The organism is Algoriphagus aquatilis (assembly GCF_042657405.1).
Classification (GTDB): domain Bacteria; phylum Bacteroidota; class Bacteroidia; order Cytophagales; family Cyclobacteriaceae; genus Algoriphagus; species Algoriphagus aquatilis.
In genome coordinates this window covers 1-114,142 of record NZ_JBHSKS010000005.1, presented here as the reverse complement: position 1 = coordinate 114,142, position 114,142 = coordinate 1, and the positions used below count along the sequence as shown (strand labels likewise).

107 protein-coding genes and 3 pseudogenes (1 of these 110 cut by a window edge) are annotated in these 114,142 nt (G+C 45.5%); 47 read left to right on the top strand and 63 right to left on the bottom strand.

The window, feature by feature from the left end; genetic code table 11:
* The 5 genes from ACFPIK_RS08710 to ACFPIK_RS08690 all read left to right on the top strand — a co-directional run.
* Positions 1 to 368: the 3' portion of an orotidine 5'-phosphate decarboxylase / HUMPS family protein gene (locus tag ACFPIK_RS08710; protein ID WP_377914279.1), read on the top strand. Its footprint begins 340 nt before the window's first position; the window shows 368 of its 708 coding nt (coding positions 341–708); the start codon falls outside the window, past its left edge; the stop codon is at positions 366 to 368.
* A 3-nt stretch (positions 369 to 371) separates the two neighbouring features.
* The gene (locus tag ACFPIK_RS08705) at positions 372 to 1,415 is read left to right on the top strand and encodes a zinc-binding dehydrogenase (protein WP_377914277.1); all 1,044 of its coding nucleotides are present in this window, start codon (positions 372 to 374) and stop codon (positions 1,413 to 1,415) included.
* A gap of 1 nt (position 1,416) precedes the next feature.
* Positions 1,417 to 2,208: an SDR family NAD(P)-dependent oxidoreductase gene (locus tag ACFPIK_RS08700; RefSeq protein WP_377914275.1), complete on the top strand. Its 792-nt coding sequence runs from the start codon at positions 1,417 to 1,419 to the stop codon at positions 2,206 to 2,208.
* Positions 2,209 to 2,214: 6 nt separating this feature from the next.
* Entirely contained in the window at positions 2,215 to 3,102 is an 888-nt protein-coding gene (locus tag ACFPIK_RS08695; RefSeq protein WP_377914273.1) for a sugar phosphate isomerase/epimerase family protein, read from the top strand.
* A 102-nt stretch (positions 3,103 to 3,204) separates the two neighbouring features.
* Complete coding sequence (locus tag ACFPIK_RS08690) at positions 3,205 to 4,083, top strand: SMP-30/gluconolactonase/LRE family protein (protein WP_377914271.1); 879 nt, start codon at positions 3,205 to 3,207, stop codon at positions 4,081 to 4,083.
* A gap of 286 nt (positions 4,084 to 4,369) precedes the next feature.
* Here the strand turns inward: ACFPIK_RS08690 and ACFPIK_RS08685 are convergent, their stop codons facing one another.
* From ACFPIK_RS08685 to pheS, 3 genes are all read right to left on the bottom strand, one after another.
* A complete protein-coding gene (locus ACFPIK_RS08685) occupies positions 4,370 to 4,693 on the bottom strand; it encodes a type II toxin-antitoxin system RelE/ParE family toxin (protein ID WP_377914269.1) in 324 nt (107 codons plus the stop codon).
* Positions 4,683 to 4,901 (bottom strand): hypothetical protein, encoded by a 219-nt coding sequence (locus ACFPIK_RS08680; RefSeq protein ID WP_377914267.1) that lies wholly within the window; start codon positions 4,899 to 4,901, stop codon positions 4,683 to 4,685. The genes ACFPIK_RS08685 and ACFPIK_RS08680 overlap by 11 nt, the downstream gene beginning before the upstream one ends.
* Before the next feature lie 294 nt (positions 4,902 to 5,195).
* Complete coding sequence (pheS, locus tag ACFPIK_RS08675) at positions 5,196 to 6,224, bottom strand: phenylalanine--tRNA ligase subunit alpha (protein ID WP_377914265.1); 1,029 nt, start codon at positions 6,222 to 6,224, stop codon at positions 5,196 to 5,198.
* 173 nt (positions 6,225 to 6,397) lie between these two features.
* Here pheS and ACFPIK_RS08670 point away from each other — a divergent pair, with 173 nt between their 5' ends.
* On the top strand, positions 6,398 to 6,958 hold the full coding sequence (locus tag ACFPIK_RS08670) for a fasciclin domain-containing protein (protein WP_377914263.1): 561 nt from the start codon (positions 6,398 to 6,400) through the stop codon (positions 6,956 to 6,958).
* A 718-nt stretch (positions 6,959 to 7,676) separates the two neighbouring features.
* Here ACFPIK_RS08670 and ACFPIK_RS08665 read toward each other — a convergent pair.
* The 3 genes from ACFPIK_RS08665 to ACFPIK_RS08655 form a co-directional block, all read right to left on the bottom strand.
* Positions 7,677 to 7,928: a hypothetical protein gene (locus ACFPIK_RS08665; RefSeq protein WP_377914261.1), complete on the bottom strand. Its 252-nt coding sequence runs from the start codon at positions 7,926 to 7,928 to the stop codon at positions 7,677 to 7,679.
* A gap of 364 nt (positions 7,929 to 8,292) precedes the next feature.
* Positions 8,293 to 9,375, bottom strand: a complete 1,083-nt coding sequence (locus tag ACFPIK_RS08660; RefSeq protein WP_377914259.1) for a hypothetical protein — start codon at positions 9,373 to 9,375, stop codon at positions 8,293 to 8,295.
* A 201-nt stretch (positions 9,376 to 9,576) separates the two neighbouring features.
* Positions 9,577 to 9,807 carry a hypothetical protein gene (locus ACFPIK_RS08655; RefSeq protein ID WP_377914257.1) on the bottom strand — a complete coding sequence of 77 codons (231 nt, stop codon included), beginning with the start codon at positions 9,805 to 9,807 and terminating at the stop codon, positions 9,577 to 9,579.
* A gap of 146 nt (positions 9,808 to 9,953) precedes the next feature.
* Here ACFPIK_RS08655 and ACFPIK_RS08650 point away from each other — a divergent pair.
* A pseudogene (locus ACFPIK_RS08650) lies at positions 9,954 to 10,079 on the top strand (fasciclin domain-containing protein); the annotation flags it as partial.
* A gap of 71 nt (positions 10,080 to 10,150) precedes the next feature.
* On the opposite strand, the gene ACFPIK_RS08645 reads toward ACFPIK_RS08650, so the two are convergent.
* Together ACFPIK_RS08645 and ACFPIK_RS08640 are read right to left on the bottom strand one after the other, a co-directional pair.
* Entirely contained in the window at positions 10,151 to 11,230 is a 1,080-nt protein-coding gene (locus ACFPIK_RS08645; RefSeq protein WP_377914255.1) for a BF3164 family lipoprotein, read from the bottom strand.
* A 148-nt stretch (positions 11,231 to 11,378) separates the two neighbouring features.
* Entirely contained in the window at positions 11,379 to 11,597 is a 219-nt protein-coding gene (locus ACFPIK_RS08640) for a hypothetical protein (protein WP_377914253.1), read from the bottom strand.
* 150 nt (positions 11,598 to 11,747) lie between these two features.
* Here ACFPIK_RS08640 and ACFPIK_RS08635 point away from each other — a divergent pair.
* Positions 11,748 to 11,891 (top strand): annotated as a pseudogene (locus ACFPIK_RS08635) (fasciclin domain-containing protein); the annotation flags it as partial.
* A 602-nt stretch (positions 11,892 to 12,493) separates the two neighbouring features.
* On the top strand, positions 12,494 to 13,567 hold the full coding sequence (locus ACFPIK_RS08630) for a BF3164 family lipoprotein (RefSeq protein WP_377914251.1): 1,074 nt from the start codon (positions 12,494 to 12,496) through the stop codon (positions 13,565 to 13,567).
* A gap of 149 nt (positions 13,568 to 13,716) precedes the next feature.
* Here ACFPIK_RS08630 and ACFPIK_RS08625 read toward each other — a convergent pair whose 3' ends face one another.
* From ACFPIK_RS08625 to ytxJ, 3 genes are all read right to left on the bottom strand, one after another.
* Complete coding sequence (locus tag ACFPIK_RS08625) at positions 13,717 to 13,875, bottom strand: hypothetical protein (protein WP_377914249.1); 159 nt, start codon at positions 13,873 to 13,875, stop codon at positions 13,717 to 13,719.
* Between the two features lie 169 nt (positions 13,876 to 14,044).
* Entirely contained in the window at positions 14,045 to 16,957 is a 2,913-nt protein-coding gene (locus ACFPIK_RS08620) for an outer membrane beta-barrel protein (protein ID WP_377914247.1), read from the bottom strand.
* Between the two features lie 127 nt (positions 16,958 to 17,084).
* Positions 17,085 to 17,420, bottom strand: a complete 336-nt coding sequence (ytxJ, locus tag ACFPIK_RS08615) for a bacillithiol system redox-active protein YtxJ (RefSeq protein WP_377914245.1) — start codon at positions 17,418 to 17,420, stop codon at positions 17,085 to 17,087.
* Between the two features lie 70 nt (positions 17,421 to 17,490).
* Here ytxJ and ACFPIK_RS08610 point away from each other — a divergent pair, with 70 nt between their 5' ends.
* Positions 17,491 to 18,897: a DUF4403 family protein gene (locus tag ACFPIK_RS08610; RefSeq protein ID WP_377914243.1), complete on the top strand. Its 1,407-nt coding sequence runs from the start codon at positions 17,491 to 17,493 to the stop codon at positions 18,895 to 18,897.
* Here ACFPIK_RS08610 and ACFPIK_RS08605 read toward each other — a convergent pair whose 3' ends face one another.
* The 7 genes from ACFPIK_RS08605 to ACFPIK_RS08575 form a co-directional block, all read right to left on the bottom strand.
* Entirely contained in the window at positions 18,898 to 19,569 is a 672-nt protein-coding gene (locus ACFPIK_RS08605) for a 3'-5' exonuclease (protein ID WP_377914241.1), read from the bottom strand.
* Positions 19,566 to 21,509, bottom strand: coding sequence for a DUF294 nucleotidyltransferase-like domain-containing protein (locus ACFPIK_RS08600; RefSeq protein WP_377914240.1), 1,944 nt, complete (start codon positions 21,507 to 21,509; stop codon positions 19,566 to 19,568). The genes ACFPIK_RS08605 and ACFPIK_RS08600 overlap by 4 nt, the downstream gene beginning before the upstream one ends.
* A gap of 268 nt (positions 21,510 to 21,777) precedes the next feature.
* Entirely contained in the window at positions 21,778 to 23,670 is a 1,893-nt protein-coding gene (acs, locus tag ACFPIK_RS08595) for an acetate--CoA ligase (RefSeq protein ID WP_377914238.1), read from the bottom strand.
* A gap of 39 nt (positions 23,671 to 23,709) precedes the next feature.
* Complete coding sequence (locus ACFPIK_RS08590) at positions 23,710 to 25,395, bottom strand: sodium:solute symporter family protein (RefSeq protein WP_377914236.1); 1,686 nt, start codon at positions 25,393 to 25,395, stop codon at positions 23,710 to 23,712.
* A gap of 1 nt (position 25,396) precedes the next feature.
* The gene (locus ACFPIK_RS08585) at positions 25,397 to 25,660 is read right to left on the bottom strand and encodes a DUF4212 domain-containing protein (protein WP_377914234.1); all 264 of its coding nucleotides are present in this window, start codon (positions 25,658 to 25,660) and stop codon (positions 25,397 to 25,399) included.
* A 171-nt stretch (positions 25,661 to 25,831) separates the two neighbouring features.
* A complete protein-coding gene (locus tag ACFPIK_RS08580; RefSeq protein ID WP_377914232.1) occupies positions 25,832 to 26,584 on the bottom strand; it encodes a ZIP family metal transporter in 753 nt (250 codons plus the stop codon).
* 92 nt (positions 26,585 to 26,676) lie between these two features.
* A complete protein-coding gene (locus ACFPIK_RS08575) occupies positions 26,677 to 27,738 on the bottom strand; it encodes an FAD:protein FMN transferase (RefSeq protein WP_377914230.1) in 1,062 nt (353 codons plus the stop codon).
* A gap of 111 nt (positions 27,739 to 27,849) precedes the next feature.
* On the opposite strand from ACFPIK_RS08575, the gene ruvB reads away from it, so the two are divergent.
* A complete protein-coding gene (gene ruvB, locus ACFPIK_RS08570; protein ID WP_377914478.1) occupies positions 27,850 to 28,881 on the top strand; it encodes a Holliday junction branch migration DNA helicase RuvB in 1,032 nt (343 codons plus the stop codon).
* 101 nt (positions 28,882 to 28,982) lie between these two features.
* Here ruvB and ACFPIK_RS08565 read toward each other — a convergent pair whose 3' ends face one another.
* The 3 genes from ACFPIK_RS08565 to ACFPIK_RS08555 all read right to left on the bottom strand — a co-directional run bounded on the left by ACFPIK_RS08565 (position 28,983) and on the right by ACFPIK_RS08555 (position 32,339).
* Positions 28,983 to 30,335 carry an FAD-dependent oxidoreductase gene (locus tag ACFPIK_RS08565; RefSeq protein ID WP_377914228.1) on the bottom strand — a complete coding sequence of 451 codons (1,353 nt, stop codon included), beginning with the start codon at positions 30,333 to 30,335 and terminating at the stop codon, positions 28,983 to 28,985.
* 22 nt (positions 30,336 to 30,357) lie between these two features.
* Complete coding sequence (gene kynU / locus ACFPIK_RS08560) at positions 30,358 to 31,644, bottom strand: kynureninase (protein WP_377914226.1); 1,287 nt, start codon at positions 31,642 to 31,644, stop codon at positions 30,358 to 30,360.
* A 182-nt stretch (positions 31,645 to 31,826) separates the two neighbouring features.
* Positions 31,827 to 32,339 carry a 3-hydroxyanthranilate 3,4-dioxygenase gene (locus ACFPIK_RS08555; protein WP_377914224.1) on the bottom strand — a complete coding sequence of 171 codons (513 nt, stop codon included), beginning with the start codon at positions 32,337 to 32,339 and terminating at the stop codon, positions 31,827 to 31,829.
* A 191-nt stretch (positions 32,340 to 32,530) separates the two neighbouring features.
* Between ACFPIK_RS08555 and ACFPIK_RS08550 the strand changes: the two genes are divergently transcribed.
* Together ACFPIK_RS08550 and ACFPIK_RS08545 are read left to right on the top strand one after the other, a co-directional pair.
* Positions 32,531 to 33,517, top strand: a complete 987-nt coding sequence (locus tag ACFPIK_RS08550; RefSeq protein ID WP_377914223.1) for a dipeptidase — start codon at positions 32,531 to 32,533, stop codon at positions 33,515 to 33,517.
* The gene (locus tag ACFPIK_RS08545) at positions 33,517 to 34,131 is read left to right on the top strand and encodes a thiamine pyrophosphokinase (RefSeq protein ID WP_377914221.1); all 615 of its coding nucleotides are present in this window, start codon (positions 33,517 to 33,519) and stop codon (positions 34,129 to 34,131) included. Before ACFPIK_RS08550 ends, ACFPIK_RS08545 begins: the two co-directional genes overlap by 1 nt.
* Here ACFPIK_RS08545 and ACFPIK_RS08540 read toward each other — a convergent pair.
* The 3 genes from ACFPIK_RS08540 to ACFPIK_RS08530 all read right to left on the bottom strand — a co-directional run bounded on the left by ACFPIK_RS08540 (position 34,128) and on the right by ACFPIK_RS08530 (position 38,060).
* Positions 34,128 to 34,862 (bottom strand): MIP/aquaporin family protein, encoded by a 735-nt coding sequence (locus tag ACFPIK_RS08540; RefSeq protein ID WP_377914219.1) that lies wholly within the window; start codon positions 34,860 to 34,862, stop codon positions 34,128 to 34,130. The two genes, ACFPIK_RS08545 and ACFPIK_RS08540, sit on opposite strands and share 4 nt — an antisense overlap.
* 94 nt (positions 34,863 to 34,956) lie before the next feature.
* Entirely contained in the window at positions 34,957 to 36,456 is a 1,500-nt protein-coding gene (glpK, locus tag ACFPIK_RS08535; protein ID WP_377914217.1) for a glycerol kinase GlpK, read from the bottom strand.
* 35 nt (positions 36,457 to 36,491) lie between these two features.
* Entirely contained in the window at positions 36,492 to 38,060 is a 1,569-nt protein-coding gene (locus tag ACFPIK_RS08530) for a glycerol-3-phosphate dehydrogenase/oxidase (RefSeq protein ID WP_377914215.1), read from the bottom strand.
* A gap of 125 nt (positions 38,061 to 38,185) precedes the next feature.
* Here ACFPIK_RS08530 and ACFPIK_RS08525 point away from each other — a divergent pair, with 125 nt between their 5' ends.
* On the top strand, positions 38,186 to 38,947 hold the full coding sequence (locus tag ACFPIK_RS08525; RefSeq protein ID WP_377914213.1) for a DeoR/GlpR family DNA-binding transcription regulator: 762 nt from the start codon (positions 38,186 to 38,188) through the stop codon (positions 38,945 to 38,947).
* Here the strand turns inward: ACFPIK_RS08525 and ACFPIK_RS08520 are convergent.
* The 3 genes from ACFPIK_RS08520 to ACFPIK_RS08510 all read right to left on the bottom strand — a co-directional run bounded on the left by ACFPIK_RS08520 (position 38,944) and on the right by ACFPIK_RS08510 (position 40,870).
* Positions 38,944 to 39,441, bottom strand: coding sequence for a SixA phosphatase family protein (locus tag ACFPIK_RS08520; RefSeq protein ID WP_377914211.1), 498 nt, complete (start codon positions 39,439 to 39,441; stop codon positions 38,944 to 38,946). The genes ACFPIK_RS08525 and ACFPIK_RS08520 overlap by 4 nt on opposite strands.
* A gap of 124 nt (positions 39,442 to 39,565) precedes the next feature.
* A complete protein-coding gene (locus ACFPIK_RS08515; RefSeq protein WP_377914209.1) occupies positions 39,566 to 40,300 on the bottom strand; it encodes an RluA family pseudouridine synthase in 735 nt (244 codons plus the stop codon).
* 93 nt (positions 40,301 to 40,393) lie between these two features.
* On the bottom strand, positions 40,394 to 40,870 hold the full coding sequence (locus tag ACFPIK_RS08510; RefSeq protein ID WP_377914207.1) for a GNAT family N-acetyltransferase: 477 nt from the start codon (positions 40,868 to 40,870) through the stop codon (positions 40,394 to 40,396).
* 72 nt (positions 40,871 to 40,942) lie between these two features.
* On the opposite strand from ACFPIK_RS08510, the gene ACFPIK_RS08505 reads away from it, so the two are divergent.
* The gene (locus ACFPIK_RS08505; RefSeq protein WP_377914205.1) at positions 40,943 to 41,713 is read left to right on the top strand and encodes a type III pantothenate kinase; all 771 of its coding nucleotides are present in this window, start codon (positions 40,943 to 40,945) and stop codon (positions 41,711 to 41,713) included.
* A 1-nt stretch (position 41,714) separates the two neighbouring features.
* Here ACFPIK_RS08505 and ACFPIK_RS08500 read toward each other — a convergent pair whose 3' ends face one another.
* Genes ACFPIK_RS08500 through ACFPIK_RS08480 form a run of 5 tightly spaced genes read right to left on the bottom strand, consistent with a single transcriptional unit; the run spans position 41,715 to position 45,593 of the window.
* A complete protein-coding gene (locus ACFPIK_RS08500; protein ID WP_377914203.1) occupies positions 41,715 to 42,173 on the bottom strand; it encodes an RES family NAD+ phosphorylase in 459 nt (152 codons plus the stop codon).
* Positions 42,173 to 42,643, bottom strand: a complete 471-nt coding sequence (locus ACFPIK_RS08495) for an antitoxin Xre/MbcA/ParS toxin-binding domain-containing protein (RefSeq protein ID WP_377914201.1) — start codon at positions 42,641 to 42,643, stop codon at positions 42,173 to 42,175. The genes ACFPIK_RS08500 and ACFPIK_RS08495 overlap by 1 nt, the downstream gene beginning before the upstream one ends.
* Before the next feature lie 55 nt (positions 42,644 to 42,698).
* On the bottom strand, positions 42,699 to 43,670 hold the full coding sequence (locus ACFPIK_RS08490; protein WP_377914199.1) for a YpdA family putative bacillithiol disulfide reductase: 972 nt from the start codon (positions 43,668 to 43,670) through the stop codon (positions 42,699 to 42,701).
* A gap of 3 nt (positions 43,671 to 43,673) precedes the next feature.
* Positions 43,674 to 44,429: an NRDE family protein gene (locus ACFPIK_RS08485; RefSeq protein ID WP_377914197.1), complete on the bottom strand. Its 756-nt coding sequence runs from the start codon at positions 44,427 to 44,429 to the stop codon at positions 43,674 to 43,676.
* A gap of 54 nt (positions 44,430 to 44,483) precedes the next feature.
* A complete protein-coding gene (locus ACFPIK_RS08480; protein WP_377914195.1) occupies positions 44,484 to 45,593 on the bottom strand; it encodes an alkene reductase in 1,110 nt (369 codons plus the stop codon).
* 109 nt (positions 45,594 to 45,702) lie between these two features.
* On the opposite strand from ACFPIK_RS08480, the gene ACFPIK_RS08475 reads away from it, so the two are divergent.
* The 16 genes from ACFPIK_RS08475 (at position 45,703) to ftsZ (ending at position 64,702) form a co-directional block, all read left to right on the top strand.
* Positions 45,703 to 46,524: an SDR family NAD(P)-dependent oxidoreductase gene (locus tag ACFPIK_RS08475; protein ID WP_377914193.1), complete on the top strand. Its 822-nt coding sequence runs from the start codon at positions 45,703 to 45,705 to the stop codon at positions 46,522 to 46,524.
* A gap of 89 nt (positions 46,525 to 46,613) precedes the next feature.
* Entirely contained in the window at positions 46,614 to 46,988 is a 375-nt protein-coding gene (locus ACFPIK_RS08470) for a BlaI/MecI/CopY family transcriptional regulator (RefSeq protein WP_377914191.1), read from the top strand.
* Complete coding sequence (locus ACFPIK_RS08465; protein ID WP_377914189.1) at positions 46,985 to 48,907, top strand: M56 family metallopeptidase; 1,923 nt, start codon at positions 46,985 to 46,987, stop codon at positions 48,905 to 48,907. Before ACFPIK_RS08470 ends, ACFPIK_RS08465 begins: the two co-directional genes overlap by 4 nt.
* 391 nt (positions 48,908 to 49,298) lie before the next feature.
* Entirely contained in the window at positions 49,299 to 49,733 is a 435-nt protein-coding gene (gene mraZ, locus ACFPIK_RS08460) for a division/cell wall cluster transcriptional repressor MraZ (RefSeq protein WP_377914187.1), read from the top strand.
* A 5-nt stretch (positions 49,734 to 49,738) separates the two neighbouring features.
* On the top strand, positions 49,739 to 50,650 hold the full coding sequence (rsmH, locus tag ACFPIK_RS08455; RefSeq protein ID WP_377914185.1) for a 16S rRNA (cytosine(1402)-N(4))-methyltransferase RsmH: 912 nt from the start codon (positions 49,739 to 49,741) through the stop codon (positions 50,648 to 50,650).
* Positions 50,647 to 51,030 carry an FtsL-like putative cell division protein gene (locus tag ACFPIK_RS08450; protein WP_377914183.1) on the top strand — a complete coding sequence of 128 codons (384 nt, stop codon included), beginning with the start codon at positions 50,647 to 50,649 and terminating at the stop codon, positions 51,028 to 51,030. Before rsmH ends, ACFPIK_RS08450 begins: the two co-directional genes overlap by 4 nt.
* Positions 51,027 to 53,135 carry a penicillin-binding protein gene (locus ACFPIK_RS08445; RefSeq protein ID WP_377914181.1) on the top strand — a complete coding sequence of 703 codons (2,109 nt, stop codon included), beginning with the start codon at positions 51,027 to 51,029 and terminating at the stop codon, positions 53,133 to 53,135. The genes ACFPIK_RS08450 and ACFPIK_RS08445 overlap by 4 nt, the downstream gene beginning before the upstream one ends.
* Complete coding sequence (locus ACFPIK_RS08440) at positions 53,136 to 54,599, top strand: UDP-N-acetylmuramoyl-L-alanyl-D-glutamate--2,6-diaminopimelate ligase (protein WP_377914179.1); 1,464 nt, start codon at positions 53,136 to 53,138, stop codon at positions 54,597 to 54,599.
* A gap of 1 nt (position 54,600) precedes the next feature.
* A complete protein-coding gene (gene mraY, locus ACFPIK_RS08435) occupies positions 54,601 to 55,812 on the top strand; it encodes a phospho-N-acetylmuramoyl-pentapeptide-transferase (protein ID WP_377914177.1) in 1,212 nt (403 codons plus the stop codon).
* 9 nt (positions 55,813 to 55,821) lie between these two features.
* Entirely contained in the window at positions 55,822 to 57,177 is a 1,356-nt protein-coding gene (gene murD / locus ACFPIK_RS08430; protein WP_377914175.1) for a UDP-N-acetylmuramoyl-L-alanine--D-glutamate ligase, read from the top strand.
* Complete coding sequence (locus tag ACFPIK_RS08425) at positions 57,174 to 58,352, top strand: FtsW/RodA/SpoVE family cell cycle protein (protein ID WP_377914173.1); 1,179 nt, start codon at positions 57,174 to 57,176, stop codon at positions 58,350 to 58,352. The genes murD and ACFPIK_RS08425 overlap by 4 nt, the downstream gene beginning before the upstream one ends.
* A gap of 12 nt (positions 58,353 to 58,364) precedes the next feature.
* Positions 58,365 to 59,474, top strand: a complete 1,110-nt coding sequence (murG, locus tag ACFPIK_RS08420) for an undecaprenyldiphospho-muramoylpentapeptide beta-N-acetylglucosaminyltransferase (protein WP_377914476.1) — start codon at positions 58,365 to 58,367, stop codon at positions 59,472 to 59,474.
* Positions 59,471 to 60,877, top strand: a complete 1,407-nt coding sequence (gene murC, locus ACFPIK_RS08415) for a UDP-N-acetylmuramate--L-alanine ligase (RefSeq protein ID WP_377914171.1) — start codon at positions 59,471 to 59,473, stop codon at positions 60,875 to 60,877. Before murG ends, murC begins: the two co-directional genes overlap by 4 nt.
* Complete coding sequence (locus tag ACFPIK_RS08410; RefSeq protein WP_377914169.1) at positions 60,874 to 61,629, top strand: cell division protein FtsQ/DivIB; 756 nt, start codon at positions 60,874 to 60,876, stop codon at positions 61,627 to 61,629. Before murC ends, ACFPIK_RS08410 begins: the two co-directional genes overlap by 4 nt.
* A 9-nt stretch (positions 61,630 to 61,638) precedes the next feature.
* A complete protein-coding gene (gene ftsA / locus ACFPIK_RS08405; RefSeq protein ID WP_377914168.1) occupies positions 61,639 to 62,961 on the top strand; it encodes a cell division protein FtsA in 1,323 nt (440 codons plus the stop codon).
* Positions 62,962 to 63,076: 115 nt separating this feature from the next.
* The gene (gene ftsZ, locus ACFPIK_RS08400) at positions 63,077 to 64,702 is read left to right on the top strand and encodes a cell division protein FtsZ (protein ID WP_377914474.1); all 1,626 of its coding nucleotides are present in this window, start codon (positions 63,077 to 63,079) and stop codon (positions 64,700 to 64,702) included.
* Positions 64,703 to 64,705: 3 nt separating this feature from the next.
* Here the strand turns inward: ftsZ and ACFPIK_RS08395 are convergent, their stop codons facing one another.
* The gene (locus tag ACFPIK_RS08395) at positions 64,706 to 65,230 is read right to left on the bottom strand and encodes an NADPH-dependent FMN reductase (protein WP_377914166.1); all 525 of its coding nucleotides are present in this window, start codon (positions 65,228 to 65,230) and stop codon (positions 64,706 to 64,708) included.
* 93 nt (positions 65,231 to 65,323) lie between these two features.
* On the opposite strand from ACFPIK_RS08395, the gene ACFPIK_RS08390 reads away from it, so the two are divergent.
* Positions 65,324 to 66,142: a purine-nucleoside phosphorylase gene (locus ACFPIK_RS08390; protein ID WP_377914164.1), complete on the top strand. Its 819-nt coding sequence runs from the start codon at positions 65,324 to 65,326 to the stop codon at positions 66,140 to 66,142.
* 141 nt (positions 66,143 to 66,283) lie between these two features.
* On the opposite strand, the gene ACFPIK_RS08385 is transcribed toward ACFPIK_RS08390, so the two are convergent.
* A complete protein-coding gene (locus ACFPIK_RS08385; protein ID WP_377914162.1) occupies positions 66,284 to 66,757 on the bottom strand; it encodes a hypothetical protein in 474 nt (157 codons plus the stop codon).
* A gap of 98 nt (positions 66,758 to 66,855) precedes the next feature.
* On the opposite strand from ACFPIK_RS08385, the gene ACFPIK_RS08380 reads away from it, so the two are divergent.
* On the top strand, positions 66,856 to 69,273 hold the full coding sequence (locus ACFPIK_RS08380; protein ID WP_377914160.1) for a TonB-dependent receptor: 2,418 nt from the start codon (positions 66,856 to 66,858) through the stop codon (positions 69,271 to 69,273).
* Entirely contained in the window at positions 69,266 to 70,372 is a 1,107-nt protein-coding gene (locus tag ACFPIK_RS08375) for a DUF4249 domain-containing protein (protein WP_377914158.1), read from the top strand. The genes ACFPIK_RS08380 and ACFPIK_RS08375 overlap by 8 nt, the downstream gene beginning before the upstream one ends.
* Positions 70,373 to 70,472: 100 nt before the next feature.
* Here ACFPIK_RS08375 and ACFPIK_RS08370 read toward each other — a convergent pair whose 3' ends face one another.
* Positions 70,473 to 71,759 carry an amidohydrolase gene (locus tag ACFPIK_RS08370; protein WP_377914156.1) on the bottom strand — a complete coding sequence of 429 codons (1,287 nt, stop codon included), beginning with the start codon at positions 71,757 to 71,759 and terminating at the stop codon, positions 70,473 to 70,475.
* 468 nt (positions 71,760 to 72,227) lie between these two features.
* Positions 72,228 to 73,520 (bottom strand): amidohydrolase, encoded by a 1,293-nt coding sequence (locus ACFPIK_RS08365; protein ID WP_377914154.1) that lies wholly within the window; start codon positions 73,518 to 73,520, stop codon positions 72,228 to 72,230.
* A 149-nt stretch (positions 73,521 to 73,669) separates the two neighbouring features.
* Between ACFPIK_RS08365 and ACFPIK_RS08360 the strand changes: the two genes are divergently transcribed.
* Together ACFPIK_RS08360 and ACFPIK_RS08355 are read left to right on the top strand one after the other, a co-directional pair.
* Positions 73,670 to 74,368 (top strand): SDR family oxidoreductase, encoded by a 699-nt coding sequence (locus ACFPIK_RS08360; protein WP_377914152.1) that lies wholly within the window; start codon positions 73,670 to 73,672, stop codon positions 74,366 to 74,368.
* A gap of 524 nt (positions 74,369 to 74,892) precedes the next feature.
* Entirely contained in the window at positions 74,893 to 75,117 is a 225-nt protein-coding gene (locus ACFPIK_RS08355; RefSeq protein ID WP_111394677.1) for a VF530 family protein, read from the top strand.
* A 287-nt stretch (positions 75,118 to 75,404) separates the two neighbouring features.
* On the opposite strand, the gene ACFPIK_RS08350 is transcribed toward ACFPIK_RS08355, so the two are convergent.
* The 7 genes from ACFPIK_RS08350 to ACFPIK_RS08320 form a co-directional block, all read right to left on the bottom strand.
* Positions 75,405 to 76,283 (bottom strand): IS3 family transposase, encoded by an 879-nt coding sequence (locus ACFPIK_RS08350; RefSeq protein WP_377914472.1) that lies wholly within the window; start codon positions 76,281 to 76,283, stop codon positions 75,405 to 75,407.
* Complete coding sequence (locus ACFPIK_RS08345; RefSeq protein WP_377914149.1) at positions 76,238 to 76,759, bottom strand: transposase; 522 nt, start codon at positions 76,757 to 76,759, stop codon at positions 76,238 to 76,240. Before ACFPIK_RS08345 ends, ACFPIK_RS08350 begins: the two co-directional genes overlap by 46 nt.
* Positions 76,760 to 76,837: 78 nt before the next feature.
* On the bottom strand, positions 76,838 to 77,962 hold the full coding sequence (dnaN, locus tag ACFPIK_RS08340; protein WP_111394678.1) for a DNA polymerase III subunit beta: 1,125 nt from the start codon (positions 77,960 to 77,962) through the stop codon (positions 76,838 to 76,840).
* A gap of 119 nt (positions 77,963 to 78,081) precedes the next feature.
* Positions 78,082 to 79,767, bottom strand: coding sequence for a gliding motility-associated ABC transporter substrate-binding protein GldG (gene gldG / locus ACFPIK_RS08335; RefSeq protein ID WP_377914147.1), 1,686 nt, complete (start codon positions 79,765 to 79,767; stop codon positions 78,082 to 78,084).
* Entirely contained in the window at positions 79,764 to 80,483 is a 720-nt protein-coding gene (gene gldF / locus ACFPIK_RS08330) for a gliding motility-associated ABC transporter permease subunit GldF (protein WP_377914145.1), read from the bottom strand. The genes gldG and gldF overlap by 4 nt, the downstream gene beginning before the upstream one ends.
* Complete coding sequence (gldA, locus tag ACFPIK_RS08325; RefSeq protein ID WP_377914143.1) at positions 80,480 to 81,391, bottom strand: gliding motility-associated ABC transporter ATP-binding subunit GldA; 912 nt, start codon at positions 81,389 to 81,391, stop codon at positions 80,480 to 80,482. Before gldA ends, gldF begins: the two co-directional genes overlap by 4 nt.
* A 225-nt stretch (positions 81,392 to 81,616) precedes the next feature.
* Positions 81,617 to 82,009, bottom strand: a complete 393-nt coding sequence (locus ACFPIK_RS08320; protein ID WP_377914141.1) for a VOC family protein — start codon at positions 82,007 to 82,009, stop codon at positions 81,617 to 81,619.
* Between the two features lie 138 nt (positions 82,010 to 82,147).
* On the opposite strand from ACFPIK_RS08320, the gene ACFPIK_RS08315 reads away from it, so the two are divergent.
* Entirely contained in the window at positions 82,148 to 82,423 is a 276-nt protein-coding gene (locus ACFPIK_RS08315) for a DUF4258 domain-containing protein (RefSeq protein ID WP_377914139.1), read from the top strand.
* A complete protein-coding gene (locus tag ACFPIK_RS08310) occupies positions 82,407 to 82,607 on the top strand; it encodes a DUF2283 domain-containing protein (protein ID WP_377914137.1) in 201 nt (66 codons plus the stop codon). Before ACFPIK_RS08315 ends, ACFPIK_RS08310 begins: the two co-directional genes overlap by 17 nt.
* Before the next feature lie 76 nt (positions 82,608 to 82,683).
* On the opposite strand, the gene ACFPIK_RS08305 is transcribed toward ACFPIK_RS08310, so the two are convergent.
* On the bottom strand, positions 82,684 to 83,616 hold the full coding sequence (locus tag ACFPIK_RS08305; RefSeq protein ID WP_377914136.1) for a TIM barrel protein: 933 nt from the start codon (positions 83,614 to 83,616) through the stop codon (positions 82,684 to 82,686).
* Between the two features lie 155 nt (positions 83,617 to 83,771).
* Between ACFPIK_RS08305 and ACFPIK_RS08300 the strand changes: the two genes are divergently transcribed.
* Together ACFPIK_RS08300 and ACFPIK_RS08295 are read left to right on the top strand one after the other, a co-directional pair.
* A complete protein-coding gene (locus ACFPIK_RS08300; protein ID WP_377914134.1) occupies positions 83,772 to 85,379 on the top strand; it encodes a sulfatase family protein in 1,608 nt (535 codons plus the stop codon).
* A gap of 12 nt (positions 85,380 to 85,391) precedes the next feature.
* Positions 85,392 to 86,561 (top strand): alpha/beta hydrolase, encoded by a 1,170-nt coding sequence (locus ACFPIK_RS08295; RefSeq protein ID WP_377914132.1) that lies wholly within the window; start codon positions 85,392 to 85,394, stop codon positions 86,559 to 86,561.
* Here ACFPIK_RS08295 and ACFPIK_RS08290 read toward each other — a convergent pair.
* From ACFPIK_RS08290 to ACFPIK_RS08270, 5 genes are all read right to left on the bottom strand, one after another.
* Positions 86,558 to 87,355 (bottom strand): GH25 family lysozyme, encoded by a 798-nt coding sequence (locus tag ACFPIK_RS08290; protein WP_377914130.1) that lies wholly within the window; start codon positions 87,353 to 87,355, stop codon positions 86,558 to 86,560. The two genes, ACFPIK_RS08295 and ACFPIK_RS08290, sit on opposite strands and share 4 nt — an antisense overlap.
* Before the next feature lie 13 nt (positions 87,356 to 87,368).
* Positions 87,369 to 89,228: an alpha-amylase family protein gene (locus ACFPIK_RS08285; protein WP_377914128.1), complete on the bottom strand. Its 1,860-nt coding sequence runs from the start codon at positions 89,226 to 89,228 to the stop codon at positions 87,369 to 87,371.
* Positions 89,229 to 89,232: 4 nt separating this feature from the next.
* Positions 89,233 to 90,522: a M20/M25/M40 family metallo-hydrolase gene (locus ACFPIK_RS08280; protein ID WP_377914126.1), complete on the bottom strand. Its 1,290-nt coding sequence runs from the start codon at positions 90,520 to 90,522 to the stop codon at positions 89,233 to 89,235.
* A 284-nt stretch (positions 90,523 to 90,806) separates the two neighbouring features.
* Positions 90,807 to 91,253 (bottom strand): IS200/IS605 family transposase, encoded by a 447-nt coding sequence (gene tnpA / locus ACFPIK_RS08275; protein WP_377914124.1) that lies wholly within the window; start codon positions 91,251 to 91,253, stop codon positions 90,807 to 90,809.
* Positions 91,254 to 91,305: 52 nt separating this feature from the next.
* On the bottom strand, positions 91,306 to 91,569 hold the full coding sequence (locus tag ACFPIK_RS08270; protein WP_377914122.1) for a hypothetical protein: 264 nt from the start codon (positions 91,567 to 91,569) through the stop codon (positions 91,306 to 91,308).
* On the opposite strand from ACFPIK_RS08270, the gene ACFPIK_RS08265 reads away from it, so the two are divergent.
* The 3 genes from ACFPIK_RS08265 (at position 91,553) to ACFPIK_RS08255 (ending at position 94,387) form a co-directional block, all read left to right on the top strand.
* Entirely contained in the window at positions 91,553 to 93,259 is a 1,707-nt protein-coding gene (locus ACFPIK_RS08265) for a GMC oxidoreductase (RefSeq protein WP_377914120.1), read from the top strand. The genes ACFPIK_RS08270 and ACFPIK_RS08265 overlap by 17 nt on opposite strands.
* A gap of 3 nt (positions 93,260 to 93,262) precedes the next feature.
* The gene (locus ACFPIK_RS08260) at positions 93,263 to 93,856 is read left to right on the top strand and encodes a gluconate 2-dehydrogenase subunit 3 family protein (RefSeq protein ID WP_377914118.1); all 594 of its coding nucleotides are present in this window, start codon (positions 93,263 to 93,265) and stop codon (positions 93,854 to 93,856) included.
* A gap of 102 nt (positions 93,857 to 93,958) precedes the next feature.
* Entirely contained in the window at positions 93,959 to 94,387 is a 429-nt protein-coding gene (locus tag ACFPIK_RS08255) for a hypothetical protein (RefSeq protein WP_377914116.1), read from the top strand.
* A 55-nt stretch (positions 94,388 to 94,442) separates the two neighbouring features.
* Here ACFPIK_RS08255 and ACFPIK_RS08250 read toward each other — a convergent pair whose 3' ends face one another.
* The 11 genes and pseudogenes from ACFPIK_RS08250 to ACFPIK_RS08200 form a co-directional block, all read right to left on the bottom strand.
* Positions 94,443 to 95,324, bottom strand: a complete 882-nt coding sequence (locus tag ACFPIK_RS08250) for a Nif3-like dinuclear metal center hexameric protein (RefSeq protein ID WP_377914114.1) — start codon at positions 95,322 to 95,324, stop codon at positions 94,443 to 94,445.
* 83 nt (positions 95,325 to 95,407) lie between these two features.
* Positions 95,408 to 96,067 (bottom strand): hypothetical protein, encoded by a 660-nt coding sequence (locus ACFPIK_RS08245; protein ID WP_377914112.1) that lies wholly within the window; start codon positions 96,065 to 96,067, stop codon positions 95,408 to 95,410.
* Between the two features lie 41 nt (positions 96,068 to 96,108).
* Entirely contained in the window at positions 96,109 to 96,891 is a 783-nt protein-coding gene (locus ACFPIK_RS08240) for an SDR family NAD(P)-dependent oxidoreductase (RefSeq protein ID WP_377914110.1), read from the bottom strand.
* Positions 96,878 to 97,555 carry an acetoacetate decarboxylase family protein gene (locus ACFPIK_RS08235; RefSeq protein ID WP_377914108.1) on the bottom strand — a complete coding sequence of 226 codons (678 nt, stop codon included), beginning with the start codon at positions 97,553 to 97,555 and terminating at the stop codon, positions 96,878 to 96,880. The genes ACFPIK_RS08240 and ACFPIK_RS08235 overlap by 14 nt, the downstream gene beginning before the upstream one ends.
* On the bottom strand, positions 97,548 to 98,309 hold the full coding sequence (locus tag ACFPIK_RS08230) for an SDR family NAD(P)-dependent oxidoreductase (RefSeq protein WP_377914106.1): 762 nt from the start codon (positions 98,307 to 98,309) through the stop codon (positions 97,548 to 97,550). The genes ACFPIK_RS08235 and ACFPIK_RS08230 overlap by 8 nt, the downstream gene beginning before the upstream one ends.
* Positions 98,310 to 98,369: 60 nt before the next feature.
* Positions 98,370 to 100,088 carry an IlvD/Edd family dehydratase gene (locus tag ACFPIK_RS08225; protein ID WP_377914104.1) on the bottom strand — a complete coding sequence of 573 codons (1,719 nt, stop codon included), beginning with the start codon at positions 100,086 to 100,088 and terminating at the stop codon, positions 98,370 to 98,372.
* Between the two features lie 118 nt (positions 100,089 to 100,206).
* Positions 100,207 to 101,187 carry a glycosyltransferase family 61 protein gene (locus ACFPIK_RS08220; RefSeq protein WP_377914102.1) on the bottom strand — a complete coding sequence of 327 codons (981 nt, stop codon included), beginning with the start codon at positions 101,185 to 101,187 and terminating at the stop codon, positions 100,207 to 100,209.
* A gap of 56 nt (positions 101,188 to 101,243) precedes the next feature.
* The gene (gene murA, locus ACFPIK_RS08215; protein ID WP_377914100.1) at positions 101,244 to 102,551 is read right to left on the bottom strand and encodes a UDP-N-acetylglucosamine 1-carboxyvinyltransferase; all 1,308 of its coding nucleotides are present in this window, start codon (positions 102,549 to 102,551) and stop codon (positions 101,244 to 101,246) included.
* Positions 102,552 to 102,555: 4 nt separating this feature from the next.
* Positions 102,556 to 103,194, bottom strand: a pseudogene (locus tag ACFPIK_RS08210) (DUF4290 domain-containing protein); the annotation flags it as partial.
* A gap of 83 nt (positions 103,195 to 103,277) precedes the next feature.
* Entirely contained in the window at positions 103,278 to 105,539 is a 2,262-nt protein-coding gene (locus ACFPIK_RS08205) for an ATP-dependent helicase (protein WP_377914098.1), read from the bottom strand.
* A 206-nt stretch (positions 105,540 to 105,745) separates the two neighbouring features.
* Complete coding sequence (locus tag ACFPIK_RS08200; protein ID WP_377914096.1) at positions 105,746 to 106,582, bottom strand: lysophospholipid acyltransferase family protein; 837 nt, start codon at positions 106,580 to 106,582, stop codon at positions 105,746 to 105,748.
* Positions 106,583 to 106,708: 126 nt separating this feature from the next.
* Here ACFPIK_RS08200 and ACFPIK_RS08195 point away from each other — a divergent pair, with 126 nt between their 5' ends.
* A complete protein-coding gene (locus ACFPIK_RS08195) occupies positions 106,709 to 107,308 on the top strand; it encodes a sigma-70 family RNA polymerase sigma factor (RefSeq protein WP_377914094.1) in 600 nt (199 codons plus the stop codon).
* Positions 107,309 to 107,336: 28 nt separating this feature from the next.
* Here ACFPIK_RS08195 and ACFPIK_RS08190 read toward each other — a convergent pair whose 3' ends face one another.
* The gene (locus ACFPIK_RS08190) at positions 107,337 to 107,480 is read right to left on the bottom strand and encodes a hypothetical protein (protein WP_377914092.1); all 144 of its coding nucleotides are present in this window, start codon (positions 107,478 to 107,480) and stop codon (positions 107,337 to 107,339) included.
* A 107-nt stretch (positions 107,481 to 107,587) separates the two neighbouring features.
* Between ACFPIK_RS08190 and gmk the strand changes: the two genes are divergently transcribed.
* Both gmk and nadD read left to right on the top strand, forming a co-directional pair.
* Positions 107,588 to 108,166, top strand: a complete 579-nt coding sequence (gene gmk, locus ACFPIK_RS08185; RefSeq protein ID WP_377914470.1) for a guanylate kinase — start codon at positions 107,588 to 107,590, stop codon at positions 108,164 to 108,166.
* Positions 108,167 to 108,168: 2 nt separating this feature from the next.
* A complete protein-coding gene (gene nadD / locus ACFPIK_RS08180) occupies positions 108,169 to 108,735 on the top strand; it encodes a nicotinate (nicotinamide) nucleotide adenylyltransferase (RefSeq protein WP_377914090.1) in 567 nt (188 codons plus the stop codon).
* 167 nt (positions 108,736 to 108,902) lie between these two features.
* Here the strand turns inward: nadD and ACFPIK_RS08175 are convergent, their stop codons facing one another.
* On the bottom strand, positions 108,903 to 111,827 hold the full coding sequence (locus ACFPIK_RS08175) for a prolyl oligopeptidase family serine peptidase (RefSeq protein WP_377914088.1): 2,925 nt from the start codon (positions 111,825 to 111,827) through the stop codon (positions 108,903 to 108,905).
* A gap of 141 nt (positions 111,828 to 111,968) precedes the next feature.
* On the opposite strand from ACFPIK_RS08175, the gene ACFPIK_RS08170 reads away from it, so the two are divergent.
* Positions 111,969 to 112,973: a hypothetical protein gene (locus ACFPIK_RS08170; RefSeq protein WP_377914086.1), complete on the top strand. Its 1,005-nt coding sequence runs from the start codon at positions 111,969 to 111,971 to the stop codon at positions 112,971 to 112,973.
* 37 nt (positions 112,974 to 113,010) lie between these two features.
* Here ACFPIK_RS08170 and ACFPIK_RS08165 read toward each other — a convergent pair whose 3' ends face one another.
* The gene (locus ACFPIK_RS08165) at positions 113,011 to 113,868 is read right to left on the bottom strand and encodes a hypothetical protein (protein ID WP_377914084.1); all 858 of its coding nucleotides are present in this window, start codon (positions 113,866 to 113,868) and stop codon (positions 113,011 to 113,013) included.
* Between the last annotated feature and the right edge of the window lie 274 nt (positions 113,869 to 114,142).

Below are 114,142 nucleotides of genomic sequence, written 5' to 3'. Positions count from 1 at the left end.
TGATCTGTCCGGATATGGTGGAGGGGGCTAAATTTTTGGAAGACTTAGGATGTGATTATGTCATCCACCATATCGGCTACGATGAGCGCAGAGGCATTGCTGCGGCAGGTCATCGAATGCCTAGTCCGCTTGATCAACTTCGAGAGGTAGTCGCTGCGGTCAATATTCCGGTACAGGCTGTAGGGGGACTTTCCCTCGAACAAGCAATCCAATGCCCACTATACGGCGCTCCGTTGGTCGTCTTGGGCGCTCCGCTGACCATTGATGCAGATTCTTTCAAAACTGCAGATGGAGACCTTGAATCTTCTCTTCGAATGATTTGCCAAGCCATTCATGCCCAAACCACTGTTTTCCCCTCTAAATCTTAAGTCATGTCCAGTACCAAAATACCCGCAGTAGTCAACTATTCCGAGCAAAAGCATTCGGTAGAAATCCGTGAAATCCCTGTTCCTGAAATCGGCGAAGATGATATCCTGCTCGAAGTCGAGAATGTAGGCGTTTGCGGAAGCGATCTCCATCAGTGGACTTCTGACCACAGTTGGCCGGTAAACTATCCGGTGGTCTTGGGACATGAGTTTGGAGGAAAAATCGCAGCCTTAGGTTCTCGAGTTTCTGGCTGGAAAGTCGGCGATCGGGTCGTATCGGAGACCGCGGCCGTGATCGATTCACTCAATCCCATGAGCAAAGTCGGACTTTACAACCTTGATCCTACGCGCAAAGGCTTCGGCTACGGAGTCAATGGGGCCATGACCCGATTTGTTCGAGTACCGGCGAGATGTCTGCATCATGTACCGGAGAATTTGTCTTTCGAAGAAGCCTGCCTGACCGAGCCTTGCTGTGTGGCTTTCAATTCTTTGGTAGGGAATTCCCACATCAAACCCGGCGATCGGGTCGTCGTCATCGGACCTGGAACCATCGGGATTCTTTGTGCGGCGGTAGCCAGACTTTGTGGCGCTGAGGTGGCGGTATTGGGTTTGGAAGCGGACCGTGGCAGACTGGAAATTGCTAAAAATGCTTACGGTTGCGATCCCTTGATTGGAGAAGATGCTGCCGAAGCCTGGGCCAAAAAGCGGGATGGATTGGGTGCCGATGTCGTGGTGGATGCAGCTGGACATAGCATCACCCTCAAGACAGCCATGAAGTTGGTGCGGCCCAATGGGCAAATCACCAAAGTAGGATGGGGGCCACAACCGTTGAATTTTTCCATCGACCCGATCGTGCAAAAAAATGTGCGTTTGCAAGGAAGCTTCAGCCACAACTGGCCCATTTGGGAGCGGGTGATTGCCTTGTTAGCAAGCGGAGCATTGAATGTGAAGCCGATTATCGGTGGGGTATGGTCAATTTCAGAATGGCATACCGCTTTTGAAAAAATGCATACCGGACAAATTGTAAAAGCTGTTTTAAAACCGATCTAAAATGCGACTCAAAGACAAAGTCATTATCGTCACCGGAAGTACTACAGGTATCGGGAAAGCCATTGCCAAGCGATGTGTGGCTGAAGGTGCCAAAGTGGTTCTTCACGGGTTAGAGCAGGATCTAGGCGAAGAGGTATTGGCAGAAATCGGCTCCGACCATGCTGTATTTCATCAGGAAGACATTACAACTGACACTTGCCCAACCAATCTGGTCAATCTTGCAGTCAGCAGGTTTGGAAAGCTCGACGCAGTTGTCAACAATGCCGCGCTGGTCATTGCCTCAGATATTCACACTACCGATCGGGCTTTTTTCCAAAAAGTGTTGGATATCAATACCATTTCTCCTTTTCTTCTTATTCAAAAGGCATTGCCCGAACTGATCAAAACCCGTGGAAGCGTACTCAATATCGGTTCGATCAACGCCTGGAGCGGAGAACCCAACCTGCTTGCCTATTCGGTTTCCAAAGGAGCCATTATGACCCTGACCGGCAATCTTGGGGATTCCCTGATGCGGGAATATGGAATTCGTGTCAATCAAATCAACCCGGGTTGGGTACTTACCGAACGGGAGACCGAGCGAAAAAAGCTGCACGGCCTGTCAGAGACTTGGTATGAGGAGTTGCCGGCTATCATTGCGCCATCCGGGAGGATTCTTTCTCCGGAAGAAATCGCCGCCGCGAGTATTTTCTGGCTTTCTGACGAAAGCGGACCCGTATCGGGACAGGTGCTTACTTTGGAGCAGCATCCGATGATCGGAAGAAACCTACCTAAAGACAACAAGACCTTTAAATAATTACCAATGCCCAAATTAGCCGCCTTTCCCAAGGCCTTTATGCAGCAACTCTGCAAGGATGGGAGTATGAAAATCGCCGATTGGGTGAAGTTGGCAGCCCCTCTTCAGCTAGATGGACTGGAGTGGTATGCTGGATTTTTGGAAATGGCCGATGAAAAAAACTGGCCTAAATTCCGCCGAATGGTCGAAAACGAGGGCATGGTCATCCCCATGATGTGTTGCTCGCCGGATTTTACCCATCGGGACAAGGCTTTCCGGGAAAAGGAAATCCAAAAGCAAAAGCGCTGGATCGAGATGACGGATGCTTTGGGAGGAAAATACTGCCGGGTCCTTTCCGGTCAGTTTCGCCCCGAACTCTCGGTGGAGGAGGGAATCCAACTCGCCAAAGATTGCATTGAAGCCTGCCTTCCTTATGCAAAAAGCCTGGGAATTACCCTAATCATCGAGAATCACTACAAGGACGATTTCTGGGAATATCCGGAGTTTGCCCAGAAGCGAGCGATCTTCACCAAGCTGGTCAACTCCATCCATCATCCCAACTTTGGGGTGAATTACGATCCGAGCAATACGTTTTTAGCTGGGGAAGACCCGTTGGATTTGTTGTATGATGTATCCGAGCGGGTGGTGACTATGCATGCGAGCGACCGCTTTTTGAAATACGGGACGATTGAAGACCTGAGAAAAGAAGAAGGAGGGGCCGTAGGATACGCCAAAAGATTAAGTCATGGCGAAATCGGTAAAGGCATGAATGATTATGATGCGATCTTCACCGAACTCAAGCGCGTCGGTTTTGATAACTGGATCAGCATCGAAGACGGCGTGGACGGCATGGATCAGCTGGAGCGCAGCGTGGCGTTTTTGAAGAAGAAGATTGGGCAATACTGGCATAAATGATTTACGAGTTACGAATGACGATTTACGAGATCTAAACTAGAGTTTACCCTCTTTCTAGATATTGGAGTTTTTCTAATCTTACAATTTTTCAATCCAACCTACATGAAAAGTATTCAAATGAAATCTATCCCGAGCCAGTGCTTTTTGGGCGAAGGCCCGCTGTGGATTGCGCGGCTCGGCTGTTTCTTCTGGGTGGATATCGAAAAGGGAAACCTGCATCGCTATCATTTAGCAACCGAACAACTCGAAATCCGGCATTTCCCACATCGATTGGCCGTGGTCTTGGAAGGACAAATTGGAAAGCTTATTCTGGGTTTGGATCGGAAGCTGGTGCGTTACGATTGGGAAACTGAGGAGATTGAAGAGCTATGTGAAGTTGAATCAGATCTGATTTTGAATCGCTTCAATGATGGAAAGGTTGATCCCAAAGGCCGAATTTGGATTGGAACGCTAAGTACGCTTTTCACAGAAGGTGCTGGTTCGCTGTACCGAATCGGGCCCGATTTACAGCCAAAAGTGCAGCTGACAAACCTTACCATTTCCAACGGAATGGCCTGGACTGCCGATCGGCAGACTTTTTACTTTATCGACACCCCAACCAAGAAAATCCAGGAATTTGCCTTTGATCCGAAAACTGGAGCCATTGAATTTCGACGAATAGCAGTCGAGATTCCGGAGGGATTGGGCTTTCCGGACGGGATGTGCATCGATCGGGAAGGGATGCTTTGGGTGGCGCATTATGCGGGTTCGGGCGTGTATTGTTGGGATCCGAGCACGGGCCAACTTTTAGACAAGATCGAACTGCCCGTACCTCATGTCACTTCCTGTTGCTTTGGTGGGGAAAATCTGGACCTGATGCTGATTACCACGGCACAGGAAAATCTGCCAGCGGATGATTTGAAAAAGTTTCCGCAGAGCGGAGATGTGTTTTTGGTAAAATTGGAGGTCGGGGGATTGGAGTCCTTTCAGGCAGCTTTTTAATTTCCCGCTGATCAGCGCAGAAAAAGTCGGAGATGAGCGCGGATTTGTCCACCTATATTTCTCACAGATTTTCACTGATCTTTTTCACAGATTCCCACAGATTTTAAAATCAAGAAAAAAGATCTGTGTTGATCTGTGATTTTAATCCGTGTGAATCTGTGGGAAATAAAAAAGGCCAATCTCTCGATCAGCCTTCCTTTGTTCTACAACATCGGCCTAAACTGCCGCAGGAACCCCACGAATGCAGGTTTAGAGAAAACAATGTAATTTCAAAGTGATTTTTAGGCTATAAATCTTTTGCCAATTTGTCCAGTTCTTCTTTGGAAATGGATTCCCGATCAGTTTTTGAATAAATCGTGATTAGAAAGACTTCTTGGTTGACCACTTTCACCAAGGTGATCACTCTTGCTCCTCCTGATTTCCCTTTTCCAGTGGACGTGATAGCAAGACGGATTTTGAAGAGATTGTTTCCAAGTGGTGTTCCTTGGCTTGGGTTAATTTCCAAGGAATCAATCAATTTGAGTAAGTCAGATTTGAGAGAAGAATGCTTCTTGGCTAGTTGCTTGAAGTTTTTCTGAAAAGTATCTGATAAAAGTATTTTAAAGTTCATCCAAAAATGCTCTTGCCTCTTTTAGTTTAATTTTTCCCTTCTGATGTTCTTTCACTTCTTTCAATCCTGATTCGATGCTTTGAAGGATTTCTTCTTTGGTAGGCTCTTCAAAATCCTCTTGGACTTTGATTTTGATAAAATCAAGACTCCTAATGAAGTTGAGAAATGCTGAAGCCTTGTCTTTATCTATTTCTAGTGTGATTTTCATGCAGTTAATTTAAGCCATTTTTATGAATTCCGCCTTTTTTAATGAACGGTCAAACAGGCTTGTTAGTAAATGTTTCCTGCTGATCAGCGCAGAAAAAGTTGGAGATGATCGCTGATTTTTCCCACAGATCACCACAGATAAAAATCACAGATTCCCACTGATTTTAATTCAGTCTCTGTGTAAATCTGTGGGAAATAGACTTTTCGATAATCTGCGCCGATCAGCGAAAAGAATCCGCGAAAATCTGCGGGGAAATCAAAAAAAGGCCAATCTCTCGATCAGCCTTCCTTTGTTCTACAACATCGGCCTAAACTGCCTTAGGAATCGCACGTCATTTTCGGTAAACAAGCGCAGGTCTCGGATCTGATACTTCAGCATCGCGATTCGCTCGATACCCATCCCGAAGGCAAAGCCAGTATATTTTTTCGAGTCAATCCCGCAGTTTTCCAGCACATTCGGATCGACCATTCCCGATCCACCGATCTCTACCCAACCGCTGTGCTTACACACGTTGCAGCCTTTACCACCGCAGATTAGGCAGGAAATATCGATCTCCGCGCTTGGTTCGGTGAAGGGGAAGAAAGAAGGTCGGAACCGCACTTTGGTCTCCTTGCCAAACATCTCCTTGGCAAAATGGTACAGCGTATTTTTCAAATCTGCGAAACCCACATTTTCATCCACATAGAGTCCCTCTACCTGATGGAAGATGCAGTGCGCACGGGCAGATATCGCTTCGTTTCGGTAAACCCGACCCGGAGAAAGGGTTCGGATGGGTGGTTTTTGATTTTCCATCACGCGCACCTGCACCGAAGAAGTATGGGTTCTTAGTGCGATATCAGGATTCTTCTCGATGAAAAAGGTATCCTGCATTTCGCGAGCAGGGTGGTTTTCTGGGAAATTCAGCGCGGTGAAGTTGTGCCAATCGTCCTCGATCTCCGGACCTTCGGAAAGATTGAACCCGATCCGTTCAAAGATCTCGATGATCCGCTGACGGGTAGCCGTAAGCGGGTGAATGCCTCCCAATGCCACATTGGATGGAGGAAGTGTCAAATCGATGTCTGCCGATTTTGACTTTTTATTCGTGGCATTGACTTTCTCGATCAGTTCCTGGAATTTTTCCTCGGCCAATTGCTTTACGCCATTGACGAGCTGTCCATAGGCGCGTTTTTCCTCATTTGGGATTTGGCCCATCGCGGCAAAAAGCTCACCCACCACACTTTTCTTGGAGATAAACTCCATTCGATAAGCTTCGAGTTGGTCGGGTGTTTGGGCGTCGGCAGCGGCAATGGCAGCTTTGATGGCTTCGATTTTCTCCTGGTACATGAGTTGCGATTTATTCCGGTCACAAAGCTACCATTTTTAGGCTTTTTTGGATAAAAGTCTCCGAGGAACTCATCGCTTCTGATTTTTTTCTTGAAAAATTTTCAATTGGTCTAAATCCAGTTCTCTTTTTCCCCTCGTAAGTGCTTCCAAATTCAACAAACACAATCAAAACCATGAAAAATTTCTTAAAAATGACTTTGGCAGCCTTCGCATTTCTATCTGCACATGCTGCATTTGCACAGATGGAAAAGACTGTAGAAGTCGGTGGCGCACCCATGTATCCTTCCAAAAACATCGTGGAAAATGCAGTCAACTCTGCAGACCACACCACGCTGGTAGCTGCGGTCAAAGCAGCAGGTTTGGTAGAGACGCTTCAGACTTCAGGTCCATTCACGGTGTTTGCGCCTGACAATGCAGCATTTCTAAAGCTTCCAACCGGAACTGTGGAAACCCTACTCAAGCCTGAAAACAAAGGCAAACTTACCGCGGTGCTGACTTACCATGTGGTGGCTGGCAAAATGGGTTCCAAGGACATCGCCGATGCCATCAAAAAGGGAAACGGAAAAGCTGTCCTGACGACCGTACAAGGTGGAAAACTCACCGCTTGGATGCAAGGCAAGAATCTCTACCTCACGGATGAAAACGGAGGAAAATCCAAGGTAACCATCGCTGATGTATTCCAATCCAACGGAGTGATCCACTCTGTGGACACAGTGGTGCTTCCAAAGATGTAAGCAAAACGCTTGTTTTTAAAACCCAAAAGCCGCTTGAAATTGAATTCAAGCTGCTTTTTCTTTTTTTTAACTTAAGCTTTTACCAAGTTCTTCCTCCCATCTGGGAGTAGACTCTGCTCGGTAGCTCTGAAGTTCAAGTTAGAGCTGGGTGGATGCCGATAGCTATCTGCATGCAATTCCACCCTTCTATTCTTTCCAATTTACAATTGGCTATATTTCAACTATTCTATTGAATCATCAGCAAATTACAAATTTGTGTTTATAGGAAGGCGTAATTACAAATTACACCTAGACAACGCCATTTTAAAATTCAACCTTCAACTACACTCAGCAGGGGGTTAGGTTATTGATTAAAAACTTCTTTTAAGAAGAAAACTATTTTTTGAATTTCAAATAACCCCAAAAAAATTTTGAGATAAAATAGCCCAAATCTCTCGACTTGGGTCTTTTTTCTGATTTCTGATTTCCGCCTTTACTTTTTGCTTTCCGCCACCGTCTAGGTGTAGTCAAATCAACCTTGTGATTGGGCGGGATTTGCAATTCCACCCTCATATCTTTACCAATTTGCAATTGACTAAGTTTATTCAACTCCTGTATCATAAGCAAATTACAAATTTGTTTGAATAGAAAGGTGTAGTTACAATCTCACTTAGTCCTAACCATAATTCTACTACACCCCGAGAGGATCTCACTTTTTTGCTACCTCAAAAAAGTGAGATTACGATTTATTTTGTTGGAACAGTTCAAGGATTCTAGCTACTACACTTTTTCTTTCTTCTTCTTTGGTATAGAAAAAACCTATCCTGTTTCCTTCAATATCATTAATTAGTGATAGCAAATCTCCATTGTTTTTTACACAAAGTATTATTTCTTCTATATATCTTGTGTATTCATTTTCTAGATCCTTACCACTCACTCCTATAGGGTTCCAATCCTTTAAAATATCATTTATTTTGCTTGTGACATTCATTAGTAATTAGTTAAATAGGTTATTATTTTCCCAAAATTAGATGTGCCAACATTCGAATCAATTACGATACCTATAGTCCTTCCTTCATAAGGGTAAAGAATTCGTAACTGGTAACCTCCATTGTATGGTAACCGAATTGCAGTACCTTGATTTAAAATACTTTTTATTAAGCTGGGAGTAAATCCTTTACTTATTCCATAACTAATTGCTCCATGATTTGTAAATCCTAAAAATGTTGTTGAAACTCCATTTGTACTCCAATATTTATTGCCAATTAAAAGATAAATGTCATTATATGCTGTATATCTTGGTAATGAATTCAGGATGGAACTCCTTAATTCATTTGAAACATTTGAGGATAAGGCTAAAAATAAAATTTGCCTAGGTTTTCTGGACTAAATAAGGCCATCATGAAATTTCCCTTCACTTGATAATAAATATTGTTTACCAATGAGTTTATTTCCATTACCTCATAATAGGTTATTCCTTGAATTGATAATAGTTGTTCAACCAAATTAACAAATTCGGACTGTCCATGAGTTCTTAAATATTCTAATTGAAGTCTTCTTTTTTCCTCTGGGTCTAAGAACTCAGGGTTAGGAATTGAAGGTGGGTTATATTCCGTATTCGTTGAGTAACTACTGCCTCCTGAGGAATAGTAGGATGAATAATCATAATATGTGGTTGTTGTTCCTCCATAACTAGTGTTTGATGAAGGGAAACATCTAGTCACGTCTCCATATACAGGGCAAATACACCCCCCTTCACTTATAGTAGGACCTCCAATGTATCTATATTCAACAACCTCTCTGGTAGTAATACATTCGTCTCTTAAGTTATAAGAATTAATAAATGTTTTTCTGGTATCAATAGGCTGATTTGAATGAATAGAATATCTATAGGTGTTTATTCCTTTACTTCCATCAAATTCAAATCCTACAAAATGATGTTCATCAAAGGTCCAAATTTCTAGAGATCCAATCCATGATTCATCAATTCCAAGATAATAAATCTCAGTAAATTTTTTTATCATTTCATTACTTCTAGGATAGTATCTTGCTATTAAGGGATCAAATCTATTTTCAACTGGATGTTTTATAAACATTATGTTTTGGATCACTAAACTATCTACATCTGTGTTTGGAAAATTATCTAAAAGACTTTTTGGGAAATATTTTATTACGTTAGCTAGATTTACTTCAAAAACTTCCCTTCCATCCGGAAAGTAATAATGATGAAACTTGTCCCAGTCGGGTTCTTTTTCAAAAAATGGTAAAATCAATTCTTGGGATTCTGTGCGGAAGTTAGACCCTCGCTCTGGAAGTCGCAGTTTGGTTTTGTTTTCTTCAAACCATGCTTTGACCTTGGCTACCTGGGTAGTTTCATCAACTTCGATTTTCGGTGCTTCAGGCTCATCCACACAGGAGGTCAGCAGGAGATTCATCATGATCAGGAGGGTCAGAAAACCTAAAAATCCGGATCTGCCTAATTTTTTGTACTTGGGGAGGCAAAAGTGTTTTTCATAAAAGAATGTTAGGTTAATTATTAAAATCTTCAGAAAAAGTAAAAACTACTTCTCTAAATCACAAGTAAGAACTAAAAAAAAGCCCAAATCTTTCGACTTGGGCTTTTCAGCTTTCTGACTTTTTTACCATGTCCTTCCTCCTCCTCCAGGAGGTCTTCCCATCATCCAAGGCTGCTGTGGTTCGGCGGCGGGCTGCTTGAAGTTGCCGATGATATAGGTAAAGGTGATCATGCCATAGCGGGTCAGCACGTTGGTAAAGACGTCGGTCACTGCCACATCGGAGATGGTTCGGCTGATACTGTTGTTTTGGTTGAGTAGGTTATTAATTAATATGGATATACGGAACTTTGCCATTAGCATACTTCGAAGTTCAAATGGACTAGTAAATGCCAACTCTAGGACTTCTTCGGTCTTCCGTCTTCGGTCTCCCAGCCCAAAATCAAGGGAATATTCGTCTACTGGCAGAATAGCGTATAATCAGATTAATTAATTCGGATTGGATGAAAGGCAAAGACCTCTACATCACCGATGCAAACGGTGGACAGTCTAAAGTTACCATTGCCGACGTATGGCAGTCAAACGGTGTAATTCACGCTGTGGATACCGTGGTGCTTCCTAAGATGTAATTTGAAAGAATTCTTTCACTACATTTAAAAAACCCGCTTGATTTGATTCAAGCGGGTTTTCCATTTCCAATCTAATTTTTCAGCAGCTCTTTTGGAATATCGAATACCGCAATTCCAGGGTCTTCATCCGTAGTGATTCCGTAGATTTTGCCTAAGGATTCATCGACGGTTAGCCCTCTTATGGATTTATTAAGCATCAATTTGGAAATCACTTCCCCTTTTTTGGACAGGACAAATACAGTTTCGGAATCTCTTCCAGTTTTTTGAATATCCTGTTGACTCCTGCCGCTGTAAAGACTATAAATAAATCTTTCTGAAACAGCTACATCTTTATGTCCATATTTTTGATCCATCGAAAATACAAGAGCAGAATTAGATCCTGAACCAGATATTTGTGCGGGGGGCAGTTCCTTTCGAGGTCCATCAACATTCGTGAAAGTTTTTGTTTGGTAATCAAAGATCTCTATCCGATCTCGGTAAAAACTTGCTTTTACGTAGAATCGCTTTTCCTTATTAGACTTCAGTCTTCCCTTATTGTAAGTCATCAAAAGAAAATTGTCCATCTCTGGCTGCCCCGGAATTTGTTCCCAAGTACCATAGCCGCCTACTTTCTTTCCATCAAAATCATATTCTGTAAGTTTATTTGGTGTGTCTGCCACCAAACACATGAAGGTTTCCTCTTTAGTTAGGTACATCATGTAGGCAAAAAGCATACTTTCAGGCTGACGAAATTCCCTTATAGAAAGCCTTGAAGTATCATACAAATTAAATTGTGCCATTTTTTTACTCATCACTGCGTTGATCCAAAAAGTGGAATCTGATAACCCCGGGTCAAAAATATCCGCATCAGTGAGTTGCCCGGGACCTTCACCAATAACTCCTTTGGAGGCAAAAAGAGTTAGAGACTTTTTCTTGATCAGATGAATGAGTGGTTTGTCAGATGGAATTTTGTAACTCTCCTGAATGATCAAAAACTCCTCTTTTTGATCAATCTTCCAGGGAGAAAGTACTTCGGGAAAGTAAATCTTTTCGCCCACAAGTTCATATTGGGGTTTGCCGTTATTGGGAAAATCAAAAGGATCTATGGAAGTTTTTGAGGTACATTGAACCAATGAAAAAAGTATGAAAAGTAAGATGTATTGGATTTTCATCAGTTCTATTAAATTTTTTAAAATGTAATTAGAAAAAAGGTGTTCACTTCAGAGGAGCAATTCGAAGTTTGAAAAATTGCCTTTCCTGAAATGGTAACATTTGTTAAGGCAGTAATCAGCCAGGGATCAACCCTGGCTGAAGATTTTCTTAGCCCTGACCCAGCACTGTGCAGGTGGTGTCGATTCTGGTTTCGTCTTCAGGCCACGGTGTGCCTAACCGGTCGACGCAGCCTTCTCCTGTTGGACAGCAAATGTGATTTCCTGGCAGAGGTCCTGCCCCCTGAGCATTGGATGCTGTGCTGTTAAACATAAAGGCTACTCCAAGACAAAATAGCCCTCCAACGAGCAATTGCTTAATCCTTCTCATAGTTATGAATTTTTAGTGGTTAATATTTAAGTCAAGTTTAAAATTTCAATCACTAATAATTCCTAAAAATACAGGAATGGTTTTTTTTTTTTTTTGTAAAAGGCGAAATAGTAGTATAAAGAAGAATTAAATTCAAATTCCTATTTGAGTGGAATCTTGACGCTTTGGATGAAGGGCAAAGATTTCTACATCACTGACGAAAACGGAGGCCAGTCCAAAGTGACCATCGCCGACGTATGGCAGTCCAATGGGGTGATCCACTCTGTAGATACGGTGGTACTTCCGAAGATGTAAATCAAAGAGTCCTGAAAAAGCTAAAAAGCCGCTTGAAAATTACTTTCAAGCGGCTTCTCAGCTTTCTGACTTTATATTTCTACTTTTTACCATGTCCTTCTTCCACATATCCTTACCAATTTGTATTTGGTTTTTTTACCATATCAACTTACAAAGTTGTTTAGATATAAAGGTGTATATGCAATCCGCACCTAATCATAAACTTAATTCAATTACACCCAGGGCGGGTGATTCACTCCGTAGATACTTTGGTGCTTCCAAAGATGTGATAAAAATTTCTGATACCGTCAGAAGGCTAAGGAGTTGCCTTTGTTTAAGATTTTTTAACATTTTTTTTTAACCGAATGAAAAATGATTTTCTTCGTTTTCACTAAAAAATAATCTTATGAAAAAATTAGTATTCTGTGCATTGTTATTACTCACTTATTCTTTTATTCCAAATTTTGGAAAAGCACAAGATGGTTCACCCGGTGAGAATGGAGGCAGTAATCAATGGGGAGGACTTTGCTGTCAGTTTATTTCATCTAGTTGTTATCATCCCATAGGCCTAAACTTTCCTGAATCTTATTGGAGAACTATTTATCCTACCTGTTCTTAAAGTTATGATTCGGAAAATTTTTGAAGATTGGAATAGAGGAATTTTGCCAATCGCAATTTCTTTTTTAGTAGGTTGTTCGTCGGGTAAAACTGAGGAAAACATTTATTTCAAAGAATCTGATTTACCAATTGAGGTTTTGCTGAAAGGAGAAAAACTGAAACTGAATAGGCTTCAAAATCCAAGGCAGATTCATGTAAATGAGCAATTTATCGTTGTGTCTCAACCTAATCAGGATTTGATGCTCAACGTATATGACAAAAAAGGGCATCGTCTTATCAATCAACTGGGTAAGAATGGCGTTGGTCCTGGTGAAATATCTTACGTCAGAACAATTGAGAGTTTGGACGACCCATATGACATATGGGTATATGATTCCCAATACAAGTCTTATCACGTATATGATCTCAGAGATACTACTACAGCTATCTCAAAGAAATCCTTCAACAGAAATGAATCTTTTTTCTATATCGGAGAAATGGCTCTTTTGTCGGATAGTTCAGTTTGGGCGATTATGATGGATAAAGAAACACAGTATTTTATCCTTGGATTTGAGAATGATACCCTTGCTTCATTTGGGAATTGGCTTACCTATGATTCCAGAAAAGATATTCCTGCAAGCACTATTTCCAGTATGCATCAGGGAAGAATGGGAGTGAACAGAAAGGGGAGGTACGGAGTACGTGCAGGTTTGTTTAGAGATTACATAGACATCGTTGATTTGTCTGAAGGAAAAGTCACCACATTGTTTGGTCCTTCTAATCATATGACTCCTTATACTGTAGAATACAGTCAGGGATACCCTATGCCTAAAATTGATGAGAAGGAGGCCAAAGCACATTACTATAATGTATTCGCCGGTGAAAAATCGATGTTTTTACTTTACTATGGTGGAGCCATCAATGAGTTGGGTAACTCAGATCGAAAAATGAGAATCTTTGAAATTGACTACTCAGGAAAAATATTGTCAAATTTTGTTTTGGATCAAAACATTCAATCTTTTTCAATTGATGAAAGTGAAAAGAAAATCTATGGAGTGTCCATAGATTCAGAACCAAATATTATCACATTTAACTATTAACTATGAAATAGTGGATTATTGCATTCTTGTTTTTGTCTGGCCTGTTTGAAAGTGACAGCTTAACCGCTCAAGTGGTAAGTGATGCGGGGAAGTGTTGCCAGTTTTATGAATTCAGCTGTTATCATCCTATTGGATTGAATTTTGCGGATTCAATTTGGATAAATGGAACTGTATGTTTGCCGATTATAAATCCGATTGGTGGATAAAACCGGGATATGGATTAGAATTCCTATTCCTAGGTTAAAATGCACCAAAATCAATCGCTTTGCTACATTCAACTCATTCAACATACCGATGCTATGGCTCATTAGTCAAATAGTTGATTTTCTTGCATTTTGAACTCTCACTTCGAATCCTTATGCAAAATCCGGGGTAAATTCATAAAAGATTAGATTAGTTTTTATGATTACAAAAAAGCCGCTTGAAAATTACTTTCAAGCGGCTTTTCAGCTTTCTGACTTCAGCTTTTTACCTTTTTTACCATGTCCTTCCTCCTCCTCCTGGAGGTCTTCCCATCATCCAAGGCTGCTGTGGTTCGGCTGCAGGCTGCTTGAAGTTACCGATGATGTAGGTAAAGGTGATCATGCCATAGCGGGTCAGCACGTTGGTAAAGACGTCGGTCACTGCCACATCGGAGATGGTTCGGCTGATGCTGTTGTTTTGGTTGAGTAGGTCAAACACGACTGCTTTGATTTCTGCCTTGTTGTTTTTGGCAAATCGGAAACCGCCTTCAATGTTCCAAAGCCAGAAGTTCTGGTTAAATCCTTCGGATAGTCCTGTGTAGAGCGAGTGCGCCACGTTGTTGCCCATGAAGAACTTTCCATTCTGTGAAGAGAAATACAGGCGGATGTTGGACTCCTGCTGGTAGAAGTTATTGTCCAGATTCTGTTGCAGGGAAGAATTCACGATGTTGTATGAACCGGTGGTGTTGATGGAGAAGTCCACATTTTGGCTGATGTTGGAGCTGAAGGTCAGCCCTTGGCTCAAGGTCAGGTTATCGTTGAGGTTAGCTACTCCATTGATCAAACCCGGGATTCGGTTGAAGCTCACCCGTGAGTTGGTGTTAAACTGGGTTTTCATTTTCTTGATCGGCGCACCATAGGTCATGAAGAAACTGGCTCTGAAGTTCCCGTCCAAATTTACCGGCTGTGTGATCTGTCCACCCGGTCTGAGTAGAATCTCATTGTTGATCAAGGTATCTTGAGTAGTCAGGAAGGTGCTGCTACCGATGTAATTTTGAGTAGCACTATAGTTCAAAAACATAAAGAGTGTTCTTGATTTCTCCAGATTCACCTTGCTGATGTTTGCAAAGATGTTGTGGTTAAAGCTCTGTCCAAGCGAAGGATTACCCACACGGAGATTGAGCGGATTTTGGTTGTTAACCACATTTTGAAGTTCTGTCACAGATGGCTCATTGGTATTGGTGCCGTAGCGCATTCTCCAGCTGAAGCCCGTTTCTCGGTTTCGATAGTTCAAGTTGGCGCTTGGTAGAATGTTATTGAAGCTTCTTTTGAATACGCCCACTTCAGGGAAAAAGGCCTGATTGTCCAATCGGGCATTTTGATAGTCCAAGTTCACATTGACACTCCAAGCCTGATTGTTGTAGGCATATCCTGATCGTAGACGTTGGGTCAGGAACACGTTGTCAAATTCGTTTGACAAGGCAGTATCCAGCTCAAATCGGTTTTCCGGATTCAAAACTCTGGTCTTTTGATCTGCGCGGGTTTTATTATTTCCTACCTGATAGCCAAAGGTTGCCAAGGCTTTTTCTGTGATAGGTTCGGTCCAAGTGGTGTTGATTCGGTAGTTGAACCCATTGTTCAAGGCATCCGTTTCTTGCTCGGTGGTGTCGATCAAATTTCTGCGGTAGTCTCTGTTCGCTGCCAATAGGTCGGAGAACTGATCTCTCTTATTCCAAGCCGTGAAGATTTCGGAAGAAAGGGTTCTGCCCTTTTTGTCGAATTTGTATCGATAAGTCAGGTTATTGGAGATGTTGAATGCAATGGTCTCTGCATTTGAAATGGAGCGAAGGGCTGAAAGTGAGTCTCCTGCGCTAGTTCTTGTCAATGCATCCCGATCACTAAAGGTGTTATTGTTTTGGAAGGAAATGTTAGGGGTCAAGATGATCGTGTTTTTCGGATTGAGATCCGCTTCGATTCGCGCATTTGCCCGGTGGTTATTATTCTCTACCGTATTGATCAGATTTTCCTGATAAAACTGACGCAGACTTTCATTCACTACCGTTTCTCGATTAGTGATTTGGCGTAGGGAGTTGGTGGTATTGTTGAAGAAGTAGCTTCCTGTGAAGTTCACTTTTTTGCCCCACTTGTCGGAGTAGTTTAATCCAAGTGCATTGGTGCTGGTGATACCGCCTTGGTTCCCCACGAAGAAGTTGTTATTTCCTCCTCCGCCCCATTGGCCACCGCCTCCTCCTGGACGTCCGCCGCCTCCGCCGCCCATCATACCGCCACGCATGCCACCACCTCCCGCGGAGGAATTGGCTGTGACACCTGCAAGGTCTTGGCTGGAGAAGTTTTGCTGGTTGACGTTATTGAACAAACCTAAAATAGAGAATCGCTGATCACCCTTGAACATGTTGATACTTCCTCCTGCTGCATAGCGATCATCTGTACCATAGCCGCCATAGGCACGGCCAAAGGAACCATTCTTTTTGTCAGAGCGGAGGATAATGTTGATCGTTTTGGTGTAGTTACCGTCGTCAAAACCTGTCAATCTACTTTGATCGGATCGCTGATCGAGCACTTCTACCCTGTCAATAGCGTCAGCGGGAAGGTTTCTGAGGGCAATATTTGGGTCATTCCCAAAAAACTCACGCCCATCAACGAGGATTCGCTGCACGTTTTCTCCTTGTGCCTGTATTTGACCACCTTGCATGGTGATACCCGGCATCTTTCGGATCAGATCTTCTGCTTGGGCGTTAGTTTGGGTTTTAAATGCATTGGCATTGAAAGAGGTAGTATCGCCTCGTTGCTCACCGACCACGTTTACCCCTTCGATGACGACTTCACCCAAGACTTTGGTGTCTTCCAAAAGGATCAACTCGCCGAGTTCCATTGGCTCCCGCATGCTGTGGATCTTGGAAATGGTCTTATACCCCAGGAAAGTGATTTCCAATTTAACTTGAGGAATAAAAGGCCGGGCGATTTCGAAAGTCCCGTCAGCTCCAGTCACGGTACCTCTTAAAAGTGAATCCGTAACGGTTTTCACCAAGACGTTGGCTCCGATCATTGGAGTTTTGGTGACGCCGTCCATTACCTTCCCGGTAAACTTCCTTTCTTCCTGTGGAGGACCGGAAGGGCGTTGGCCAAAAGCTGAAATACTCAGCAAAAGGCTAAAAATCAGGATACTAATTGAATAAATTTTTTTCATAATGAGACAAAGTTCACCTTCTTTGACTGATCATGAAAGAAAAAGGTTTAAGTGCCTTTTGATGAAAAATTAGAGTGGGAAATCGGCAGGATAAGTGGTCTATTTTCCTTTTGGGAGTTAAAAAAAGCTAAATCTTTTCCATGATCACCGGATAGGAAATCGAAAAGTGGCTTTCATCGTAGACTGCCTTGCCTTCTTTGATCAAAAGCACCTGTGGAGACTCATGAGGTACCTTAAAAATTTCTTCAATTTGATCAGAGATCGAACGGTAGGAGATAAGGTCTAGGAAAAAGGGAGTTACCTTTTCGGAGTCCTCCGCCTTCCAATTGCGAAGTAAGCGGTCAAGGGACATACTGCTGATGGAGCATCTTGAGCTGTGTTTGAAAATCAAAACGGGTTTGGAGTGACTCAAGGCCTTGATTTCTTCGAGCTGTGTAGAGGTGGTGAGTTTATTCCAGTTCATAGACACTTTTCCTTACTTTTGAGGGCCACAGATTGGGATTGAAAATAGCTTCCTTCTGGCCAATTCAATTATGAAATTCAGACAAAACTTACCTAAAAATAGTTTCAATTTTCTAGCTCTTTGTGCAGGCTTGACCTCCTTTTTTTCTTCCTGCAAAAGCCTGGATCCTGCTGCTTCCCTTCCTTTGCCTCAGGTACCCGCTGCTTCTTCGTATGTGAATGTGCCGGTAGAAATCCCTTCGGCCACCTTGACCAACCTTGTCAATCAGGTAGTGCCTCCGACCCTTTTCAATGAAAAGGGAATGGACTTGGGTAATGGAATTGTAGGGGATCTTGGATTTGTGAGAAATGGAATGATTCAGCTCACGCCGCTCGACAGTCAGCGGCTACAGGTAACTCTTCCCATCAGAATCCGTGGGGAAGTCGGCCTCAAACCCGGTGGACTACGCAACTTATTCCAGTCAAAAATCCCCCTCGATCAGACCCTATCTCCTGTTGTGGTGATCAATCCCCAGCTTAATCCCAACTGGACTCTAGGCATCAGCGAGTTTGAATTGATGGATCTAGGGGGTAAAATAGGACTTTCAGCCTTGGGCATGGAGATTGACCTGAGCTCGATGGTGAGGAATGAAATCCGTGAATTTGCCAGACAAAATCTCACCTCCAAACCCGATCTGATCAACCTCAAACCTGTGGTCGAATCTGTTTGGAATCAAGTTGGGCGGCCGGTGACTGTGGATTTGGAAGGGAAAAAAATGGCTTTTTCCATCCGTCCGGATTCTGTCAAAATCAGGGAGTATCTCGTTCCTTCCAAAGGGTTTCACTTCGACCTAGGCATGTCCGGCAAAGTGCAGACCCATCCTGCATCGGCAGCTCCTTCACGACCTTTGCCGTTACCGAAAATCACCCCCAACCTAGATCCATCCAACCGACTGGAGATCAATATTCCACTTCATCTGACCTATGGGGAATTGGACCAGATGATTCAGCAAGCAGTTGCTGGACAAGTCATTCGGATCAATAAAAAGTACCTGTTTCAGCCTTCCAATTTCAGAAGTAGCGCATATGGGGATCGTTTGGGGATCTTGATGGACTTTAGGGCGACCGCCGAAAATGGTGAGCAGATTGAGGGGGAGTTTTTTTTGGTAGGAAAACCTGTTTTTGATCCGAGTTCAAGTGTTCTTGCTTTCGAAAAAGTTGACTTTGCCCTCAGCTCAGACAGCAACAAAGCCAAACTCGGTGCTCAACTCAAGCGAGGCAAAATCAGCAATCAGCTCAATCAAAAATTAAGGTTTTCGCTACAAGAAGTGCTTCAGGGGAGTTTGGATGGGGTTAAGGAAAGGCTTGCCTTGCAAACCCCCTATGGAAATCTCCAACTTGATAATTTGAATGTGTCTCCTGATGGATTTTATCCCACAGCGACAGGGATGGACATTCGGATCAAAGCTACAGGCCAGGTCAATATCCTGTGGAAGTGATTAGGAAAGAAGACTCTGAAAAGTGGTAATGCCTTTGGATTGGGCCTTTGCCAACAGCTTCAAAAAAAGTTGTGCAGTCAAAAAAGCATCTCCTGCTGCGGTATGTCTATCATCGGGACTGAGTTGGTAGCGCCTGCAAAGCGCATCAAGGCTGTAATCGTCATGTTTAACGTTGCTCATGTCCTGCATTGGCCCTTGTTCCAGCCGGATAGCCAAATGGTAGGTGTCGATCACGGGATTTTTGAGTTGGGTGATCCCGAAGGGCTTCAAAAGGGTTTTCAAAATCTCCAGATCAAATCCGATATGATGTCCCACAATGATGCTGTTGTCGATGTAGTCTAGAAAATTCTTGGCAAAATCCTCTTTCGACAGGGTGTTTGGGACAGTTACCAATCCATGGATGGCAGCAGTTTTTTTACCTGAATCGGTTGCTATTGGATACCATTCCACCGCCTGATTCACCAGGATTTTGGCCTGGGAGATCTTCACCCCTCCAAAAGACAGGATGGAATCTTTTGCCGGATCCAAACCGCTGGTCTCCGTGTCCAACACGGTGAAATTCAGCTGATCTACTTTTCGGATTCCCGGGATGCGATCGGTAGTTGCCTCAAGGTAGGTTTGAACAAATGATGTTTTTGGTGTCGCTGCCTTCCAAAATTTCCACCAAGTCATCGTCTGAAGTAGTCAAGTTGAAATCGGATGTGGATCATTTCCTGTAGCTCTGCGATAGGTGTAAAGGTGTTTTTGAGCAGTTGCCGCTGGATTTTTCCAAGCGATTTTGGATCTAGGTATCGGCCGTTGTTTGCGTTGGAGATCCCCTCCAAAGCCCTCATTCGCATCAGGATTTCGTAGGCTTTTCCCGCCTGTTGAAAAAGCTCGGTATAGGCAGGCTCAATCTCTCCGAGCTTTTCAAAGCGCTTGAAGGTATTGTTGATTCCGACTACTTCATGACTCAGAATCAGTAGTCTGGCCAAATCAGTCAAAGGAAGCATTGCTCGCCCTTTGAGGTCAAAGCGATCCTTGTGCTCTCCGGACTTTTCCACGATAAAGTCTTTGAAGAAACCCAATGGAGGCGGATTTTGCATGGCATTCTGGCCCATGAAGCTGAGAAAGGCCTTCTTTTTTCGGATTTCTTCATAGATGTGAAGCGTCAGTTCCTCGGCAAGTGAGGGGTTTCCTTTGACTGGTCGGAAATCAAAAAAGATGGAGGATTTTAGTAAGGCTTCCGGTGTAGGCCGCATGATCCAGTCGCTAAAATTATTTTTCCAGACCGAAAGTGGCTGAACCCATTCCGGGTTATTGGCCATCATTTTGGCTGGACAGGCATCAAATCCACAGGCGAGCAACACTTCGATCACCTGCTCTCCAAGCTGTAGAAAATACTCTTTGGCTGTCTCGGATTTTACTTCGGGCACATCTTGGTAAAGAATGGCATTGTCAAGGTCAGTTCGTAAAAGCTGTTCTTCTCGTCCTTCGCTGCCAAGAGAAAGGAAGCAGAAGGGAACCTCATCCATATCCGGAAAGGCTGAAGCCAGGTTTTTCCTACCGATCTCCAAGGCCTGACTGATGATCACATCGTTGATCTCAGTCATCACAGATGCCACAAAGTCCATGGCAACTTCATTTTCCAAGTAATAACGAAGCATTTGCTCGGCCCTGTCTCTGATTTTCCTCATTTCGGCCACCTCCTGCGTATTCATCAATGCATGGATCAATACCGCCGGGCTGTTGCCCATGGAAAGGAAAATGTCGTGATCGGAAATTAATCCACAGATGGGACTTTGGGAAGTTCCGTCCTCCGTGAGCACTAGATGATGCAGCCGATGACGGATCATTGCCAGATAGAGGGTGGAAAAGTTGTCTGATTTTCTGCAAGTAACTACCGGCGAGGTCATTACTTGAGCAACCGGTTCGATTGGCGCAATGCCTGCTGCCAAAACGCGGTTGCGAAGGTCTTTGTCCGTAAGAATTCCCACCGGAAATCCGGATTCACCAGAGATGATGATACTGCTTACTTGTGCATTCGCCATCAATTTTGCAGCAGCTTGAATCGGAGTTTCCGGTGTACAGGTCAAGACTTTTTCAGAAACCTTGACCTCCGACTGATCAGAAAAGATCAGAAGAGAATTGTCTCCGCTTGGTTTTTTGAATTCGCTTCGGGCTTTTTGACCTTGGGAGAGGTCTTGTCTGACGACCACTTGCCCCGCAGCAAATCCTGCTGCAAAAAACAAGGCTACCTGACTGTTTTTCTCCAGGACTTTTTCAAAAACTGCTACAGGAATCGCATAGACTAAGCTGTTTTCGATAATTTTGGAGGTAAGCAAATAGGGCCTTTTCCCCAATAGGGCCAAGACACCAAAGACATCGCCTTCGTCGCAGATTTCTCGGATCTCTTCGCCATTTGAGGTCTTTTCCACCAAATGAATGGTTCCCTCTTTCAGGACAAAAAAGTTAGGCCGAGCCGGTTCTCCTTGAGGAAAAAGTATTTCACCTTTTTCCAAATACTGAATCTCTACCTGTTGCGCTACGTTGACCAGATCCTCTTTTTCCAGAAAAGAAAAAGGGGGAAACCTGTACAGAAATTCGGCAACCCGGTTGACAATGACATTCATGGTAGATGCAAGAGGCTAGTAGCAAGAAGCAAGACGTAAGACATAAGAAGTAAGACAAAAGACATTAATTAAATGCAAGATTAAAGTGTCATGTCCATTTTTTACTCAGCACTTTTGTCTTTTTCATTCAATCTTTTTGAGCAAAACAGAAATTTGTTGTTTGAGCTTTTCCAAAGTTCGAAACTTTGGAAAAGCTTTAGTCTGCAGTGCTTTCAAGGCCTAGCGTCTTTGTGTCTTGCGTCTAACATCTTGGATCTAACATCTATCTTTATTTTCTTCCTTCAATGATTTTCTCCACCACCTCAGGGTCAAGTAGTGTAGAGGTATCACCCATACTGTCGGTGCTGCCCTCGGCTACTTTTCTCAGGATACGACGCATGATTTTACCTGAGCGGGTTTTTGGAAGTCCGGGAACGATCTGAATTTTATCCGGCTTGGCGATCGGACCGATGATCTTGGATACCATATCCTTGATCTCGTTAATCAGGTTTTCCTCGGTTCGGTTAGTCATGTCGCAGATTACAAAGGCGTAGATGCCTTGACCTTTGACCTCATGCGGATAGCCTACCACCGCGGACTCGATGACTTTTGGGTGTTCGTTGATCGCGTTTTCCACTTCAGCAGTGCCCATTCGGTGACCTGAAACATTGATCACATCATCTACTCGGCCGAGAATTCGGTAGTAGCCATCGTGGTCACGCTTCACTCCGTCACCGGTAAAGTACATGTTTTTATACGTAGAAAAGTACGTCTGCTTGCAGCGATCGTGATCTCCGTAGGTGGTTCGGATCATGGATGGCCAAGGGAATTTGATGCAAAGATTACCTTCGACAGAATTTCCAGTGAGTTCATTTCCCTCTGTATCTACAATGCAAAGCTGGATTCCAGGCAAAGGTAAAGTAGCATAGGCAGGCTTGGTCGGGGTAATTCCTGCAAGAGGAGAGACCAAGATGCCTCCCGTTTCCGTTTGCCACCACGTATCCACAATTGGGCAGTGACCTTTTCCGATATGAGTATGGTACCAGTGCCAAGCTTCCTCGTTGATCGGTTCGCCGACAGATCCCAGGACTTTTAAAGAGCTCAAGTCGTAGCCTTCGATCGGTTCTGTACCAAAGGCCTGAAGTGCTCGGATAGCCGTAGGGGCTGTGTAGAACACGTTGACCTTGTGCTTTTCGATCACCTGCCAGAATCGGCTTGGATTGGGGTAGGTTGGCACACCTTCAAACATCAGCGTGGTAGCGCCTGCCAAGAGCGGGCCATAGACAATATAGGAGTGGCCGGTGATCCAGCCGATATCCGCTGTACACCAATATACATCTCCCGGTGAGTACTGAAAGACGTTTTCGAAGGAATACTTTGTGTATACCATGTATCCTCCAGTAGTGTGGACGACACCTTTTGGCTTGCCGGTTGACCCGGAGGTATAGAGGATAAAAAGCATGTCCTCGCTGTCCATCTCTTCCGGTGCATTTTCCTCAGACTGACCTTCAAGAACTTCATCCCACCAAAAGTCCCTGCCAGAGACCATATTGGTTTCCTGCCCTGTTCTTTTGTAGACGATGACAGTGTCCACCGAAGATTTTTCTAAGGCCTCATCGACCACACCTTTGACGGTGATTTTTTTGTTTCCCCGATAGTTACCATCGGAAGTCAATACTGCTTTTGCCTCACAGTTATTGATTCTGTCGGCAAGTGAAGTGCTTGAAAAGCCTGCAAATACCACAGAATGAACCGCACCTATTCGGGCACAGGCTAGCATGGCTATAGCAGCCTCAGGTACCATCGGCATGTAGATGATGACGCGATCACCTTTTCCGATTCCTTTTGCTTTTAGTGCATTGGCAAAGCGGCAGACCTCATGAAAAAGCTGTCGGTAAGTAATCGTTCGTGTTGCTTCACTCGGCTCATTGGGTTCCCAAATGATTGCGGGACGGTCTCCGATGGTGTACAGTTGTTTTTCAAAAATATTTTCGGTGATATTCAGCGTTGCACCGTCAAACCATTTCACTTCAGGACCTTCAAAATTCCACTTGAGCACTTTGTTCCATCGCTTTCTCCAATGAAAAGAATCAGCAATTCTAGCCCAGAATTCTTCCGGTTGGGCTATGCTTTTTTGGTATTCGTAAAGGTATCCGCTGAGGGTATGGAGTCTATCACTCATGGTAATTGGATTTATTAAGCTTAAATAAAGTAAACTGATTTAATGATCCTGAGCCTCCCCAGCGCCTTTTGGGATTCGGATTTCCTGGATCAGGTTTTGGACTTCCTGAGGTGGAGGAGGTGTGACTAGGGATACGGCGTAGCACACCAGGACGTTGAGAAACATTCCCACAGACCCAATCCCCTCGGGAGAAATACCCCACCACCAGTGTGCTGCAGTGTTTAATCCAGGTTGGATAAACTTGAAATAGGAAATATAGGCGAGTGTAAATACCAGACCAGACACCATGCCGGCAATGGCACCTTCCCGATTGACCCGAGTGGAAAAAATCCCTAAAATGATTACAGGAAAAAAGGATGCTGCCGCCAAACCAAAAGCAAAGGCGACCACCTCAGCTACGAATCCCGGAGGGTTGACCCCAAAATATCCTGCAAAAACAACCGCTCCGCCTGCTGCTAGGCGGGCGATTCGAAGTTCTTTTTTCTCGGATATTTCCGGCTTGAAGGTCTTGAATAGGTCTCTTGAGACAGAAGTGGAAATTACCAAAAGCAATCCCGCTGCTGTGGATAGCGCCGCAGCCATCGCACCTGCCGCTACAAGCCCGACCACCCAATTGGGGAGTTCTGCGATTTCAGGACTGGCCAAGACCATAATGTCCTTGTCTATTGTGAGTTCGTTGACACTTGGGTCTGCCAGATACTGGATTTTCCCATCGGCATTTTTGTCGTCAATTTTGATCAGGTTAGTCTTTTGCCAGGTTTGTACCCAAGAGGGTAACGCATTTATTTCTTTTTCAGAGGTGGAGTTGATGGCATTGTAGATTCCAAAAGCTGCTACGGCAGGGGCTGTGGTATATAGGATAGCGATGAATACCAATGCGTAACCAGCGGATAAGCGGGCGTCTTTTACTTTTGGCACGGTGAAAAATCGCACAATCACATGCGGCAGTCCAGCCGTCCCCACCATCAGGGCAAGGGTAATCATGAACATGTCGGTCATCCCTTTTCTCCCGGAAGTATAAGCAGCAAAGCCCAAGTCTGTGAGCACCCCATCCAATTTTTCCAGCAAGGGTACCCCTCCCTCTACTGTTCCGCCGAGCCCAAGTTGGGGTATAGGGTTGCCTGTCAACTGCATGGAAATAAAAATTGCAGGCACCATGTAGGCAAAGATCAGCACACAGTATTGTGCCACTTGGGTGTAAGTGATGCCTTTCATCCCGCCTAATACGGCATAGAAAAACACGATGCACATCCCGATGACCACGCCCCATTCGATGGGGATTTCCAAGTATCGGGAAAAGACAATTCCCACACCTCGCATTTGTCCGGCGACATAGGTGAAGGAAATAAACAGCGCACAGATCACCGCGACGACGCGTGCTTTATTGGAATAGTAGCGGTCGCCGACAAAATCAGGAACAGTGAATTTTCCGAATTTTCTGAGGTAGGGAGCGAGAAGTAAAGCCAATAACACATATCCCCCTGTCCAACCCATGAGGTAGACCGAACCGTCATATCCGGCAAATGAAATCAGCCCGGCCATGGAAATAAAGGAGGCCGCAGACATCCAATCCGCCGCTGTTGCCATTCCGTTGGCCAAAGGGGATACTCCTCCACCTGCCACATAAAATTCTTGGGTAGATCCGGCTCGTGTCCAAATAGCGATACCGATGTACAAAGCAAAGCTTAAGCCTACAAGTAGGTAGGTCCAGGTAAGAATGTCCATGTCAGTCTTCGTTTACGTCAAACTCCCGATCCAGCTTGTTCATCCGAGCCACGTAGACAAAAATCAAAATAACGAAGGCATAGATCGAACCCTGCTGCGCAAACCAAAATCCGAGCTTGAATCCCCCCAGTTGAATGGAGTTGAGTGGCTCGACCAAGAGGATGCCAAAACCAAAGGAGACGACAAACCAGAGCACTAAAAGAATCAGCAAAGTCCGAAGGTTTTTCCTCCAGTACTTTTTCATTTTCTCAGATACTTGAGACATGGATTTTGGGTTTTTAGGTAGAATCATCCTCGAACCAATTCTGGCAAAAAGCCAAAGAATATTCTCGGGTATTTCATTTTATTAATCAAAAATGAAATACTTGAATCTTAGCACAGAATCCAAACGGTTCATTGAAAAGTTGATAAAAATCTGCCTTTTGAGCTATTTTTATCAAATCAGGTACTCGGAGGCCATCGCAAGGGCAGCTGCAATAAAAGTTACCAGCAGTTTATTCAGTTGAAATTTGTGGTGGGGGCTGCTTTCGAAAAAAATCGTAGTAGAAATGTGCAAAAAACCTCCAGTTACCAATCCATACAAAATGCCAATTCCTTGCTTTGACAACAGACCGTTTTCGATGAAAAGTGAACTTGAAAACATCCCTAAAGGAGAGGCTAAAGCAAAAATGGTGAGTAAGATGATTGTCCATTTTTTGCTCAGAGAGGCTGAAAGAACTGCCGTAAGGGCAAAGGCTGCGGGGCCCTTGTGCATGATGATCCCCAGTAAAACGGTTTTGTTGCTGTGTACGTGATCGATGGCCTCACTTCCGCTAGCGATAGTATCCCCGTGTGATAAGAGTGTTCCCTCCAAAAAGGCATGGATAAATAGCCCAGTCATCAGGGTGACTACTCCTTTGGAAGTTTCGGACTGATGCTTGTGGATGTGACCGTGCTCAATACCGGAAGACCAAAATTCCAAAAGCTGCTGTAGTAAAAAGCCAAATAGAATGTATAATCCCATTTCTCCAGTTCCAAAATCACTGGAAAAAAGCTCAGGAATGATGTGGAGTATGGTAATCGAAAAAAGGTAAGAACCAGCAAATACCAGGACTAGCTTGAAATATTTCTCACGAAAAACGGGAGCAAAGAATACCAAAAGGCCCGCAAACATTGCGGTGAGAAAGAGTAATAGAAAATTTATCCCCATGAATTTTTTCCAATCCTCCCGATTTCAAAGGAGCAATTGAGTGGTTAACTGCCACAAAGGTATAAAAATTCAATAATGTTGCATTTATGTTTTTACTTCACTGGAAAGGAAAGGTACTTTCGGAGTTCAGGACTGGCGTACAGCTTGATTCCTGATCCTTTTTCATGGTAAATCAAAATCATTTCCACCTCGGCATTTGCGGAATCCAGAGCCATTGCTTCCCTCCACCCTTGTACCATCAACGATTCGGAAAGGACTCCGGCTTTTCGGGTGCTGGATGTCAAAACACTCACTGCAAGTAGCCCGTGAACCACAGGATAGCCGGTTCGGGGATCCAATTGAAAGGCTTTTTTCACAGAATCTTGAGTGTAATAGGTGTTAAAATCACCTGCTGAGGCATAGGCCTTGTCATGGAGGGCTAGAATGCCTTCTTTTCTCAAACCCAAAGAATCACCGGGATAGGAGAGTTTGGACTTCCAGAGTTCTTGCTTTTCGTTCACGCCTTTTGCCAACCTATATCGTCCCAATTGAAGGAAGTAATTTGAGATTCCACTCTTTTCAAAATATGCTGACACCTGATCCAACGCTAAGCCTTGAGCATAGTCTGTGAAGTCGATGAAAAGGCTCGAGGTTGTTTTTCGAATAAGACTGTCAGTAAGAATGATTTTGGAAAGTCCCACTTTGCTCAGCACTTGGCCTACATCCACACTGTCTTGAAGTCTTGCTCCTCCTGATGCCGAGAAACTCCAAACCGCCTGAACTGGCCCAAGGCTCGGATCCCAAGCTTTGTTTGACTGTTCATGATCCTGCTGGGCATTTTTGATGAATTGAATCCATTCTGGGGATGGATTTAGAATGGTGTCATTTTGATTTAGCCGATAGAGGTCGGAAGTAGGTGAGGTGAGCGCTGTTTTTTGAGAAATAACTGACAAAAGCGAGTCGATAGAAGACTTTTCCACTTTTTGGGCTCCATGATAAAGTATCAGATAAGGTTGACCCAAGAAATCCCCACTGAGATTGACTAATCCATTTGCATCCGTAAAATTGGAAGTATCAGCAGGTGTACTATTCAGCGATCTGAAAAAGTAAACGACCAAAACAAGCAAGAGGAGGACTATGGAGTATATGAGGTTTTTGCGGGCGTTTTGATTCATTTCGGATAGAATTGAGTTTTCAAATTTAGGTCAATTTTTTTGACCCATGGATTAAAACTCCAAAGTCCTCCGCATGGGCTTTTGTTTATATTTGTGCGTATCCGTACCGACATGAGAGAAGATTACCTGAAAGGAGATGAGGAAAATTTAAGTCCCAAAGACCGGGAATTTGAGCGGGCATTGCGTCCGCTGAGCTTTGATGATTTTACAGGTCAGGCCAAAATCCTCGAAAACCTGCGGGTCTTTGTTCACGCTGCCAAAAAGCGTAAAGAGCCTCTTGACCACGTTTTGCTTCACGGACCTCCCGGTCTCGGCAAGACTACGTTGAGCAATATCATCGCCAACGAGCTTCAGGCAGGGATCAAAATTACCTCGGGACCCGTATTGGATAAGCCTTCGGATTTGGCGGGTTTGCTGACGAATTTGGAGGAAGGCGACGTGCTTTTCATCGATGAAATTCACCGCCTCAATCCCATTGTGGAGGAGTACCTCTATTCTGCCATGGAGGATTTTCGGATTGACATCATGCTGGATTCGGGACCCAATGCCCGTTCGGTACAGATTTCCCTCAGCCCGTTTACCCTGATTGGCGCCACTACCCGTTCGGGTTTGTTGACCTCTCCGCTTCGTGCCCGATTCGGGATCAATTCAAGATTGGAATATTACGATGCCAAATTGCTCACCGATATTGTGACCCGGTCAGCAGGGATTTTGCAAACTCCAATCGATGAAGTAGCTGCCTTTGAAATTGCCCGTCGTAGCCGTGGGACACCACGTATAGCCAACATGCTGCTTCGCCGAACCCGCGACTTTGCCGAAGTCAAAGGAAACGGAACCATCACGCTGGAAATCGCCAAAATCGCTCTTAATGCCCTCGATGTGGATGAAAATGGTCTGGACGAAATGGACAACCGCATTCTCCTGACGATCATCGAAAAATTCAAAGGTGGACCTGTTGGACTAAGTACCATCGCCACTGCTTGTGGGGAAGAAGCAGAGACGATCGAGGAGGTGTATGAACCTTTCCTCATCCAGGAAGGCTACATGAAGCGAACTTCCCGAGGTCGTATGGCTACTGAGTTAGCCTACAAACACCTTAAAATCAAGCCAACCGGTGCGAGTGGGACGTTGTTTGATTTGTGAAAAGTAAATTCAGACAAGGTGATTTGGGTAAGCTTAAAATCCGTTGAAATCTGAGTCCATTTCTGTGAAAACTGTTGGAGAAAAAACAAAAAAAGCGGCTATTACACCGCTTTTGCTGTTTCCATCTGGTTGATGATATCCTCGTAGTCGAGGGTATTCCAGTTTTCAGTGATCAGCGGATCGGCCATCACCCTATCCATGATTTCTTCCTGCAGCTTGCCAAGTGCATAGGCTTCGGCATAGCTCATATCCGAGAATGTCACCATGGTGTAAAGCGGAATCCACTCTTTGGGATACAGGTCATGAAGCTTAGCCTCAATTTTTTTGCGTAGCTGAAACTTCGGATCGGCCACACTATCCCGCATTTCAATGAAGTTTTCCATGGCCAACTGGCAGATGGCATCGGTATCAGGCTTTCGCTTTTTCTGGAATTTTTCAAAAATCAAATCCCAAGAATTTGTGCCCAGTTTTTCGATCATCTGGTTGAGGATGTAGCAGTCTTCAAAGCCGCAATTCATCCCTTGTCCGTAAAAAGGCACCATAGCATGCGAGGCATCACCGATCAATAAGGAATTACCCTGAACCCAAGGATAGCATTCCACATTGATCAGTGCCGAGGTTGGGTTTTTGAAAAACTCGGTTTTCAAATCCGGCATCAACTGATAAGCATCGTCGAAATAGGCCCTAAAGACAGTTTCCAAGTCCTTTTCATCCTTGATCTTTTCAAAGCAGATCTTTGAACCTTCAAAGGGAAGAAAAAGGGTACAGGTGAATGATTTATCTGGATTTGGAAGTGCAATCAACATAAATTTTCCCCTCGGCCAAATGTGAAGTGCGTTGGGATCCATAGCAAACTCTCCCTCAGAAGTGGCCGGGATGGTCAATTCCTTATAGCCATGGGAAATGTATTCCTGCCTATAATTAAACCGGATCTGCTTTTGCATGGACAGGCGCAGGGCAGAATAGGCTCCGTCTGCTCCGATGATGACCTGTGGCTGAAGTTTTTCCAGTCCCTGGGGAGTTTCAAAGGTGATTTCCTGTTTCCTGAAATCCACCTCCTGACATTTATACTCAAAGTGAATTTCTGCACCAAGTCGCTCGGCTTCCTCAGTCAGCAGTTGGTTAAACTTGCCTCTGGAAATGGAATAGATGGCCTGATTTGCTTTTCCGTAAGGGATAAAGGTGGTTCTACCATGTTCATCATGGATCTTCCGTCCATACATTGGAATTGCAAGGGGAAGAACTTTGTCCTTCAGTCCAACCTGCTCGAGACTTTTCCAGCCTCGATGGCTTAGGGCCATATTGATAGAGCGGCCTTCTTCTGAATAGCTTGCTTTTCGCTTATCAGGTCTTTTGTCAAAGATGTGTACATCCAGACCCTGACGTCTCAAGTATATGGCCATCAAGCTGCCGATCAGTCCGGCGCCCAAGATGGTGATGGAATTGGTTTTCATTGGCTAGTTTTCGCGGTAGGTATTAAGCGAATTTATCCAAGGATTGTTCCAGAATTTTTGCGAAGCGAAACACATCCAAGAAGCTGTTATACAAAGGGGTAGGGGCCAATCGAATCACGTTTGGATTCCTCCAGTCACCCACTACGCCATGTTTATAAAACTCATCGAAGACGGCTTTTCCGCCTCGATGGATAAGCAAAGATAGCTGACACCCCCTTTCAGCTGGATTTTTTGGGGTGATAATTTCCAAAACTCCTGATTTTCCGCTGATTTCCTCGATCAGGAACTCAAGGTAAGCGGTCAGTTTCTCGCTTTTTACCCGGAGATTTTCTATTCCTGCTTCCTGAAAAATATCCAAAGAAGCCTGGTGAGCTGCCAAAGCCAAGACATTGGAATTGGCCAACTGCCAGCCATCAGCGCCGTACATGGGGACAAACCCTTTTTCCATTCGGAAGCGCTCGCCTTCGTCATGTCCCCACCAACCTGCAAATCGCGGCAGATCGGGTCTCTCAGCATAGCGCTCATGGACGAAAATCCCAGATACGTTTCCCGGTCCTGAATTCAAATACTTGTAGCTGCACCAGGTCGCAAAATCCACATCCCAATCGTGAAGCTTCAAGAGGGCATTTCCAGCGGTATGAGCCAAATCAAATCCAGCTACCGCGCCTACTTCATGGGCAGCCTGGGTGATGGCTTGCATATCAAAAAGCTGTCCGGTGTAATATTGGATTCCGGCCATATTCACCATCGCTAAGGAGTTCCCTTGCTTGCGGATTTCGGTTAATATATCCTCCGTTCGAAGGGTCTTTTCTCCCGGTCTTGGACTGAGTTCGACCAAGGTATCTGACGGATCGAGCCCATGGAATTTGATTTGGGTCTCCAGCATGTATTGATCCGATGGGAAAGCTCCCGCTTCGACGATAATTTTGTATCGCTCTTTGGTCGGTTGGTAAAAAGAAACCATCAGCAGGTGCAAATTGACTGAAAGGTTGTTCATCGCTACCACCTCATGCTCGTGGGCACCGAGGATTTCTGCCAAAGCAGGTTTTGATTTTTTACGGATATGATACCAGGCATCCTCGCCATGAAAATGCCCATCCACCGCCAACTCCGCCCAGTTGTTCAATTCCTTTTCGAGTTGATCTTTGACGGTTTTAGGCTGAAGACCGAGTGAGTTGCCGCAGAAGTAAATGGCTTCCTGACCGTTTACTTTGGGAAAGTGAAATCGGGATCTGAAATGCGCTAGCGAATCTTTGGTGTCCATTTCACGGGCAAAAGACTCGGAGTATTGGAATGTAGTTGGGTTCATGGTTGATTTCTCAATTTTGCTCACATGAAATTTTGAGGAGTGAGGTTCCAATTTAATATTGGGTCGGAAGACCGAAGACGGAAGAATTTAAACAGATTCTAAACTTTGGACTAATCGGGAACGGAGTTAGGTTTTTGATTTCTAATTTCCGAGAACTGATCACTGCGACTCCTAACTGAAAACTATTTCTCCATCACTGTCCCACAACTCTTGCAGGTTCTCAGGTCCAAATTAGACCAGAATCTTTCCATAATGGGAGGAAGTTGGGTGACGATATCGGTGAGCTCGACGTATTCTTCGTGAAGTTTTTCTCCGCAGTTTTCACAGTGCCAAAGGAAGCCGTCTTTTTCCCCCGGTCTGCGGTAGCGTTCCATCACCAAACCGATGGTATTGGCAGGTCGACGGGGAGAGTGAGGCACTTTTGCCGGCAGAAGAAAGATTTCCCCTTCTTTGATTTCGATGTCCTTGGGCTTGCCGTCCTCAATGATTTTCAGGACGATATCGCCCTCGAGTTGGTAGAAAAATTCCTCTCCTTCGTCATAGTGGTAATCCTTTCTGGAGTTTGGACCGCCAACGACCATCACGATAAAATCATCATTTCCCTTGTACACCTGCTGATTGCCGACAGGTGGCTTGAGCAAGTGGCGGTTGTCATCGATCCATTTTTTGAAGTTGAAAGGTTTTGCTACAGCCATTTTTTGGATGGGTTTGATCTGGGATAAATTCAAAGATAGCTATTGAAGATAAATGCAGCGGTACTATGATTTGCATAAAAGCTCCTCCGTTTGAAAAAGTTTAACTTTGGCAACTCTTGTTAAGGTTCTCTAAAGCCTCGTAAATCGTAACTCAAAAATCGTACATTTCCCAGATTCCAAAATCAAAGCCCATGAGTACCTCTATCGCCGATATGCACTGTGACCTCCTGTCTTTTTTGGCGGTAGTTCCCAGTGCAGACCCATTCGACAAAAACCAAATTGCCTGCGCTTTTCCATGGATGCAAGAGGGGGGTGTCAAGATGCAGGTCATGGCGATTTATACTACGGTCGATTCGGGAAGTAGGGCCTTGGCCACCAAGCAGGCAGCTATTTTTGATGAGTTGCTTCGCAAAGAAAAAGAAACGGTTTGCCGATTTGATGGAGATTTTTTCCGAAATCAATCTGAAAAAGGCCCAATCGGAATCATCGCTTCGGTGGAAAATGCGGCGGGTTTTGGCACGGAAAATTCCACCTGGCCTGAAATTTATCAGCAGTTTGATTCGATTGTGGAAAAAGTCGGGACACTGGCTTACATCAGCCTGACGCACCACACCGAAAACCGATTCGGTGGAGGAAATTATACCGAGGGAATCGGGCTGAAAGAAGACGGCAAGCGCTTGCTCGATTACATGGCAGGAAAGCGGATTCCCATCGACTTGTCACATACTTCTGACTTACTCGCCGAAGGGATTCTCAAACACATTGACCGACATCACTTGCCGATTCCGGTGATTGCCAGCCATTCCAATTTCCGCTCCATCTGGAATCATAAGCGCAACCTCAGCGATGAATTTGCCCAAGAGATCATCCATCGAGGAGGCATCATCGGGGTGAATTTTCTCAGAGCATTCTTGGACAATGAAGTTCCGGAAAGGCTGTTTGAGCACTTGCTTCACGGAGTTAAGCTAGGTGAAAATGCCATCTGTTTTGGCGCTGACTTTTTCTATACCAAGGATTTTCCTGACCCAAGTCGCCATCCTTTTTACTTTCCCCTGGCGGAAAATGCCGGAAAATACCCTTCCATTTTGGAGCAGCTCAGCAAGCAGCTTTCGGAAGTTCAGCTTCGCAAAATGGCTTTTGAAAATGTGTTCAATTTCTACCAAAAACTCTGGGCCTGATGTCTAGCCACCATTTTGTCAAGGAGCAGCAGGAGCCTGCAGTGTTGATTTTGGAAACCAATGGGATATCATTTGATGAGGTATCGCCCTTGCTGGAGTGGGTGCCGACGGTACTCGTCTGGCAGGATAGTGTGGAAGTGGTGCAGAGTTGGGGGATCAAAGTGGATGTGATTTTGGCCACTCAAGAGTTTCAACAAGCTAATTATTACCTCCTAGAAGAGCAGTATCCTGTTCGGTTTTTGACAGTTTCGGGTTCCCAACCTTTGGAAGAAGGTTTACACTACTTGCTGGCTTCCCAGCACAAGGGGGTGCATTTGGTAGGATTTGATCATGCCAAATTGGAGGATTTGGCATCCAAGATTGATCTTCTGGATTTGACTGCCTTGGATGGAGATTGGAAGTATTATCCCGTCAAAGAGGGGAAGTTCAAAAAGTGGTTTGCAGCTTCTGAAATTCGGATTTTGGCTAAAGAAAATCAGCCGCTGGAACTTTCCAATTCCAACGGCCAATTGCTTTTTCCTATTCAGTATTTGACTCAAATCGAGGTGCCCGAAGGCATTTCTGAGTTTTCCAGTCCGGACATTTTTTGGATTGGGGAAAAGGTGATTTCCTAAGCACCCACCACCATATACAAGCCTGCTGCCAATAAGGCTCCAAGAATGGGTCCGACGATTGGAACCCAAGAGTAACCCCAATCTGAGCTCCCTTTTCCCTTAATCGGTAAAACCTGATGCATGATTCTAGGTCCCAGGTCACGAGCTGGGTTAATGGCATACCCGGTGGTGCCGCCCAATGCCAACCCAATCACCCAAACCAAGAATGCCACAGGCAGCGCACCGACCGATCCCAATCCGATGGGTGTGCCCTCAGTATTCTCTAGCTTTGCTCCGCTAATGTAGAGGATGACAAAAATGAGGACAAAGGTGCCAAGCGTTTCGGAAATCACACTGGTGGGGAAGTTTCTCACCGTCGGATCGGTACAAAATGGTGCCCGCTTTAATCCGGCATCTTCTGCCATATCAAAATGGTGACGATACATCAGCCAAGCTAAGCCCGAACCGAGCATTGCTCCACCAAGCTGAGCGAAAATGTACCCTGGAGCCATTGCCCAATCAAACTTGCCTACAGTTGCCAAACCGATGGTCACGGCTGGATTGAGGTGAGCACCACTGTAAGGACCCGCCACGACCACTCCGCAAAAAACCGCCAAAGCCCAAGCTGTAGTAATGGCGATCAAACCACCTCCGTTTCCCTTCGTTCCGGGTAATACCACATTGGCAACCACACCAGCACCGAGCAGGATAAGGATACTTGTTCCGATAAATTCTGCTACGATTGGATTCATCTGGTTATGTTTTTATTGGTTAGACATGCTTTTCCGGTAGCAAGGTGGTTTATTTCCATCTTAGTGATGATTGATGTTAGAGTGATGCTCGATTTCATTCTACCCAGTTTTTAGAGCGTTCGACGGCTTTGTGCCAAAAGTGGATCAACTGATCACGCTTTTCAGCTTCCATGTTAGGTTCGAAACTTTGGTCAGCTTCCCATAATTCTTGCAATTCTTCCTGATTTTTCCAAAATCCCACAGCCAAGCCGGCTAAAAATGCAGCTCCGATGGCAGTGGTTTCGATGATTTTCGGGCGTTTGATTTCGCAGCCGAGCAAATCTGCCTGGAATTGCATCAGGAAGTTGTTTGCCGTGGCTCCACCATCCACTCGGAGTTCCTGAGTGGGTTTCCCACTGTCTTTTTCCATGGCTTTGAGCACATCAAAGACTTGGTAGGCAATTGCTTCCAAAGCTGCCCGGGTCATGTGGGCGATGGTCGTGCCACGAGTGATTCCAAAGAAAGCACCCCGAGCATCCTGATCCCAGTGAGGTGCTCCAAGTCCGGCTAGAGCAGGGACAAAGTACACGCCGTCGTTATCATCTAGGCTGGTAGCCAATTTTTCGGTTTCCTTCGCATGGCTAAAGAGCTCGATGCCATCTCTCAGCCATTGGATAGCTGCTCCGCCGATAAAAACTGAGCCCTCGAGGGCATAGTTGATCTCGTTGCCAATTTTCCAAGCCACCGTGGTGAGCAGTTGATTTTGGGAGCGAACGGCCTCTTTACCAGTATTCATCACCAAGAAGCATCCTGTTCCGTAGGTGGTTTTGGCCATTCCAGGTTGGGTGCAAAGTTGACCAAAAAGTGCCGCCTGCTGATCTCCGGCCACTCCCGCAATCGGAATTTTGGTATTGAGCACATCGCCGGCGGTCTCGGTGAATACCTCGCTGCAACTTTTCACCTCAGGAAGCATGGAGGCAGGAATGCCGAATAATTCCAACAATTCCTTGTCCCATTCCTGCGTATGAATGTTGAAAATCATCGTGCGACTGGCATTCGTGATGTCGGTCAAGTGACTTTTTCCGGCTGTCAATTTCCAAATCAGCCAAGAATCCACCGTGCCAAATGCCAATTCTCCAGCTTCCGCTTTTTGCCTGGCTCCTTCTACATTTTCCAAGATCCATCGGATTTTGGTAGCGGAAAAATAGGCGTCGATGATCAAGCCGGTCTTCGCTGCGATTTGCTCCGCATGGCCTTTTTCCTTGAGCTCATTGCAGTAGGCGGCAGTTCGTCGGTCTTGCCAAACGATGGCATGATAGAGCGGTTTGCCGGATTTACGATCCCAGACAACGGTCGTTTCCCGCTGATTGGTGATGCCGATGGCAGCGATTTGGTCGGCGCGTATGCTTTTGTTAACCAAGGCTTCGATCATGACAGCCGATTGGCTGGACCAGATTTCGTCCGGGTCATGCTCAACCCAGCCTTGCTTGGGAAAGTGCTGCTTGAATTCCTTTTGGGCGACGGAGACGATCTGCCCTTTTTGGTCAAAAATAATGGCTCTTGAGCTGGTCGTGCCTTGATCCAAAGCCAAAATGTAGGGTTTGTTTTGGGACATTTTTGGGTTTAAAGGTTAAAGGTAATGGGTTGGATTTATGTGCTTTTGATGAGGTACTTTTCACCTGTTTTATTGAAATCAGCCAGTTCGGAATCGATCCAAGCTTGGTCTTTTTGAAGTGCTACAGCCATGGTTTGGGCTACTTTTTCGGCCGAATCCAAAGCTGCTTGCGCATCGAGAATCAACATACGAATTCTTCTGGAAAGTACATCCTCTACTTTGATTGCCATTTCATTTTGGCAGGACCAGACCACTTCTGCCAAGATATTCGGGAATGCCGGATGGATGGGCTGACTCCACTCTGATTTCTCTTTGGCCAGTTGCTGGATTTTTGTGGCATCCGAACCGTAAATACTCAAATGACCCGAAGGAATTTCGGTTGTGAATCCGTGGATTTTCTGGTTAAGGGATTTACTTGGGTTGAGTGTCTGTCCGGTGATTTGGGTGAAATAGTCTACGGTGTCTTCACCCATTTTCCGATAGGTGGTCCATTTGCCTCCGGTGAGTGTCACCAAGCCGCTTTCGGACACGATAACCTTGTGGGAGCGGGAGATTTCTTTGGTTTTGGTGCTGCCTTCTTTGGGTCTCGCGAGTGGTCGGAGCCCAGCAAAAACAGCCTTTACATCGGCTCTGGTGGGTTTTTTAGTCAAATAACCACTGGCTGTTTCTAACACAAAATCAATTTCCTTTTGCAAAGCTTCGGGCTCGAGTTTGGCTTTTTCCCGAAGGGTATCGGTTGTGCCTACGACGAGTTTGTCATGCCAAGGCACAGCAAAAAGCACGCGTCCGTCCCGGGTTTTGGGAATCATTAAGGCATCTTTTCCACCCAAAAAATCTAAATCCATCACCAAATGAATGCCTTGGCTGGGCTGAATGGTTTTGGGTGCTTCTGGATTATCCATTTGCAGGATTTTATCTGCAAAAACGCCTGTCGCATTGACCACCATTTTGGCTTGGATTTCCAGTTTTTCTTTGGATTGCTCGTCGATGACTTTCAGACCTGAGATTTTGCCGGAGTCATTTTTCACAAGCCCAGAAACCTTCATGTAATTTAAGATACAGGCGCCAAGTTCATCGGCTGTTTGGGCAATGTTGAGTGCAAGCCGGGCATCGTCAAATTGGCCGTCGTGGTATACAACTCCACCTTTTAGACCTTTTTGCAGGACAGCAGGGAGGCGCTTGATGGTTTCCGATTTGGAGATAAATCTGGACTTCCCGAGACGGAGTTTGCCTGCCATCCAGTCGTAGATTTTCAGACCTGCGCTGTATTGGATACGGTCCCACCACGTATAGATTGGGATGATGAAGGGTTGGTTTTGTGTGAGATGAGGAGCGTTTTTGAGGAGCATTCCTCGTTCTTTGAGGGCTTCCAAAACCAAGGCGATATCGCCTTGGGCCAGGTAGCGGACTCCCCCATGTACCAATTTGGTGCTTCGACTTGAGGTTCCTTTGGCAAAATCAGCCTTTTCCAATAAGACTACTGAAAGCCCTCTGGAAACCGCATCCAAAGCTACTCCAAGCCCGGACGACCCGCCGCCGATCACGGCAATATCCCAGATTTTACTTTTATCTCTAAGCTGATTTAAGTTTTCTTCTCGGTTCATTTTCTTTCCCTTCTGGGCTAAAAGTAGTATAAAAGGAAATAAAAAGAAATTAAACGAAAGTAAAATTCATAAAATAGTTTCTATTTGCTTTCTTTTAATTACTTTCGAAACTAAAATTGGAAGCCATGACCATAGCAGAGCGCCACAAGCATATTTTGGATGAACTCGCAAAAAGCGGATTTGTCAGTGTGTCGGATCTTGCCAAATCACTTCAAGTGACGGTCGTGACGATTCGAAAGGATCTAAAAATTTTGGAGGACAAAGGCTTGCTCTATCGCTCTCACGGGAGTGCCACCTCAGTTTCTCCCTATGTGTCTGACCGCTCGGTTCAGGTCAAAAAACTGGAGCAGGTAGAGGAAAAGAGCAAAATCGCCCAGAAAGCTGTGGAGTTTCTAGAGCCAAAAGATGCCATCATCATCGGTTCGGGTACGACTGTTGGCGCTTTTGCGCAAGCGATTCCCAGGAATTATCCGCTTACTGTGTTGACTTCTGCCATGAATGTGGCGATGGCCCTGATCGATACCACGGAGATCGAACTGGTGCAGCTTGGGGGAGTTGTAAGGAAAAGCAGCAGTTCCGCGGTTGGACATTTTGCTGAGGAGATGCTCAAAAGTTTTGCCTGCAGCAAATTGTTTCTCAGTGTGGACGGCATCAGTCTGGACCACGGGCTCACTACCTCCAATATGATGGAAGCCCACCTCAATGCCCAAATGATCCGGTCCGTTCAGAAGACCATCGTGCTGGCCGATAGCCGGAAGTTTGGTCGAAAAGGATTTGGCAAAATCGGTGAACTCGAAGACGTGGATGTGATCATCACCGACTCGGGGATTCCGGAGATTTTCAAAGAAAAGCTGGAAGAAAAGGGAATCGAAGTGGTGGTGGTTTAAAAGTCTTTGTACACCTTTCGCTCGACCTTGGATCCATTTTTCTCCAAGGTCACCACATAGATATAGTCGTATTCCAAGTCTGTCAGGTCGGCGAATTTTTCTCCATCACCCACAAAATAGTTAGCCAATTGACTGACGGTGTTGCTGTGACCGACGACTAAGATGTTTCCCTCTCTTTTACGAAGCTCCTCTACCAAGGCGTCATGATTTTTAGGGTCATAGATTTCAATCTCTATTTCCGCTTGGTCAGCAGTAGGTTTTGCAGTATTTCTGGTGCGGATATAATCGGTGGAAAATACATGCTTGATATCCTCTTTTTCCAGAATCTGAGAAAGTTTCAACGCCCTCACACCCCCTACATACGCTAATTCAGGATCATTGCCCTCCAATTGCTTTTCGGCATGACGCACGATGTAAATGGTTTTGGGAGAGTTTTGGGAAGTACAGGCTCCTAGGAGTAGAAGCAGGCTGAACAAAAGGAGGAGGTTTTTCATCTTTTAAGGAAATATGCTTTGCGAAATACAATAGAAATATGTCCCAAAAATCGGGACGAAATAGGAGGATGTTCTATTTCAGCACGTCAGTACTTTATCTCAAAGGTATTTCTATGGTATTATTTTATCCCGAAAAGGTATTATCCAAATGCTGATCCTTGGCTTTGACTTCTTCAAATTCCAGGAATTGCTCCCAGAAATCGATCTCAGGAAGTGCTGCTCTGAGGAAGATTTTTTCTTTTTTAATCGGATGGACAAACACCAAATGAAACGCGTGGAGGTTGATGCTGCCGTCAGGATTCGCTTTGGAAAATCCGTATTTCACATCGCCTCGGATTGGACAACCCATCGATGCCAGCTGCACTCGAATTTGATGTGGCCGGCCTGAAATCGGTCTTACTTCCAGTAGCCAGTGATCATTCAGCGTACCTAATACTTTATAGTTGAGTTCTGCTTTTTGGGACCCGGGAACTTCTCTTTCGTGGGCGGTCACCACATTTTTCACTTCATCCTTGGTCAGCCAATGGGTCAGTTTGCCTTGTTCCTCCTTTGGGCGACGCTTTACGATGGCCCAATACACTTTGTGAATGTCTCTTTTGCGGAAAAGCTCCATCATTCGCTCCAGGCCCTTGGAGGTGCGCGCAAATGCCACCAAGCCGCTAACTGGACGATCCAAACGGTGGATTGGGTGAAGAAAAACCGCTCCTGGCTTTTCGTATTTGTTGGAAATGTAGTCTTTGCAGTAGTCCGTCAGTGTCTTGTCTCCGGTTTTGTCCCCTTGTACCAAGACCCCTGCCGCCTTGTTGACGACGAGGAGGTGGTTGTCTTCATAGACAACAGAAAATGGTTTTGTTCTCATAATGAATCACAAAGGTAGGTTTTATTTTGGGACCGAAGACCGAAGATGGAAGACCGAAGCACTTCTTCCGTCTTCGGTCTCCTGTCTTCCTACTCAAGAGCGCATTTTCCGAATCTCATAATCCTGCAAATGAGCATTCAGCCAGCCGGCTTCAAGGTAAGCTCCGTATTTTTTATAGAAATTGATTGCGGGCTCGTTCCAGTCCAGGACCTGCCACATCATCCCAGTGCAGCCGTCTTCCATGCATTTGGCCATTACCCGATCGAAAAGTAGTTTACCGGCTCCATTTCCCCGCTCGGACTCGGTGACGACAATGTCTTCCAAGTAAAGTCTTTTCCCTTTCCAGGTAGAATAGCGGTAATAATAAATCGCAATCCCAATGATCTCGCGCGTTGTGTCTTTCTCACACACATACAGTCCGTAAACTGGATTGGGACCAAAACCGTCCTTTTCCATCATTTCTAAGGTATTGGTGACTTGTTCTGGCGCTTTTTCATAAAGTGCAAGTTCTTTGATCAGTTCGAGTACTCGGGGCAGATCTTCGATTTTACCTTCGCGGAGGGAATACATAGGCCTTTTGTGGGGATGTGATTTGCTATTTTGTTAACTATGCGCCTAAATTAGTCAAAACCTGAGAAACGAATGTTTTTAGCCATCGATGCCGGCAATTCCAATGTAGTTTTTGCACTTTTTGATTACAAAAGCGGGAAGTGGACGAATCAGTTTCGCCTTGAGACTAAGACGCCTAAGTTGATTTCTCAGCTGAGTAAAAAGGTCCCGCTCTATTTTCTCGAGCATGATATCCATGTTTCCCAGATTGAAAAGATTGGATTTAGCTCCGTAGTCCCTGAAATTAACGGGATCATAGAGCAGTTTTGTGAAAGCTTTTTTGGTCAGACTCCCTATTTAATCCAGCCTGAGAGTTTTTTAGTATTGCCTGTAAAAGCCCTTCGCCCCAATGAAATCGGAAGTGACCTGATGTGCAATGTGATGGCAGCATTTTCCAGATTCCAAGGGCCTGTGATCATCGTGGATTTTGGGACGGCATTGACCTTTACGGCGGTTGGTTCGACGGGTGAAATCATGGGTGTGAATATCGTTCCCGGACTTCAGACGGCAATCAAAGCACTCTTTATGAACACCTCTAAATTACCTGAAGTAGAGCTAAAACTGCCCGAATCTGCTCTGGGAAAAAACACCATTCATGCCATTCAAGCCGGTGTGCTATACGGATATACCGGATTGGTCAAGGGAATGTTGGAGGCGATTAGGAAAGAGACGGGATTGAGTTTTACGGTCGTTGCCACAGGAGGACTTTCTTCGATTCTGACCAGTTTGGAAGGAGAATTTGACGAGGTAGATCGAAACTTGACTTTGGAAGGCCTTCGCCTGATTACCGAAGCTAACTCCTGATTCAGCGATTTACCTCAAAGCTGACATCCCATTCTTCAACCACCCTGATTTTATCTTTGAATTCTCTGTGAAGTGGATTGATGAGGAGATTATGTTCCAGTGAAAAACTGCCTAATGGGATTCTGCAAGAAGGGATTTTTAGAAGAGGCGAAAGCATACTCTTGGCCCATGCCGAGCCAAACTCTTGAGTGGATCTTGGATAAGGGCGGTTTTTCCAGTTTTCCGGAAGATCTGAAATGTCGAGCTCTGGAATTTTTCCCTCAACTTCAAAAATGACCAGCTTCCACTTGCTTTGTGTGACGACTGGACCTTTGATGCTGAGCATTTCCAGAAAGTTGAGCGAACTCACCGAGCAGGCATAGATCATCGGAGTGCCATAGAGGTTCCAGCGACCTGGCCCCATTCCATAGCCGAGGGAATCCCGCCCAGGAAGATGCTCAATCAGTCGGAAGTAGCGCATCAGAGAATATTGCCCCAGGAAATCGCCTCCAAAGCCTGATCCACCAAGGATATCTGATAAGGATTCTTGAGAAGATCAACGGGTTTTTGGGAGGAAAGGGCGGCATTAGGCGTGTGAAGCCACTCGGACATCAGCTTCTCTGAGCCGAATATCCGGATGCCTTTGGCAATGATCTGATCCATTTCGAGTAGATTTTTGGTGATGGCCTTGCTAAGCTTGCGATCGTCCTTTTTCCAGCGGAAAAGCGTGCTTGGATCCACTTCCAGAAGGTCGGCTACATCCTGAGAAGTAAAATCCAAGTAATCGAAAAAAGGACTCGTCTCATGAAAATCCAGCACAGCCTCACCATACTGCTCCCGCTGCTCTGCCACGATAGAAGGAGACTGGGTGAAGAAGTGATAGGCCCTAGGTCCAGACTCAAGCACCTCTGTGCGCTGATCATCAAAGCGGATTTTCCAAGTTGTGCTCATAGCTAGTTCATTTATATCCAGAAAGTTATAAATAAAAATTGTATTTGCAATAATCTTAACTCTTTTTTGCAAGTATGTCGTTTACGATAGCTTCGGCATGTGAGATGCTGTTTTCGATGAAAAATTCTCTTGTGTTCAATCCTCCGCACACGACACCTGCTAGATATACTCCGGGGACGTTGGACTCTTGGTTGGTTTGATCGTAGCAGGGTTGGCGCTTCTCATCTAGGCTTAATTTTACGCCGAGTTGATCGAGGAGGGCAAAGTTGGGTTTGTAGCCGGTCATGGCAAGTACCCAGTCATTTGGAATGGTTACCTCTCCATCTTGAGTAGAAATGACAACTTCCTGAGGTCTAATCTCTTGGACTTTGGATCGGGTGAAGGCTTTGATTGAGCCTTCTTTAATTCGGTTCATGATGTCCGGCCGAACCCAATATTTGACATTTTCGTCTACCTCGTCTCCCAAAAGTACCATGCTGACTTCCGCGCCTTTTCTCCAACACTCCAATGCCGCATCTACCGCAGAGTTGGCACCGCCGACCACCAAAACCTTCTGTCCGATAAATGGCCAAGGCTCTTTGTAGTAGTGAAGTACTTTCGGCAAATCTTCACCGGGTACATTCATGAGGTTGGGTAGATCATAAAACCCGGTAGCCAGGACGATTTTTCTGCATTGATAGCTTCCTTTTGAGGTTTTGACATAAAAAAGATCTCCCTCATTTTTCAGAGATTGTACTCCTTCATACAGGTTGACCCTCAGTTTGAAAAGAAAATAGATCCGTCGGTAATATTCCAAAGCTTCTGTTCGGGTCGGCTTGGTACCTACAGACATGAAGGGGATTCCTCCCATTTCCAGCCGATCCGAGGTAGAGAAAAAAGTCATGTTTACCGGATAGTTGTAGATCGAGTTGCAAAGCGCTCCTTTTTCTAAAATGAGGTAGTTTAAACCAGCTTTTCCTGCTTCGATGCCACAGGCAAGGCCTATCGGCCCACCTCCGATGATGATCAGGTCATGAATAGGTTGCATAGGCTATGGTTGAAAATTGATGTTTTGATCTTTGAAAGAACGATAATCCCAGTCAAAGGTGCGTTCGGTGAGTTGGGTAAAACCACTTCCACTTCGCAGGACCGCTGTGGATGAGACTGTTCCATAATCGGGCTGAATTCGGATAAATTGGGCAGAAAGCCCAACCTCCAGTGGAAGTGGAGCACCCGTTTTGGGAAGGGTTTCAGGGGGGAAAGTAGCAGTAGATTTCAGGGTTTGCAAAAGCTGTTCCTGGTTGGGCCTTTCTGACATCAATTCCGAGAGCTGATTTTTTGCCAACTCTGTTTTGGGCCAAGGATCGTTGAGGAGGCCGTTGCTGAGACCATGTATTCCTTGAGGTACTTCCATAGGGGAATCCCCGTAGTTGCTTGCGTAATAGAGTTTATCTCCGTCTGAGACTAAAAGGTTGAATCCGTCAAATTCAGACTTTTTTTCCCATATTTTGTCAAGGTAATTTTCAGGGGTAAGGTCAGATTCGAGAAAATCCAGGACGAGTTTTCCACGGGATATTTTTGGATTTCTTTTTTGAGTGTAGTCCCGGTAATTGGTCAGTAAAGCCCATTTTCCATCGGGATGAAAGCCTATCCAAGTGCCGCCTCCCTGTAAATCTTTACCTGCAAAAATCCCCGAATCCCACCGGTGGAGTGGACTTGTAGGCCGGTGAAAAACTTCATCTCTGTTTGCCGAAATGAGTAAGGGAAAGTCAGGATGGGCTTTCCAGGCGATAGCTACTAAACACATATTACTAAAGGTAAAAAAAAGAGGCTGCACTCAGGCAACCTCTTTTTGGGGTGATTAACCAACTTTTTCCTCTTTCAAGCTTGGGTAGTCCGTGAAGCCCTTCTCACCGGGGGTGTAAAAGGTGCTTTGATCCCAATCTGCCAGTGGAGCGTTTTCTGCAAAGCGTTCTACTAAATCGGGATTTGAAATAAATGGCTTGCCAAATGCTACCGCATCAGCCAAACCTTCCGCGAGGATTTTGTTTCCTTTTTCCTGATCGAAAGCACTGTTGATCACCAAAGTGCCTTTGTATACCGGTCGATATCTTTTGGCAATATTCGGTTCAGCAAAAGGAATTTCGCTCACATCGGTGAATGGCTCGGATAGATGCAGGTAGGCCAAATTGTAATCGTTGAGTTTGTTGACGATGTAATCGAAAGTCGGAATCGTTTCCTCATCCATTGTCATTCCAAATACGCCATGAAGCGACGGATTGAGGCGAACACCGATCCTATTTTGCGGCATGACTTCCTTGATGGCGTCGATCACTTCGAATAGGATTCTTGCACGGTTTTCAATACTTCCCCCATATTCATCGCTGCGGTGATTGGAAGTAGCATTGAAGAATTGATGAAGTAAGTAGCCATTGGAAGAATGGATTTCTACCCCGTCAAAACCCGCTTCCATCGCATTTTTCGCTCCGTTTTTGAAATCGGTAATGGTTTGCTTGATCTCTTCCAAAGTCATCTCTTTGGCAGTCACCGTGTCTTTGAAGCCTTGGGGAGTGTAGGACTTGGAGTTGGGATTGGTAGCAGAAGCTGACAATGGCAATTCTCCACCATGAAAATCCGGATGCGACATACGACCTACGTGCCAAAGCTGAATGAAAATATGTCCTCCAGCCTCATGCACTGCTTGAGTCACTTGTTTCCAAGCTTCAGTTTGGGCTTCAGAATAGATTCCCGGAGTATTAATGTATCCGACCGCTTTAGTCGAAATTTGTGAGCCTTCCGTAATGATCAGGCCTGCCGAAGCTCTCTGTTGGTAATATTTCGCGTGAATTTCAAAAACTTTATTTTCTGGATTGTTGGCTCGGCTGCGGGTCATAGGAGCCATCCAAACTCTATTTTTCAGGTTGAGGTCACCAATTTGAATAGGTTGTAGGAGGCACTGAGTTGTGTTCATCTGGGAGTTAATTTTAAAATTCAATGTCTATACAACTAATGTCTAGATTGGAGAGTTCCTCCCAAAGCGAAGTTTTTTTATCTTACCCCACAAATCGCCCTATTTCCCAATGGACCCAACCCTGATTGTGATTACCGGTGCCTCTAGTGGCATTGGTCTCCAACTTGCACGACACTTTCAAAAAGAACAAGTTCCAATGGTGCTTATTGATCTTCATCGGGGGCCTTGGGGAAATATGTCGTCTTTCCCTTCAACTTACAATTTTGTAGAGGGAGATGTCTCGCAAGCGGCAACCTGGGAGCAAGTTCTAGAACAGGCTAAGGAAATTCATTTGCCAATCTCACATCTGATCAATTGCGCCGGGGTGATTCGTCCCGGATTTTTAATCGATTATGCCCTTTCTGATATTGATTATCATCTCGATATCAATACCAAAGGAACTATCCTCGGCACCACGATCATCGGTCGGGAGATGAAGTTTCAGGAGTTTGGACACATCATCAATGTCTCTTCTCTTGCTGGCTTGGCCCCTGTCTCGGGGCTAAGTCTTTATGTAGCATCTAAGTTTGCTGTGCGTGGATTTTCGCTATCCGTAGCTGCTGAATTGAGAAATTTTGGTGTGGATGTGAGTGTGATTTGCCCGGATTTGGTCAATACACCCATGCTGGATCTCCAGCTTAATTATCCCGAAGAAGCCAAATTGACTTTTAGCGGCCCATCAAAAGTCCTCCAGCCAGAAGATATCGTGAGAGAAATCCTTCAGCTCATGCAAAACCCCAAACTTCAAGTGTGTGTACCCGCTTCCCGTGGATTGCTTGCCAAAATCGCCGGAGCCTGGCCTGCTTTCGCAGAAATATTTAGAAGTTCCTTAGAAAAAAAGGGAAGGAAAAACCTTAAAAGTCTTCGTAAGTTACAGGATTTGAGCGATTAACATTTTTTAATACGAAAATTGTCGTATTTATTTTGAAATTACGATTGCCTTCGTATAACTTTGGTACGAAGCTAATCGTAATTACTCCCATGAACAAACCAACTGAAGCCGAACTGGAGATTTTATCCATTCTCTGGAAACTCAAAGAAGCCAGTGTCCGCCAAGTCCACGAGCGACTTGCCGAGACCAAAGACACAGGCTACACCACTACGCTCAAGATCATGCAGATCATGCATGCCAAAGGTATGCTGGCCAGAGACGAAGAGAGTCGCACACACATTTACCGCCCGCTGGTCAAGCAGGGAGATACCCAGAAATCCCTGTTGAAAAATTTGCTGACCACTGCTTTTGGCAATTCTTCCAAATCCTTGGTAATCCAGGCTTTGGGACAGGAAAAGCCTTCTAAGGAAGAAATGGATGAAATCAGAGCTTTTTTGGATAACCTAGAAAATGATAACCGATGAAACTTTTAAATGATTGGATCCCTGCTGAACTGCTGAAAGCTTTGGGCTGGACGCTGGTTCATTCTATTTGGCAGCTCATTTTAGCCGCAACCCTGCTTTGGTTGGTTTTAAAAATCATAAAAAATAAAACTCCAGCCCTTAAATATGGGATGGCGGTAGGTTTGTTGATCCTTTCGTTTGGAGGTGTCATCGGAACTTTCATTTATCAATTGTCCCAAACAGGAGTAAGCTCAGAATTTGAAGGTGCTTTTGGAGAAATTATCTGGGTTTATCAGGGTCAGGCAAATCAACAGTTGACTTGGGAAAGCATCCTGGCGAAAGGTACTTTTTGGATTGAAAGTAACTTGTTGATTTTGGTCAATTTCTGGTTTTTTGGGGCACTGATGTTTCTTTTTAAGTTGCTAAATAGTCTCTCGGAGATCCGAAACCTTCGAAAAAACGCCTCTTTGTTAGAGGATTTCGAGGTAATCAAGATGGCGCATCGTCTTGTGGGTAAGCTAGGCGTCAGGAAGGAAGTCGAATTCCGAACCAGCACTTTAATTCAATCTCCCTTGACTTTCGGTACTATCAAGCCCGTGATATTGCTTCCTGCGGCTTTGATTTTTCAATTAAGCACTGCGCAGTTAGAAGCGATTATAGCCCATGAAATCGCCCACGTCAAGCGAAATGATTACCTCAGCAACTTGCTTCTTTCCGGTTTGGAGATCCTGTTTTTCTTTCATCCGTGCTATTGGTGGATGAGTCAGACGGTGAAAGAGCTCCGGGAAAATGCAGCTGATGATTTGGCACTTAAGGCTGGTATTCAGCCCAAAGTATTGGCCACCAGCCTTGCAGAAGTGCTCAATTTTGCGAAGCAAAATCCACCTGATCTTGCACTTGCGGCCTCCAAAAAAAGAAACCCAACCCTGCTTCGAATCAAGCGGATGCTGGGCTATGAAACTGAAAACTATCCACAAACCTCTATTATTTCTATCCCCATGCTACTTACCTTATTTCTCAGTGCCGGCCTGATGGCAAGTGCACAACAAGACGCACCAAAGTCAGAATTCAAAAATGAAAAAAGCGCAGCGATTCAATCAAGGCTTGAAATTGCGCCTGCCTGGGATACCATTCCGACTTCAAACCTGCGAAATTCCAAAATCGAGAATCATCGAATATCAATCACGACTGAGGATGGCAAAACCTATCACATCATCGGAGATAAAATGATCTCAGGTAAGGATACCTTAGCGATTAGCAATAAAGTAAGACTAGAATTGGAGAAGTTGATGCAATTTGATGCGGAAAACATGCCAGAGCTGATTATCCCTGATGCTCCGGAGTTTGACCATGAATGGATTGCTCCTGCTCCTGATTATGATCTGGATATTCCTTTGCCTCCGGATCCAATCGAGCCACCTTTTGAAAGTTTTGAATTCGAGAATTTTTCTACATGGAATTTTAGTTTCGGAGACACCTCGAAAATGAGTAAAGAAGAGCGGGAGAGATGGAGAAAAGAAATCGAGTTAATGGCCAAGGAAGGAGCAATCCATACCGAAAAGATGTCTAAAGAGTGGGAGAAAAAATGGCGAGAAAATGAATCTTCTCGTCGTGAAAAAATGGCAGAATGGGAAGCGAAATTTCAACTAGAATTCCAGCCGAAATTGAAAGAGTTCGAACAAAAAATGAAGGCATGGCAAGAAGCAAATGAGCCAAAAATCAAGGAGTTCGAATCAAAAATGAAAGCCTGGCAAGAAGCTCAAGAGCCGAAAATGAGGGAATTTGAACTCAAAATGAAAGAGTGGGAAGCAGCCCATAAACCCAAGATGGAGGAATTCCAACGAAAAATGGAAGCTTGGCAAAAAGAACATCAGGTGAAAATGGAAGAACTCCAAAAGCTACTTAAAGAGGAGTTCCAAAAAGAAAAAGATAAAAATTAATTGTGTGTTGATACCTCATAAAAGACCTGTCCCTTAGGGCAGGTTTTTTAATTTTTAGCTATTCGAAATGGACAAGAGATAGGTTTTTCATGGGATTTTCTCCCACATTTTTTCAGTTCGTATCCAAGTGGGTAGCATGAGTTAAGAGATTTAGATTCAAAAACCTCAAATATGGCCTAATTAGGCCTATTTTTTTGCTCTTTACTCCTGCTGCTAAACCTTTGAGAATCAATAAAATTTTCTTGGGTTTTTTCTAAAAAATATTGGGTTGGAACATTCTTTTGGCTACTTTTAAAACAAAGTGGGAAAAAGTGGGGGAAAGTGGTAGAATGTGTACGCCATTTTCTTACTTTTGTTTTTACAGAAAACTCTACCGAATAGAAGTAAGCCAATGTTCAACAGTCAATACGATAGCAAGCTAGATCCCAAAGGGCGTCTGGTGTTGCCTGCCAAGATCAAGGCGGCAATTCCTGAGGCTAACGGGACGTCGCTCATGCTCCGCATGGCTGAAGACAAATGCCTTGCGCTCTATCCCATGGTAGAGTATAAGAAGCTAGAGAGTCAGATTAAATCCCTGAATATCAACAATCCAGAGCAGCGTATGCTGCAAAGGTCTTTTTTCAATTCCATCGTCGAGGTGGAATTGGATGCTGCGGGGAGATTGCTGATTCCCAAGCTTTATCAAACCTATGCCAGCCTGGACAAGGACGTCGTGGTCGTGGGCATGGGAACTCGTATCGAACTCTGGAATCCTGACAATTACCTCAAAAACATCATTGTAGATCCGGCGGACTTGTCCGGCCTGATGGAAAAGTATCTCTCCTAAGCGCTATGACTGAGTCTGTGTACCATATCCCAGTGATGCTCGCCCAATGCACTGAAGGCTTGGCTATTGATCCCAACGGGATCTATGTCGATGTCACCTTTGGGGGTGGAGGTCATTCCAAGGAAATTTTAAAACACCTGGATAAAGGCCATCTCTATGGATTTGATCAGGATAGCGATGCGCTGGCAAATGCTCCTGAAGATCCTCGATTCACATTCGTACAGGCCAATTTCCGGGATATCAAGCGGTACCTGAGGCTGTATGGTGTGAAGCAAGTGGATGGGATCTTGGCTGATTTGGGGATTTCCTCGCATCAGATTGATGAGCCGAGTAGGGGTTTTTCGACCCGGTTTAGCGGCAACCTGGACATGAGGATGAATCAGTCGGCAGAAATATCTGCCAAAGATGTCCTGAATACCTATGAGGAAGGAAAGCTTCATAAGATTCTCGGGATCTATGGGGAAGTCAAAAATGCCAAAACGCTGGCTCAAGCAATTGTAGCAGAGCGTGCGGCAAAGCCATTTGAGACGACAGAAGGCTTTACGGCATTCTTGAAAAAGTTTGCACCGAGAGGAAAGGAATACAAATACTTCGCTCAGGTCTTTCAGGCGTTGAGAATTGAAGTAAACGATGAAATGGGAGCATTGGAAGAAATGCTCCTGAGTGCAGTGGAATTGCTCAAGCCCGAAGGGCGACTGGTAGTCATGAGCTACCATAGTCTAGAGGACCGTCTGGTGAAAAACCTGATGGCAAAGGGCAAATTCCAGGGTGAGGTGGAAAAGGATTTTTACGGAAATCTGATCCGTCCTCTGGAGCCAGTGACTAGAGGTGCTGTGGTGGCCGATGAGCAAGAGCTCGTGACTAATCCTCGGTCTCGAAGTGCCAAGTTGAGAGTAGCTAAGAAAGTAGGAAAATGAGTCAAAACACCTTTAAGCGCAAACTGAAGGCCGGGAACACACCGAAAGGAGGTCCCCAAAAGACCATTTTTACCTGGATGGAAGAGAAACTGGATGTGACAGGAATTTTGGGAGAAGGAGTACCGGTGCAATTGGTACCCCCTGTCGGATTTCTGGTACTGCTCGCTTTAATCTACATCTACAGCAATCACCGTGCAGAGAGCATGGTCCGAAAAATTGAAAAAGCCCAACAAGAAGTGGAAGATCTGCGAGCAGATGTCACCACCCTTGAGGCAGAATACATGCAAAGCAGCATGCAGTCAGAAGTGGCCAAGCGTGCAGCCCAGCTTGAAATCTATGAATTGAACCAGCCACCGATCAAAATCGAGGTAAGCAAGTGAACATCAAACGCTCCATAGTGCTCCGAGTAAGGGTGATTTTCATCCTGGTGGCTTTGGCTGCGTGTGCCATTCCTTATAAGATCGCCGTGGTTCAGCTGAAAGAGGGCGAGAAATGGAAGGCAAAAGCCGAGCAGGTCAACTTCCAGTACCGAGAAGTGCCCGCTACCCGGGGAAATATCTATGCGGCTGATGGCAGTTTATTGGCTACCAGTCTTCCTTTTTACCGAGTGGCTATCGATCCTACTGTGGTCAAAGATGTCAAGTTCAAAAATGGGATAGATTCCCTATCAAGATTGCTCTCCTCATTTTATAAAGACAAGTCTGCGACAGCCTACCGCCGCATGATTCAGGATGCGAGGACCGAGAAAAAGCGCTTTCTGGTTCTTAATAGGACTCAAATCGGGTTTCAGGAAATGCAGCTCATGTCTAAGTGGCCGATTTTTAGAGAAGGCCGAGCTGGCGGTGGAGTTATTTTTGAAAAAGTAGAAAAGCGATACCGCCCGTTCAACTCCTTGGCTAGCCGTACGGTTGGTTTTTTGAATGAAGATGAAAACGGAGCCGGAATCGAATATTCCTTCAACAATTACCTCAAAGGTACCGATGGAAAGGCTTTGTTTCAGCGGCTTTCCGGCAATGTATGGAAGCCCATGTTTGATGCAGATGACATCAAGCCGGAGAATGGATATGATGTATTCACCACCTTGGATGTAAATATCCAAGACATCGCAGAGACAGCTTTGAGAAGACAGTTGACCGATCGGGATGCTGCATTCGGTTCAGTGATTGTCATGGAGGTCAAGACAGGGCACGTCAAAGCCATTTCCAATCTTCAAAAAAATAAAAGTGGAGTAGGCTACTCTGAAAGCTACAACTACGCAGTGGGTGACATCGGAAGCGTTGAGCCAGGATCTACATTCAAACTAGTGTCGATGTTAGCCCTATTGGAGGAAAATAAAGTGACTCCCAATGAGCTGATCGAGACAGGAAATGGTGCACATCGCTTCTACAATCAAACCATGTACGATGCCAAGTACGGGGGGTATGGTACAATTACCATAAGAGAGGCATTTGAAAAATCATCCAACGTAGCGATTTCCAAATTGGTGGACATGCATTTTGGCTCCAGTCCTTCCAAGTTTATGGGGTATGTGGAAAAGGTTGGTTTGGCCGAACCTATGAATCTCCAGATTTCCGGAGAAGGTAAACCGTTTTTCAAAAAACCGGGAGCAAAAAACTGGTATGGGACCTCTCTTCCCTGGATTTCGATTGGGTATGAGTCCAAAGTCAATCCAATTCACACCCTAGCGCTCTACAATGCGGTAGCAAACAACGGCGTAATGATGAAGCCGCTTTTTGTCAAAGCGGTTGGAAGCGGTAATCAGATGGTAGAGACCTTCGAACCGACCGTATATCGCAAACAAATCGCATCCGAAAAAACAATTAAGCAGCTTCAGGCACTCCTCTTGGGAGTGGTAGAAACCGGGACTGCCAAGAATATCAAAAACGACAACTACAAAATCGCTGGAAAAACCGGAACTGCTCAAAAGCTTGTCAACGGCAAATACACCGAAACCTACTACACCAGCTTTGCAGGGTACTTTCCCGCTGATCGTCCAAAGTACAGCATGATTGTGGTGATTGATAGCCCAACAGGTCTTGCAGCATATGGTGGAGATGTCTCTGCACCGGTTTTCAAGGAAATAGCTGATCGAATCTATGCGCTGGATATGGAGCTAAATCCGGTAGATCAGACCAAGATTTTCACTGCTGAAAATCTTACTTCCAAACTCCCTGAGGTGGGTACAGGAAAAGGAGAGGAGCTGCAGGGAATCTTTGAGCAATTGGGAATTTCTGCCAAGACTCCTTCTGCTGAGGATTGGATTTCTGTGGCAGTCACTGACGATAAAATCAATTTAAAAATCAACGACACAGAAAAGCCTGTGGTGCCTGATGTGTCTGGAATGCCTTTGAGAGATGCCCTTTTCATTTTGGAAAACAAAGGCATTAAAGTGAATTACAACGGAAGGGGTAGGGTCATTGAGCAGTCCATTATGCCAGGTACCCAGCTGACTCCCAATACCACCATTAACCTAGTGCTTGGATAGATGAACGTGCTGAAGGACATATTATATAAGGTTTCACTTACCTCGACTATCGGCGACATGGAGCGTCGGGTGAGTGATATTGTATTTGATAGTAGAAAAGTGAGTGCCAATGCAGCATTTGTAGCTGTGCCCGGTACTCAAGTGGATGGTCATGATTTTATCCAGACTGCCTTGGAAATGGGTGCTTCCACCGTGGTTTGCGAGCGGCTTCCGGAGCAGTTGAAAGAAGATGTGACCTATGTGCAGGTAGTCAGTTCTGCCAAAGCATTGGGTATCATGGCTTCTAATTTTTATGGAAATCCATCAGATAAGATCAAAGTTGTAGCAGTCACCGGGACCAATGGCAAGACAACTACGGTAACGCTTTTGCACCAGCTTTTTGTCCGAATGGGCTACAGCACCGGCTTACTTTCTACAGTAGAAAATAAAATCAACGAGGAGGTAATTCCTTCGACCCATACTACGCCGGATGCGGTGAGTGTGCAGGCCTTGCTTCGCAAAATGGTAGATGCCGGATGTACGCACTGCTTTATGGAGGCGAGTTCCCATGCCATCGTACAGGAGCGAATTGCCGGTTTAAAGTTGGCTGGAGCGGTATTTACCAATATTACCCACGATCACCTTGACTATCACGGCACCTTTGACGAGTACATCAAGGCTAAGAAGAAGCTCTTTGATGAACTTCCCAAAGATGCTTTTGCCTTGGTCAATGCGGACGATAAGCGGGGGATGGTCATGGTGCAAAACTGCAAAGGCACCTATCAGACTTTTGGCTTGAAATCAGCCGCTGACTTTAAAGCGAAAATCCTATCCAATACACTGGAAGGCCTCGAGCTGGATATCAATGGCAAGTTGATCTGGTTTAGAATGATTGGCTCTTTCAATGCTTACAATCTCCTTGGAGTATTGGGAGTAGCAGTCCTTTTGGGTGAGGACGAAGAGGAAGTTCTAAGACAGCTATCCGGGATTAAAGGTGCCAAAGGGCGTTTTGACCGAATTTCAATTGGTGGTATCACTGCCATCGTGGATTATGCCCACACCCCGGATGCCTTGGACAATGTCCTCAAGACGATCAATGCTTTCCGGACCGGAAATGAGCAGCTGATCACGGTAGTGGGATGTGGAGGAAACCGAGACAAAACCAAGCGCCCAACCATGGCGAAGATTGCCGTTTCGGAGAGCACCAAGGCCATTTTCACTTCTGACAATCCGCGATTTGAAGAACCCATGGAGATCCTCCGGGATATGCAGGCTGGCGTAGGGCCTTCGGAAGTACGGAAAACCCTCACCATCGAGGACCGAAGAGAGGCCATCAAGACAGCCATTATGCTTTCCCAAAAGGGAGATATCATCCTCATTGCCGGTAAAGGCCATGAAGATTACCAAGAAATCAAAGGCGTAAAGCATCACTTTGATGATGCAGAGGTCGCGACAGAATTATTAACCCAATTGACAGGAAACTAAGATGCTCTACCCCATTTTTGATTACCTAGATCGAGTGTTGGACATCCCGGGAACGGGCGTGTTCCGATACATCTCGTTCCGTGCAGGAATGGCAGCTGTGATTTCTTTGATCATTACCATCACGTTTGGCCATCACATCATCAATTGGATCCGAAACAGACAAATCGGTGAGACTGTCCGTGATTTGGGACTGGAAGGACAAAGCCAAAAGAAAGGCACACCTACGATGGGAGGCCTGATGATGATCGCCGCGATCCTCATTCCTACTTTACTTTTTGCCAATCTGAATAATATCTACATCATCCTTCTTTTGATCACGACAGTTTGGTTGGGATTGATAGGATTCTTGGACGATTACATCAAGGTTTTTCGCAAAAACAAGGAAGGATTGAAGGGTAGATTCAAAATTGTAGGACAGATTGGAATCGGTATCATCGTGGGTGCCACACTTTATTATCATGACGATGTGGTCGTTCGTGAATTTTCCACTCCGGTATCTGTAGAGAGTGGTGTTGTGGAGACTCCGGCATTCCAAGATGTCAAAGCACTCAAGACTACCATTCCATTTTTCAAAAACAACGAACTCAACTATGAGAACCTCCTCGGTTTCATGGGTGAGTCCATGGTACCTGTACTCTACATTTTGGTTGCGATTTTCATCATCACGGCTGTATCCAATGGGGCAAACATCACTGACGGGATCGACGGATTGGCTGCAGGTACCTCTGCAATTATTGGATTGGCGATTGCCATTTTCGCTTACCTGAGTGGTAATGCCATTTTCTCCCAATACCTCAACATCATGTACATTCCCAACTCCGGGGAGCTCGTGATTTTTGCTGCAGCATTTATCGGGGCATGTATCGGTTTCCTCTGGTACAATGCCTATCCGGCTCAAGTTTTTATGGGAGATACCGGTTCGCTGATGCTCGGTGGAGTGATCGCAGTATTGGCTTTGACCCTTCGCAAGGAGCTATTGATTCCGGTTATGTGCGGGATTTTCTTAGTCGAAAATCTCAGTGTCATGATTCAGGTCAGCTATTTCAAATACACAAAAAGAAAATATGGAGAGGGACGAAGGATTTTCTTGATGTCTCCTCTTCACCATCATTACCAGAAAAAAGGCATTCACGAAGCCAAGATCGTGACTCGATTTTGGATCGTGGGAATCCTCTTGGCAGTCATCACTTTGGCAACCCTTAAACTGAGATAAAACATCGTCATGAAACAACTAGCCATCCTTGGAGCCGGAGAAAGCGGATTGGGAGCAGCACTGCTCGCCAAGCGGGAAGGCTATGGCGTGTGGGTTTCGGATATGGGAGCCATTTCTTCATCCAGAAAAGAAGCCTTGATTGAGGCAGGGATAGGTTTTGAGGAGGGTGGTCATGATGAAGCAAAAATTCTTTCCTCAGACTTGATCATCAAAAGTCCGGGGATTCCAGACAAGGCTCCTTTGATCAAAAAGGCCCATGAGGAGGGAATTCCGGTAATCGATGAATTGGAGTTTGCCTGTCATTACTCTGCAGGTAAGGTGATTGCCATCACAGGTACCAATGGAAAAACAACCACGACCCTTCTGACCTACCATCTGCTTAAAGAGGCAGGGTTGGATGTGGGGCTTGCAGGCAATGTGGGAAAAAGCTGGGCGGGCCAATTGGTAGAAAAGGACCACGATTGGTGGGTCATTGAGACTTCCAGCTTTCAGATTGACGGTTTTATGTGCTTCAGACCCAACATTGCGGTCCTGACCAATATTACTCCGGATCACTTGGATCGATATGAGTACCAGCTGGACAACTACATCATGTCCAAGATGGGCTTGTTTAAAATGATGACCTCCAGAGACAAGGCTATTTATTACAAGGAGGATCTTCTGAGCCAAAAAGGACTTCAGATAAAGCCGGCTAAAGCCTCAGCTTTTTGGATCTCACTTGAAGAAAAGCAAGAAAAAGGAGGCTTCAGCGATGGAGAGCTGTTGATTATCAATGCCGCAGATAAGACTGCAAAAATTCCAGTCAGTGGACTTTCCATCCAAGGCAAGCATAATATTCTGAACTCGCTATTCGCTGGTACTGCTGCTCTTCTGGCAGGATTGACGGAAGAGCAGTTGATAGCAGGTTTCAAAACCTTCAAAAATGCTCCTCACCGGATGGAATTGATCCGTACGGTGGATGGTGTTCGCTTTGTCAACGATAGCAAAGGTACCAATGTGGAGTCTACTTACTATGCTTTGGGAAGCTACACGGATCCCATGATCTGGATAGCCGGAGGTGTGGACAAAGGGAATGATTACACGGTGCTCTATGACTTGGTCAAGGATGGTAAAGTGAAAGCCCTGATCTGCTTGGGTACCGATAATGAAAAGCTCAAAAAGGCTTTTGCGGGAAGTATCTCTGAAATCAGAGAAACTCAGGATATCCGTGAAGCAGTGCTTTGGGGACAACAATTGGCAGCTAAAGGTGAAGTAGTGTTGCTTTCACCGGCATGCGCCAGCTTCGATTTGTTCAAAAATTACGAAGACCGCGGCGAGCAGTTTCGTTCAGCGGTTTTGAATTTAAATGAAAACCAAGAGGTATGAATCACCTGAAGGCATGGATAGACGAGCATTTTAAGGGCGATCCCATGATCTGGGCGATCGTGATTTTGCTTTCTATGTTCAGCATTCTGGTGGTATACTCAGCCACCGGGACCTTGGCTTATAAGACTGCCGGAGGCAATACAGAATTGTATTTGTTCCGTCATTCCTTCTTGGTGTTCCTGTCACTTTTTGTGATGTGGCTGGCGCATAAGATGCCTTACAGGAAATATGCCCTTTATGCGAGGCTGTTCATGTACCTGTCCATTCCACTATTGGCGGTGACATTCTTCTTTGGGGACAATATCAATGAGGCCAATCGTTGGTTGACCATTCCGGTCATCAATCAGGCATTTCAGCCTTCAGATTTGGCGAAACTCTCCTTGATTGCAGCACTTGCTGCCATGCTTGCCAAGCGTCAAAACAACATCGAGGACTTGACGGGTACTTTGCTTCCCATCATTATTTCCATCGGAGCCATCTGCGCACTCATCGGCATGGCCAATATGTCCACGGCTATTTTATTATTGATGACTTGTCTGCTGATCATGTTCATTGGACGAGTTCCTGTGAAGCATTTGGCACTTGTGGTCATGGTCGGGTTATTAGGATTGTCTATTGCATTGATTGCAGGTCAGCGTTTGGAGACTTTTATTTCCCGGATTGAGTCTTTCAAGGAATCCAAAGGAGATGACACCAAAATTCCTTTTCAGGCAGAGCAATCTTACATCGCTATTGCTACGGGAGGTATTACCGGAAAAGGTCCCGGTAACAGTGATCAAAGAAATTCACTGCCTCACCCGTATTCTGATTTCATCTACTCCATCATCATCGAGGAATACGGCATGGTGGGTGGAGCTGCAGTGCTTTTCCTCTACCTCGCACTCCTCTATCGCGGGATGCGAATCGTCGCCAATTCCAACAAGGCCTTCGGAGGTTTGCTTTCCGCAGGTTTGAGTTTCGCCTTGGTCATCCAAGCCTTGGTCAATATGGCCGTGGCCGTGGGGTTGGGGCCAATTACTGGACTTCCGTTGCCGCTTTTGAGCATGGGAGGCACCTCTTTGATTTTCACCGGAACTGCCCTTGGGATTATCCTAAGTGTGAGCCGTGGAGATCATCAGGATGAGGCTGTAGCAGCCGAATCCAATAAAGTAAGTAACCGATTACGAACAGCATAAACCCAAAAAGCCATTAGCGCTCAGTCTACATATCGAATTCTCATCAGCGGTGGAGGCACCGGGGGACATATCTATCCCGCGATTGCCATCGCCAATGCCTGGAAGGAAAAATATCCTGACAGTGAGATTCTATTTGTGGGTGCTCTGGGCAAAATGGAAATGCAAAAAGTGCCCGAAGCAGGCTATCCAATCAAAGGACTCCCTGTGGCTGGTCTTCAGCGCAGTTTGTCTTTGGCCAACCTGAGCTTTCCTTTCAAACTCTGGAAAAGCTTGAGAATGGCAGCGCAGATTGTAAAGGAATTCCGTCCGCATGCAGTGGTGGGAGTAGGCGGCTATGCGAGTGGTCCGGTGCTTTATGCGGCGCAAAATAAGGGAATCCCTACCCTCCTTCAGGAGCAGAATTCCTACGCAGGGCTGACCAATAAGCTATTGGCCAAAAAGGCCCATTCCATCTGCGTGGCTTATCCGGGCATGGATCAGTTTTTCCCAGCCGGAAAAATCAAGATTACCGGAAATCCTGTCCGAAAAGACATTTTGGACTTGTCAGGAAAAAAGGAAAAAGGGATCGAACATTTCGGATTGGCTACAGACCGAAAGACCATTTTGGTACTCGGAGGATCATTGGGAGCACGTACGCTCAATCAGGCTGTGCTACAGGATATGCAAAAGCTGGAAGAAGCAGGCTACCAAGTCCTGTGGCAGAGTGGAAAATTCTACTTCAAGGACATGCATGCCAAGCTGGAAGATACCGGTCTGAAGCACATTCACTTGAGGGAATTTATCCGCGAAATGGACTTGGCGTATGCTTCGGCAGATGTGATTGTGTCACGAGCTGGCGCGCTTTCGGTATCCGAACTCAGCTTGGTAGGAAAACCGGTGATTTTCATCCCCTCTCCTAACGTGGCTGAAGATCATCAAACCAAAAATGCGATGGCCTATGTCAACCATCAGGCGGCAGTGCTCCTCCGAGATACAGAGGCAGTAGGTCAATTGAAAACCAAAGTAGATGAGCTCCTTCAGAACACTGCTATTGCAGCGACTCTTGGAGAAAATATGAAAAAACTGGCTAAGCCGGATGCGGCAAATGCCATTATCAACGAACTCGAATTCTTAGTCAAATGACATTCAAAGGAATACATAAGGTCTTTTTCCTCGGTATCGGCGGTATCGGCATGAGTGCTTTGGCGCGTTGGTTTCGTCATGAGGGATATCCTGTGGCAGGATATGACAAGACTCCTTCGCCTTTGACTGAAGAGCTGGAGAAAGAGGGAATGCAGATCACTTTTGAGGATAAAGCAGATAGTATCCCATTTGATTTCACCACTGATCCAGATGAGGTCTTGGTGGTTTGGACGCCTGCGATTCCAAAAGACAGTGTGCTTCTCAACTTTTTCCAGGCCCATTACCAACTCAAAAAACGATCTGAAGTCCTGGGTATGATTACCAAGGATTTTTATACCATCGCCGTGGCGGGAACACATGGCAAAACCAGTACCTCTTCGCTTATTGCACATTTGTTGAAGTCAGCAGGAAAGCCTGTGGCGGCTTTCTTGGGCGGTATTACTCAGAATTACAACAGCAACCTGATTCTTCCGGGTAAGTCTAAAGAGGCGACCCTCGTGGTGGTAGAGGCGGATGAATTTGACCGCTCTTTCCTCCGACTTCACCCCAATGAAGCTGTGGTCACCAGTGCAGATCCGGATCATTTGGATATCTATGGTGACGAGGCGACCATCTTGGACGGCTTCAGAGAATTTATCCGTTTGGTAGATAAAAAAGGCAAGCTCTACCTCCAGACTCATGCTTGGTATCGTCTGGGGGAACAGGTGGGTTCGGGGGCAGGAATCCGTGAATACGGACTTCGCTCCTCAGGCATTCATGCCGAGAATATCATTGCCAAGCCAGGGACTTTCCAATTCGATTACATCGGAACCAAGGCTCAAATCAAGGGTTTGGAGCTTCACATTCCAGGATTTCATAATGTGGAAAATGCTTTGGCAGCCATAGCTATTGCGGTAGATCATGGAGTCACTGAAGACCAGATTCGAGAAGGAATCAAGTCATTTCGTGGAGTAAAGAGACGTTTTGAAATTCACTCTTCTACTCCGGGTGCTATTTACATCGATGACTATGCTCATCATCCGGAGGAAATCAAAGCTTGTCTTAGCTCTGTACGGGCCATGTTTCCGACCCAAAGAATGACGGTCATCTTCCAACCGCATCTCTTCACCCGTACCCGGGATTTTGCAGAGGGATTCTCAGAAAGTCTATCCTTGGCTGACGAGGTAGTGCTCTTGGATATTTATCCCGCACGAGAGCTTCCTATTCCTGGAGTGACATCAGAGATGCTTATGGGTGGAATCAAGGCTGGCAAGAAGACTTTGATTCAGAAAAATCAGGTGATGGATTACCTGAAGGAATCCCAGCCCGAGGTCTTAGTGACCATGGGTGCAGGAGATATTGACCGTTTGGTACCTGCCATCGCAGCTTGGATGAATTCAATCGCTAAATCCGGCCAATCATGAATAAGAGAAAGCTAAAAAAGGGACTTGGATTTATGACGCTCTGCTTGGTTTTGGTAGGGTTTATTGGATTTGTGGAAAAGCAAGTTCAGCTCAAAACCTACCAAGGATTGGAGATTGATCTAGAGGCAGTAAGTGGGGTGTACTTCGTCGAGGAAAAGGAAATTGAAGGGATTGTGTCTTCAGCATTTCCGGAATTGAAAGCCGGACTTCCGCTGTCAGAGGTTCCATTGAGCGCCATGGAGGAAAGGCTTCTTGGTCATCCCTTCATCAAGTCAGTGGAGGCCTCAGTCGGTCAAAAAGGAATTGTTAAAGTGAGCATCACTCAGCATGAGCCGATTGCAAGAATTGCCAGACCGGATGCTGCCGATGGCTACATCACCAAGGAAGGGTTGATCATTCCTACCTCTCCGACCTATACCAGTAGGGTATTGATTTTGGAAGGAGCCTATGCTGAAGAATTGATGAATCAGGGAAGTGTGGAGGCCATGCCCGAACTGATGCCTTTGATCCAATTCATCACCATGGATGAGTTTTGGAATGCCCAAGTGACTGAGCTGGAGATTAATAAAAAGAACGATATACGAATTCACCAGCAAGTGGGGAAGCAGGTGATCGAATTTGGGGACGCACTGGACTTTGAGAGCAAATTCAAGCGAATTGAAGTGCTGTACAAGGAAATTTTACCGAGAAAAGGCTGGAATGCTTATGAGCGCATCAGCGTGAAGTTTAAAAATCAAATTGTTTGTGAATAAAGCTTGGATATGGAAAACGACAAACTGATTGTAGGTCTGGACATTGGGACGACTAAGATCTGCGCGATCATCGGACGCAAAAATGAATTTGGCAAGCTCGAGGTACTCGGCATGGGCAAGGCTGTCTCTGACGGAGTCGATCGAGGGATAGTGACCAATATCGAAAAGACGGTCAATGCCATCCAAAAGGCTGTGGAGGAATGTGCAAACATGGCTGATGTGGATATTGCTGAGGTAATCGTCGGTATCGCTGGCCAGCATATTCAGAGCAAAATCATGCATGGCAGCATCATGCGCCAGCCAACGGAGGACGAAATCACCATTGAAGATGTACTTCGCCTCACGGCCGATATGCACAACATGGTCGTGCCTCCGGGAAATAGCATTATTCACGTAATGCCACAGGAATATACCGTCGATTACGAAGGGGGTATCAAAGATCCTGTGGGTATGTCGGGTACACGATTAGAGGCTGATTTCCATATCATCACCGCACAAAGCACCGCGATCAATAACATCAACAAATGTGTCAAACGCGCGAATCTGACTTCCAAGCAGCTGATTCTCGAGCCTTTGGCCAGTTCTCTTTCTGTTTTGAGTGATGAGGAAAAAGAAGCCGGTGTTTGCCTTGTAGACATCGGAGGGGGTACGACTGATATTGCCATTTTCTACGAAAATATCATCCGACATACTGCTGTTATTCCGTTGGGAGGCAACATTATCACCTCAGACATCAAAGAAGGCTGCATGCTCATGCAGAATCAAGCTGAGCTCCTGAAGACACGCTTTGGAAAAGCAATCGCTGAAGAAGCCAATCCAAATGAAATCGTATCCATACCCGGGCTAAAAAACAGACCTCCAAAAGAGATTTCTATCCGAACCTTGGCTTCCATTATCCAGGCCAGAATGGAGGAAATCATCGAAATCGTGCAGAATGAAATCATGCAAAGTGGCTACTATAAGAAGCTTGCTGGGGGCATTGTACTCACAGGCGGAGGATCTCAATTGCAGTTTATCTCGCAGCTTTTTGAATACATGACCGGTCTGGATACCAGAGTAGGCTATCCCAATGAGCACTTAGGCAAGTCTGCTATTGAGGAAGTAAAGAGTCCGATGTATGCCACCACAGTGGGGCTGGTATTAGCAGGGTTCAAATCACTCGATGATCGGGAAGGCGCCTATAAAAGCAGGAAAGCTAATGCAGGTTTGAAACCCTCAAAAATTATGGGTGACAGAGGGAAAATCCTGAGTGACAGTATCCTAAAAGCAATCGGAACCAAACTAAGAAACATGATCACCGATGATATCGGGGATGATAAAAATTACAACTAGGGCTTATGATTGGGGGAGATAACCCGCCTTGCAGGTTATTTCCCTTTTCTTCCCCATTCACAAAAATTACTTACAACTGAAAAATTTCACCAAACCATAAAATATGTCAGATAACATGAAAGATTACAGATTTGATCTCCCAAAGAATCAAAAGTCAATTATCAAGGTAATTGGCGTTGGTGGTGGCGGTAGCAACGCCGTAAACCACATGTACAGCCAAGGCATCAAGGATGTGGAGTTTGTGGTAGTCAATACCGACGCTCAAGCCTTGAAATCAAGCCCCGTTCCTTTAAGACTACAATTGGGAGCCAACTTGACCGAAGGTCTTGGAGCTGGCGCCAATCCTGAGCAAGGAAGAAATGCTGCCTTGGAGTCTCACGAAGAAATCAGAGAACTTCTTGCTGACAACACTAAGATGGTGTTTATCACAGCAGGTATGGGTGGAGGTACCGGGACCGGTGCAGCTCCAGTTGTAGCCAAAATTGCCAAAGAACTCAACATCCTGACGGTAGGTATCGTGACTGCACCGTTTATGTTTGAAGGCAAAAAGAAAATGGCTGTTGCTCAGGCTGGTATCGAGGCGCTTCGCGAAAATTGCGATACTGTTCTTGTGATTCTTAATGACAAGCTCAGAGAAATCTATGGCAACTTGGCTATCCGTACGGCCTTCAGCAAGGCAGATGATATCTTGACCACTGCGGCGAAATCCATCGCTGAGATCATCACGATTCATCAGGATGTCAACGTCGATTTTGAAGACGTGAAGACTGTCATGAAAGAAGCCGGTGCTGCAGTAATGGGTTCGGCCACCGAAGAAGGTGAAGGCCGTGCCATCCGTGCTGCTGCCTCTGCGATCTCTTCCCCTTTGCTCAACAACGTGGAAATCAAAGGAGCTCAAAAAATCCTTCTTTCCATCATGTCAGGCGAAGAAGAAGAACTTTCTATGGACGAACTCAGCGAAATCACCGAGTACATCCAAGAGAAGGCCGGAGACAATGCTGAGGTAATTTTTGGTCAGGGCATCGATTCCGAATTGGGCAAAGCTATCCGAGTGACAGTGATTGCTACAGGATTTGAGATGGATAGGCTGTCTGACAAGAGTGCCAAAAAACTAGAATCTGCTCCGGTATCTGCTTTTGCCACACCCATCGCCAGCACTCCGGTAGCTACTCCTGAAGTGGTAAAAACCGTAATCAACCTGGAATCAGGGAAGGCTCAACAAGTGAAAGAAGAGCCTATCGCAGGTGGATCTACCTTTACGTTTTCCATGCCAAAAGCTCCTGTAGCAGCTCCTAGCACTCCAAAAGTGGAAGAAGAACCCATCGAGGAATTTGTTTTTTCTGTTCAGCCAATTGTTGAGGAAAAAACAGTTGAAACTAAAGTGGAGGAGGTAGAAAAAATCGTTCACAATCTCTATGAAGAGACTGAAAAGAAGAATGAAAAACTTCCTCAGGAGTCTCAGCCTACTGCTCCGCTCTATGCCAATGATTACTATGAACAAATGAAGCAAAAGGCCATTCAGAGAGCGCATGAGCGATTTGAGAAGCTCAAAGGCAATCGGGTCTTCAATGCTTCGCCTGAAGAAATGAAAGAGAAAATGAATGTGCCTGCCTATCAGCGCAAAAATGTGGTCCTGAATGAACCACAGCACAGCTCTGAGCCAGCCATCAGCAAGTATAACCTAAGCAACGAGAGTGAAATTCTCGGCAACAATAGATACCTGCATGACAATGTGGACTAAGTCCTAAAACTCAAGCAGCATGTCTGCCTGGGTATGTAGGAGTTCTACATACAGCCTGTTGGTGAGCAGGTTATCTGACATATTTTGCTCGATTTTGGCAAGCTTCGGCTTGAGAGCAAGAACATGCATACCCAGATAATGGAAGATGTCGGTGAGGTGGCTCAGTGCGATGCCACCCCCGCCTATTCCGGAGGAGATGCCAACCAATGCACACTTTTTATTTCTGAAAGTGTTTGGATAGGTCATCCCGTCAATAAAAGTCTTCAGAATTCCCGGAAACGAACCGTTGTATTCTGCTACGATAAATACAAACTTTTTTCCTTCCTTGACGCGGTCATGAAAGGCGTTATATCCGGGATTTTTTCCGTTGTTTTCATAGAGCGCTGTGGCCGTAAAATCTGCCGGAAGGTGCTCCAGTTCTAAAATTTCAGACGCTACTCCTTTTTCTGTCAAAATGCTTTGATAGAGTTCCGCAATGGTTTTGGAAACGGAGTTCTTTCGGTTGGTACCTACGATAATCTTGATCATGGGGGTGAATTTTCTCACTCCTATACAAGCAAGTAGGGGTAAAAGTTCTAAGCCCCATCCAAAATCCTATCTTTGCTCCCAAATCAACAAACCATGGACTACCTCAATCAGATTCAAGAAGCTGTCTCATTTATTCAAAACAAGTACAACCAGCCCATTTCAGTTGGGATTATTTTAGGCACAGGCCTCGGTAGTTTGGGTAATCAGATCCAAGTCCAACTGGAGATTGATTACAAAGACATTCCGCATTTTCCGGTTTCTACAGTAGAAAGCCATTCTGGGAAACTGATTTTTGGGACTCTAGCAGGCAAAAGCGTCCTCGCCATGAAAGGCCGATTTCATTACTATGAGGGTTATTCCATGAAGGAGGTGACTTTTCCGGTAAGAGTCATGAAAAAGCTAGGAGTTTCCACGCTTTTGGTTTCTAATGCTTCCGGCGGACTCAATCCCACTCAGGAAGTGGGAGATGTAATGGTTATTTCCGACCACATCAACCTTTTCCCGGAGAACCCTCTAAGGGGTAAAAACTTCGATGAACTGGGCCCTAGATTCCCTGACATGAGCGATGCCTATTCCCGTCGACTGATCGATTTGGCCTTGGAAATTGCCAAAGAAAAAGGAATAAAACTCCACACAGGTGTCTATTGCGGCGTCGAAGGACCCAATCTTGAGACTCCTGCAGAATACAAATACCTTCGAATCATCGGAGGCGATGCAGTAGGTATGAGCACTGTACCGGAAGTATTGGTGGCAAGACACAGTGGCATGGAAGTATTTGGAATTTCGGCCATTACCGATTTGGGAGTAGAAGGTAAAATCCACCAAGTATCGCTTGAGGATGTCATAGCTGCAGCTGCAAAAGCCGAACCCGTCATGAGTCAGATCATGAGAGAGTTGGTGGGTAGAATTTAAATGTCAGATGTAGGATGTCAGATGTCCGATGAAGATTCTTAGAGTTTCTGGAATATTGTTAAGCTCAATTTTGAATAAGAAATAGCTTTAACTCACGAAAGCAAAAGACCTGTCAGGTTTCAAAAACCTGACAGGTCTTTTTTATTGCTGAGGAGGAAATTCTCTCATGGTCTGAATCATTTTTTCCATAAATGGCCTGATTTCTTGAGGCCAAAGTTCAGGAATTCGACCTACTTGCCACCAAATGATCTCAGATTCACGCTCAAAAGCCAGGTAATACCCGCCTTCCTCTACACAATTGGGACAGCCGATAAACTGCAATCCCCGAGGCATTAAGTAATCTTTTGGAAATGAGTTTTCGAGTTCCTGAGCCAAACTACCATATTTGGCGTCCATCGGGGAAGTTTTATAGACAATGATAGGCGCCTCTCGGAAGCTTCGCATGTTGTCTTCGTAGAGTTTACCTCCTTCAAACTTGTAAATTTGGATGCAATTGCCTTCACATAAGAGGTTCCACTGGCCAAAGATAAAAGCTTCCTCGTCTGGCTTCTCTTCTTCTTTGCAGGCGGTCAGCAGGGGAAGCGCAAGGAATAACAGAAATAGGATCTTTTTCATTTGACATTGAATTTGTTTAGAAAAACGAAGTCTGATTGGGATTGGTTTTTACATTTTTCCTGTAAAAATTTAAAAAAAACAGGTTTCTTCGAAGTCTCATGTCAAAATTTTCCTTTCAGCTAATTCTATTCTTTTTCTTCGGAATTACGGTTGCATACGGCCAAACAGATTCTTTGACCTTTCGATTTGGAAAAGCTCAAAATCAACATCCCAATACCTACGTCCTTACAGGTAAAATTCTCACGGAAGAAACCAATGAACCACTTCAAGGAGTTGGTCTACATGTAAATGGCGCTTTTACCGGAACGGTCACTGATAAATATGGCTTCTACTACCTTACGCTAGAGCCGGGAGTCCATCGGGTGACTTTTCGGCATATTTCCTACATCCCTGTCTTTACTCAAGTAGAGCTGTATGACAATGGTGTAGTCAATTTGGAAATGACTGTTAAAAGTTTCGAATTGGATGGGGTGGTCGTTGTGTCCGAAGATCCTGACCGAAATGTCCGCAACGCGATCACCGGAGTCACCAAGCTCACTACGCGTGAGTTGCGATCGATCCCTGCTTTTATGGGGGAATCAGATATTTTCAAAGGCTTGCAGCTCCTTCCCGGAGTGTCTTCAGTAGGTGAAGGCACCTCTGGAATCAACGTCCGTGGAGCAAAAACAGACCAAAACCTGATTCTGATGAATGAGGCTGTGGTCTTGAGTTCCAACCATGCGTTAGGCTTTTTATCGGGATTTAATACCGATGTGACGGAAAACTTCACCCTTTACAAAGGAAACTTACCTGCTAATTTTGGAGGCCGGGCTGGTTCGGCCTTAAATATCCTGATGCGTCCCGGAGATATGAATGCCTGGAAAGGCCAAGTGGGAATGGGCACTTCCAATGGCAAATTTTTGATTGAAGGGCCTATCGCAAGCGAGAAAGCAAGCGTGATTGCAGGAGGGAGAGTTTCCAATGTCAATTGGCTGCTCAATCAAACCCAAGACCTTGACCTACAGCAAAGTAGGATCAATTTTTATGATGGCTACCTGGGCTTGACTTGGAAGCTCTCCCAAGGACATACGATGGAAGCCAATACGCTGCTGACCGGGGACCGATTCCAGTTTTCAGATCAGTTTGGCTACGAGTGGAGCAATCGGGTAAGCTCTCTTCGTTACAAAGGGATTCTTGGAGATCACCTTTCCGTCAGTGCATTGGCCGCAGACGGGGATTTTTCAAATGCTTTTATCGATCCCGAGGGAGTCGAGGCTGCGCAAGTTCGAAATGGAATGAGGTATCAGCAGGGAAAGATTTCTGCCACTTGGGCCAAAGACCAACTCGCACTCACAGGTGGATTGGAAGCGCTGAATTACCAAGGCAAACCTGAAAAATTACTTCCCTTTGGTTTGGAGTCTGGCGTACAACCTGAGCAGGTAGACAAAGAAAAGGGAGTTGAATTTTCAGGTTTTCTTTCCCTTGAGCAGGAATTGAGCGCCACCACAGGGTTGATTGCTGGTATCCGCTATTCTTCCTTTACCCAGCTTGGTCCCGATTCTGTCTATCAATACCGACCCAATGCCCCACTCATTCCTTCCAATCAAATCGGTCAGGAAGTAGTGGGATCTGGAAAAGTGGCATCTTACTCGGGTTGGGAACCGAGGATTTCATTACGTCAAAACCTTACCTCCAGTCTTTCGCTTAAGCTCAGCTATGCTCGACTTTACCAGTACGTGCAGTCCGTTTCCAATACCTTTGGACCGACGCCTATCGACCTGTGGCAACTCAGTACGAAGTATATTCCACCTCAGCGATCCGATAGTTTTTCCTTTGGGATTTTCAAAAACTCCACGGACAATCGTTGGGAGTATTCCGTTGACGGCTTTTACAGAGCCAGCCAAAATCAGGTGGAATACCGTGATTTCGCAGAAATTTTCCTTAATCCTCATTTGGAGACAGAGTTGGTTCTCGGAGAAGGAAAAGCCTATGGAGCGGAATTTATGGTCAAGAAAAATCTGGGGATAGTTACAGGATGGCTTGCCTACACCTATTCCCGGTCCTTGTTTCGTTCAATGAGCCTATTTCAACAGGAGCAGATCAATTGCAATGAGTGGTTCCCCTCCAACTTTGACAAGCCTCATGAAGTCAACTTTATTCTAAGTCGGAAAATCTATCCCCGAGGTCTATTTAATCTCTCTGCCAATTACTCCACTGGTAGACCCGTGAGTGCGGTCAATGCCAGCTATATGCTCAATGGCGGCTTGTTGGTGCCTGATTATAGTGCAAGAAATCAGTATCGAATCCCGGATTATTTCCGCGTCGATGCTTCGTTTACCGTCGAAAAAGTATTTTCAAAAAAGGGAGATTCTCTCAATTTCAGCATTTACAACTTATTTGGAAGGAAAAATGCCTATTCGATCTTTTGGCAGCGAGATGGGGATTCTCAGCAGTTGAGGCCGTATCGACTGGCGATTTTGGGATCGATTTTTCCCTCCATTACCTATAGCATTCAGTGGGGAGGTGCCAATGACTAAGTTTCGGATTCACTTGCTATGGCTCATGTTGGCCTTGTTTAATTCCTGTGTGGAAAAAATAGATTTCAAACTGGATCGATTGGACAGGGAGCGGCTGATTGTGTCGGGAACGCTGACCGATTTGGCAGAGACACAGTATGTCTACCTTTCGCAGACGACGTCCAATGCCCGAAAGCCATTTATCGCGGACGAGGAGCGAAAAATATTTACTCTCAATGATCTGCCACGACCTGTTGAAGGTGCTCGTGTGATGCTTCATTGCAAGGAGACAGGTGACCTATGGGAATATCAGGAGACCAAAGCCGGAACTTATGAGTTGATTGGATTTCGGCCTCCTCGTCCCGGATTGGAGTACGAATTGGAGATTTGGACTCAGGAAAAAGTCTATCGATCTCAACCTCAACGTATGCCTGAAGTCGTAGGCGAGGATAAATTGAGCTTTAGCTTTGAGCGGGCTCGCTTGGAAAACAATCCTGAGGCAGCTTTAATCGCAATCGCTTCAGAAGTAACCTTGCCCAATCAGACGGGAGGTTATTACCTGCGCTGGGCAGTGGAGGAAATTTATTTTTGGGACCTTACTTTTTTCCCAAATCCATTCAATACACCTCCTCCCCCGTGCTACGTCACAGAGATTTCAGATGCAGAGCGGATCACTTTGGTAAATGGAGACCTTCTAAACAGACCAGGAGCGGTCAGTAGTCAGATTTTAGCGAAAAGACTGGTGGATCAGTCCTTTCTAAGTCGACATTATTTCAATGTCAAACAACTGAGCATCACCAAAGACGCACATGATTATTGGAGAAAGGTTAGGCAATTGGTAAATAATACAGGCTCTGTGTTTGATATACCTCCTGCACCCATAAGAGGAAATATGTACAATGTGGACGACCCTGAGGAAGTGGTGTTGGGTTACTTTGAAGTAGCCAAGGCGAAAATCACCCGAATCTATACTACTCGAGCAGATGTCCCATTCTTTTTGGAGGAGGTTTGCGAATACGTTCCGGGCAAACGCGCCACTGAGTACAAGCCAACTTGCTTGAGCTGTAACGTCTTCCCAAACAGCACCAGCCAACAACCCGAATGGTGGTTTGATCAATAATCAATGATCAATTTTCAATAACCAATGACCAATGACCTGGAAATAATGATCAATTACTTAGCCACCAATTATCAATAACCAATAACTAATTTTCAGTTCCTTACCTCTTCATCCCCATATAGTCCACCACAAAGTAGCTCATCACCCGTACACCAAGCTTGAAGCCGCTTTCGTCCAGGTAAAAATCAGGAGTATGGTGAGAGGGAGTTTTCAATGGATCTGCTCCGGGTTTCATCCCACCAAGGAAGACAAATACGCCCGGCTTTTCGCGTTGGAAAAAACTGAAATCTTCCGAACCGGTCATCGGATCCATCAAGACAACATTTTCTTTACCTGCAGCTGCGTCAAGGGTCGGAATCATTTTGGCAGTGAGGGCTTCGTCATTCACAGTGGAAGGATAGAGCTTAGTGATGGTCACTTCAGCTTTAGCCCCTGCACTCTCGGCTATGTGGGTTGCGATTTCGTTGATTCTGCGGTGCACCAAGGCTTGCTGATCGTCTCCAAAGGTTCGGATGGTACCGATCATTTCCACTTTTTCGGGAATAATATTGTGGCGGATTCCACCATGGATAGCGCCTACAGAGACCACTGCAGGATTTTGAGTTACATTGACGCTGCGCGAAAGGATGGTCTGAAGTCCAGTCACAATCTGAGCGGAGGTGACCACCGGATCTACGCCTGACCAAGGAGATGCCCCGTGGGCCTGCGTTCCGAGTACGTTGATACCTAATATATCCACCGCGGCCATGGTAGGTCCTGGGCGATAGCCGATTTTACCAGCTTCAATCTGCGCCCAGATGTGCAAACCGAAAACCGCATCCACATCTTTCATCACGCCTTCTTTGACCATCAGTTCAGCCCCTGCCATATCCACATCGCTTACCCCTTCTTCAGCGGGTTGAAAGATGAATTTGACGGAACCCTCCAGTTGATTTTTCATTCCTGCCAGTACCTCAGCCACACCCATCAGGATAGCCGTGTGGGAATCGTGTCCGCAGGCATGCATCACGCCCGTCTGCTGTCCGGCAAACGTAGTGGTGACGGTAGACTTAAATGGGAGATCGACTCGCTCGGTCACGGGAAGGGCATCCATATCTGCCCGAAGGGCAACCATCGGGCCTGGCTTGCCGCCTTTTAGTACTCCGACTACTCCTGTGACAGCCACTTGTTCGGTGACTTCCATGCCCAACGCCCTCAGGTGATCGGCGACGATCTTGGCGGTGCGAACTTCCTGATTGCCGAGCTCAGGGTGCTGATGGAAGTCTCGACGCCAGGTGATGACTTTGGATTCGATCGCATCGGCACGCTTATCGATTTCGGGGCGAAGCTTAGACTGACCGATCGCCGAGGCGGAAATCAGCAGGAGAGGGAGGATAATTTTTTTCATGGTTGGATTGGGTGAAATCAAATTTAAGGAAAGGAGGCAATCTAGGATAGTATAGAGGTAAAATACCCATTAGGGAAAATTTTTTTCGCCAAATCCAGTCTTTGACAGTTTCAAAAATTGATAAAGAAAAATTTTCCAGCTGTTTTCAAGGCTAATTTCACAGGCCACTTCGAGTGGCCTTTTGTCTCCTCAGATTGAATCTTTACCTCTTTTCATATGAAGGGTCAGGTAATCCATATCGCGAATGAGTAGGATTGGCGTTGGATCCTTTGAGTTTGAAAAAATGAAAACCACATAATCACATAGAAAATAAGGAGAAGAGCTTTTAATATCTTAAAACTATGTGGCTCTATGTGCCTATGCGGTAGGAATATTCTTCATTTGTTGCGTCAAAATCACAAAACCCCTTCCAAATCACTCTGGAAGGGGTTTTCAGTTGTTTTGACTGTAGTCTGTCGACTGTTGCGTTTACTTTTTCATTCCCATGTAATCCACCACAAAGTAACTCATCACTCGCACACCGAGTACGAAGCCGCTTTCATCCAGGTAGAAATCAGGTGTATGGTGAGAAGGGGTCTTGGTAGGATCGCCACCCTTTTTCATGCCGCCAAGTCCGATGAACAAGCCCGGCTTTTCCCGCTGATAGAAGCTGAAGTCTTCTGCACCGGTCACCGGAGGATTTACTTTCACGTTTTCTTTTCCTGCGGCAGCTTCCAAAGTGGCTACCATTTTCGAAGTCAGATTAGGGTCATTGACCGTAGATGGGTAAAGCTTGGTGATGTTGACTTCTGCTTTGGCGCCCGCACTTTCGGCAATGTTGGTTGCAATTTCCGTGATTCGTCGGTGGACCAATTCCTGCTGCTCGTCTCCAAAAGTTCGGATGGTCCCGATCATCTCCACTTTTTCAGGAATGATGTTGTGACGGATACCACCGTGAATCGCTCCGACGGTAACTACTGCAGGGTTTTGGGTGATGTTGACACTTCGGGAAAGGATGGTCTGCAAGCCTGTCACGATCTGGGAAGCCGTCACGACAGGGTCTACCCCTGACCAAGGAGATGCGCCATGCGCTTGGGTACCGTGTACGATGATTTCGAGATTATCTACGGCTGCTTGGGCAGGTCCGGAGCGGTAGCCGATGGTCCCTACTTCGGTTTGGGCGGAGATGTGCAGGCCAAAAATCGCGTCCACGTCTTTCATCACCCCTTCTTCCACCATCTGCTTGGCACCCCATGTAGTGACTCCGGGTTCGTATATGCCTTCTTCAGCAGGTTGGAAGATGAATTTGACGGAACCCTCGAGTTGGTTTTTCATTCCGGCAAGGACTTCTGCCACACCCATCAGGATGGCCACGTGAGAGTCATGTCCGCAGGCATGCATCACACCGGTTTGCTGTCCATTGTAGGTGGTGGTCACGGTAGATTTGAAAGGGAGGTCTACACGCTCGGTCACCGGAAGGGCATCCATGTCTGCACGAAGAGCGACCATCGGGCCGGGCTTGGCTCCTCGAAGGACTCCTACTACACCGGTTACGGCTACGTTTTCAGTCACCTCGATGCCCAAGGAGCGCAAGTGATCCGAAATCAACTTGGCGGTTCGCTTTTCCTGATTTCCCAGCTCAGGATTCTGGTGAATGTCTCGTCTCCACTCGATGACTTTGGTTTCGACGGCCGTGGCTTTCTTATCGATTTCAGGCCGTAGTTTACTTTGGCCAAAGACAGTTCCGCTGAGCAGAACTAAGGGTAAAATTAATTTTCTCATAAGGTAATTTGGTGAATGATCAGATTGGCGGTTTTTTGGGTGAGAAGGAAAATTAGAACCATTGAATTTAAAAACCTTGTGATTTGGGATAAAAAATGCTTTCGCAGAACTTTTCGGCAGGAAATGGATTTATCCACAAAACTGAACTTATGGAATTGAACAATAAAATCGCAGTCGTCACCGGAGTCAGCAAAGGTGTGGGACTGGAAGTCGTCAAATTATTGGTAGAAAAAGGAACAATTGTGGCTGGTTGGGGAAGAAACAAGCCTGCTTTCGATCATCCAAAATTCCACTTTTTCACTTGTGATGTAGCGGTAGAAGAGCAAGTGGAAAATGCCTTCCAAGCCACCGTGGACAAGCTGGGCTCGGATATCCGAATCTTAGTCAACAATGCAGGTTTTGGCGTAGCCGGATCTTTTGAAACCATGAGCTCGGAAGACTGGAAATCCATGTTTGATACCAATGTTCACGGGATTTTTTACGTGAGTAAGCGACTCGTTCCCGCCATGAAAGCAGCCGATGAAGGGCATATTCTTAATGTAGCCTCGATTGCAGGATTAAATGGAGTCGCCAATTTTGCTGGCTATGTAGGTACCAAGCATGCTGTGCGTGGCATTTCTCACTCGATGTATATGGAGTTGAGGGATTTCGGGATTAAAGTATCTACCATCTATCCAGGGTCAATTCAGACTAACTTCTTTGATGCCATCCCCGGAATGCAAGCCCATGAGCACATGATGCGTCCAATAGATGTGGCTCTTACCATCGTGCAGACACTGGAAACTCATCCAAATTATTTCGTGGCGGATGTGGAGTGCAGACCGCTGCGACCAAAGGGAAAGAAATAGTAAGCAGTCTCAGTGATCAGTCGCAGTAGGGAGAAATTAAGAAGACTGAAGTGAGAAGGCTGAAAAAGTGAGTAGTGTTCAGTCTCAGTCAGCAGATACAATTTTAGAGATCTAGTGTTTGCTGCCTGAGACTTACATATTTTTTAAAACAAAAAGAAAAGAAAGTATAAGGCTCTTTTTTATATGGTTACTATTTAGGCCAATCTATGACTGGAATTAGCCAATTAGTACAAAGCTTTGTTCTGTTGGGCGCGTGGGCCGACACAGCAGCGGGCCAGCGTCCGGCCATGTGTGGTAGGAGCTTTGCTGTATCAAGGGTTTTTGGTTACTTTTTGCCCCACAAAAAGTAACAATGAAAAAAATTGCGATTAGGATCAATTATGGGAATGGGTCTCCAAATAGTTGAAAATTTTAGGAATTGATAGAATTAATAATTTATTCCTTTATCAATCTAGGGTATAGGTTAATCCCTCTATAATTCCCCTGATTCACTACTTTAGCATTCTCTTAAAACCAAAAAAACATTGGAATCACAACCCAACAATCCGCTTCATGGGGTCACTTTGGCTGATATGCTCGCCGAGTTGGTTTCGTTTTATGGTTGGAAGGAACTCGGGGAGCGCATCACCATTCGCTGCTTTACCCATGATCCTTCGATCAGTTCCAGCTTGAAGTTTCTCCGCAAAACTCCTTGGGCGCGCGAACGAGTGGAGGGCTTGTATCTGAAGATGCTGAGGGATAGAAAGTAACCTTTCCATCACCTTTGAGGTCTTCAAGATCTCGAAGGTTTAGTTATTTCCCGCAGACCTGACTGCCGTCAGGCAAGTTTACACAGAAAAAGACACAGACCTGCCTACGGTAGGTAGGTTTTCGCGGATTTTGAACTGAGGAATAAAGGATCTGAATTAGTCTGAATCCTCTAAATCTCCTAAAAGTCCTCTCTTTCTTAAAAATCTCTGCGCCCTCTGCCCCTCCGCGGTGAAAAAAATAAAAAAGCCCTGATCATCGATGAACTAGCCCCCAAAAGTTGGACGGATTAATAATGATTTAAATTTAATGAAGAAGCTCGGTATTGTACCGGGCTTTTTCCGTTTAGACTTGATTTTATTCGTTGGTGGTTATAGTAATGGATGTATTGTTTGATTTCTTTTTTTAGCTCATGAATGGACTGGTACTTTTTCAGGTAGAACAGCTCTGATTTGAGAGTTCCAAAGAAGTTTTCGATGACTGCATTATCGAGACAGTTCCCCTTTCTGGACATGCTGATTTTGATTTCTTTTTCCTTGAGCAGGTTTTGGTACTGCTGATTTTGATAGTGCCATCCCTGATCGGAGTGTATGATCAGACCCGGGATTTTTTGCCGGTTGCCGGTTGCCTTTTTAACCATTTCCAAAACTGGTTGTAGCATGGGTCTATCGGCCAGAGTAAAAGAAATGATCTCTCTGTTATATAGATCCATGATGGGAGAGAGATAGAGTTTTTTGTCTTGGACTTTGAATTCAGTGATATCAGTCACCCACTTTTGTTCAGGCTGAGATGCTTTAAAATCCCTGTTGAGGATATTCTCAGCTATTCTACCCTGCTCTCCCCGATAGGCAGCATATTTTTTTACCCGAACAACACTCTTTATCCCAAGTTCTCGCATCAAGGCGTAGTCGGTCTTGTGATTGATCGTATAGCCTCTATTTTGAAGTTCTTCCTGGATTCTGCGGTAGCCGTATCTTCCTTTGTTCAGTTTATAAATATCTCGGATCTCCAATTTTATTGTCTCGTACTTATCCTTTTGCTGGAGCTGTTTGAGGTGATAATAAAAGGTACTCCGAGCCATCCCTGCATGCTTTAAGAGTTCTTCCAATGCATGCTTTCGCCTTAATTCTTGGATGATTTGCGTTTTTCTTCTTTCAGGTTTTCGGATTGAATTAAGGCTTGAAGCTTTTTTAAGTATGCGTTTTCGGCTTTTAGACTGGCCAGCTCTTCCAAGAGCTGCTCTTCTCGTGTCAGTGGGCGTTTAGGCTTTCTGGGCATAGTAATAGGTCTTCCTAGTTGGATCGACTTCAATCCTTTCGGTCCTTTCGAATCATAAATCCGTACCCAATTCAGGACAGTTGCTTCATTAGGCACATGGAAACGGAGACAGGCTCGAAGTAAAGATAAAGATTCGGCCTTAAGTGTTTTAACGATTTTCAATCTAAAGTCTGCCGTGTATCTTCTTTTGGTATTAGCCCTCAATCCTTCTGCTCCAAACTTCCGATAGAAAGCTACCCAACGTTTGACTAAAGAACTGCTAATGTTTTCCTTTTTGCCGATACTCTCCGAACTGTGTCGGCCTTGCATGACTTCTTGAACTATTCGAAGCCGGAAATCGAAATTGTGTTTTCTGTTTTTTTGCATAAAAATGCCCCCAATAAGTGTCTAACTTTTTGGGGGCACCTCACGACCAGGGCTTTTGATTTATGGTTGTGGTTAAGATTATACGTAGTTGTTAAGCATTACCGGCATCACAAGCATCAGGATGTCTTCGTTGGCATCTTGCTCAGCGGGAAGGATCAGACCTGCACGGTTTGGTGCGGAGAATTTCAAGCTGACCTCCTTGCAGGAAAGGTTATTGAGCATTTCCACCAAGAATTTCGCATTGAAGCCGATTTCGATATCCTCTCCGTCGTGATCGCAGGAAAGCCGCTCATTTGCTTCATTGGAGAAGTCCAAGTCTTCCGCAGAGATCATCAATTCACTTCCGGTCAACTTCAATCGAACCTGATGAGTAGTCTTGTTGGCATAAATCGCGATACGTCTCAAAGATCCAAGCAATTCCAAGCGATCGATGTTCATACGGTTTGGATTGTCTACCGGAATTACATTTTCATAATCAGGGAATCGCTCGTCGATCAGACGGCAGATCATCTTGATGTTGTTGAATTTGAAGTAGGCGTTGGACTGGTTGAACTCTACGGTTACCGGTACATTTTCAGAAGGTAAGGTAGACTTCAAGAGGTTGAGCGCTTTTCTTGGGATGATCAAGCTTGCGCCGTTGGCAGAGGCCACGTCCACTCTTCTGTAGCGGATCAATCGATGTCCATCTGTTGCCACGAAGGTGGTGTTGGTCGGGCTCAAGTTGATATACACCCCCGTCATCGCTGGACGAAGTTCGTCGGAAGAAGTCGCGAAAATGGTGTTGGAAATCGCAGAAGAAAGCACCTCAGTAGACATATCCACGGTAGTAGCATTGTTTACGGTAGGGATTTTTGGGAAATCCGTTGCGTTTTCTCCGGCTAGTCTATAGCGGCCGTTGTCAGAGCTGATTTCTACCGCGTAGGTATCATGATCGATGCTGAACGTCACCGGCTGCTCAGGCAAGTTTTTCAGGGTTTCGATCAGGATACGGGCAGGAACCGCAATATTTCCGTCCTCTTTTGCTTCCACTTGGATCTGCGTCATCATGGAAGTCTGCAAGTCGGAGGCAGTGATGGTCAAGACGGAATCCTTGATTTCGAATAAGAAGTTTTCAAGAATGGGTACTACCGGGTTGGTAGTCACGACACCGTTGATGGCCGATAGCTGCTTAAGCAATGCAGAAGAGGAAACAATAAATTTCATATGTTCGGGCTTAGTGATTTTTTATTTCTGGAGGGGTAAATTTATAAATAAAATGCTAATTCGATGGGGTAGAGATTTTTTTGAAGTAAAAAACTTCTAATACCCAACCGATTGCCTTTTTAAGCTTTTTTCGCAAACCTGTTCTTCCTAATCAAAAGGATCAAACCGCCCAAAATCAGGATAATTCCGACAGGTAAACCTATATTGATGAGCTGCCAAAAGGACTTTTGCTCAGCCACTTTTACCTTGTCCAAAGGTCGGATCTGAAGTGTTTTTGATCTGGTGGAAATGATTCCTTCCGGATCGCTGAGGTATTTGACCAGATTTTGAAGGAGTTGCTTATTGGCATAAGTGGTTTGTGCAAAAGGATCTTCGCCGAGAGCCAAAGGCTGTTTTCCCTTTAGGCTAAGCTGACTTTGGAAAACCGAGCCATCACCGAATACGACCACTTTTCCTTTCCCGGATTCTTTTAAAGGCACTTGGGCAAATTCATCCGGAACAAACCTGTTTTTGAATAACGAAGTAAATTCCCCTTCCAGCAAATAGGCTAAAGGTAAACGCTGAAGCGCAAATTCTTCAACTTTTGGAGCTTGTTGCATATCTGCAAAAGCCACCCGCGCAGGGGCAGGAAGTATTCGGGCATTGTCCGAGCCGAAGATCAAAGGGGTTTTGGTCACTCCGTCGGCCTTCACCGTGTCCAGACTGCTGGCAAAGCGGAAATTGACCTGATCCAAGGCTTTGGTGATCGGATGAGTTTGTACTCGACCGGCGTTGAAATGGAATAGCCAAGGTAGGGGAACGAGCTGTTCCTCATTCCCGAAATTACCACCCATGACCGGGATCATGGAGAAATTCAGGTCTTGTATCACGTCTTTATTCACACGGATGCCGTAGCGGAATAGCAACCGGTCAAGTTCATTTTCGAGCGGAATTGCCAAGGTGCCTTCTCCTCCGGCTTGGGCCATATCTACATCAATTCCCTCTGCAGCTACCACGAGATTACCCCCATTCATCACATATTGATCGAGGAGAAAAAGCTCACGCTCGGAGTAAGTCGTCTTTGGGCCAAGGATAAAAATGCTCGAAAAGGAATTTAGGTTTTCTGGTTTTTTGGCTTGTTCCAAGGGCACTTTGAACAATTCAAATTGCCCGTCCAAAGCTTCCACCATGCCATAGCCATCGTCCTCGGAAAGTTCCCCGTGGCCGATAATCATGGCCACAGCACCTTTTTCCGGATTGATGAGCTTTTGGATGGCTTGGCTCAGCTCAAATTCCAGATTTTCAATGGAGGCGTTCAGTTTCTGATCTGCTGACATACCTGTTTCTCCTTTCAGCACCAAGGCCCCTGTCTCAAATTCCTCATCGCTGACCAAAATACCGGGGAAAATCAACTGAGCTTGCTGACCGGTAGTTTGATTGACAAAGAGATTGGTGGGATTGATGCCGTAATCCGCCAGACTGAGGATAAAATCTTCTTGAAGCGAGTCGACGACACTCAGCGGGTCAAAGTAAGAAACCGTGATTTTTTGGGCGGAGTAGGCATTGAACGTGCGAACGGTCTCCTCAATAGACTTCTGTAATCGGCGCATCCCACCGGGAAGGTTTTCTCCGGTCAAAAGAATGTCGACGTAGATCGGGCGATCCAGATTTTCCAAGAGAGCTTTGGTGGACGGATGCAGGGAAAAGCGCCTTTCCTCTGTCAAATCCACCCGAAAACGTAGAAATTGTCCCAACCCGAAAAGTACTAGTACTCCTGCAATTAGGATTAGGTATGGGGTCAAGTTGGAGGCTAAGGACTTTTTCATTTGTTTCTCAAGATCAAGACCGAACCACCTAAAAACACCCAAATCATGCCCAACAAGAAAAACACATCCCGGCTGTCGATGACTCCCCGGCTAAGACTGTTGTAATGATAACTCAAGCTCAGTTCCTCTATCCAATAGGCAGCATCGCCGCTGAGCATCTCTGCCAAAGCCGTGAATCCAAAGTACAGCACAAAGCAAAGAAACACGCCCAAGACAAACGCTACTACTTGCTGTGAGGTCAGCGAACTGGCAAACAATCCCACTGCGGCAAAAGTGGCCCCGATCATCAGCAAACCTGCCCAACTTCCAAAGAAGCCCGCCCAATCCAAGTTGCCGGGAGGATTTCCGAGTGTGGAAATGGTATACCCGTACAAAAGCGTTGGTAATACAGCTAACACTACCAAGGCAAGGAGTGCCAAGTATTTGGCGATAATGATCTGGACTAAGGAAAGGGGAGAAGTGCGAAGCAATTCCCAAGTTCCGTTTTTCCGCTCTTCCGCAATGGCCCGCATGGAAATGGCAGGAATCAGAAAAGTGAAGACATAGGGAGTGTAAGCAAAAAGCGACTCCAAATCTGCGTACCCGTAATCCAAAACCGAGCTTTCAGGAAATACCCATACGATCAAGCCTAAAGCCACGAGAAACAAAGCCAAAACCAGGTAGCCGGTGAGGCTTCCAAAAAAGGCATTGATTTCTTTTACAAAGAGACTTTTCATTGAGCGCTGGTGATTTCGCGGAAGAGGGTTTCCAGATTTTTCTTGCCTTGATTGAGGCTGATTAGGTTCAATTGGTGTTGGGCTACGACTTGCATCAATGCTTTTCGGGCTTCGGAAGGATCTTCGGTTTGAAGGATGATCTCCCGATTTCCTTTTTGTCCAAAGCGGACTGCTCCGATGCCTTCAAACCACACCAATTCCATCGCTTCTTCAGTTTCTAGGACGAGTTCAGTTTGCGAGGATGCTGCTTTAAGTTCGGAAAGAGGGCTCGCGGCAAGGATTTTTCCCCGATTGATGATCACTACATCTTGGCAGATCGCTTCCACTTCCTGCATGATGTGGGTGGAAAAGATAAGGGTTTTGTTTTCCGCCACCTCCAAAATCAGATTGCGGATGTCCACTAGCTGATTGGGGTCAAGACCAGTCGTTGGCTCGTCCAAGATCACCACTTGAGGATCATGAATCAGGGCCCGGGCTAGACCCACTCGCTGTCGATACCCTTTGGAGAGCTGTCCGATTTTTTTGTGTTGCTCGGGCAAGAGTCCGGTTTTGCGGATCAGTTCCTCGGTTCTTCTACGGATTTCACCAGACTTGAGTCCGTACAGACCTCCGGAAAACTCCAAAAATTCCCGCACATACAAATCTAGGTAGAGTGGGTTATGTTCCGGGAGGTAGCCGATTTTTGGGCTAACTTTTTTCGGTTGGGCCAAAGCGTCTTCACCGAGGATCCTCACTTCGCCTGAATCTGCTGATAGGTATCCAGTGATGATCTTCATCGTGGTAGATTTACCTGCTCCGTTGGGTCCCAGAAAGCCCAAAATTCTCCCCGGCGAAGCTGAAAAGCTCACCTCATCGAGTGCTTTTTGAGAACCGTAAATTTTGGTAAGACGTGTGACTTGGAGTGACATAAAAGGAAGGACCAAAAGGAAAATCACCCGCATGGCAGGGGCAAAGTCCCCTTTGGTCAGGTATTGGCAAAAATAGGGAATGAGGATGGAATGGCAAGAAGTAGAAGATTACACTTATTTGATTTTGCTCAAATCAAACAAATTATACCATTTTTAAACTTTGAAAGGTAGTCCGGTGTCCGATGTCCGAAGACCGATGTACACCTGATATTGAGGAATGAGTATTTAGTATCCTTTTCTCTGGATAAGATCCCAAAGATTTCCATACAAATCCTTAAAGACAGACACGATGCCGTAGCTTTCTTCGGCAGGTTCGCGGATAAACTCCACCCCACGGGAGGTATATTTCTGATAATCTCTCCAAAAGTCATCCGTGTAGAGAAAAAGAAACACCCGACCTCCCGCCTGAAAGCCGATTTGCTTTTCCTGCGTTTCGTTGGCTGCTTTGGCGAGAAGCAGGTGACAAGTCGAACCAGGCGGGGAAACTCTCACCCAGCGCTTGGTTTCACTCATAGGAGTGTCTTCCAAAAGTTCAAAGTCAAGGACTTCGGTATAATAGCGAATGGCTTCGTCGTAATCTCTGACGAGCAGGGAGAGTTGTCCGAGTTGTTGGTTCATTGTTTACAGCTATTCAATTATCAAATTGAGTCAAAATTAGAAAGTATCTTACCATTGGTCTCTTTCTTGAAATTTTTTCACTGACGATAGTATCAAGAGTTTGAAATAAAGTACTTTGCATTGAATTGCAGCTTTTTTATGGACTTTGATTTTTCTATACATTCTTTAGAACAAATGACTAGTAGAGGTATTACTAATTCTCAGGTTATTGAGGTTTTGAAGAATCCAGATCAAGTGATTAAAGAATCAGAAGTTTCTGATATAGAGGTATATCAATCGATTTTTAAAAATATCCAAGGGGGAAATTATATGATTCGAGTTTTTGTTAACCGAACAAAAAATCCCAAATTGGTTGTGACCGTTTATAAAACCACAAAGGTCTTTAAATACTGGCAAAATGAAGGTAACCTATAATCAAGAAGTAGATGTGCTCTTGATCCAAATTTCAGAAGGAAAAGTAGCTGAAAGTGAAGAATCAAAACCAGGGGTCATCATAGATTATGATGATCATGGGAATATTCTGAGAATTGAGATTTTAAATGCTTCTAAGCATTCTGATTCCCCGTTTAAGCTCGATTACGAATTAATTGATTCTTAAATACTCAGAGTTACTCAAAAACCCTTTTCTGAAATCAAAACATAAAGGCTACCTAGAATTGGGTAGCCTTATTCTTTTACAATGACTTTTGGAGTTTTTCCAAAGTTTGTCGGATCTCAACAATACTTTCCCACTCGCGTTCGCGCTCCCCATGCTCAATACCCACATAGCCATGGTAGTTATGAGAAAGGACGATTTTCATCATGCGCTCGTAGTCTAAGTCAGATTCTTTTCCGGCATCATCCCACACTTTTGGCTTCAGACTGACTCCGGTGGCCAAAGGCATCAGTTCGTCAACACCTCGATAGGAATCATAAGATACCGGTTTGCCTTCGATGGCCCCGATACGGAAGTTGCCAAAATCGGGTAAGGTGCCGGCTAGCGGGTGTTTGGCATTGCGAATGGTTTCTGCTAGCCACTTGCCATTGGAGGAGAAACCTCCATGATTTTCTATCACGATGCGAATGCCATGAGGCTCGGCAAATTCACACAGCTTCCGGATGCCGTCACTGACTAACTTTGAAGCTTCGGCGGCGTCGGCTGGATTTTGGGACCAGGCGATGTCAGAATAGCCATTGACCCGCACGGTATGGCAACCGAGAAACTTAGCGGCTTCGATCCATTTTTTATGGTTGTCTACGGCTTTCATCCGATCTGCGTCTGAGCGGGCACCGAGCATTCCTTCCCGGTCCACCATGATGAGTACTTGGGTGATTCCCTCGTTTTGGCAGCGGGTGTTCATTTCCCTCAGGTAAGTCATGTCCTGTGCCTTGTCCATGAAAAATTGATTCACATATTCCACGGCATTTATCCCATGCTTTTTGGCCTCTAAGGCAAAATCCAAGTGATCGAGCTGTTTAGAAAAAAGGAGGCGATTGACGGACCACTCGGCCAATGAAATTTTGAAAGGCTCAGCTTTCGTCAGTCCAAAACTGAATTGCGGCAATCCTAAGCCCAATGCGGCAGTGGCCAGGCCGGTGGTTTTTAGGAAATTTCTTCTGTTGGTCATAAGGGATGAGGTTTATTGGGTGAAAGAAAGTTAGCCATAAAAAATTCTTTGCAAAGCTGATTTTGGATGGTTGGTCAATTGGAAAAGGACAGTACCCCACTCTTTATTCTGATAAAATCTTATCTTTTGAAAATCCACCCAAAGCAACCTTGGCTATGAAAAAGCTTTTACTCTTCCTGATCGGAATTTCTTTCTTCTATTCCTTAGGACTTGCTCAGCAAAATCGCCCCAATATCGTTTGGATCGTGGTGGAAGACATGTCTCCCGAGCATTTGGAAGTGTATGGGGGTACGGGTGGAAAGACACCCCATCTCAATGCCTTAGCCAAGGAATCGGTGCAGTATATGAATGCTTTTTCGACCGCAGGCGTGTGCGCTCCTAGTCGGGCGGCCTTGATTTCGGGTGCTTATCAAACGTCTATTGGCGCGATGCACATGCGAACTTTGGCAGCTTCTGCCGTAGCTTCGGATGATTATCCTCCGGGGTTTAAGGGCTATTCTGCGGTTTTGCCTGAAGGGATGAAACCCTACCCCTTGATTTTACGGGAAGCAGGCTATTACACTTCGAATAATTCCAAGGAAGATTACCAATTCCGCAGTCCCGTGACCATGTGGGATGAAAGCAGCCCCAGAGCACATTACCGCAACAGAATAGATAAAAGCCAGCCTTTTTTCTCCATTTTCAACTTTACCACTACCCATGAATCCCAGGTGTGGGCTAGGGAAAAAGAACCCCTGAAAGTCGATCCCGCCAAGGTGAAAATCCCTCCTTACTATCCGGATGATTCGATCAGCAGGTATGTGATGGCTCGATTTATCACCAATGTGATGACCATGGATGATCAGGTGGGAGAGGTGATCCAGCAGCTGAAAGAAGATGGATTGTATGACAATACGATCATCTTTTTCTATTCGGATCATGGAGACGGATTGCCTTATGTCAAGCGTGAGCTTTATGATCGGGGATTGCGGGTTCCCTTGTTGATCAAGGCTCCATTTCTGCAAGCTGGCACCCGAAATGAAGAGCTGGTCAGTTTTGTGGATTTTGCACCTACGCTTCTTTCTTTGGCGGGAATACCTATTCCGGAGAGCATACATGGTCAAGCCTTTTTGGGTCCTCAAAAATCTGGACCAAGAAAATACATCTATGCCGCCCGAGATCGAATGGACAGCGAATACGACCGTGTGCGGGCAGTCTCCGACGGAAGGTACAAGTACATCCGCAACTACATGCCAGAGAAGCCCAACTACCAGAATATTCGCTTCCGCCTGCAAAATCCTCTGATGCCGCATTTACTGAAGCTGCACCAAGAAGGAAAGCTCAATGAAAATCAAGCCCGTTGGTTTGCCGCATCCAAACCCTTGGAGGAATTGTACGATACCCAGTCCGATCCCTATGAATTCAAAAATCTTGCCTCCGACCCTGCTTTTGCTGAGAAGTTGGCCGAGCTGCGCAAAGCCCATGAGCAGTGGATCTCGGATTATGGTGATCTGGGAGCAGTGAATGAGATGGAGATGGTTCGGACTTGGTGGAAAGGGAAGGACACTCCTCCAGTGACTCCTGCTGCTCAACTCAAATTCGAAAATGGCAAAGTTCACCTGACCTGCTCCAATCCAAGCGCTTCGATTGGCTACCGTTTTTCTGAAAAAGAAGGTTGGAAGGTGTACACAGCTCCTTTTGAAGCCAAAATAGGGGAAACGATCAATGTCAATTCACATCGGATTGGATACGAACCCACAGTAATTTCTCTCGTCATTCAATAAGCGCTCGCACCTATGAAAAAAGTAATCATTCCTATTTCGATATTCCTTCTTTTCCAGGTAACAAGGGTTTTTGCTCAAGAAAGCATGCTCTGCCAAGGCGCTTACTGGACAGAGGATGAGGCGGCCATTTTCATGAAACAAACCGCTTCTACCTGGACTTCGCAAGCGGATTGGGAAAAGAGAGCCGAAGTAATCAGAAAAGGAATTATCGAGGGGATGAAGCTCGAGGAAATGCCTGCCCGAACCGCTCCATTCAACACCATCATCCACAGCACGCGAGAAATGGATGGCTACATCGTGGAAAACATCGCCATCGAAAGCTTCCCTGGATTTTTCATCACGGGAAACCTTTACCGTCCGCTAAATCCAGCCCCATTTATCAAAAGTCCTGCAATTCTCAGTGTACATGGACATGGGCCGGATCTTCGCTTTGGCGAGAGTATGCAAAAGCGGAGTGCGGCATTCGCACGAATGGGTGCGGTCGTGTTTGTCTATGACATGATAGGGTATGGCGATTCCAAGCAAGTGGATCACAAAATCCCGATTGCACTCACCCTTCAAACCTACAATTCCCAACGGGTGATCGATTACCTGATTTCTCGTCCGGATGTGGATCCTGAGCGAATCGGTGTGACGGGAGAATCCGGTGGTGGAACCCAGTCGATTTTGATTACTGCTTTGGATCCGAGGATCAAAGTTTCAGCACCTGTGGTCATGGTTTCTGCCTATTTCTTCGGAGGCTGTACCTGCGAAAGTGGGATGCCAATTCACAAAAGTTCAGATCACCAAACCAACAATGTGGAGATTGCCGCTTTGGCTGCACCTCGGCCAATGCTGCTGGTTTCCGACGGAGGAGATTGGACCAAAAACAATCCCCGAATCGAGTTTCCCTATGTGCAAAAAGTCTATTCCACATATCAGGCAGAGAGTCGTGTGGATAATGTCCACTTAGCCGGCGAGCGACACGACTATGGCAAAAACAAACGGGCTGCGGTCTATAATTTCTTTGGGCACTACCTCGGACTCAATGCCGGGCGAATTCCCTATCAGGATGGGTTTGATGAAAGCTTTGTGACCCTGCTTTCGGCGGATGAACTCAGGGTTTTTAATGAAAAATATCTCATACCAGAGCGTGCACTAAATGGTGATGACGCAGTCATGAATTACCTGAAATTGAACTAAGGCATCTTCAACTTATGAAGTTGAAACCGTCCTCCTCTTAGGACATTCAGGTCAATTCGCTCTTCAATTCCTTCCAAATTTCCTTCTTCAGAAAATTGCCAGATGCCCCAGTTTTTTGTTTCTGGTTTATCGATGGGATTGTAATTGGCAACCCAAATTGGGTATTCGTCGAAGCCTTGGCCGTGAAGGACGTCCCAAAAAAAACGGTCACCCGTATATATCATCGGTTTTACGCCAAAATGAGCTTCAACCAAATTCAACCAGTTCTTGATTCCCTGCCTTAAACGATCCCGACTTTGAATAGTACTATGCTTTTCAATATCTAAAACGGGAATCATGTCACCGGATTGGAGCTTTACATTTTTGATAAAATGCTGGGCTTGTTTGGTGCTATTCTCATTCGGGCGATAATAGTGATAGACTCCTTTAACTAATGGCAGTTTGGAAGCTTCTCTCCAATTTTGCTTAAATCTTTGATCCACACCATCAGAACCCATGGTCAAACGGATTACCATAAACTCAATGGGGCGATTTTGGAGTTGTAGCTGTAGTTTCTGAAAATTGATTTTTTCCTGATTTTCTGAAATATTCACTCCCAGAATTCCTTCTGGAAAATTTTCAAATACCTTTCCGAATTTGTAACTCTCAGTCCATTTGGGAGTGGGTCGAGTATAATCTGTCAACTCCTTAATAATCCATTTCGAATCACGGAAATTATAGACCACAGCTACCAAGAGGGTCAGAAATATCAAAACGATGACCCAAATCCGGGAAGAATACTGTTTTTGAGGCATGGTTTATTGAAACCTATTGGATTTCAAACACCGCTGACTCCCAAGGCCCAAAATCCAAGTCAATCTCTGCCCCTTCAGAGGTTACCCGAAGCTTTGTCTTTTTCTTACCAAACATCACTTCCTTGATTTCCCGCTCTCCCGCTTTCAAGTTCCATGCTTTGAGAAGTTCAGGGGAAAGTTTGAGCGTTGTTTTCACCGATTTGAATTCGTCGAAGTTGGTCACTACGATCAGCTTTTGGCTGTCATCCCATCGGGCAAACGCAAAAGCCTTATTCGTATAGTCAGGATTTTCATACCGATTGAATGTATGAAGCTCCAAGTATTCTCCCATTAACGCCGAACTGTTTCGGGTGAAGTTGAGCACTTCGGAGTAGTAGTTTCGCAGTGCTTTTTCATTTTCAGATAGCTGTCCTCCGTCAAACTTTCCTCCGTTCATCCATTTCTGATGCTGCGGTACCCCGATGTAGTCAAAAATGGAGGTGCGACTCGGATCACCAAAACCAGCATCTTCTGCTCCCGGTTCGCCCACTTCCTGCCCGAAATAGATCATGGTCGGAGAAGTGGAAACCGTCGCGGAAACCACCATAGCAGGCATAGCTTTCCAGGGATTCCCAGCAAACTCAGGACTTGAGATCCGCTGCTCGTCGTGGTTTTCCAGAAAGTGAAGCATGTGGTGCTGAATGTCTTTCAATCCAGCCAAGATGGGTACAAGATTATCCGTCGAACCATGACCCTGAATGATGTGCTTCAGGGTGTCGTACAGCTCCACCTTGTCGTAGAGGTAATCCATTTTTCCCTTGTGGATGTAGTCTCTGTACAAATTTGGGTTATATACTTCGGCCAAAAGAAATGCTTCCGGATTGGTCTTTTTGATATGGGAATTGAGGTAGGACCAAAACTCCACCGGCACCATCTCGGCCATGTCAAATCGGAATCCATCCACGCCTTTGCCCAACCAAAATTGGGTGATGTCCTTGAATTTTTCCCAAGAATCAGGCACGTCTTTGCCCTGCCAAAAGTCATAATGTGCTTTCCAATCTAATTTTTCAGCTCCGGAAGGCAACTCGTCAAAATCCTTTTTTCCATCGGGACTTACTCCGTAATTGATCTTGACCGTCTCGTACCAGTCATAGAAGTCAGGCTGGGCTAATCGTGAACCATTACCTGTCCACTTGGCTGGATTCTCGTCAAATTTCCCGTCAGCCAAGGGGTGCTTTTCTCCACCGAGAGGTTGGTAGCCATTTTTGGGTTCGGGCACCTGAAATGCTTTACCTGGGATGTAGTAGAAATTATTGTTTTTGGTGTATTCCACCATTTTGTCATCGTCTGCCCCAAAGTCACGAACTCCGGCGGGATTGTTTTTTCCCTCATAAAAGCGCGATACGTGATTGGGTACAATGTCGATGATCACTTTCATGTCGTGCTTGTGCGTTCGGGCGATCAAGGCTTCGAACTCCTCCATCCGCTTAGTCACATCTACGGCCAGATCTGGATTAACTTGGTAGTAATCCCTCACTGCGTAAGGCGAACCTGCACGGCCTTTGATGATATCTGGGTCGTCTGAATTCACACCGATTTCTGGGAAATCCCCAATCACGCCATGGTGCGGCACTCCGGTGTACCAAATGTGTGATATCCCGAGTTTTTTGATCTCCTCCAAAGCAGTGTCAGTGAAGTCGTTGAACTTCCCGACACCGTTTTCTTCCTTAGTGCCCCATGGTTTATTGGTGGTATTCGTATTGCCAAAAAGGCGAGTAAAAACCTGATAGACGACGATTTTTTGGGGTTTCATAGGTTCGGGTTCTTGGGGTTGGGGAGCTTGGCAGGAAAGTGCTGCTGCTACCAAAACCGCCGGGATTAACGTTTTTTGCATCAGGTTATCGGGTCAATCGGTAGAGAAAGATCGTATTTCTTTTGATCAAATCGGGAAATTGCTTCATGTTGATGGTTTCTCCAGGAGCATGTGCGCCAGTTCCCGAAGCTCCCAAGCCATCCAGACAATCCATAAACTCAGCTACAAAGGAAATATCTCCTGCGCCTCGGCTTCCCGGATCTCCGGGCTTTACAGGACCGTAGCCCATGTCCTGACTTACCTTGCTTAGAAATTCCGCCAAGGCATAATTTCCTTCTGTCGGCTCCATGGATGGGATGTAGTCGTAAAAAGTGATTTCCGCGTCGGTTTGGTGGAGGTTTTTGGCTACGATCTCCCGCATTTTTGCGCGGGCAGCTTCTTTTTGAGCTTCTCCAAGAAAACGTAAATCACCGGTTACGATCGCTTCTCGGGCGACGATATTGGTCTTGCCAAGAGAGGTTCCTGCTCCGCTGATGGGATCTAGTTTCACATCCGAACCTCCAATAAATTGACCCGGATTGAAGGTGAGGTATTTTTCACCTGCCAAGGCTTCTCGGAATTCGTTCAGGATGCGCGATGCTTCATAAATCGCTCCATAGCCTGCATTTTGGCCAAAGACACCGCTGGAATGGCCTTGTTTTCCGCTGGTTTTCAGAGTCCAGCCTCCAGCTCCTCTTCGGGCAACGGTGGCGGTGGAGAATCCCTGAGCGGTTTCATAGCCCAAAGCAATGTCGTGCTGCTTGGCTCGTTCGATAAAGTCCTTTCTGGAAAGTGCTGCATTTCCTGTGCTTTCCTCGTCGCCATTGAAATACACAGTGATCGTGCGGTCATCAAGCAGTCCCAACTGGTGCAGGGCTTTCAAGCTGGCCAACACCAACACATCACCACCTTTCATGTCATTGGCACCTTGGCCAGTGGCTGTGGAGTCATTGAGATAAGTAAAGGGAGTGAACGGCATGTCTTTTTCAAAAACCGTATCCAAATGCCCAATTAGGAAAAGCTTTTTGCCTTTGGTTCCTTTGCGGGTAGCCACAAAGTGCCCGGTGCGATTCACTTCGGCTGGGAGTTCGATCCATTCCGTCTGGAAGCCGATTTTCTGGAATTCCCGTTCGAAAACCCGTCCAACTTCCCGTACACCTTCTTTATTTAAAGAACCTGAGTTGATATTGATGACTTCTTCAAGGATAGCTAGGGTTTCCTTGTAGTTTTTATCGATCAGTTCGATCAGTTTTTGTTCTTCTTTAGTGAGTTTTTGCTGGGCAAAGGAGAAAAGCGGGGAAACCGCCAGAATCAAGATCAGGGTGATTTTTTTCATGATTGAAAAATAGGTGAAAAACCGGGTGAGGGCAAGGTTGGGTTCGAATCGTGGATGATTCAGGTGAAATTTATTACAAATCGTCCCGTTGGGGCTTTATTTTGCTAATTTGTCGTAATACCCCAAATTGAATTTGGGGCTGTCACAGTACGCACCTTTGGTGCTGCAACTGATAAATGCCAAAGGCATTTTTTGTAATAGCCCAGAATTCAATTCTGGGATAAATGAATGACCCGTTACATTATTTTGAGCCCCAACGGGGCGATCTGTATTTTATCCACCAATCAATCCCACACATATTTTTCTTCAAATTCAATACGATATTCCTCCAAAAATCTCCGATACTCGGTTTGAAAATCTATTTTTTGATGATGCTTTTGCTGGTTTTGGATATATTTTTTGACCGTCTCCAATTTGGATTGGCTAACTGAAAATGCACCATAACCCTTTTGCCATTCGAAGTCGCGATGGATTATTTCTTTGTACTTGATGGAACTGGAGATTTTGACATTTTTCACCAAATCGGCAATAGAAATTGTTCTTGGGAGCGTACAAAGCCAGTGAATATGATCTGGCATAATGAAAATCTCTTCTGTAAATGAGCCCAAACCCGCACCGACTTTGACAAAATAGGCTTGCGCATTTGGTCTAATTTCTTCTGAAATCACCGGGTTTCGATTCTTGGTAGAAAAAACGACATGAAGGTAAACCTTCGCTAGTGACTGTGGCATGTTTTGAAAAATCTAGGATTGAAAAATCGATTACAGATCGTGCCGATGGCACTCATGAAAATACAAATTTGATTTTAAAACCCAGAATTGAATTCTGGGCTATCACAGGACGTGCCGTTGGCACTTTTCCAAAACTGGCCAGTTGAAAAGCACCAAAGGTGCGTTCTGTCCCAGCCCCAAATTCAATTTGGGGTAAAGAATCCAGCAAAAGGTAATCGAGAGCCCCTACGGGGCGATCTGTGTTTTTAAATTTCCTGTATTTTTTCCCTATAATTATCCTCTCAATAAACCTATTGTAAATGGCAAATTTTAACATCGATGCCGATAAAAACCTGACCTATGACGCCATCGTCATCGGGTCGGGAATCAGTGGCGGCTGGGCGGCAAAGGAACTTTGCGAAGCCGGTCTAAAAACCCTCGTCCTCGAGCGGGGCAGAATTGTGGAGCATGTGGTGGACTACCCCACCATGACGCTCGATCCTTGGGAACACGACCTTCGAGGCGGTCTCACACCAGAGCAAAAGGCCAAGCACCCAAAAGGCGGTCGTTCCGGCTTTATTGGAGCCATGAACGAACATTTTCATGCCAACGACTTAGAAAATCCATATACAGAAGTCAAGCCTTTTATGTGGGTACGTGCCCATCAGATGGGTGGACGCTCACTGCTTTGGGGTAAGCAAACTTATCGATGGTCGGACTTGGACTTTGAAGCCAATGCCAAAGACGGGCATGGAGTGGATTGGCCGATCCGATACAAAGACCTCGCGCCTTGGTACACCCATGTGGAGAAATTCGCAGGCATTAGCGGGGAAGCATTAGGTCTTCCCCAGCTTCCTGATTCTCACTTCTTACCTCCGATGGAGTTAAACTGTGTGGAAAAACACGTCAAGGAGCGGATCGAGAAAGATTTCAAAGGAAGAAATATGATCATCGGTCGGGTGGCACACTTGACTGAACCTCTGAATGGAAGAGGCAAATGCCAATACCGCAATCGCTGTGACAGAGGATGTCCTTATGGAGCCTATTTTTCCAGTAATGCCGTGACTTTACCAGCTGCTAATGCTACAGGAAATTTGACAATCAGACCTTTTTCCATTGTTCAATCTGTGGTTTATGACGAGCAAAAAGGGAAAGCCTCCGGTGTGCGGATAATAGATGCTGAGACCAGCGAGGAAATTGTCTACAAAGCCAAAATTGTCTTCGTAAACGCCTCAACTTTGAGTACAACTCAGATATTGCTGAATTCAACTTCCAATCGGTTCCCAAATGGATTGGGAAATGACTCCGGTGAACTCGGACACAACCTGATGGACCATACTTATAGGGTAGGTGCTATGGGAACGGTGGAAGGATTCGAAGATCAATACTACAAAGGACGCAGACCCAACGGAATCTACATCCCGCGCTATGTCAATCTCAAAGACGGCCCGCAATCAGACAAATTTGTCCGAGGGTTCGGCTTCCAAGGCGGAGGTGGAAGATCAGGATGGGGAGCTGGAAGTAATCAGGAAGCATTTGGAGGTGACTTCAAAGACCGTCTGATGAAGCCTGGACCTTGGGAATTTTTCATTACCGGTTTTTCGGAATGCCTTCCTTATCATGAAAACCAAGTATATCTGAATAAAGACGTCTTGGACAAGTGGGGTCAGCCCACGCTGTCTATCGATGCAGAATGGAAAGCCAATGAATTGGCTCTCAATGACCAGGCACGACAGGATGCCAAGGAAATGCTGGAAAGAGCAGGGTTGAAGGACATCATGGAGTTTGACAACAAGCATGAAATGGGCTTTGGAATTCACGAGATGGGTACAGCCCGAATGGGTCGAGATCCTAAAACCTCCGTCCTCAACGGGACCAATCAGGTACATGGATGTGCCAATGTCTTTGTTACTGACGGCGCTTGCATGACCTCTTCTTCCTGTGTCAACCCTTCCCTGACCTACATGGCGCTCACGGCAAGAGCTGCCAATCATGCGGTCTCCGAACTTAAAAAACAGAATCTTTAAGCCATGAACAGACGCGACGCACTCAAAAAATCGGCTTTAGCGCTTGGAGCAGCGGCTGGAGCCCCAACTTTGCTCAGCTTGCTTCAGGCTTGTGCAAAAACAGATCGATTGACTTGGACTCCTGTATTTCTTTCTGAAGACCAAGCTAGATTCATTTCTTCATTTGTGGATTTTCTGTTGCCCAAAACTGATACTCCCGGCGGATTGGATGTCAAAGCAGATGTTTTCATTGATCTGATGTATGCCAAAACTTACGACGAGGCAGGGCAAAATCAGGTGGTAGCCGATATCGAGAAATTCAACACAGACTGCAAAGCCAAATTCGGAAATGTCTTTGCCGAGCTGAGCCCTGAAGACAAAGCCGCCTGCTTCAAGGAGCACGAAGCGAATTCACCTAAATTCCCCAAAACCGTATGGGGAGGGGCAGTGGGTCCACGCGAACCAGTAGGTTTTTACCGCAGCCTCAAATCCACCGCTCTTTGGGCGTATTTCAGTTCGGAGGAAATTGGGAAAAATTTACTGAGCTACGATCCGATTCCGGGAGAATACCGAGGATGTATGCCGCTTTCAGAGGTGGGAAATACCTGGAGTTTATAAGGGTTTCTTTTGCTGAGCTGGAATACTTGGCTGGATAATTGGAAGTGAAGGAAGTCACTTCAAGTGATCTTTTATCTTGTAAAATTTTATAACCAGTAGACCATGAAAACAAAAGCAGCAGCCATCCTTGGTTTGGCATTTATTGGAATGACAGCCCTTTCCTGTGGGGAAAACAAGGGGACTAGCTCCGATGAAAGCCTTGTGGAAATTAACGTAGACTTCGAGAAGGAGCGGGACAAACTGAAATCTGAACTGGAGAAATTGGAGTCGGAAGTCGATCAGAAAATCAAGGAATTGGAAAAGCAGAAATCCGAAGCAAGCGAAGAGGCTCAGGATGAACTTAGAAAGATGGAGAAGCAGCTCAAGAAGGAGAAATCTAACTTGGAAAACGCGATCGAGGATGTCGAAAAGGCCTCAGAAAACACCTGGGACGATATCAAATCCGGAGTAAACAAAACCACCAAGGATATCGAAAACGAGTGGCAAAAGCTCAAAAATAACCTCGAGAAAAACTTCGAAAAGAAGAACTGAGAAACTTATAAATCATCAAAAGGCCAGTCAATTTGACTGGCCTTTTTCATTTGGATCAAAATACCTGGAGTGAATTCCCTGACGGAATGTGATGCACCGGTAGTCCGGGCATGTGTTGATTCAGCCAGTTTTTTACAAACTCAGATCCTCCTTCTTCGCTTGCCGAATGACCGATCTCGATCATGGAAAGTTTCATGCCGATTTCATTGGCAGCCCGAACATATTCCGGCGTTTCCCATTCGTTGGATTCTCCACAGACCAATACATCAGGTCTGTGCTCCATGATTTGGGTAATCTGAAGACGTCCGCCAACAGCCCCAGGAAGGAGCAGGACTTTGGCGCAAGTTTGATCCAAGTCTCCGACATAGCGCATCGCAGGTACTCCCAATCGGGATTTAATGTGATTGATTAGTCCGCGAAGGTCTGTTTTGGGGATAGTCAAAATCCGGCTTCCCGGCGTGTAATATTCTTCCCAGCCCAAATCACCAACCACGCCCACTCGAACACCATCGTCTTTCATCCGATGGACATAGTCATGATTCCTCCATAGGGTGATTCCATGCTTTTCCATCAGATCATACTTGGCGCGGAATACAGGATCATTTTGCAAATAGTCTGTATCATCCTGCCCGGAGAAAAAAGTAGGTTCGTGTGGAATGATCAGGTTTGCTTTTAGCTCGATGGCTTTGTGGATGATTTCCATTGTGGTAAACATGGTCGTCACTACTCCCGTCACCACAGTTTCTCGGGAACCCACTTTGATTGTATCCACCGTTTGGGCAAAAGGAGCATTGGGAACCTGAGCGATGAAGGCGTCCATGATTTCTCCGACGGTCCATGTTTTTTTCTGAGAAAAAGAAAAAGCATCCAGCGGATTAGCTAGCATTCCTGCGCCTATCAGGGCTCCTGAGGTATGTATAAAATTTCTTCGGTTCATCTCTGGTTTGATGTTGAGTCTACGCTAAAAGTAAAAAAAGCCGCAAGGAATCCCCACGGCTTGAATTTAATTTACGCTGATGGCTACTCTACTTTTACATTGGTCAGCCAGATGAATCGGTTACCATCCTGCCCCATGTGATCTTGAGCGAGTTTGATCGGGCCAAATTGACTGACATTTTCCCAAGTCCAAGTGCGGCCTTCTGCACCATTACCTCTTCTGAAGGTCCATTCCAGGATCATTTTGTTTTCATCGATGTATAAGTCATAGGCATCTCCGGGAGTGTAGCCCATTCCCGGTGCAGCAGGTTCGCCTGAATTGTAGACAATGGTCAATTTGGTGGAATTGGTTCCCTTTAGTGGGGAAGGGACATTTTCAACGGTTTCGTACGTGTAGCCTGAATCCCAAGCCAACTGAAAGGGCATCATTGCCCAGTATTTGTCATTGATAAAAGCTCCGTCCTGTTTTGGAAGGGAATCAGCTGTGAGATTGTAAGTGAATGTAGTATCTGGGCCAGAGTAATAGACGGTGCTGTCTTTGATGTTCCATTTCCAATCTCGTGAGACGACATTGACAGAATCCCGCTGCACATTCCAAGTGTAAGCAATGGAGTTGATCTGGTCAAAATTTTCAAAGCCATAGGCCTTGGCTACTTGGAAAGGTAACGTGTCAGGAAGTTCGGGCTTTTGCTGGCAAGCACTCAAGCTGCCAACTAAAGCAAAAATAAGGAGGTGTCTTTTCATGGTTAAAGGGTAGTGGGACAAGTGTTTAGAACTAGGGAAATTCAGGTTTGTTTGGAAAGCCAAGAATTGAATTTACGATATTCCAACCATTGGTAAATCGTTAAAATTACTGGAAGGAAATTATTGAGGATGAGTATGATCCGGAAAAGGGTAGAGGGAAAAATCTTCTTTTTCCCTGACTCGACACCTGATAGCATTTTCTTTGCTACTGTTTCCGGGTGTTGAAGAGGAAATGCCTTTGGGATTTGCTTGCCTGCTGCTTCAAAAAAGCCTGTCGTAGTGGCAATTGGAAACACTAGAGTTAGCCAATCTTCTGACTTTTCTGCCCAAACTGTCCTTGCCCATTGGAGTAGTGCTGCTTTGGTGGCGCCGTAGAGGCTATAGCCAGGTACCGCCCAGAATCCCATCGCCGAACAGGTGATTACATGTCTGAATTTTTTCTCGGGAAAAAGCACTTTCAGCGCTATCCCCAATTGGATGGGCGAAAAGACATTCAGTTGGAAAAGGGACTCCATTCCTTTCCAGTCTTGGTTTTCGGCTGCATGGTAAGCTGCTTTTCCTGCATTGGCAAAGCAAAAATCGATGCTTTCCCAATTGGATTTGATCCATTCAAGAATGACTTGATTTCCTTCTTTTTTGCTCAAGTCAGCTTTAAGAATGCCTTGTATTTCTGGAAAGGCGGATTTGAGATTTTGTAGATTTTTCTCTGAAATATCCACAGCTAAAATATTCTTGGTCCAAGGGTATAGCTGCTTTACCAGCTCCAAGCCGATGCCCGAACCTGCTCCTGTCACCATTACAACGGCATTCTTAAATGAACTCATCCCCATAGGTGGGTTCAGGGAAATGAATTGTAAATGGGTTGACCTTGACTGCCATCAAGGGTTTGATTCCGCCGAAGTCAGGAAAAAAATCGGGATTTATGTCGAGCTTTTTGATTTTGGCCAATTTGCCCCAGCCACTACCATAGGGTTTCGTGTAGAATTTCACCTTGTCCAAGGTCTGACAAAGTCTAATGGGAAGCAATGAAGTGGAGACAGGGAAAGAAATTACCCCATGTGTGATTTCTGTTGAGAAAATCTCCTTATCCCCTTGCTTAATTGAGATTAGATCTTTTCCTTTTTCTTTTGTCCAAGTGAATGGGAGTGTTTCTTTTGGGATGCCCCAATTTTTTCGCCCGTTGATCGTACTGGCTTCCGAATCCACATAGATTTTGGTGATGGCCTGCATTTTCGTTTTTCGAAATTTCCCCGGGATAATCAAAAGCTCATGGTAAGGTCCAACAGGTGATTCATGATAGTCGACTAGCATAACATAGCCAAGCCCTCCGCGGAATTTACCTATAAGATGCTTAGGCAGGTGAGCGTATTCTTCCACCCATTCTTTTTTGAACCTGAAAATCAAAATAATCCCTTCCCCCTTTAATTTCCAAGGTGCTGGTGCCTTCAACACCAATCGGAGATTCTCTACCGTAGGATATTCAGACATACGGAGATGGGCTGATTGCGGTCCAGCCTCCGTCTACGATTAGTGTCTGTCCGGTGATGTGCCTTGCTTGGTCAGATAGTAGAAAACTTGCAGCTTCTGCAATGTCTTCCGGAGTGGCAGGTCTGCCTATGGGTGTCAGTCTGGACCAAGTGCTTGCATAGTCAGGGTCTGATGTAGTTCGCTCGGTGAGGGTAGCACCTGGTGCAATGGTGTTGATTCGAATACCAAGTGGAGCAAGTTCCAATACCAGATTTTTGGCAAGCATTTCTATCGCCGCCTTGCTCATCGCATAGGCCGCCAGATTTTCATGACTTTGATGAGCGGTGACAGAAGAGGTGAATAGGATGGAACCGCCGGATTCTTGCTCTTTCATGATCCGTGCCACTGCTTGGGTTAAGAAAAAAGTTCCTGCCTGATTGACTCGGGAGACTTCCATAAAATCAGCCCAAGAATAGTCTAAAAAATTGCCGAACAGTGTGATTCCTGCATTGCAGACTACCTGATCGATGTGGCCAACTTCTTTCATTGCCAATCCCACAAGCTCTGAAATCACCTCGGGGTTTGAAGAGTCACCCGAGCAGCCCAAGATGTTTCCCTTACCGATTCTGGAAAGATTAGCTACAGCTTCCTCAGTGAGGCTTTTCTCCAAGTCATTGAGAATGACGTAGGAGTCGGTCTCTAGAAGTTTACGTGCAATGGCAAGTCCGATTCCCTGACCTGCACCGGTGACGATGGCTACTTTTGGGTTTTTCATTTTAAAATTGATAGAGGCCTGTCAGGTTTTCAAAACCTGACAGGCCTCAGTGAAACCAACTCAATGCGAATCTCTTTTTACTTCCGAACCGGAAGCACCCTGAAGGAAGTCGAAATCCACTCCTTCGTGTGCTTGATTGACTTTGTCCAAGAATAGGTTGACGTAACCTCTTTCATAAGGAAGCTGAGTAGGTACAAAGTCCTTTCTTCTGGCTTCAAATTCCTCTTCTGAAATCAACAAGTTAAGCGTTCTGTTAGGTACGTCTAGCTCGATCAGATCACCATTTTGAACAAAAGCCAAAGGACCTCCAATGGCTGATTCTGGAGAAACGTGGAGGACCACCGTGCCAAAGCCCGTACCGCTCATTCGACCGTCAGAGATTCTGACCATGTCTTTGACCCCTTTTTCTAGGAGCTTCTTTGGAAGGCCCATGTTGCCTACCTCGGGCATACCTGGATAGCCTTTTGGCCCCACATTTTTCATCACCATGACACAGGTTTCGTCAATGTCCAGATCGGGATCATCCACTTTTGCTTTGTAGTCATCGATGTTTTCGAAAACGACGGCTCTTCCGGTATGCTTGAGTAAGCTTGGAGTGGCTGCGGAAGGCTTCAGTACCGCACCATTCGGGCAAAGGTTACCTTTGAGCACGGCAATCCCTGACTCTGGCTTGATTGGGTTTTCGAGCGTGCCAATGAGGTTTCTGTCCCAGCATTGGGCATTGGCGATGTTTTCACCGATGGTTTTCCCGTTGACTGTGAGTGCATCAGTGTGCAGGTGTTTTTCGATTTCCTTCATGACGGCAGGCATCCCGCCTGCATAAAAGAGATCTTCAACCCAGTGTTCTCCCGAAGGCTGCACATTGGCAATGAGTGGGATTTTTGCAGAGAAATGGTCAAAATCCGTGAGGTCGAGTTCTACGCCGATCCGCTTGGCGATGGCCGTCAGGTGCAAGATGTAATTGGTCGAACCACCCACTGCGGCATTGACCATGATGGAGTTTTCAAAGGCCTTTCGGGTCAAGATTTTATCCATGGTCAAGTCTTCTTTGACCATTTCCACGATCCGCATTCCTGCGAGATGGGCCAGGACTTTTCTTCTAGAATCGGCAGCCGGAATGGTGGCATTGTCAGGTAGGGCTAGTCCAAGTGCTTCGACCATGGCTGCCATGGTAGAGGCTGTGCCCATCGGTGCGCAATGGCCGACAGATCTCGACATGGAGGATTCTACCTCGATCATGTCCTCTTGGGTGAGTTTGCCCACCTTATAATCCTCTGCAAATCTCCAGATGTCGGAGGTTCCGATTTTTTTGCCTCTAAATCTGCCCACGAGCATCGGTCCACCAGAAAGCACGAGTGTTGGAAGATTGACCGAGGCAGCACCCATGACCAGAGATGGAGTCGTTTTATCACAGCCACACATGAGGACTACGCCGTCCATCGGATTGGCGCGGATGCTTTCTTCCACGTCCATCGATGCCAGATTGCGAAAAAGCATCGCGGTGGGTTTGATGGAGCATTCGCCGAGGGACATCACCGGAAACTCCAGTGGAAAGCCACCTGCCTCCCAGATCCCTCTTTTCAAAGCTTCTGCCAAATCCCTAAAATGGGCGTTGCAGGGGGTAAGTTCGGACCAGGTATTGCAGATGCCGATGACCGGCTTTTCTCCTGTAAAAAGGTGGTGAGGGAGTCCTTGGTTTTTCATCCAGGAACGGTAAATGATGCCGTCTTTGCCGGTGCGTCCGTACCATTCTTGGCTACGGAGTTTTTTCTTGGTCATAGGTTGAAGATGGGTTGTAAGAATTGGCCAAGAAGTTACCAAAAAATTGGAGAAAAGGGCAAAAGGGAATTGTCAAAGGGGAAAAGAATCCTTTGAGTTAGGTGATTATTTTGGAAAGTCAGGCAGTTTCAATTTCGCTAAGAGCATGGCTTAGCGCTTCCGGATCTATGGTGAAATCGGTCATGATGGTGTCTTTATTGTCTCCAGAATTGAGCGTGTAGAAATAAGGAAGGTCTAATGCAGACGCCAAGTTGAAATAACATTGGGTGATGGCATCCCCCACATTTCTGAGTTCGAGGACTTTGGCAGTTTTGGGGAGAAAAAGCATATTGGTCAGTGCGGCACCATGAAGGCATACCAAAAGGCTTGTCTCGGACATTAGTTTGATTTGTTCCAATAGGGAAAGCTTCTCGGCATAGACGATCTCAAATCCTTTTTCTTTTAGGTAGTTTTCTACCTGCTCTTCGTTATGTGCTTTTCGTTTTGGAGCGAGTTTTCGGCTGATGTACACCTTTTTCCAAGGTGTTTGGGTAGGATTTATAGACAGCCGTTCTCTGGTTTTTTTAGCTAAGGGTTCCAAAAAATTAGGGAAAGAGGATGTTCTGGCGGTGAGTGTCAGTTCAGCGATTTTCAGATTTTCATTTTTTGCAAAAAAGATCACCTCCAACCCTGCCAGATTCAGGGAGTCGGTCACATACCTCAGGTTTTCGAAGGATTGAGGAAGCAAAATCGGGGAATTGGGAGCCATTTCTATTCCTTCCCAGATTCTTGGAAAGCAATCGGTCATCCAATGGAAATAATTGGCACTCCACTCGTCAGTCACCCATATGGCTTTTGAGATTTTTCTCCAGGTCTTTGGAAGACAATACACCATCCGCTTGGCAAACTGAATCGGGCCTAACTTGGCGTTGTGCGTGCGGGAAGAGTGAAAGGAAAGGTTGGCAGGATCAAACACCGTATCTTCCAGAATCCAGACATTCTTCAGACTGACAGGATTCAATCTCTGAAAAGTAACCTCCATCGATCCACTAAAAAGTGCCTCATCCTTTGGATTCAGGTTGGCGGGAGGAGTTCTCTTTACGGTGATGTTCTGGGTCAATTCAAAAATGAGTTAACTAAAAAGGAGCCGGTGTTTCCATCGGCTCCCTTGGTGTATTAATGGATTCGCTCGATTTTGGCTCCCAAGGCATTGAGGCGTTCGTCAATGTTTTGGTATCCTCTGTCGATTTGTTCGATATTGTCAATGATCGAAGTACCACTTGCTGACATCGCAGCAATTAAAAGTGCAACACCTGCACGGATATCCGGTGAAGTCATCCGGATGCCTCTTAGTGGGTATTTTCTATCCAAACCAATCACTGTGGCACGGTGTGGATCGCAAAGGATAATCTGTGCGCCCATGTCGATCAGCTTGTCCACAAAGAACAAACGGGATTCGAACATTTTCTGGTGAACCAGTACCGTTCCTTTGGCTTGTGTGGCAGTGACAAGTACAATAGAAAGTAGGTCAGGCGTAAATCCCGGCCAAATCTGATCTGCTACCGTCAAAATCGACCCGTCGATGAAAGTTTCGATTTCATAATGCTTTTGTGCAGGCACAAAGATGTCATCCCCTCTGAATTCCAACTTGATTCCCATTCTGCGGAAGGTATCTGGAATAATACCGAGTCGGTGAATCTGGCAGTCTTTGATGGTGATTTCGGATTGAGTCATCGCCGCCAGTCCAATGAATGAACCGATTTCAATCATATCCGGTAGCATGGTGTGAGATGTGCCTCCAAGGACTTTTACCCCATCAATGTGGAGTAGATTGGAGCCCACGCCGGTGATTTTTGCACCCATGCGGTTGAGCATGTCGCAGAGCTGCTGAAGGTAAGGTTCGCAGGCGGCATTGTAAATGGTGGTTTTTCCTTCTGCCATGACCGCAGCCATCACGATGTTGGCTGTACCAGTTACTGAAGCCTCATCGAGAAGCATGTAGGTGCCTTTAAGATTTTTTCCATCGATGTGGAAAATCTCATTTTTGGCATCGTAATGAAATTCAGCTCCGAGTTTTTGGAATCCATAGAAGTGGGTATCCATCCTTCGGCGACCGATTTTGTCTCCTCCCGGTTTGGAGAGTTTACCTTTTCCAAATCTGGACAAGAGTGGCCCGAGGATCATGACCGAACCACGAAGCGCAGAGGCTTTTTTCAGGAAATCCTCTGTCTCCAAGTAGTCCAAATTGACCTCATCGGCTTGAAATTCATAAGACTCAGGTCCGAGTTTATGGACTTTGACGCCCATGTCTGCCAAAAGTTCGATCAGCTTATTGACGTCCCGGATATTGGGTACTTTATGGATGGTGACTTTTTCAGAAGTCAGCAATACTGCACATAGGATTTGGAGTGCTTCGTTTTTCGCACCCTGAGGAATGATTTCTCCCTTGAGGCGGTGTCCTCCTTCTACTTTGAAAGATGCCATGTACTTATCTGCGTTTTTTGAAACCGTTGTTTCGGTGTTTTTTTCCACCGTGATTCTGGTGCTTTTTCTTTTGCTGCTCTTCCTCTATGTGAGGAATTTTGAAATCGCGTCGTGTATTGGATTCAAAAAGAGCATTTTCCCTTACCTTTTCCAAGTCGATATGTAAGCGGCCTTTGGAAAGGGTCTTGATGTCATCGAGAATGATCCCATCATCGAAGTTATCTCTATTCCAAGTGGAGTGGAAGCTTCTCATCAGCTGACCGATGTAGATGATGGCATTTTCCTGTTCCTCATCGTTCTCGATTTCAATGGCTTTTTCAATCAGTTTTTCGATGTTTCTGCCATAGTGCTTGAATTTTACCTCGCCTTTTGGATACCCGATTGGCTGGGGCTTTTTGCCCAAAAGTTCCTTTTCAGGCATTGGGAATGGACCGTCTACGTCAAGTTTGAATTCGGACATGATGTAGATATCGTCCCAAAGTTTTTGGTCATTTTCCTGCTTCATCGCAGGGAAAAGTTGCTTGATGATTTCGATGACGGTGTAGGCGCTTTGGGTGCGCTTTTCACGATCCTCAATACTGGTAATGTGATTTACCAGCATCTGAATATTCTTTCCGTATTCTTTCAAAATGTGTGTGGTTTTCTGATTCTATTTGCTCTCTATCGCTTCCTGTTTTTGCCATAAATAAGGTACAAAAAATCACCAAAAGGCAGGGAAGCAGGTGATTAGTCTATAATTCTGAGCTTGGCAAAGCTAAGCAATAATGTTTTCTCGCCAAAATGCTCAAAATCAATGGTTGCTTTTTTGTTAAGGCCTTCGGTTTCAATTTTTTGGACTTTACCAAAACCAAACTTCGGATGCTCTACCAATTGGCCTGCCTGGAGGTTGTTGGTATTGCTGGGTTTGAAATCGGGGCTTGGGGAATGGATTTTCAAGGTAGAAGCAGGTCTGGTTTCAGGCTGTTTTTTGATTCCAATGAATCCCTGAGCTCCCGGTAGTCCTTCTCGCCGGAGTGCGCCCGGCATTTCTTTGGTGGCAGACATCCGCTTGTTGACCTTGATGGTCGCCGGGTCCACTTCTTCCAAAAATCGGCTGGGCTCACAGTTGAGTAAGCGTCCAAATCGGTAGCGAGTCAGCGCATAGGTCAGGTAAAGCTTGTCCATCGCCCGTGTGGAGGCCACGTAAAATAAGCGACGTTCCTCTTCCAAGTCTTCTCTGCTCTGCATCATCATCTGGGATGGGAAAAGATCCTCCTCCATTCCTACAACAAATACCTGCTTAAACTCCAATCCCTTGGAAGCATGAATAGTCATCAAGGTGATAGCGTCAGTCTGGTCTTTGTCTTGATCGTTGTCGGTCAAGAGGGCGATTTCCTGGAGAAAAGCACCCAGGCTCTTGTCTTCATTTTCAGGATTGTCTACATACTCCTTGATTGCGTTGAGCAATTCCTGGACGTTTTCGTATCGGTTGAGTCCTTCGATGGTTTTGTCCTCGTAGAGCTCGCGCAAAAGTCCACTTTGCTTGGCGACTGAGCTTGCGGCTTCAAAGGCATCTTTTCGCTCGATCTCGATCTGGAAAGCTTTGATCATTGTCGAAAAATCATCCACGGAACTGCCGGCTTTTCCACCCAAAAAGCTGTGGGCATTTTGTACCACGTCCCAAAGTGGAATGTCGTGCTCGTATGCGGAAACCAATATTTTCTCCACTGAAGTATCTCCAATTCCCCGCTTGGGGTAGTTGATGATCCGCTTGAATGCTTCCTCATCGGCTGGATTGACTGCAAAACGAAGGTAGGCCATCAGGTCTTTGATTTCTTTTCTCTGGTAGAAAGAAAGGCCACCGACGATTTTGTAGGTCAGGTTCATTTTGCGAAGTGCTTCCTCGATTGCTCTGGACTGGGAGTTGGTTCGGTAGAGGATGGCAAAGTCGCTGTTGTTCAGCTTTTTGTTGTTTCGCTCTTCAAAAATGGTGTGAGCTACTATACGTCCTTCCTCATTGTCTGAGGTAGCTTTGATGAGCTCGATCAGGTCACCGTCGGGGTTGGAGGTCCAAACGGTTTTTTTGAGCTGAGCTTTATTTTTGTCAATGATCGAGTTGGCGGCTTCGACGATGGTCTTGGTGGAGCGGTAGTTTTGCTCGAGTTTGACTACAAAAAGATCCGGATAGTCCTTTTCGAAGTTGAGGATGTTTTGGATGTCCGCTCCGCGAAAGGCGTAGATACTTTGGGCATCGTCACCCACCACGCAGATGTTTTGGTGGACAGCAGCAAGTTTTTTGGTAATCAGGTATTGGGAAATGTTGGTGTCCTGAAACTCGTCCACCATCACGTATTTGAAGCGCTGTTGGTATTTATTGAGCACATCGAGGTGATCACGAAAAAGTACATTGGTATTGAAAAGAAGGTCGTCAAAGTCCATCGCGCCGGCTTTGAACAGGCGCTCTTGGTATTTTTGATAGATCTCACCCATTCTTGGCTTTTGCGCAGCTTCATCATCTGCTTTGACAAAAGGATCATTCTGATAGGTCTGCCAAGAAATCAGTCGGTTTTTGGCTCCTGAGATTCGGGAAAGCACCACACTCGGCTTGTAGACCTTGTCATCTAGCCGCATTTCCTTTACGAGGGTACGGATCAGTGATTTGGAATCGTCGGTGTCGTAGATGGTGAAATTGGAAGGATAGCCGATTTTGTCAGATTCTACGCGGAGAATCTTGGCGAAAATGGAATGGAAGGTTCCCATCCAGGTATTTCTAGCCTCTAGACCGACGAGTTTTTCGATCCGATGCTTCATTTCTGCCGCCGCCTTGTTGGTAAAAGTCAGCGAAAGGATATTAAAAGGATCGATCCCTTTGGAGTAAATCAGGTGCGCAATGCGGTAGGTGAGCACCCGGGTTTTGCCCGAACCAGCACCTGCAATGATCATCACGGGTCCGTCGGTTTGCTCTACGGCCTGTCGCTGTGGGGGATTGAGTTCCTGTAGGTAATCCATTTTTTTTAAGATACTAGACAAAAGAAGCAAGACACTAGATTGTTTTTCGGGTGTTTCGCTTGTGATTTATTTCCTTTTTATAAGGTATTTAGATTCCATTTAATTCAGCGCTAGAAGGTGATCAAAAGAGCTTAATTTTTGCGTGAGTTGATAGCTAGCTACTTCCAGACTTCCTCTCTTCCTAACTCCCCTACTTCCAATCTTCCCTACAACTTCCAGCGCTTGTGGCTCCAAAGGTACAAGTCAGGTTGGAGATGGATGTTTTTTTCCAATCGATCACAAAAAGCATCGGTGATGCTGTGTGCTACTTGCGCTGCGTAGGGGCCCTTCGAAAGGAGTTCGTAAGTGGCTTGGTAGCGGCCTCTTCCTTTTTTGGTGATTTCACCAAAGTAGACCGGGAGGTCCATACTTTTGGCAATATTTTCTGCCCCTTCGAAGAAATAGGCGGGACGATTTAAGAATGGTCTTTGGTACCTGATGGTTCGGTTATTGGGGCGCTGATCTGCAGCAAGCTGGACTACTCGATGGTGTTCTCCAAGGGTCTTTACTGTGTTTTTAAATTCCCGTTTCTCCGTAATGGTATTTCCGAAGCGAGTTCGTGCCTGGTACATGAGTTTATCGAAAAAAGGATTGTTGATCTTCAAGTATACCCCTTCCGAAGGTACTTTGCTGAGCACGGCAGCTTGCTGAAGTCCTAGTTCCCAATTGAAAAAGTGACCGGCGAGCAATAAGACACTCTTCCCGTTTTTCACTTCCTGGTCGAGCAGATCCTGATTAGTAATGGTAAACCTTTTGGAAAGTTCGGCTTTGGAGATCGTGATGGATTTGATGGTTTCGGCGATGGAGTCCGTGAAATTCCTGTAGAATCGATTGCGGATAGCTTTTCTTTCTTTTTCTGTTTTTTCCGGAAAAGCGTGGAACAGATTGTCATCGATTACGCGTTTGCGGTAGCGGATGACATACCTGGCTAAGAGGTAAAGTACGTCTGAAAAAAGGTAAAGTATCCCTAGTGGTAGCCGGGAAAATAGCTTGAAGAAAAGCATGCGTCTGGTTTGGATTGGGAAAATTGCTCCGTACCTGGAGCGATATCAGGTACAAAATAAACGAAAAGGAGGGAAATGGGACGGGAATCTAGGTATAATTTAGGGCAATGATTACTTTTGGTGCTTATGTCTGAAGTACAGCGAAGGAAATATTCACAGGAAGAAAAGTCGGCCGTCTTTGATGGGGAATTTATGCCCCACATCGATTCTATGTACAACTTTGCCTTTCGACTCACCTTTGATGAGGACGATGCCAAGGATCTGGTACAGGATACCTACATGAAGGCCTTCCGTTTTATCAATTCCTTTGAGCAGGGGACCAATGCGAAGGCATGGCTTTTTCGGATCCTCAAAAACAGCTTCATCAACGAATACCGAAGGAAGAGCAAGCAGCCTGCGAAGGTAGATTATCAGGAAGTAGAAACTTTCTACAACTCGGATGATGTTGACTACCAAAGTACTACTGATCTACGGGCAGAGTCTGTTAAGGATATGCTTGGTGACGAGATTTCCAATGCGCTCAATTCCTTGGCGGTGGACTTTCGTACGGTGATCATTCTGGCTGACCTGGAAGGATTCACCTATGAAGAAATGGCGAAGATTCTTGATATCCCCATCGGGACGGTAAGGTCTAGACTTCACCGAGCTCGAAATCTCTTGAAGGATAAATTAAAAGGCTATGCCCAATCAATGGGCTACAATACGGACGAAGAGGAGGAAGAATAAACGATTACCTATGGAAAACACAGATTTATCATCCGGAGAGCGGAAGCTGCAGTGCAGCGATGTAAGCAAATGCTTTCAGCTGCTGGAAAGTATCCTGGACGGAGAGTTGGGAGAAGAAGGAAAAGAGCTCCTGAAGCAAAAGTTGGATAAATGCCAGCCATGCTTCGAGCATTTTCACCTGGAGCAAGCCATCCGGGAGGTGCTAAAGACCAAATGCACCAAACAACCTTTACCAGAAAAATTGGCGGAATCGATCCGTCAAATGATCCAAGACGTCCGATGAGCAACCCTTCAGGCAAAGCCATTATCTTTTCTGCTCCCTCAGGATCAGGAAAAACCTCCCTTGTCAAACATTTGATTCAGCATGTGCCCAATTTGGGATTTTCCATCTCGGCTTGTACCCGGGACAGAAGGGGAAGACATGAAGTGCATGGCAGAGACTATTACTTTTTGAGCATCGAGGAATTCAAGCAAAAAATTGATGAAGACGCCTTCGTAGAATGGGAAGAGGTGTATGAAGGCAATTTTTACGGCACCCTGAAAGAAGAGGTGCAGCGCATTTGGGACAGTGGTAAAGCAGTTATTTTTGATGTGGATGTGAAAGGTGGATTGGCTCTGAAAAAGTATTTCGGAGAGCAAGCTTTGGCCATTTTTGTAAAAGTTCCTTCCATGGAAGTGCTCGCTTCCCGACTCAATGACCGGGGCACAGAAACCCCCGAATCCCTTTCCCGACGAATTTATAAAGCCAAGTTTGAGATGACCTTTGAGCCGCAGTTTGATGTCACCATTTTGAATGATGATTTCGAGCGCTCTTCGGCAGAGACGGTAAACTTGGTCTCTGAGTTTTTGGCAAAGTAATCATGAAGATTGGGTTATACTTTGGCAGTTTCAACCCGATCCACATTGGGCATTTGATTATTGCACAGACGATACGGGAGCGGAGTGGTTTGGACCAAGTATGGTTTGTGGTCAGTCCCCAAAATCCATTCAAAAGACAAGAATCACTTGCTCATGAACTCGACCGGCTTCGAATGGTCGAGCTGGCTGTGGAGGACAATTTCCATTTCCGTGCTTCAGACGTAGAGTTCCGAATGCCTAAACCGAGCTATACCATCGATACCCTGACTTATCTCAGCGATAAGCATCCGCAGCATCAGTTTTCACTTTTTATGGGTTCGGATAATCTCAAGCATTTTCATAAGTGGAAAAATCACCAAGCTATTCTCGATCAATACGACTTGCTTGTGTATCCTCGTCCAGGGGAATCGGATTTGCCCAACTATCCGCAAGCCAAACTGATCGATGCACCTTTGCTGGATATTTCAGCCACTTTTATTCGACAAGCTATTCAGTCAGGCTACTCGGTACGCTATCTCCTTCCCGAAAATGTGGAACAATATATCCTGGACAAAAAGCTCTACAGGTAAAACTATAACTTCGTAACTACCAGACTTAAATCGGTCTTTGAAAGCGGTCAATTCACTTTTTCTAAAATTCAAACCATCCAAAAAGACAATTCAAAAAAAAATCCCCCGATGATTGTCCATCGGGGGATTTTCATTTTTCAGCTTTCTGATTTCAGCTTTCAAACTTTCTAGAAGGCTCTTTCCTCCAGGTGTTCACCCAATTTCAGTCTAGGTACACCCTTGCTCATCCATTCAGGGGCAGGGAGACCTTTCAAGTGGTGATCGAAAAACTCCATCATTCGCACACTATAATCTTTGCGGTTTTCGAGTTTGCCTAGGCCGTGATTTTCACCAAGGTATTGCACCATGATCACTGGCTTTTTTAATCTTCGCAGCGCATTGTAGTATTCCACGCCTTGGGTAAAGTCCACTGCACCGTCTTTGTCATTGTGAAGCATGAGTAGTGGCGTCTGTACATTTTTCACATGGTAGATCGGGCTGTTGCGCTCGTAAGCCTCCCAGTTTTCCCATGGGCCACCAAAGAACCTTCCCTGAGATGCTTCGAAGATGGACATGTTTCCGCCACCGGAGTTCCAGTAGATCAGGTCGTACATGGAGATCATGTTGGTAAGGGGTGCACCGGCCGCTGCGGCTTTGAAGCGAGTAGTCTGGGTGATGAGGAAGGAAGTTTGGTAACCACCCCAGCTGTGTCCGTGAAGTCCCATTTTGTTTTCATCGATCACCCCGGTTTTTATCGCGGCATCGACCGCAGGCAATACTGCCCATACAGCTGACATTCCTGGATCATCCATTTTGTACACGATATCTGGAATCAGTACCGCGTAACCATTGCTGGTGTAAAGAGAAGGGCTCCAACCTGTACCACTGTAGCCTGGATTAGACCAATTGTGAAGGGTTTGAGAGAGTTTTTCGTAGTAATAAACTACCGTTGGATACTTTTGGCCTTCTACATATCCTGCGGGTAGGAAAAGTGCAGCCTGTAGCGAATCACCTTTGGCAGTCACATTATCGATCAGTTTAACTCCAATGGACCATGCAAATTTTCCTGCGTCAGGAGCGTTTTCGGTGACCTGCTTGGCATTGGCCAGGGTGGCATCAGTCAGGTAAACCTGGGTAGGTTGATTGAATTTTTCTTTGGTAAAGGTGTAGACCGCAGCCTTTTTAGCCTTGGTTAAGCCTTGGATGTTGGCATCTTCCCATAGCAGTGTTTTGGCACCTGCTGTGAGGCCTGACTTGGCAGGACTTAGTGTAGCAAAACCACTCTTCTTCGTGTTTTCGCCATAAGTACGCAGGTACACCGTCTTGGTCAAGTCGATTCCTTTTTCATCCGAATCTAAGCTGATGCGGTATTGATAGCGGATTTTTTCCTTCTTCCCATTTTGAGTCAGGTTAAGTGGAGTTTCCTTGGCTGACATGGGGATTTGCCAGATATCCCAACCGTCACGCACGAGTACATAGCGGCTGTCACTGCTCCATCCAAGCGGGTTGTAGAGTGGCTTGATCACGTTGTGATCGTCTTCCACGTCTACCATACTTACAGGCAGTTTTTCGGTGAGGTTGGTGTGGGTTTTAGCCGTGATGTCATAGACGTAGAAATGTCCGTCTTTTCCATAGAGCAGCTTTTTGCCGTCAGTAGAAGGTCGCGGCATGGAGGCAAAAGAAGGCTGGTAAAACTTCTCGAAAAGGGGAGTTTTGGCCCCTGTTTTCAAATCCACGATAAAATAATCCCGGTACGTTTGACCGTTGAGATTGATGTCGAGTTCGTAGGCTTGCTGATCCGATCCCAAGGCAAACTGCTGGTAAGGCAGTAGGCTGAGATCCCGCATGCTGCTGTCCTGCAGGGCAAAGTGCTTTTTGCCTGTGACATCATACATGGCCCAGAAGCTGTAGGTTTTATCCATGTTTTCCATCACTTGCTGACGGGATTGGAGGCGGTCATCATTCCAGTGCCAAATGGTCATTTCCGGCTTTTTGGCATCGTTGGCTTTCTTGTCGTCTGATTTGGATGAGTTGAGTTTGCCGATGGCTTTTTGCAGGTCAGCGATCGACTTGATGGTCGTATCAGCCATGATCTTGGCCAGGTTTTCAGATTCAGCCAGTTTGAGTGAATCGGTGTTTGTTGCCTTTTTTGGGCTTTCTTTTTCTGCCAAAACCAAAGGATGAATGCCGTAGAAAAGGCGTGTCAGATCCTCTGACCACATTGGGCGGCGATTGGGGCTGATGGTATATTTCTGATCAAAGCCGGTCGAGTCTTTTGCTGGCTCATATAGGGTTACCTGAGGATTAGAAAGGTTTTTTACGCCTAATACTGCCCCTTTGTCCTGCTTGTATTTCTTGTCCTTCTTCATTTTCAGAGCAGCAAAAGCTTCCCCTTTTTCCGTCCAATTGATGCTCTGATAGCCAGCCTCATCCGAGTCCAGTACCTGGATGGAGTTGCTTGCCATGGTGAGAAGATACAGGCCATTTCCTTGAGAATTGGCCGCATCGACGGAGTAGGCGAGGTGAGTGCCTGCTTTGTTTGCCGCATGTTCACGCACATTGCCGAGGTTTTGAGATTTGCCGGTGGCAAGGTGGTAGATCAGGAGATCAGAGCCTTTAGCATCGCCATTTCCTTCTTTCGGAAGGTTGATTATTAGGTGCGAGGCTGCCTCGTTGTTGAATGAAAATCCACTGACTCCTTCAAACGTCTTTTTGTCCTCACTGCCGAGTTTGATCAAGTGGAGTTTTTCCTTGAGGGGCTTGCCTTTGGCCTTTTCGTTGGCTTGCTTTTCGGCAAACTTGGGGTATTCCTTGAAGGCGATCAACTGGCTGTTGTCGCTGAATTCGAAGCTGGCAAAGCTGGCATTTCCGATCGGAAAGGACTTTTTGCTAGCCGGATCAGCGGTTTTTTGGAGGATCAGTTCACCATCCGCTTCGATTCCGGTAAGGACATAGGCCAACCATTGACCGTCGGGCGAAAGCTTGAATCCTCCGCTGGGCATGGATTTCCAGGTGGCCACATCTTTCCAGGACATGGGTTTGGGTGCATCTTGGGCAAATGCCACCTGAACGGTCAGGGCAAAAAGCCAAAGAAGAAGTAGTTGTTTTCTCATGGTAAGTAGATTAGGTAGGGAAAATAAGGGATTTTTCTGGAGGTCAGTATGTAAATGTGGCCGAAGGAAAGATTTTCATGCAATCTTGTTGCTTTTTTGAGAAAAAACTAAGTTGATTTATGAATACTAAATTGGATTTTTATGAGAGCCTATGTTTCCACGTTATTAGCTTTTGCATCACTTTTCTTTCTTAGTTGCGAATCCCAAAAACTAAAAAACGGACAGTTTCCTGATCAACCCGTCAATCTTAGGGAAATTAATTCTCCGTATGACGACATCAATTCAGACATCCCTTTCATTAACCATCAAGTTCCCCTCGTATTTTCGACCAATCGCTCCAATCCCCAAACCCGTGATTTTAACCTAACTGTAAGGTTTCTTGATTTCACCTGGGACAAGTCTGAGGGAGTGTTGAGGGTCAATTCTTCAAACACCCTTTTTGACAAGGGTTTTGAATCTTTTCGGGATATGGTGAGAAGAACCGAATCCACATCGAATGAAAAAGGGCCCTACAGTTTTATTGATAGTCCGCCCGATCGACTTTTGCTTTATAGCCGGGAGGTGGATGGCGTTTATTCTATTTTTGCTGAGCCTGAAGTATTAGATTTCAGCAATCGAAGGATTCAGTCCTTTCGGATGACAGAAAATTCCTCTCACGAAATGTATCCCAGTTTTTATGGAAAAGAATTTGTGAAGGGCGCTGAAACAACCTCCAATGGTCGGCCAGAATTGATGCTATTTACTTCCAATAAGGACGGTCAATTTGATCTTTATGAGACGGAATTGCCCTCCTCTCAAAGCGTACTTCTCTTTCTATTTAAGAATGAGCCCAAAACTATCCGAAAACTAAGCTTGAACTCTACTTCCAATGACCACATGCCTTTTGTATTTGGTGATTTGTTGGTGTTTGCTTCCGACCGTCCGGGCGGATATGGGGGATATGACTTGTATTACTCCAAGAAAACAGTGAGCGGATGGTCAGAACCAGTCAACCTCGGGCCTCAAATCAATTCTGTACATGATGAATACAGACCGGTAGTCTCATCCTATCCTGAGTTCGCCAATCAATTGATGATTTTCTCTTCCAATCGGCCCGGAGAAATGGGAGGATTTGATCTGTATTTTGTTGGTATTCCGAAGTTTTGATGTGAAATAAAGGTTGCCTTTCCCAACTAGTTCCTAACTACTGGTAATTATACCTATGTAACGCCTCCCTGGTCAAATTTCTGGTTCGACGGTCGAAAAAGCTGGAGAACACATTCAGTCCTATTCCGGTAAAAGTCATAGGGAGTAACAGTTGGTTTTGAGTGGACGATTGACGCTCAAACCCTATGGCTACAAACATAATTCCGAATCCAAGAGCTGAATTGGCCACATTAGTTATAGTACTCACTTTTTGTCTTTTGATGACTTGCTCAAACATTCGATGGGCTTCCTCATTGGATTGAAGTCGGGACAGCACCTGGGCATTTTGGAGGAGCATTGGCCCTTCATAGATATCGATTCTTGACCCAAAAAATCCAGCACTTTTATCCATACTTAAAAATGCATCCGCACCTCCTGAATAATGATAGGCATTGAAGTCATTGATGGTTCGTTGGATTCTTCGCTCTGAATCAGCGATGAGAATGTTTCCAGTACTGTGTAACATTCCTCCTCCAAAAGAAGTCCAAAACCACGGGCGGACATTGGCCGGTGTAATTTCATTGGTAAAGAGATACGCGATGGTACCGAGAGTCACGGATATTCCCGAAAGACGGATTCCATAACCCAAATTCTTTTTCCGTTGATTCTGAAGAAATCTAAAGTCCTCCGTTTGGACCGATTTAACCAAATTCGCTACCTCTTTTGGGCTTGATTTTTCACCTTCAAGGTAGTAAGTGGTTTTGTTGAAAAAGCCCTCTTTGAAGGTGATGATGGGCTGCTGAGAATAGCCTCCTGAGAAATAAGCGTGGGAGCTTGGTGTGTTTTGGGAAAAAGCTATTTCTACCGGAAACAGAAAAAATAATAAGAGAGGCACTTTCCAAAATTTGTTTTCCATAAGGTTGATTTTTATTTACCAACTACTTAATCCGAAAACGAACGATTTAAATGAAAGTTGTTTCAATGAGTTTTTAAATTTCTTTTTTATTCCTTTTAAGAATTGTATAAAAAAAGACCTTCCAGGTTTTCAAAACCTGGAAGGTCACTCAAGTTTGGCTAATTTCTGGTATGAAACGCTGCTGCTAGTGTAGGATTATCTGATTTTTTGAGTGCTTGTAATTTTTTCTGGATGTTGACGAAGTCGGAGAAATTGATTTTTGAGGCGTCAGCCC

Bases quoted from the DNA above. Each gene is read 5' to 3' on its own strand.
- ACFPIK_RS08295 (WP_377914132.1), top strand. From the start codon at position 85,392: ATGAAAAAAGTAATCATTCCTATTTCGATATTCCTTCTTTTCCAGGTA.
- gldF (WP_377914145.1), bottom strand. From the start codon at position 80,483: ATGAAAAGTCTCTTTGTAAAAGAAATCAATGCCTTTTTTGGAAGCCTC.
- ACFPIK_RS08235 (WP_377914108.1), bottom strand. From the start codon at position 97,555: ATGTCTGAATATCCTACGGTAGAGAATCTCCGATTGGTGTTGAAGGCA.
- ACFPIK_RS08540 (WP_377914219.1), bottom strand. From the start codon at position 34,862: ATGAATCCAATCGTAGCAGAATTTATCGGAACAAGTATCCTTATCCTG.
- ACFPIK_RS08450 (WP_377914183.1), top strand. From the start codon at position 50,647: ATGAGTCAAAACACCTTTAAGCGCAAACTGAAGGCCGGGAACACACCG.
- ACFPIK_RS08545 (WP_377914221.1), top strand. From the start codon at position 33,517: ATGTCTAGCCACCATTTTGTCAAGGAGCAGCAGGAGCCTGCAGTGTTG.
- ACFPIK_RS08565 (WP_377914228.1), bottom strand. From the start codon at position 30,335: ATGAAAACCAATTCCATCACCATCTTGGGCGCCGGACTGATCGGCAGC.
- ACFPIK_RS08390 (WP_377914164.1), top strand. From the start codon at position 65,324: ATGGACTACCTCAATCAGATTCAAGAAGCTGTCTCATTTATTCAAAAC.
- ruvB (WP_377914478.1), top strand. From the start codon at position 27,850: ATGAGAGAAGATTACCTGAAAGGAGATGAGGAAAATTTAAGTCCCAAA.
- ACFPIK_RS08230 (WP_377914106.1), bottom strand. From the start codon at position 98,309: ATGAAAAACCCAAAAGTAGCCATCGTCACCGGTGCAGGTCAGGGAATC.
- ACFPIK_RS08315 (WP_377914139.1), top strand. From the start codon at position 82,148: ATGGACTTTGATTTTTCTATACATTCTTTAGAACAAATGACTAGTAGA.
- ACFPIK_RS08700 (WP_377914275.1), top strand. From the start codon at position 1,417: ATGCGACTCAAAGACAAAGTCATTATCGTCACCGGAAGTACTACAGGT.
- ACFPIK_RS08620 (WP_377914247.1), bottom strand. From the start codon at position 16,957: ATGAAAAAAATTTATTCAATTAGTATCCTGATTTTTAGCCTTTTGCTG.
- ACFPIK_RS08585 (WP_377914234.1), bottom strand. From the start codon at position 25,660: ATGTCTCAAGTATCTGAGAAAATGAAAAAGTACTGGAGGAAAAACCTT.
- ACFPIK_RS08265 (WP_377914120.1), top strand. From the start codon at position 91,553: ATGGCAAATTTTAACATCGATGCCGATAAAAACCTGACCTATGACGCC.
- ACFPIK_RS08490 (WP_377914199.1), bottom strand. From the start codon at position 43,670: ATGCAACCTATTCATGACCTGATCATCATCGGAGGTGGGCCGATAGGC.
- ACFPIK_RS08555 (WP_377914224.1), bottom strand. From the start codon at position 32,339: ATGGCTGTAGCAAAACCTTTCAACTTCAAAAAATGGATCGATGACAAC.
- ftsA (WP_377914168.1), top strand. From the start codon at position 61,639: ATGGAAAACGACAAACTGATTGTAGGTCTGGACATTGGGACGACTAAG.
- ACFPIK_RS08300 (WP_377914134.1), top strand. From the start codon at position 83,772: ATGAAAAAGCTTTTACTCTTCCTGATCGGAATTTCTTTCTTCTATTCC.
- ACFPIK_RS08165 (WP_377914084.1), bottom strand. From the start codon at position 113,868: ATGGAAAACAAATTTTGGAAAGTGCCTCTCTTATTATTTTTTCTGTTT.
- ACFPIK_RS08680 (WP_377914267.1), bottom strand. From the start codon at position 4,901: ATGAAAATCACACTAGAAATAGATAAAGACAAGGCTTCAGCATTTCTC.
- kynU (WP_377914226.1), bottom strand. From the start codon at position 31,644: ATGAACCCAACTACATTCCAATACTCCGAGTCTTTTGCCCGTGAAATG.
- ACFPIK_RS08360 (WP_377914152.1), top strand. From the start codon at position 73,670: ATGGAATTGAACAATAAAATCGCAGTCGTCACCGGAGTCAGCAAAGGT.
- ACFPIK_RS08655 (WP_377914257.1), bottom strand. From the start codon at position 9,807: ATGGCAAAGTTCCGTATATCCATATTAATTAATAACCTACTCAACCAA.
- ACFPIK_RS08500 (WP_377914203.1), bottom strand. From the start codon at position 42,173: ATGCGCTACTTCCGACTGATTGAGCATCTTCCTGGGCGGGATTCCCTC.
- ACFPIK_RS08575 (WP_377914230.1), bottom strand. From the start codon at position 27,738: ATGAATCAAAACGCCCGCAAAAACCTCATATACTCCATAGTCCTCCTC.
- murC (WP_377914171.1), top strand. From the start codon at position 59,471: ATGACATTCAAAGGAATACATAAGGTCTTTTTCCTCGGTATCGGCGGT.
- ACFPIK_RS08320 (WP_377914141.1), bottom strand. From the start codon at position 82,009: ATGAACCAACAACTCGGACAACTCTCCCTGCTCGTCAGAGATTACGAC.
- ACFPIK_RS08410 (WP_377914169.1), top strand. From the start codon at position 60,874: ATGAATAAGAGAAAGCTAAAAAAGGGACTTGGATTTATGACGCTCTGC.
- ACFPIK_RS08665 (WP_377914261.1), bottom strand. From the start codon at position 7,928: ATGAATGTCACAAGCAAAATAAATGATATTTTAAAGGATTGGAACCCT.
- ACFPIK_RS08705 (WP_377914277.1), top strand. From the start codon at position 372: ATGTCCAGTACCAAAATACCCGCAGTAGTCAACTATTCCGAGCAAAAG.
- ACFPIK_RS08640 (WP_377914253.1), bottom strand. From the start codon at position 11,597: ATGAGAAGGATTAAGCAATTGCTCGTTGGAGGGCTATTTTGTCTTGGA.
- ACFPIK_RS08255 (WP_377914116.1), top strand. From the start codon at position 93,959: ATGAAAACAAAAGCAGCAGCCATCCTTGGTTTGGCATTTATTGGAATG.
- ACFPIK_RS08190 (WP_377914092.1), bottom strand. From the start codon at position 107,480: ATGCTCGAAGCATGGCTGGCATTTATCCAACTTTTGCTTCAGGAGCTC.
- ACFPIK_RS08670 (WP_377914263.1), top strand. From the start codon at position 6,398: ATGAAAAATTTCTTAAAAATGACTTTGGCAGCCTTCGCATTTCTATCT.
- ACFPIK_RS08375 (WP_377914158.1), top strand. From the start codon at position 69,266: ATGACTAAGTTTCGGATTCACTTGCTATGGCTCATGTTGGCCTTGTTT.
- ACFPIK_RS08440 (WP_377914179.1), top strand. From the start codon at position 53,136: ATGAACGTGCTGAAGGACATATTATATAAGGTTTCACTTACCTCGACT.
- ACFPIK_RS08690 (WP_377914271.1), top strand. From the start codon at position 3,205: ATGAAAAGTATTCAAATGAAATCTATCCCGAGCCAGTGCTTTTTGGGC.
- ACFPIK_RS08580 (WP_377914232.1), bottom strand. From the start codon at position 26,584: ATGGGGATAAATTTTCTATTACTCTTTCTCACCGCAATGTTTGCGGGC.
- ACFPIK_RS08515 (WP_377914209.1), bottom strand. From the start codon at position 40,300: ATGAGAACAAAACCATTTTCTGTTGTCTATGAAGACAACCACCTCCTC.
- ACFPIK_RS08260 (WP_377914118.1), top strand. From the start codon at position 93,263: ATGAACAGACGCGACGCACTCAAAAAATCGGCTTTAGCGCTTGGAGCA.
- ACFPIK_RS08630 (WP_377914251.1), top strand. From the start codon at position 12,494: ATGATTCGGAAAATTTTTGAAGATTGGAATAGAGGAATTTTGCCAATC.
- ACFPIK_RS08280 (WP_377914126.1), bottom strand. From the start codon at position 90,522: ATGAAAAAAATCACCCTGATCTTGATTCTGGCGGTTTCCCCGCTTTTC.
- tnpA (WP_377914124.1), bottom strand. From the start codon at position 91,253: ATGCCACAGTCACTAGCGAAGGTTTACCTTCATGTCGTTTTTTCTACC.
- ACFPIK_RS08205 (WP_377914098.1), bottom strand. From the start codon at position 105,539: ATGGATTACCTACAGGAACTCAATCCCCCACAGCGACAGGCCGTAGAG.
- ACFPIK_RS08385 (WP_377914162.1), bottom strand. From the start codon at position 66,757: ATGAAAAAGATCCTATTTCTGTTATTCCTTGCGCTTCCCCTGCTGACC.
- mraZ (WP_377914187.1), top strand. From the start codon at position 49,299: ATGTTCAACAGTCAATACGATAGCAAGCTAGATCCCAAAGGGCGTCTG.
- ACFPIK_RS08525 (WP_377914213.1), top strand. From the start codon at position 38,186: ATGACCATAGCAGAGCGCCACAAGCATATTTTGGATGAACTCGCAAAA.
- gldA (WP_377914143.1), bottom strand. From the start codon at position 81,391: ATGTCACTCCAAGTCACACGTCTTACCAAAATTTACGGTTCTCAAAAA.
- dnaN (WP_111394678.1), bottom strand. From the start codon at position 77,962: ATGAAATTTATTGTTTCCTCTTCTGCATTGCTTAAGCAGCTATCGGCC.
- ACFPIK_RS08660 (WP_377914259.1), bottom strand. From the start codon at position 9,375: ATGATGAATCTCCTGCTGACCTCCTGTGTGGATGAGCCTGAAGCACCG.
- ACFPIK_RS08170 (WP_377914086.1), top strand. From the start codon at position 111,969: ATGAGAGCCTATGTTTCCACGTTATTAGCTTTTGCATCACTTTTCTTT.
- ACFPIK_RS08495 (WP_377914201.1), bottom strand. From the start codon at position 42,643: ATGAGCACAACTTGGAAAATCCGCTTTGATGATCAGCGCACAGAGGTG.
- ACFPIK_RS08510 (WP_377914207.1), bottom strand. From the start codon at position 40,870: ATGTATTCCCTCCGCGAAGGTAAAATCGAAGATCTGCCCCGAGTACTC.
- ACFPIK_RS08645 (WP_377914255.1), bottom strand. From the start codon at position 11,230: ATGAAAATCCAATACATCTTACTTTTCATACTTTTTTCATTGGTTCAA.
- pheS (WP_377914265.1), bottom strand. From the start codon at position 6,224: ATGTACCAGGAGAAAATCGAAGCCATCAAAGCTGCCATTGCCGCTGCC.
- ACFPIK_RS08600 (WP_377914240.1), bottom strand. From the start codon at position 21,509: ATGAATGTCATTGTCAACCGGGTTGCCGAATTTCTGTACAGGTTTCCC.
- ACFPIK_RS08425 (WP_377914173.1), top strand. From the start codon at position 57,174: ATGAATCACCTGAAGGCATGGATAGACGAGCATTTTAAGGGCGATCCC.
- nadD (WP_377914090.1), top strand. From the start codon at position 108,169: ATGAAGATTGGGTTATACTTTGGCAGTTTCAACCCGATCCACATTGGG.
- ACFPIK_RS08200 (WP_377914096.1), bottom strand. From the start codon at position 106,582: ATGCTTTTCTTCAAGCTATTTTCCCGGCTACCACTAGGGATACTTTAC.
- ACFPIK_RS08480 (WP_377914195.1), bottom strand. From the start codon at position 45,593: ATGAACACAACTCAGTGCCTCCTACAACCTATTCAAATTGGTGACCTC.
- ACFPIK_RS08345 (WP_377914149.1), bottom strand. From the start codon at position 76,759: ATGCAAAAAAACAGAAAACACAATTTCGATTTCCGGCTTCGAATAGTT.
- ACFPIK_RS08550 (WP_377914223.1), top strand. From the start codon at position 32,531: ATGAGTACCTCTATCGCCGATATGCACTGTGACCTCCTGTCTTTTTTG.
- ACFPIK_RS08520 (WP_377914211.1), bottom strand. From the start codon at position 39,441: ATGAAAAACCTCCTCCTTTTGTTCAGCCTGCTTCTACTCCTAGGAGCC.
- ACFPIK_RS08530 (WP_377914215.1), bottom strand. From the start codon at position 38,060: ATGAACCGAGAAGAAAACTTAAATCAGCTTAGAGATAAAAGTAAAATC.
- acs (WP_377914238.1), bottom strand. From the start codon at position 23,670: ATGAGTGATAGACTCCATACCCTCAGCGGATACCTTTACGAATACCAA.
- ACFPIK_RS08505 (WP_377914205.1), top strand. From the start codon at position 40,943: ATGTTTTTAGCCATCGATGCCGGCAATTCCAATGTAGTTTTTGCACTT.
- ACFPIK_RS08365 (WP_377914154.1), bottom strand. From the start codon at position 73,520: ATGAGAAAATTAATTTTACCCTTAGTTCTGCTCAGCGGAACTGTCTTT.
- murA (WP_377914100.1), bottom strand. From the start codon at position 102,551: ATGGCATCTTTCAAAGTAGAAGGAGGACACCGCCTCAAGGGAGAAATC.
- rsmH (WP_377914185.1), top strand. From the start codon at position 49,739: ATGACTGAGTCTGTGTACCATATCCCAGTGATGCTCGCCCAATGCACT.
- ACFPIK_RS08175 (WP_377914088.1), bottom strand. From the start codon at position 111,827: ATGAGAAAACAACTACTTCTTCTTTGGCTTTTTGCCCTGACCGTTCAG.
- ACFPIK_RS08270 (WP_377914122.1), bottom strand. From the start codon at position 91,569: ATGTTAAAATTTGCCATTTACAATAGGTTTATTGAGAGGATAATTATA.
- ACFPIK_RS08465 (WP_377914189.1), top strand. From the start codon at position 46,985: ATGAAACTTTTAAATGATTGGATCCCTGCTGAACTGCTGAAAGCTTTG.
- mraY (WP_377914177.1), top strand. From the start codon at position 54,601: ATGCTCTACCCCATTTTTGATTACCTAGATCGAGTGTTGGACATCCCG.
- ACFPIK_RS08380 (WP_377914160.1), top strand. From the start codon at position 66,856: ATGTCAAAATTTTCCTTTCAGCTAATTCTATTCTTTTTCTTCGGAATT.
- ACFPIK_RS08485 (WP_377914197.1), bottom strand. From the start codon at position 44,429: ATGTGTTTAGTAGCTATCGCCTGGAAAGCCCATCCTGACTTTCCCTTA.
- ACFPIK_RS08225 (WP_377914104.1), bottom strand. From the start codon at position 100,088: ATGACCAAGAAAAAACTCCGTAGCCAAGAATGGTACGGACGCACCGGC.
- ACFPIK_RS08395 (WP_377914166.1), bottom strand. From the start codon at position 65,230: ATGATCAAGATTATCGTAGGTACCAACCGAAAGAACTCCGTTTCCAAA.
- ACFPIK_RS08475 (WP_377914193.1), top strand. From the start codon at position 45,703: ATGGACCCAACCCTGATTGTGATTACCGGTGCCTCTAGTGGCATTGGT.
- ftsZ (WP_377914474.1), top strand. From the start codon at position 63,077: ATGAAAGATTACAGATTTGATCTCCCAAAGAATCAAAAGTCAATTATC.
- ytxJ (WP_377914245.1), bottom strand. From the start codon at position 17,420: ATGAACTGGAATAAACTCACCACCTCTACACAGCTCGAAGAAATCAAG.
- ACFPIK_RS08695 (WP_377914273.1), top strand. From the start codon at position 2,215: ATGCCCAAATTAGCCGCCTTTCCCAAGGCCTTTATGCAGCAACTCTGC.
- ACFPIK_RS08625 (WP_377914249.1), bottom strand. From the start codon at position 13,875: ATGAGCCATAGCATCGGTATGTTGAATGAGTTGAATGTAGCAAAGCGA.
- ACFPIK_RS08305 (WP_377914136.1), bottom strand. From the start codon at position 83,616: ATGACCAACAGAAGAAATTTCCTAAAAACCACCGGCCTGGCCACTGCC.
- ACFPIK_RS08470 (WP_377914191.1), top strand. From the start codon at position 46,614: ATGAACAAACCAACTGAAGCCGAACTGGAGATTTTATCCATTCTCTGG.
- murD (WP_377914175.1), top strand. From the start codon at position 55,822: ATGAAACAACTAGCCATCCTTGGAGCCGGAGAAAGCGGATTGGGAGCA.
- ACFPIK_RS08610 (WP_377914243.1), top strand. From the start codon at position 17,491: ATGAAATTCAGACAAAACTTACCTAAAAATAGTTTCAATTTTCTAGCT.
- ACFPIK_RS08240 (WP_377914110.1), bottom strand. From the start codon at position 96,891: ATGAGTTCATTTAAGAATGCCGTTGTAATGGTGACAGGAGCAGGTTCG.
- ACFPIK_RS08605 (WP_377914241.1), bottom strand. From the start codon at position 19,569: ATGACTTGGTGGAAATTTTGGAAGGCAGCGACACCAAAAACATCATTT.
- gldG (WP_377914147.1), bottom strand. From the start codon at position 79,767: ATGAAAAAGTCCTTAGCCTCCAACTTGACCCCATACCTAATCCTAATT.
- ACFPIK_RS08285 (WP_377914128.1), bottom strand. From the start codon at position 89,228: ATGCAAAAAACGTTAATCCCGGCGGTTTTGGTAGCAGCAGCACTTTCC.
- ACFPIK_RS08685 (WP_377914269.1), bottom strand. From the start codon at position 4,693: ATGAACTTTAAAATACTTTTATCAGATACTTTTCAGAAAAACTTCAAG.
- ACFPIK_RS08245 (WP_377914112.1), bottom strand. From the start codon at position 96,067: ATGAAAAGACACCTCCTTATTTTTGCTTTAGTTGGCAGCTTGAGTGCT.
- ACFPIK_RS08250 (WP_377914114.1), bottom strand. From the start codon at position 95,324: ATGAACCGAAGAAATTTTATACATACCTCAGGAGCCCTGATAGGCGCA.
- ACFPIK_RS08195 (WP_377914094.1), top strand. From the start codon at position 106,709: ATGTCTGAAGTACAGCGAAGGAAATATTCACAGGAAGAAAAGTCGGCC.
- gmk (WP_377914470.1), top strand. From the start codon at position 107,588: ATGAGCAACCCTTCAGGCAAAGCCATTATCTTTTCTGCTCCCTCAGGA.
- ACFPIK_RS08590 (WP_377914236.1), bottom strand. From the start codon at position 25,395: ATGGACATTCTTACCTGGACCTACCTACTTGTAGGCTTAAGCTTTGCT.
- ACFPIK_RS08310 (WP_377914137.1), top strand. From the start codon at position 82,407: ATGAAGGTAACCTATAATCAAGAAGTAGATGTGCTCTTGATCCAAATT.
- glpK (WP_377914217.1), bottom strand. From the start codon at position 36,456: ATGTCCCAAAACAAACCCTACATTTTGGCTTTGGATCAAGGCACGACC.
- ACFPIK_RS08290 (WP_377914130.1), bottom strand. From the start codon at position 87,355: ATGCCTCAAAAACAGTATTCTTCCCGGATTTGGGTCATCGTTTTGATA.
- ACFPIK_RS08370 (WP_377914156.1), bottom strand. From the start codon at position 71,759: ATGAAAAAAATTATCCTCCCTCTCCTGCTGATTTCCGCCTCGGCGATC.